This window comes from Natrinema hispanicum (assembly GCF_900111485.1).
In the GTDB taxonomy this organism is placed as follows: Archaea; Halobacteriota; Halobacteria; order Halobacteriales; family Natrialbaceae; genus Natrinema; species Natrinema hispanicum_A.
Genome location: NZ_FOIC01000002.1, coordinates 163183 through 277145, shown reverse-complemented (window position 1 = coordinate 277145; position 113963 = coordinate 163183). Strand labels below are relative to the sequence as shown.

107 protein-coding genes and 2 tRNA genes are annotated in these 113963 nt (G+C 64.4%); 50 read left to right on the top strand and 59 right to left on the bottom strand.

Features of this window, described 5'->3' with window-relative positions; genetic code table 11:
- The first annotated feature begins 7 nt into the window (after positions 1–7).
- Together BSG09_RS03180 and BSG09_RS03175 are read left to right on the top strand one after the other, a co-directional pair.
- Positions 8–379: a universal stress protein gene (locus BSG09_RS03180; protein WP_092929998.1), complete on the top strand. Its 372-nt coding sequence runs from the start codon at positions 8–10 to the stop codon at positions 377–379.
- A 2-nt stretch (positions 380–381) separates the two neighbouring features.
- Positions 382–951 (top strand): GNAT family N-acetyltransferase, encoded by a 570-nt coding sequence (locus BSG09_RS03175; RefSeq protein ID WP_092929996.1) that lies wholly within the window; start codon positions 382–384, stop codon positions 949–951.
- Between the two features lie 9 nt (positions 952–960).
- On the opposite strand, the gene BSG09_RS03170 is transcribed toward BSG09_RS03175, so the two are convergent.
- Positions 961–1419, bottom strand: a complete 459-nt coding sequence (locus BSG09_RS03170; RefSeq protein ID WP_092929994.1) for a universal stress protein — start codon at positions 1417–1419, stop codon at positions 961–963.
- Between the two features lie 133 nt (positions 1420–1552).
- On the opposite strand from BSG09_RS03170, the gene BSG09_RS03165 reads away from it, so the two are divergent.
- On the top strand, positions 1553–2011 hold the full coding sequence (locus BSG09_RS03165; RefSeq protein WP_092929992.1) for a universal stress protein: 459 nt from the start codon (positions 1553–1555) through the stop codon (positions 2009–2011).
- 93 nt (positions 2012–2104) lie between these two features.
- Entirely contained in the window at positions 2105–3301 is a 1197-nt protein-coding gene (locus BSG09_RS03160) for a DHH family phosphoesterase (RefSeq protein WP_092929990.1), read from the top strand.
- Positions 3302–3314: 13 nt separating this feature from the next.
- Here BSG09_RS03160 and BSG09_RS03155 read toward each other — a convergent pair whose 3' ends face one another.
- The 4 genes from BSG09_RS03155 to BSG09_RS03140 form a co-directional block, all read right to left on the bottom strand.
- Positions 3315–4010 (bottom strand): hypothetical protein, encoded by a 696-nt coding sequence (locus BSG09_RS03155; protein WP_092929988.1) that lies wholly within the window; start codon positions 4008–4010, stop codon positions 3315–3317.
- A 105-nt stretch (positions 4011–4115) separates the two neighbouring features.
- Positions 4116–4556 carry a DUF5807 family protein gene (locus BSG09_RS03150; protein WP_092929986.1) on the bottom strand — a complete coding sequence of 147 codons (441 nt, stop codon included), beginning with the start codon at positions 4554–4556 and terminating at the stop codon, positions 4116–4118.
- A 94-nt stretch (positions 4557–4650) separates the two neighbouring features.
- On the bottom strand, positions 4651–5088 hold the full coding sequence (locus BSG09_RS03145) for a DUF7112 family protein (protein WP_092929984.1): 438 nt from the start codon (positions 5086–5088) through the stop codon (positions 4651–4653).
- A 29-nt stretch (positions 5089–5117) separates the two neighbouring features.
- On the bottom strand, positions 5118–5519 hold the full coding sequence (locus BSG09_RS03140) for a 30S ribosomal protein S6e (RefSeq protein ID WP_092929982.1): 402 nt from the start codon (positions 5517–5519) through the stop codon (positions 5118–5120).
- A gap of 446 nt (positions 5520–5965) precedes the next feature.
- On the opposite strand from BSG09_RS03140, the gene BSG09_RS03135 reads away from it, so the two are divergent.
- The 6 genes from BSG09_RS03135 (at position 5966) to gltB (ending at position 15085) form a co-directional block, all read left to right on the top strand.
- Positions 5966–6244: a hypothetical protein gene (locus BSG09_RS03135; RefSeq protein ID WP_092929980.1), complete on the top strand. Its 279-nt coding sequence runs from the start codon at positions 5966–5968 to the stop codon at positions 6242–6244.
- A gap of 38 nt (positions 6245–6282) precedes the next feature.
- The gene (locus tag BSG09_RS03130; RefSeq protein ID WP_092929978.1) at positions 6283–6627 is read left to right on the top strand and encodes a hypothetical protein; all 345 of its coding nucleotides are present in this window, start codon (positions 6283–6285) and stop codon (positions 6625–6627) included.
- Between the two features lie 59 nt (positions 6628–6686).
- A complete protein-coding gene (locus BSG09_RS03125; RefSeq protein ID WP_092929976.1) occupies positions 6687–7925 on the top strand; it encodes an MBL fold metallo-hydrolase in 1239 nt (412 codons plus the stop codon).
- Between the two features lie 79 nt (positions 7926–8004).
- The gene (locus BSG09_RS03120) at positions 8005–8445 is read left to right on the top strand and encodes a hypothetical protein (RefSeq protein ID WP_092929975.1); all 441 of its coding nucleotides are present in this window, start codon (positions 8005–8007) and stop codon (positions 8443–8445) included.
- Between the two features lie 60 nt (positions 8446–8505).
- Positions 8506–9987, top strand: coding sequence for a proline--tRNA ligase (proS, locus tag BSG09_RS03115; RefSeq protein WP_092929973.1), 1482 nt, complete (start codon positions 8506–8508; stop codon positions 9985–9987).
- Positions 9988–10531: 544 nt separating this feature from the next.
- On the top strand, positions 10532–15085 hold the full coding sequence (gltB, locus tag BSG09_RS03110; RefSeq protein ID WP_092929971.1) for a glutamate synthase large subunit: 4554 nt from the start codon (positions 10532–10534) through the stop codon (positions 15083–15085).
- A gap of 104 nt (positions 15086–15189) precedes the next feature.
- Here gltB and BSG09_RS03105 read toward each other — a convergent pair whose 3' ends face one another.
- From BSG09_RS03105 to BSG09_RS03090, 5 genes are all read right to left on the bottom strand, one after another.
- Positions 15190–15795, bottom strand: a complete 606-nt coding sequence (locus BSG09_RS03105) for a peroxidase-related enzyme (RefSeq protein ID WP_092929969.1) — start codon at positions 15793–15795, stop codon at positions 15190–15192.
- 45 nt (positions 15796–15840) lie between these two features.
- Positions 15841–16257 carry a GIY-YIG nuclease family protein gene (locus BSG09_RS03100; RefSeq protein WP_092929967.1) on the bottom strand — a complete coding sequence of 139 codons (417 nt, stop codon included), beginning with the start codon at positions 16255–16257 and terminating at the stop codon, positions 15841–15843.
- A 180-nt stretch (positions 16258–16437) separates the two neighbouring features.
- Entirely contained in the window at positions 16438–17442 is a 1005-nt protein-coding gene (locus BSG09_RS03095; RefSeq protein WP_092929965.1) for an RAD55 family ATPase, read from the bottom strand.
- A gap of 104 nt (positions 17443–17546) precedes the next feature.
- Positions 17547–17684: a hypothetical protein gene (locus tag BSG09_RS20620; RefSeq protein WP_175542129.1), complete on the bottom strand. Its 138-nt coding sequence runs from the start codon at positions 17682–17684 to the stop codon at positions 17547–17549.
- 176 nt (positions 17685–17860) lie between these two features.
- Positions 17861–18946: a peptidase gene (locus tag BSG09_RS03090; RefSeq protein ID WP_092929963.1), complete on the bottom strand. Its 1086-nt coding sequence runs from the start codon at positions 18944–18946 to the stop codon at positions 17861–17863.
- A 157-nt stretch (positions 18947–19103) separates the two neighbouring features.
- Here BSG09_RS03090 and BSG09_RS03085 point away from each other — a divergent pair, with 157 nt between their 5' ends.
- Complete coding sequence (locus BSG09_RS03085; protein ID WP_092929961.1) at positions 19104–20165, top strand: NAD(P)-dependent glycerol-1-phosphate dehydrogenase; 1062 nt, start codon at positions 19104–19106, stop codon at positions 20163–20165.
- 28 nt (positions 20166–20193) lie between these two features.
- Here BSG09_RS03085 and BSG09_RS03080 read toward each other — a convergent pair whose 3' ends face one another.
- Positions 20194–22065, bottom strand: coding sequence for a S9 family peptidase (locus BSG09_RS03080; RefSeq protein WP_092930156.1), 1872 nt, complete (start codon positions 22063–22065; stop codon positions 20194–20196).
- Between the two features lie 169 nt (positions 22066–22234).
- Here BSG09_RS03080 and BSG09_RS03075 point away from each other — a divergent pair, with 169 nt between their 5' ends.
- On the top strand, positions 22235–23296 hold the full coding sequence (locus BSG09_RS03075; protein ID WP_092929959.1) for a glycosyltransferase family 4 protein: 1062 nt from the start codon (positions 22235–22237) through the stop codon (positions 23294–23296).
- A 121-nt stretch (positions 23297–23417) separates the two neighbouring features.
- A complete protein-coding gene (locus BSG09_RS03070) occupies positions 23418–23828 on the top strand; it encodes an HIT family protein (RefSeq protein WP_092929957.1) in 411 nt (136 codons plus the stop codon).
- Positions 23829–23887: 59 nt separating this feature from the next.
- On the opposite strand, the gene trpB is transcribed toward BSG09_RS03070, so the two are convergent.
- The 4 genes from trpB to BSG09_RS03055 all read right to left on the bottom strand — a co-directional run bounded on the left by trpB (position 23888) and on the right by BSG09_RS03055 (position 28162).
- The gene (trpB, locus tag BSG09_RS03065; protein WP_092930153.1) at positions 23888–25042 is read right to left on the bottom strand and encodes a tryptophan synthase subunit beta; all 1155 of its coding nucleotides are present in this window, start codon (positions 25040–25042) and stop codon (positions 23888–23890) included.
- A 177-nt stretch (positions 25043–25219) separates the two neighbouring features.
- The gene (locus BSG09_RS03060) at positions 25220–26203 is read right to left on the bottom strand and encodes a YeiH family protein (RefSeq protein ID WP_092929955.1); all 984 of its coding nucleotides are present in this window, start codon (positions 26201–26203) and stop codon (positions 25220–25222) included.
- A gap of 4 nt (positions 26204–26207) precedes the next feature.
- A complete protein-coding gene (locus BSG09_RS20615; protein ID WP_175542128.1) occupies positions 26208–26348 on the bottom strand; it encodes a hypothetical protein in 141 nt (46 codons plus the stop codon).
- 122 nt (positions 26349–26470) lie between these two features.
- The gene (locus BSG09_RS03055; protein WP_092929953.1) at positions 26471–28162 is read right to left on the bottom strand and encodes an NADH-quinone oxidoreductase subunit D; all 1692 of its coding nucleotides are present in this window, start codon (positions 28160–28162) and stop codon (positions 26471–26473) included.
- Between the two features lie 167 nt (positions 28163–28329).
- Here BSG09_RS03055 and BSG09_RS03050 point away from each other — a divergent pair, with 167 nt between their 5' ends.
- A complete protein-coding gene (locus BSG09_RS03050) occupies positions 28330–29268 on the top strand; it encodes a phosphatase PAP2 family protein (protein ID WP_092929951.1) in 939 nt (312 codons plus the stop codon).
- Positions 29269–29290: 22 nt separating this feature from the next.
- Here BSG09_RS03050 and BSG09_RS03045 read toward each other — a convergent pair whose 3' ends face one another.
- Positions 29291–30046, bottom strand: a complete 756-nt coding sequence (locus tag BSG09_RS03045) for a midas domain-containing protein (RefSeq protein WP_092929949.1) — start codon at positions 30044–30046, stop codon at positions 29291–29293.
- A gap of 240 nt (positions 30047–30286) precedes the next feature.
- Here BSG09_RS03045 and BSG09_RS03040 point away from each other — a divergent pair, with 240 nt between their 5' ends.
- Positions 30287–31786 carry a sulfatase-like hydrolase/transferase gene (locus BSG09_RS03040; RefSeq protein ID WP_092929947.1) on the top strand — a complete coding sequence of 500 codons (1500 nt, stop codon included), beginning with the start codon at positions 30287–30289 and terminating at the stop codon, positions 31784–31786.
- A 79-nt stretch (positions 31787–31865) separates the two neighbouring features.
- Here BSG09_RS03040 and BSG09_RS03035 read toward each other — a convergent pair whose 3' ends face one another.
- The gene (locus BSG09_RS03035) at positions 31866–32087 is read right to left on the bottom strand and encodes a hypothetical protein (protein ID WP_092929945.1); all 222 of its coding nucleotides are present in this window, start codon (positions 32085–32087) and stop codon (positions 31866–31868) included.
- On the opposite strand from BSG09_RS03035, the gene BSG09_RS03030 reads away from it, so the two are divergent.
- The 3 genes from BSG09_RS03030 to BSG09_RS03020 all read left to right on the top strand — a co-directional run bounded on the left by BSG09_RS03030 (position 32087) and on the right by BSG09_RS03020 (position 37249).
- Entirely contained in the window at positions 32087–33310 is a 1224-nt protein-coding gene (locus BSG09_RS03030; RefSeq protein ID WP_092929943.1) for a beta propeller repeat protein, read from the top strand. The two genes, BSG09_RS03035 and BSG09_RS03030, sit on opposite strands and share 1 nt — an antisense overlap.
- A gap of 201 nt (positions 33311–33511) precedes the next feature.
- A complete protein-coding gene (locus tag BSG09_RS03025; protein ID WP_092929941.1) occupies positions 33512–34642 on the top strand; it encodes a GNAT family N-acetyltransferase in 1131 nt (376 codons plus the stop codon).
- A gap of 81 nt (positions 34643–34723) precedes the next feature.
- On the top strand, positions 34724–37249 hold the full coding sequence (locus BSG09_RS03020) for a heavy metal translocating P-type ATPase (RefSeq protein ID WP_092929939.1): 2526 nt from the start codon (positions 34724–34726) through the stop codon (positions 37247–37249).
- 84 nt (positions 37250–37333) lie between these two features.
- Here BSG09_RS03020 and BSG09_RS03015 read toward each other — a convergent pair whose 3' ends face one another.
- Positions 37334–37720, bottom strand: a complete 387-nt coding sequence (locus tag BSG09_RS03015) for a DCC1-like thiol-disulfide oxidoreductase family protein (RefSeq protein WP_092929937.1) — start codon at positions 37718–37720, stop codon at positions 37334–37336.
- A 148-nt stretch (positions 37721–37868) separates the two neighbouring features.
- Here BSG09_RS03015 and BSG09_RS03010 point away from each other — a divergent pair, with 148 nt between their 5' ends.
- Positions 37869–39119 (top strand): hypothetical protein, encoded by a 1251-nt coding sequence (locus tag BSG09_RS03010; RefSeq protein WP_092929935.1) that lies wholly within the window; start codon positions 37869–37871, stop codon positions 39117–39119.
- A 330-nt stretch (positions 39120–39449) separates the two neighbouring features.
- On the opposite strand, the gene BSG09_RS03005 is transcribed toward BSG09_RS03010, so the two are convergent.
- The 8 genes from BSG09_RS03005 to BSG09_RS02970 all read right to left on the bottom strand — a co-directional run bounded on the left by BSG09_RS03005 (position 39450) and on the right by BSG09_RS02970 (position 45109).
- On the bottom strand, positions 39450–40676 hold the full coding sequence (locus BSG09_RS03005; RefSeq protein ID WP_092929933.1) for an orc1/cdc6 family replication initiation protein: 1227 nt from the start codon (positions 40674–40676) through the stop codon (positions 39450–39452).
- Between the two features lie 368 nt (positions 40677–41044).
- Entirely contained in the window at positions 41045–41452 is a 408-nt protein-coding gene (locus BSG09_RS03000; RefSeq protein WP_092929931.1) for a hypothetical protein, read from the bottom strand.
- Between the two features lie 217 nt (positions 41453–41669).
- A tRNA-Arg gene (locus BSG09_RS02995) sits at positions 41670–41742 on the bottom strand.
- A gap of 132 nt (positions 41743–41874) precedes the next feature.
- Positions 41875–42774 carry a phosphogluconate dehydrogenase (NAD(+)-dependent, decarboxylating) gene (gnd, locus tag BSG09_RS02990; RefSeq protein WP_092929929.1) on the bottom strand — a complete coding sequence of 300 codons (900 nt, stop codon included), beginning with the start codon at positions 42772–42774 and terminating at the stop codon, positions 41875–41877.
- Positions 42775–42927: 153 nt separating this feature from the next.
- Positions 42928–43362, bottom strand: a complete 435-nt coding sequence (locus BSG09_RS02985; protein WP_092929927.1) for a hypothetical protein — start codon at positions 43360–43362, stop codon at positions 42928–42930.
- An 81-nt stretch (positions 43363–43443) separates the two neighbouring features.
- Positions 43444–43908, bottom strand: coding sequence for a copper resistance protein CopD (locus BSG09_RS02980; protein ID WP_092930150.1), 465 nt, complete (start codon positions 43906–43908; stop codon positions 43444–43446).
- Between the two features lie 73 nt (positions 43909–43981).
- Positions 43982–44536 carry a hypothetical protein gene (locus BSG09_RS02975; protein WP_092929925.1) on the bottom strand — a complete coding sequence of 185 codons (555 nt, stop codon included), beginning with the start codon at positions 44534–44536 and terminating at the stop codon, positions 43982–43984.
- A gap of 90 nt (positions 44537–44626) precedes the next feature.
- Positions 44627–45109, bottom strand: coding sequence for a deoxyuridine 5'-triphosphate nucleotidohydrolase (locus BSG09_RS02970; RefSeq protein WP_092929923.1), 483 nt, complete (start codon positions 45107–45109; stop codon positions 44627–44629).
- 307 nt (positions 45110–45416) lie between these two features.
- Between BSG09_RS02970 and BSG09_RS02965 the strand changes: the two genes are divergently transcribed.
- The 3 genes from BSG09_RS02965 to BSG09_RS02955 all read left to right on the top strand — a co-directional run bounded on the left by BSG09_RS02965 (position 45417) and on the right by BSG09_RS02955 (position 49580).
- Positions 45417–47390, top strand: coding sequence for an aconitate hydratase (locus BSG09_RS02965; protein WP_092929921.1), 1974 nt, complete (start codon positions 45417–45419; stop codon positions 47388–47390).
- Between the two features lie 176 nt (positions 47391–47566).
- Entirely contained in the window at positions 47567–48490 is a 924-nt protein-coding gene (locus BSG09_RS02960; protein ID WP_092929919.1) for an LLM class oxidoreductase, read from the top strand.
- A gap of 115 nt (positions 48491–48605) precedes the next feature.
- On the top strand, positions 48606–49580 hold the full coding sequence (locus BSG09_RS02955) for a quinone oxidoreductase family protein (RefSeq protein WP_092929917.1): 975 nt from the start codon (positions 48606–48608) through the stop codon (positions 49578–49580).
- A 16-nt stretch (positions 49581–49596) separates the two neighbouring features.
- Here the strand turns inward: BSG09_RS02955 and BSG09_RS02950 are convergent, their stop codons facing one another.
- From BSG09_RS02950 to BSG09_RS02925, 6 genes are all read right to left on the bottom strand, one after another.
- Positions 49597–50088, bottom strand: coding sequence for an 8-oxo-dGTP diphosphatase (locus tag BSG09_RS02950; protein ID WP_092929915.1), 492 nt, complete (start codon positions 50086–50088; stop codon positions 49597–49599).
- 53 nt (positions 50089–50141) lie between these two features.
- Complete coding sequence (speB, locus tag BSG09_RS02945) at positions 50142–50999, bottom strand: agmatinase (protein WP_092929913.1); 858 nt, start codon at positions 50997–50999, stop codon at positions 50142–50144.
- Positions 50999–51373: a translation initiation factor IF-5A gene (locus BSG09_RS02940; protein ID WP_092929911.1), complete on the bottom strand. Its 375-nt coding sequence runs from the start codon at positions 51371–51373 to the stop codon at positions 50999–51001. The genes speB and BSG09_RS02940 overlap by 1 nt, the downstream gene beginning before the upstream one ends.
- Positions 51374–51726: 353 nt before the next feature.
- Positions 51727–52803 carry an enolase-like domain-containing protein gene (locus BSG09_RS02935; protein ID WP_092929909.1) on the bottom strand — a complete coding sequence of 359 codons (1077 nt, stop codon included), beginning with the start codon at positions 52801–52803 and terminating at the stop codon, positions 51727–51729.
- Positions 52804–52863: 60 nt separating this feature from the next.
- A complete protein-coding gene (locus BSG09_RS02930) occupies positions 52864–54510 on the bottom strand; it encodes an ABC1 kinase family protein (protein WP_092930148.1) in 1647 nt (548 codons plus the stop codon).
- A gap of 77 nt (positions 54511–54587) precedes the next feature.
- Positions 54588–54950: an Hsp20/alpha crystallin family protein gene (locus tag BSG09_RS02925; RefSeq protein ID WP_092929907.1), complete on the bottom strand. Its 363-nt coding sequence runs from the start codon at positions 54948–54950 to the stop codon at positions 54588–54590.
- 100 nt (positions 54951–55050) lie between these two features.
- Here BSG09_RS02925 and BSG09_RS02920 point away from each other — a divergent pair, with 100 nt between their 5' ends.
- On the top strand, positions 55051–56355 hold the full coding sequence (locus BSG09_RS02920; protein WP_092929905.1) for a molybdopterin molybdotransferase MoeA: 1305 nt from the start codon (positions 55051–55053) through the stop codon (positions 56353–56355).
- A gap of 74 nt (positions 56356–56429) precedes the next feature.
- Positions 56430–56780 carry a nuclear transport factor 2 family protein gene (locus BSG09_RS02915; protein ID WP_092929903.1) on the top strand — a complete coding sequence of 117 codons (351 nt, stop codon included), beginning with the start codon at positions 56430–56432 and terminating at the stop codon, positions 56778–56780.
- A gap of 82 nt (positions 56781–56862) precedes the next feature.
- Here BSG09_RS02915 and BSG09_RS02910 read toward each other — a convergent pair whose 3' ends face one another.
- Entirely contained in the window at positions 56863–57990 is a 1128-nt protein-coding gene (locus tag BSG09_RS02910; RefSeq protein ID WP_092929901.1) for a serine hydrolase domain-containing protein, read from the bottom strand.
- 54 nt (positions 57991–58044) lie between these two features.
- A complete protein-coding gene (locus BSG09_RS02905; protein ID WP_092929899.1) occupies positions 58045–59523 on the bottom strand; it encodes an MATE family efflux transporter in 1479 nt (492 codons plus the stop codon).
- A 189-nt stretch (positions 59524–59712) separates the two neighbouring features.
- Between BSG09_RS02905 and BSG09_RS02900 the strand changes: the two genes are divergently transcribed.
- The gene (locus BSG09_RS02900) at positions 59713–61563 is read left to right on the top strand and encodes a molybdopterin biosynthesis protein (protein ID WP_092929897.1); all 1851 of its coding nucleotides are present in this window, start codon (positions 59713–59715) and stop codon (positions 61561–61563) included.
- Between the two features lie 68 nt (positions 61564–61631).
- On the opposite strand, the gene BSG09_RS02895 is transcribed toward BSG09_RS02900, so the two are convergent.
- Complete coding sequence (locus BSG09_RS02895; protein ID WP_092929895.1) at positions 61632–61811, bottom strand: hypothetical protein; 180 nt, start codon at positions 61809–61811, stop codon at positions 61632–61634.
- 119 nt (positions 61812–61930) lie between these two features.
- Between BSG09_RS02895 and BSG09_RS02890 the strand changes: the two genes are divergently transcribed.
- Together BSG09_RS02890 and BSG09_RS02885 are read left to right on the top strand one after the other, a co-directional pair.
- Complete coding sequence (locus tag BSG09_RS02890) at positions 61931–62899, top strand: ABC transporter substrate-binding protein (protein WP_092929893.1); 969 nt, start codon at positions 61931–61933, stop codon at positions 62897–62899.
- A complete protein-coding gene (locus BSG09_RS02885) occupies positions 62896–63333 on the top strand; it encodes a desampylase (protein WP_092929891.1) in 438 nt (145 codons plus the stop codon). The genes BSG09_RS02890 and BSG09_RS02885 overlap by 4 nt, the downstream gene beginning before the upstream one ends.
- A gap of 6 nt (positions 63334–63339) precedes the next feature.
- Here BSG09_RS02885 and BSG09_RS02880 read toward each other — a convergent pair whose 3' ends face one another.
- Together BSG09_RS02880 and BSG09_RS02875 are read right to left on the bottom strand one after the other, a co-directional pair.
- Positions 63340–63780: a hypothetical protein gene (locus tag BSG09_RS02880; protein ID WP_092929889.1), complete on the bottom strand. Its 441-nt coding sequence runs from the start codon at positions 63778–63780 to the stop codon at positions 63340–63342.
- Between the two features lie 77 nt (positions 63781–63857).
- Positions 63858–65414, bottom strand: a complete 1557-nt coding sequence (locus BSG09_RS02875; protein ID WP_092929887.1) for a sulfatase-like hydrolase/transferase — start codon at positions 65412–65414, stop codon at positions 63858–63860.
- A 122-nt stretch (positions 65415–65536) separates the two neighbouring features.
- On the opposite strand from BSG09_RS02875, the gene BSG09_RS02870 reads away from it, so the two are divergent.
- Positions 65537–65740, top strand: a complete 204-nt coding sequence (locus BSG09_RS02870; RefSeq protein ID WP_092929885.1) for a hypothetical protein — start codon at positions 65537–65539, stop codon at positions 65738–65740.
- Between the two features lie 248 nt (positions 65741–65988).
- Positions 65989–67137, top strand: a complete 1149-nt coding sequence (citZ, locus tag BSG09_RS02865) for a citrate synthase (RefSeq protein ID WP_092929883.1) — start codon at positions 65989–65991, stop codon at positions 67135–67137.
- Positions 67138–67291: 154 nt separating this feature from the next.
- On the opposite strand, the gene BSG09_RS02860 is transcribed toward citZ, so the two are convergent.
- Positions 67292–67630 (bottom strand): hypothetical protein, encoded by a 339-nt coding sequence (locus BSG09_RS02860; protein ID WP_092929881.1) that lies wholly within the window; start codon positions 67628–67630, stop codon positions 67292–67294.
- Complete coding sequence (locus BSG09_RS02855; RefSeq protein WP_092929879.1) at positions 67627–68700, bottom strand: DUF7490 domain-containing protein; 1074 nt, start codon at positions 68698–68700, stop codon at positions 67627–67629. Before BSG09_RS02855 ends, BSG09_RS02860 begins: the two co-directional genes overlap by 4 nt.
- A 114-nt stretch (positions 68701–68814) precedes the next feature.
- Here BSG09_RS02855 and BSG09_RS02850 point away from each other — a divergent pair, with 114 nt between their 5' ends.
- The 9 genes from BSG09_RS02850 to BSG09_RS02810 all read left to right on the top strand — a co-directional run bounded on the left by BSG09_RS02850 (position 68815) and on the right by BSG09_RS02810 (position 75713).
- Positions 68815–69228, top strand: a complete 414-nt coding sequence (locus tag BSG09_RS02850) for a gamma-glutamylcyclotransferase family protein (protein ID WP_092929877.1) — start codon at positions 68815–68817, stop codon at positions 69226–69228.
- Between the two features lie 252 nt (positions 69229–69480).
- Positions 69481–70692: a threonine ammonia-lyase gene (gene ilvA, locus BSG09_RS02845; protein WP_092929875.1), complete on the top strand. Its 1212-nt coding sequence runs from the start codon at positions 69481–69483 to the stop codon at positions 70690–70692.
- 53 nt (positions 70693–70745) lie between these two features.
- Complete coding sequence (locus tag BSG09_RS02840; RefSeq protein WP_092929873.1) at positions 70746–71126, top strand: Rid family detoxifying hydrolase; 381 nt, start codon at positions 70746–70748, stop codon at positions 71124–71126.
- Between the two features lie 15 nt (positions 71127–71141).
- Complete coding sequence (locus tag BSG09_RS02835; RefSeq protein WP_092929871.1) at positions 71142–71387, top strand: hypothetical protein; 246 nt, start codon at positions 71142–71144, stop codon at positions 71385–71387.
- Between the two features lie 47 nt (positions 71388–71434).
- Positions 71435–71515 (top strand) — tRNA-Ser (locus BSG09_RS02830).
- Between the two features lie 416 nt (positions 71516–71931).
- Entirely contained in the window at positions 71932–72645 is a 714-nt protein-coding gene (locus tag BSG09_RS02825; RefSeq protein ID WP_092929869.1) for an SOS response-associated peptidase, read from the top strand.
- A 95-nt stretch (positions 72646–72740) separates the two neighbouring features.
- Positions 72741–73259, top strand: coding sequence for a gluconate 2-dehydrogenase subunit 3 family protein (locus BSG09_RS02820; protein WP_092929868.1), 519 nt, complete (start codon positions 72741–72743; stop codon positions 73257–73259).
- A complete protein-coding gene (locus BSG09_RS02815; RefSeq protein ID WP_092929866.1) occupies positions 73256–74893 on the top strand; it encodes a GMC family oxidoreductase in 1638 nt (545 codons plus the stop codon). The genes BSG09_RS02820 and BSG09_RS02815 overlap by 4 nt, the downstream gene beginning before the upstream one ends.
- 64 nt (positions 74894–74957) lie before the next feature.
- Positions 74958–75713 carry a dolichyl-phosphate hexose transferase gene (locus tag BSG09_RS02810; RefSeq protein WP_092929864.1) on the top strand — a complete coding sequence of 252 codons (756 nt, stop codon included), beginning with the start codon at positions 74958–74960 and terminating at the stop codon, positions 75711–75713.
- A 159-nt stretch (positions 75714–75872) separates the two neighbouring features.
- On the opposite strand, the gene BSG09_RS02805 is transcribed toward BSG09_RS02810, so the two are convergent.
- The 7 genes from BSG09_RS02805 to prf1 all read right to left on the bottom strand — a co-directional run bounded on the left by BSG09_RS02805 (position 75873) and on the right by prf1 (position 85522).
- Positions 75873–77882, bottom strand: coding sequence for a DUF7846 domain-containing protein (locus tag BSG09_RS02805; protein WP_092929862.1), 2010 nt, complete (start codon positions 77880–77882; stop codon positions 75873–75875).
- 21 nt (positions 77883–77903) lie between these two features.
- Positions 77904–79517, bottom strand: coding sequence for an ABC transporter permease (locus tag BSG09_RS02800; protein WP_092929860.1), 1614 nt, complete (start codon positions 79515–79517; stop codon positions 77904–77906).
- The gene (locus tag BSG09_RS02795) at positions 79514–80680 is read right to left on the bottom strand and encodes an extracellular solute-binding protein (RefSeq protein WP_092929858.1); all 1167 of its coding nucleotides are present in this window, start codon (positions 80678–80680) and stop codon (positions 79514–79516) included. Before BSG09_RS02795 ends, BSG09_RS02800 begins: the two co-directional genes overlap by 4 nt.
- A 42-nt stretch (positions 80681–80722) precedes the next feature.
- Positions 80723–81904, bottom strand: coding sequence for an alpha-1 4-glucan-protein synthase (locus BSG09_RS02790; protein ID WP_092929856.1), 1182 nt, complete (start codon positions 81902–81904; stop codon positions 80723–80725).
- A gap of 7 nt (positions 81905–81911) precedes the next feature.
- Positions 81912–83042, bottom strand: coding sequence for a lysylphosphatidylglycerol synthase transmembrane domain-containing protein (locus tag BSG09_RS02785; RefSeq protein ID WP_092929854.1), 1131 nt, complete (start codon positions 83040–83042; stop codon positions 81912–81914).
- A 194-nt stretch (positions 83043–83236) separates the two neighbouring features.
- Positions 83237–84166, bottom strand: a complete 930-nt coding sequence (locus BSG09_RS02780) for an NAD-dependent epimerase/dehydratase family protein (RefSeq protein ID WP_092929852.1) — start codon at positions 84164–84166, stop codon at positions 83237–83239.
- A gap of 96 nt (positions 84167–84262) precedes the next feature.
- Positions 84263–85522 carry a peptide chain release factor aRF-1 gene (prf1, locus tag BSG09_RS02775; protein WP_092929850.1) on the bottom strand — a complete coding sequence of 420 codons (1260 nt, stop codon included), beginning with the start codon at positions 85520–85522 and terminating at the stop codon, positions 84263–84265.
- A gap of 169 nt (positions 85523–85691) precedes the next feature.
- On the opposite strand from prf1, the gene minD reads away from it, so the two are divergent.
- Positions 85692–86582, top strand: coding sequence for a cell division ATPase MinD (gene minD / locus BSG09_RS02770; RefSeq protein WP_092929848.1), 891 nt, complete (start codon positions 85692–85694; stop codon positions 86580–86582).
- Positions 86583–86877: 295 nt separating this feature from the next.
- Complete coding sequence (locus BSG09_RS02765; protein ID WP_092929846.1) at positions 86878–87411, top strand: hypothetical protein; 534 nt, start codon at positions 86878–86880, stop codon at positions 87409–87411.
- A gap of 107 nt (positions 87412–87518) precedes the next feature.
- On the opposite strand, the gene argS is transcribed toward BSG09_RS02765, so the two are convergent.
- On the bottom strand, positions 87519–89297 hold the full coding sequence (gene argS, locus BSG09_RS02760; protein WP_092929844.1) for an arginine--tRNA ligase: 1779 nt from the start codon (positions 89295–89297) through the stop codon (positions 87519–87521).
- 196 nt (positions 89298–89493) lie between these two features.
- Between argS and BSG09_RS02755 the strand changes: the two genes are divergently transcribed.
- A complete protein-coding gene (locus BSG09_RS02755; protein WP_092929842.1) occupies positions 89494–90117 on the top strand; it encodes a beta-class carbonic anhydrase in 624 nt (207 codons plus the stop codon).
- A 70-nt stretch (positions 90118–90187) separates the two neighbouring features.
- Here BSG09_RS02755 and BSG09_RS02750 read toward each other — a convergent pair whose 3' ends face one another.
- From BSG09_RS02750 to BSG09_RS02730, 5 genes are all read right to left on the bottom strand, one after another.
- Entirely contained in the window at positions 90188–90724 is a 537-nt protein-coding gene (locus tag BSG09_RS02750; RefSeq protein ID WP_092929840.1) for an NUDIX hydrolase, read from the bottom strand.
- 25 nt (positions 90725–90749) lie between these two features.
- Entirely contained in the window at positions 90750–91901 is a 1152-nt protein-coding gene (locus BSG09_RS02745; protein WP_092929838.1) for a pyridoxal-phosphate dependent enzyme, read from the bottom strand.
- A gap of 1 nt (position 91902) precedes the next feature.
- Positions 91903–92862 carry a succinylglutamate desuccinylase/aspartoacylase family protein gene (locus BSG09_RS02740; RefSeq protein WP_092929836.1) on the bottom strand — a complete coding sequence of 320 codons (960 nt, stop codon included), beginning with the start codon at positions 92860–92862 and terminating at the stop codon, positions 91903–91905.
- A gap of 119 nt (positions 92863–92981) precedes the next feature.
- Entirely contained in the window at positions 92982–93818 is an 837-nt protein-coding gene (locus BSG09_RS02735) for a proline dehydrogenase family protein (RefSeq protein ID WP_092929834.1), read from the bottom strand.
- A gap of 92 nt (positions 93819–93910) precedes the next feature.
- The gene (locus BSG09_RS02730; protein WP_092929832.1) at positions 93911–96211 is read right to left on the bottom strand and encodes an amino acid permease; all 2301 of its coding nucleotides are present in this window, start codon (positions 96209–96211) and stop codon (positions 93911–93913) included.
- Positions 96212–96482: 271 nt separating this feature from the next.
- Here BSG09_RS02730 and BSG09_RS02725 point away from each other — a divergent pair, with 271 nt between their 5' ends.
- The 6 genes from BSG09_RS02725 (at position 96483) to BSG09_RS02700 (ending at position 104740) form a co-directional block, all read left to right on the top strand.
- Complete coding sequence (locus tag BSG09_RS02725) at positions 96483–97235, top strand: Lrp/AsnC family transcriptional regulator (RefSeq protein WP_092929830.1); 753 nt, start codon at positions 96483–96485, stop codon at positions 97233–97235.
- Positions 97236–97439: 204 nt separating this feature from the next.
- The gene (locus BSG09_RS02720) at positions 97440–98822 is read left to right on the top strand and encodes an aspartate aminotransferase family protein (RefSeq protein WP_092929828.1); all 1383 of its coding nucleotides are present in this window, start codon (positions 97440–97442) and stop codon (positions 98820–98822) included.
- A 197-nt stretch (positions 98823–99019) separates the two neighbouring features.
- Entirely contained in the window at positions 99020–100300 is a 1281-nt protein-coding gene (locus BSG09_RS02715) for an amidohydrolase (protein WP_092929826.1), read from the top strand.
- Between the two features lie 82 nt (positions 100301–100382).
- The gene (locus BSG09_RS02710; RefSeq protein WP_092929824.1) at positions 100383–101030 is read left to right on the top strand and encodes a hypothetical protein; all 648 of its coding nucleotides are present in this window, start codon (positions 100383–100385) and stop codon (positions 101028–101030) included.
- Between the two features lie 463 nt (positions 101031–101493).
- A complete protein-coding gene (locus BSG09_RS02705; RefSeq protein WP_175542127.1) occupies positions 101494–103158 on the top strand; it encodes a BCCT family transporter in 1665 nt (554 codons plus the stop codon).
- A 220-nt stretch (positions 103159–103378) separates the two neighbouring features.
- Positions 103379–104740: an aminotransferase class III-fold pyridoxal phosphate-dependent enzyme gene (locus BSG09_RS02700; protein WP_092929822.1), complete on the top strand. Its 1362-nt coding sequence runs from the start codon at positions 103379–103381 to the stop codon at positions 104738–104740.
- A gap of 171 nt (positions 104741–104911) precedes the next feature.
- Here BSG09_RS02700 and BSG09_RS02695 read toward each other — a convergent pair whose 3' ends face one another.
- From BSG09_RS02695 to BSG09_RS02685, 3 genes are all read right to left on the bottom strand, one after another.
- Positions 104912–105202 (bottom strand): hypothetical protein, encoded by a 291-nt coding sequence (locus tag BSG09_RS02695; RefSeq protein WP_092929820.1) that lies wholly within the window; start codon positions 105200–105202, stop codon positions 104912–104914.
- Between the two features lie 88 nt (positions 105203–105290).
- Positions 105291–106541, bottom strand: a complete 1251-nt coding sequence (gene ilvA, locus BSG09_RS02690; RefSeq protein WP_092929818.1) for a threonine ammonia-lyase — start codon at positions 106539–106541, stop codon at positions 105291–105293.
- A complete protein-coding gene (locus tag BSG09_RS02685) occupies positions 106538–107836 on the bottom strand; it encodes an amidohydrolase (protein ID WP_092929816.1) in 1299 nt (432 codons plus the stop codon). Before BSG09_RS02685 ends, ilvA (BSG09_RS02690) begins: the two co-directional genes overlap by 4 nt.
- 128 nt (positions 107837–107964) lie before the next feature.
- On the opposite strand from BSG09_RS02685, the gene BSG09_RS02680 reads away from it, so the two are divergent.
- Entirely contained in the window at positions 107965–108936 is a 972-nt protein-coding gene (locus BSG09_RS02680; protein ID WP_092930142.1) for a D-2-hydroxyacid dehydrogenase, read from the top strand.
- A gap of 15 nt (positions 108937–108951) precedes the next feature.
- Here the strand turns inward: BSG09_RS02680 and BSG09_RS02675 are convergent, their stop codons facing one another.
- The 3 genes from BSG09_RS02675 to BSG09_RS02665 all read right to left on the bottom strand — a co-directional run bounded on the left by BSG09_RS02675 (position 108952) and on the right by BSG09_RS02665 (position 112200).
- Positions 108952–109605, bottom strand: a complete 654-nt coding sequence (locus BSG09_RS02675; protein ID WP_092929814.1) for a DUF502 domain-containing protein — start codon at positions 109603–109605, stop codon at positions 108952–108954.
- A gap of 88 nt (positions 109606–109693) precedes the next feature.
- Entirely contained in the window at positions 109694–110998 is a 1305-nt protein-coding gene (gene gdhB / locus BSG09_RS02670) for a glutamate dehydrogenase GdhB (RefSeq protein WP_092929812.1), read from the bottom strand.
- Between the two features lie 20 nt (positions 110999–111018).
- On the bottom strand, positions 111019–112200 hold the full coding sequence (locus tag BSG09_RS02665) for a M24 family metallopeptidase (protein ID WP_092929810.1): 1182 nt from the start codon (positions 112198–112200) through the stop codon (positions 111019–111021).
- A gap of 196 nt (positions 112201–112396) precedes the next feature.
- Between BSG09_RS02665 and BSG09_RS02660 the strand changes: the two genes are divergently transcribed.
- Positions 112397–112942, top strand: coding sequence for a CDP-2,3-bis-(O-geranylgeranyl)-sn-glycerol synthase (locus BSG09_RS02660; RefSeq protein ID WP_092929808.1), 546 nt, complete (start codon positions 112397–112399; stop codon positions 112940–112942).
- A gap of 71 nt (positions 112943–113013) precedes the next feature.
- Complete coding sequence (gene pyrE / locus BSG09_RS02655) at positions 113014–113541, top strand: orotate phosphoribosyltransferase (protein WP_092929806.1); 528 nt, start codon at positions 113014–113016, stop codon at positions 113539–113541.
- A gap of 32 nt (positions 113542–113573) precedes the next feature.
- On the opposite strand, the gene BSG09_RS02650 is transcribed toward pyrE, so the two are convergent.
- A complete protein-coding gene (locus BSG09_RS02650; protein WP_092929804.1) occupies positions 113574–113918 on the bottom strand; it encodes a DUF7322 domain-containing protein in 345 nt (114 codons plus the stop codon).
- Positions 113919–113963: the final 45 nt, after the last annotated feature.

Below are 113963 nucleotides of genomic sequence, written 5' to 3'. Positions count from 1 at the left end.
GCCCTGTATGAATGTGTTGCTGGGTCTCGGCGGAAGCGATGAGTCGGTGAAGACGCTTCGACGGACCATCGACCGCACGAAAGAGGTCGGCGACGACCTGACAGTCGTCATCGTCGACAAACCAGAGTCGAAACGCTCACAGGACGAAACGCACGATCTGGCGGCCGAGCACCTCGAGGAGGCGGGGCTCGACGACGCCACTGTCGAGAAACTCGAGGGTGACCCCGGTAGTGCGCTCGTCGATTATGCCGAGCAAGGCGAGTTCGACGAGCTGGTCATCGGCGGTGGCACCCTGAGCCCGATGGGGAAAATCCAGCTCGGGCCTATCACGGAGTTCGTCCTGTTAAACGCCCCGACAACGGTCAAGCTGGTGCGATAACGATGGTCGGATCGCGTCAGTATCCGGACGAGCCGTCCGGTCCGTTCCCATCGCCGCCGACGACGGTCGAGGACCGGGAGGGACGGTCGATCGAGATCCGCGCGCCAGCGGCGTTCGCGGCCGACGCACTCGACGATGTCGTCGAGATGTACGTCGAGTTCGATCCCACCGATCGGGCACAGGGAATTCCGCCGACCGGCGAGGATCGCATCCGCAACTGGCTCGAGACGATCGCCGAGGACAGCGTCACCGTCGTCGCCTTCCACGACGGCGACGCCATCGGCCACGCGATGCTCGTCCCTGATAGCGACGATCCGGAAGCGATCGCAGAGAAAAGCGGCATCGAGTGGGAACTGGCGATTTTCGTCCTGCAGGCCTACCAGCAGGCCGGTATCGGGACCGTCCTGCTCGAGAACCTGCTGGGCCACGCCAGCGACCTTGGTATCAGACGCGTGTGGTTGACCGTCGAACGCTGGAACAACCCGGCGATCGCCCTCTACGAACGGGTCGGCTTCGAGTCGACCGGGACCGAGAGCTTCGAACAGGAGATGGCGATCCTCCTCGACAACTAACGACGGCGGCTACACCGAGAGGACTGGCTGGCTCGCGTACGAGAGGACGTATTCTGCGGCATCCTCGAGGACCTCCACCTCAGCACCGGTCACGGGCTCTCTGGGGAGGACGATGAAGTCGGCATCGATCGAATCGGCGGTGTCGAGGACGACGTTGCCAGGATGGCGCATCTTCCGCATTTTCGAGAAGCCGTCGTCGACGGAGGTCGACAGCGAGACGTCAGCTTCGGCGGCGATCGCACGGGCATCGTCGAAAAACTCCTGTGTCGTCTCGAGGATATCGTCCTCGTCGACGGTGCCGTTATCGAGCCCGTAGACGACGCCACGTCCGAGGACGAAAAGCGCGTGGACGGCCGCATCGTAGCGGTCGGCGACGGCGATAGCGTGCTCGACGGCGGTGGCTGACTCGTCGCTGCCGTCGACCGGCGCGAGAACGGTGTCGACGGTAAACGGCTCGCTGGCATCCATACACGGCAGTGAGTGTTCCGTGGCAAAAAACCCACCCCACGCTGTGCCCGTTCGCTGTGCGTTCACACGGTTGTCGCCCGGTTCGCCTGTCCGAACGGGGACGTTTAAGCGACAGCGAGCGTAAGTCGTCGATATGTTCGATACGGTCGTGGTCGCTACTGACGGCTCCGACAGCGTCAAACGGGCCGTCGACGTCGCACTCGATCTTGCAGACCGCTTTGAGGCCGACATCCACGCCCTGTCGGTCATCGACGCCAGCGAGGTCGACGCCTCGCCGGAGCAACTCCAAGACGAGTTCCGTACTGCTCTCGAGACGACTGCCGACGCTGCCCTCGGGACCGTCGAGGAGCGCGCCGATCAGGAGGTGACAACTGAGATTCGTGAGGGACGGCCCGCTGCCGAGATCTGTGCGTACGCTCGTGAGGTCGACGCCGATGTGATCGCGACTGGCACCCGTGGCCGCCACGGTGAGAACCGCCTGCTGCTGGGCAGCGTCGCCGAGCGCATCGTCCGGACGTCACCCGTCCCCGTGTTGACCGTCCGGCAACTCGATTCTGCGACCGACGGTGACGGGACGGCCGCCGACCCCTGATCGACACCGGCAAGCGGCGGGCCGACGCTCAGACACTCGCCTACGGCACCCGAGACCGGCGGTTACTTCCCGACCGGTCTCCCAGCACGTACCATGTACGACGAACTCATCGAGAGCGGTGATCTGCCGCTCGCGCGCAAATCCGTGCTGCCGGGAACTGGTTTCTTCCTGCCCGACACGCTCGAGGAGGACTTAGAAGCACAACAGACCGAAGCCGCCCTCGAGGGGGCCGAGGTCGCGGTCATCGCGGATCCGGACGCCGACGGACTGGCCTGTGTCGCCCTGCTCCGCGAAGCCTACGACGACATCCAGAACGTCCCGGAACCGGACGACGGTGAGGCCGACGCTGACGATGACGAGGCCGACGAGCCGCTCGAGGAGCCCGAGCCAACACCACACACCGTCGCGCTCATCCCTGCAAGTCCACACGACGTCGAGGACGCGCTGGCTCGCGTCGCCGAGTACGGCGACGACGGGATCGATCTCTTCGTCTGTGACCTCGCACCGGATCGCTACGAGTACGTCGAGGAGGAACTCAATGCAGCCCTCGAGACCGCCGACAGCGTCGCGTGGTACGACCATCACCAGTGGGGCGACGACGTCGCCCAGTCGGTTCGAGACGCCGGTGTCGACCTCGTCGTCGGCGACTCCGACGAGGAGTGTAGCGCCGACGTGGTCTATCGCTCGCTCGAGTACGACTTCGAGCCGGTGTACGAGGAGTTGGCGGCAGTCACTCGAGATCACGACCTGTGGCTGCGTGAGGACCCGCGCAGCGACGACCTAGCGGACTACGCCTACTGGACCGATCCCGCCGAATACGTCGAGGTCGTCCGCGAGTACGGCGTCGACCTGCCCGCATGGGTCGAGGAGTACATCGCCGAGCGCCGCGTCGAGAAGGAGGCGCTGATCGAGCAGGCAGTCGGCCGGGCAGAACTCCGCGAGATCGGCGGTTACACCGTCGGGATCACCTACGGCCGCTGCTCACAGAACGAGGTCGCCGAAGCGATGCGCGAGCAGGGGGCTGATGCCTCGGTGATCGTCAAACCTGCCGGCTCGGCCTCGATCCGGGGCACCGACGAGTTCGACCGCTGCCACGAGGTCGCAGGGAAGGTAAACGGCGGCGGCCACCCCAAGGCTGCGGGCTGTAAGCCCGACATCTACGACGACATGCTCGACTACGCGAACCACTGGACGACCCGCGGGGCCGTGACGAAGCAGGTCATCCTCGATGCGTTCCGACAGGTCGTCACAGAAGCGGACGCAGCCGAAGACACGGACGAAGACGCGTAATCGTCTCTCTCTGTTACTGTCGCGACGCGAGATACCGCAACACCAACTGGAGGACGTGGACGAAGACGCCAGCGACGGCGATGTAGACGCCAATCGTCTGCAGTGTCACCGACGCGCCCCGCCGATCCCGAACCTTCCAGATTTCCCACCCCAGCCGAAGCAGAAAGCCGAGCAAGATGAGGGCGAAGCCGGCGAGCAACACCGGCGCGACGAACGTCCCGATCAGAATCGCGACGAGCCCGCCGATAAACGCGTAGTTAGCGTACGATCCCCAACTCTCGAACGTCTTCGACCGGGCGTAGACGTAGGCTGCGATGACAGCAGTGATCACGGCAACGACGATCGCTGTCACGACGAGAATCGTCAACTGGGATTCTCGAGGCACAAAGCGAAGCACGCCAGCTCCGAAGATCCCGAAGGCCAGTTGTAACACTCCCATACCGACGACTGCGAGTCCCGTCTCACCGCCTTCGACACCCCGTTCAGCGATCCATTGGCCTGCTACGATGGCCACACCGTAGACGAACGCGCCAACGATCGGAATCGAAAACAACAGCTCGTTGACCGCTGCGAGCGGCGTCGTCACGAGGACGTACATCAACACCACGTTGAGCGCCATCAGCGCGCTCGCGCCGCCGATTACACGCGCCTCGCGGCTCGAGAGACCGAACCCGCGGCCGGTCTCGTACGGGGTTTCGGTCGAACTCATCGTTCGTTTCCTATGTGATGGTGTGACAAAAGCTGCTGCCCGACAGCTGCCGGTCTCACCACCGGCGTGTCGATCGCTTCGCGATCGTCGATGGCAATCGATCCCTTACGCTTCAGTGTCGGTTGCGTTCCACCGATCGGAAAACGCCGTCCCACACGTACACTGTGCGTAGGCGTGGACCACGTCGCCGTCGGCGTAGATGCCGCCGACCGACTCGTTTTGCTCCTCGGCGAACGCGAAGACGTATTGGATTGCGTGCTCGCCGTCGGCGTCGGTCTCGCCGTCCGGACACTGCCCGCCTGCGAGATCGTCGTCGATCTCGCCTTCGGTACTCATTGCGGACTTGGCGAACTCCATCGCACCGGTGCCGGTCGCCGCTTTGAACGCGCTGCGGCCGCGTTCGCCGTCGACGACGATCAGTGTCCCGTCGTCGACGCGCTCGCCGAACTGCTCGAGTCGGTCGTCGGAGACGTACGACTGTGCCAGAAAGAGTGCGACGTCGTCGGGCCGCTTGCCGGCCAGAAACTCCTCGCGTTGGGTACTCATGGCCGTCGGTTGGCACTCGAGGTGGAAAAAGGGCGGTATTCGTCTCCTCTCGTCTCTCGCAAGCAAGCGCCACGCGACGACAGGGCCGCTCGTCCTACTGGTCCTCGAGATCCTTCGCGATCTCGCTCAAGCTGTCGCGTGGTGGCTCTCGAGCGTCGTAGTAGGCCGTCTCGCCGGGTGCGCGAAGCCCGTAGAGAAAGTCGGGCTCGACGACATCGATCAGCACTGATCCGCCCGCGGAGACAGCGTGGTCGTCGGTCCACGCAGTGAGCCGATCGCTCGCGCCACTTGGATCGCGAGCGCTATCCGGTGTCTCGTAGATGCCCGGGATCGACAGCTCGTCGCCAGTCAGCGCTCGCTGGACGTGTGCAAACAGTTCCTCGCCATCGAGGACGACCCGGATGACCTCGTCTGCCGGAAACGAATCGCGGTCGTCGGCCGGCACCGCGAGTTTGACGCCGGTTGCCGTCTCCGTACACGTCGACCGGACCGTCTCTACCGATGGATGATCGCTCGCAATTCGGTCAGCCATTGAAAATGAATCGAGTGAGTCGCCGCGAGTTACTCGTCGTCGTCTTCGCCCTCGCCGAGGAGGTCGTCGACGTCGGCGCTGCCACGCTCGGTGATCGAGGCGTTGATCTGGGCGACGGCGTCGGAGACTTCACGGCCGCGAACCGTGATGCGTCGTCGTTCGCCGTCTCGCTCGGGGTGATAGCCGGTCTGTCGATCTTCCATCAGCACTTCCTGCAGGTTCGGGCCAGCGACCTCGCCGTTGAGCGGGCGGCCTGCCTCGTCGGAGCCGCCAGTGATCTCGAGCGTGTAGCCATCGAGGCCGACCGAACCGCCGTCGACTTCGTCGCCGATCGACTTGCCGATAAACCGGTTTGCGTCCTGGTCCTCTGCCTCGAGCTGATAGGCCATCCCCGAGTCGGGATCGCCGACAACGACAGTGAAACTTGCCATGCACGACGGAAGACGGCCGTCGCTCAAAAGATCATCGATCGGAACCGACCTTTTGCGCTGTCGTTCGAAAGACGCTCTGCGTCTTTCGTGATGACGAAACGCCTCTGGCGTTTCGAACCACGGTCTGTTGCGCTGACGGCAGCATAGCTGCCGCACAGCGCACCGTCTCTCGGCAAAATCTCGAGAGAGCAAAGCTCTCTCGGACCTCGCGGGAGCGAAGCTCCCGCTTAGGGTCGATCAAAAGCACTCCTCCCTCCCCTACGGGTTGGTCGTCGGCCCGCTCGTTCGCTTCGCTCACTCGCGGTCGGTATCAGTGCAGTGCCTGCCCTTCCCCGAGTCGGACGGCTCTCGCAGCGCTCGAGCCGTCCTCCCGGCCGCTCGCCTCAGTTCGGTTCCACGCCAAGTCCGCTCGAACAGTCAAGTACGTGGGCTGCCTACGTCGACGTGTGTTCATCGATCCCGAGCGGCTCGAGGAGCGACTCCGCGAGGAGTTCGGCGGCACGGCCAGCCAGTCACGGATCGTCGTTCGGCAGGCCGTCGATCTCGCCGATTCCGGGCAGTACGAGGCCGACATGGGCACGACGCTGACGACCGAGTTCATCGTCGACGAGCTATCGGACGCCCCCGAGGGCACACCAGCAGAGCGATGGAACTGGTGGCTCGGCTCGCTCGAGCTCGCGTATGGTGACTACGAGCGGTTCGGCATCCGGAAGTATCGGAAATAGGGCAACACCGATTGTCTTCCACGACGTAAGGCTACGCAATGAGTGAGCTGTCGCGACCGGTCTGGCCGGCGTATCCGCTCTCGGCGCTCGTCGCCGGCCTCGGCCACTGTTATCTCGGACGGTGGAAACGCGGCGGGATCTGGTTCGTCCTGTACGCACTCGCACTCGCGTTTCTGAGCGCCCGCTCGCTATCGGGAGCGCTTGCTCCGGGCGAACCGTTCGTCGTGACGGCACTACAGTTCGACGCGGTGAGCTACGCGGAGGTGGCCGTGCCGCTTGCGATCCTCCTCGTTTGTCTGCTTGATGTCTATCTCATCGGGTTGACCGAGCGAACTGCCGCCCAGATGGCTGGCACAGACGACCGGCGCTCGAACAGTTCCTGACAGCGTCTCCGCGTCCGAAACCAGTGGAGGCAAACCGGTCGAGGCCCAACTCGGTCGTCATGGACGTCCAGTTGCTGGGTGGCGCACGAGAGATCGGTCGGAGCGCGATCTGCATCGACGACACGCTCGTGCTCGATTTCGGGATGGATTCGGGGAACCCGCCGGCGTTTCCGGTCGGCGATGTCGATCCGGACGCGGTTGTCGTGAGCCACGGCCACCTCGATCACGTCGGCTCCATCCCGACGCTGCTGTCGGGCGACGCGCGGCCGTCGATCCACTGGACGCCGCCGACGTACGACCTCACGATGGTGCTGGCCCGCGACACGCTGAAACTCCACGGCGGAAGCTACGACTGTCCGTTTACCGAGGCAGAACTCGCACGCGTCGCGGAAGTCTCGGAGACCCACGGCTACCGCGAGCCCTTCGAGGCCGCAGGCTACGAGATCACCTTTTTCGACGCCGGCCATGTTCCGGGCAGCGCGCACGTCCTCGTCGACGACGGCGACACCCGCTTGCTCTATACCGGCGACTTTCACACCGACGAACAGCGATTGCTCGCTGGAACCACCGCCCGGCCCGATGCCGACGCCGTCCTCTGTGAGAGCACCTACTCGGACGTGACGCGCCCGCCGCGCGAACAGATCGAACGCGAGTTCGCCGAAAGTCTCCGGACCACAGTCTGGGAGGGTGGTACCGTCGTCGTCCCCGCGTTCGGCATCGGCCGCACGCAGGAGGTGCTCTGTCTCTGTGAGGAATACGACCTCGAGTGTTACGTCGATGGGATGGGCAAACGCGTCACGGAACTCTTTCTTCGCGACGAGAACCGGGAGTTCCTGCGCGATCCAGACCTCCTGCGCCGGGCGAAAGGCAACGCCCGGTTCGTCAACGGTCGCGACGGCCAGCGCAAGCGGATCGCAGCACAGAACACCGTGATCGTCACCACCAGCGGGATGCTCCACGGTGGACCCGCGATGACATACGTGCCGGCGATCCGCTCGCATCCGACGAACAAGATCGCCATGACCGGCTATCAGGTCGAGGGGACCCCGGGCCGCGACCTGCTCGAGACCGGCAGCGCCGAGATCGACGGCCGTGTGATGCGAGTCAGCGCACAGGTCGAACAGTATGACTTTTCGGCACACGCAGACCAGGCAGGGATTCGTTCGTTCCTCGAGTCCTATACGGACACGCCGATCCTGGTCAACCACGGCGATCGCTGCGAGGCGTTCGCTGACGAACTACGCGCGGACGGCTACGACGCGACAGCGCCCGAATTGGGCGAGCGAATCGAAGTCTGAGGGGTCGAATCGCGGTCCAGCCGCCGATCCGGCACGTTCAACGACCAGGGTTTTGCGTCGAGTCGTAGTCTTCGTCCCTGTGACTGACTCCGATTCGAACGTCGGCCCCGAGACGGTCGTCGATCTCGACGATCTCGAACTGAGCGAGGCCGAACAGGCGGCGCTACATGACCTCCAGTTGAGTCTCGAGCACGTCCACCGGGCCTACGGGACGTTGCTCGAGTTCCACCACCAGCTCGGGCACGCAATGGACCGGTTGGGCGACGCCGAGGATGGCCTTCGCGAAGCCGGCTACGAGGCGTGGGCGAACGACCTTCGGGACGACCACCTCCCGGCGGGCGCGATCAGCGACCAGTGGACGTTCGAACTCGTCGAGGAGTTTTCCGGAGAATTTCTCGAGGACGTCGACGCCTTCGAACGCGAGGTCAGAGACGAACTGGCCGACGGCATCGATCACGTCACCGAGCGCCGGCAGAAACGCCGGCTGCGCGAGCGTGCCGCGGACGCCGATCGTGATTAGTCGCCCAGTCACAGGTGGCCTTCGCATGGTTTAAGCCTGCGCTGCCTGCATGTCGACACAATGAGCGACGAGAGTCAGGAACTCGGGATCACCGAGTCGAAATCGCACAAGCCAGGCGAGTGGTACGCCGAGGTCGTCCAGAAGGCAGGCCTCGCGGACTACGCGCCGATGGGCGGCTTCATCGTTACGAAACCTCGCGGCTACGCCCTCTGGGAAGCCATTCAGGACGCGCTGGACGGCTGGTTCAAAGAAACCGGCGTCGACAACGTCTACTTCCCGATGTTCATCCCCGAGAGCTTCTTAGAGCGGGAAAAGGACATCGTCGAAGGCTTCGACCCCGAGGTCGCGTGGGTGACCCAGGGCGGCCACGACGAACTCGAGGAACGGCTGGCCGTCCGACCGACCAGTGAGTCGATCATCGCGCCGTTCATGGCCGACTGGACTCGCAGCCACCGCGACCTGCCGATGCGGCTCAACCAGTGGTGTTCGGTCGTCCGCTGGGAGGCCACCGAGACCAAGCCCTTCTTCCGGACGAAGGAGTTCATGTGGCAGGAAGGCCACACCGCTCACGCCACCGACGAGGGTGCGTGGGAGGAGGTCTGGACCCGCCTGAGCCAATACGAGAAGGTCTACGAGGACGTGCTCGCGATCCCGGTCCTGCGGGGCAAAAAGCCCGAACACGACAAGTTCCCCGGTGCGGACACCACGACGACCGTCGAGGCGCTGATGCCCGACGGCAAGTCCGTCCAGGGAGCGACCAGCCACAACCTCGGACAGAGCTTCGCCGAGGCGTTCGACATCACCTTCGCCGACGAGAACGAAGACGAGCAGACGGCCTACACCACCTCGTGGGGCCTTTCCTGGCGTGCACTCGGCGCGCTCATCATGACCCACTCCGACGATCAGGGACTCGTGCTCCCGCCGACGGTCGCACCCACGCAGGTCGTCATCGTCCCGATCTGGCAGGAAGACACGAAAGACGACGTTCTCGAGTACTCCGAGGCAATCGCTTCCGACCTCGAGGAGGCCGGCTTCCGCGTCGAACTCGACGACCGCGACGAGCGCAATCCCGGCTTCAAGTTCAACGAACACGAACTCAACGGGGTTCCGCTGCGACTCGAGATCGGTCCCTACGAGGTCGAAGACGAGGAGGTCACGCTGGTTCACCGGCCGGACAACGAGGAAGCCGTCGAGGATCGTGACGAGATCGTCGACGCCGTCGACGAGCACTTGGCGGAGATCTACGACAAACTCTACGAGGCAGCCGAGGAGAACCTGGAAGAAAACGTCCGCGAGGCCCATAGCCCCGAAAAGATCCTCGGGACGATCGGCCAACATGGCGGCTACGTGAAGACGCCGTGGTGTGGCGACGAGGCCTGCGAGGAGGCCATCAAAGAGAAGATCGCCGCCGAAATCGTCATGCAGCCGCTGACCGACGAGGGCGGGACGACAGCGGGTGAGGTCCCCGAACCCGAGAGCGACGAGTGTGGCGTCTGTGGCGATCCCGCCGACGAGATCGCGTACTTCGCGAAGTCGTACTGACCGTTCTCCACGTTCGGCTGCCCCGACTGTGGAGTTTTGAGTGGCTGGTCGTCGTTTTCCGAAACCGACCCGAGAGAACGACAGCAGCGTCAGCGTCCGCCGTCGATACGCGAACCGACACCAGACAAATGTATATCTCAGTGACAATTCCGGGTAAAATCACTAAAAGGCGACCCTGGTCAATCGTGTGTTTCGTTGTCACCCGGACCTAAGTCTTTAGCCCCATATTGCTTACCGGGGGCGCATGACTAGATTCGTGTGGTGTTCACTTTGGTGGGTGAACACTACGTGCCTCTGACACAGTAACCCCGCTACCGGAAACATCGTTTTTCCGGAGGGGGTTCGAACTGACAGTTCTCGCTCGATAGGTTCGACGGAGAAAGTGGAGCGCCAACAGCCATAACTACGTTCTCTGAACGTGGCTCTTACACGTATGTCATATCTATAAGGAGGCTACAATCACCTTATACTTATTTATATGTGTATATAATACACTTAGTCATAATGGATTAGTCTCTTATAGCTGATCCCGCTACGGGAATGTATGTCACAGCCACATCTCACGCCATCGACTGGGCGTTCACAGGGGCTCGCCGACCCCATGGACGCGCGGTCGAACTGCGGCGTCGGCGTCGTCATGGATCTCGACGGAGACGGCGGCCACGACGTCGTCGCCGACGGCCTCGAGTTGCTTCGAAACCTCGAACATCGCGGGACGACCGGTGCGGAGAAAGACACCGGCGACGGGGCCGGAATCATGCTCCAGACGCCCGATTCGTTCTTCCAGGACGTCCTCGAGGCTTCGCTGCCGGATACCTACGCCGTCGGCTCGCTCTTTCTCCCACAGGATGACGCGGCCCGCGAGGCGCTCATCTCGCTCGTCGAGGACACCTTCGATACCTACGACCTCTCGGTGCTCGAGTGGCGAGACGTCCCGACGAACAACGACGACCTCGGGAAGACGGCCGTCGACTCTGAACCGGACGTCTGGCAAGTCGTCGTCACGCCCGACGATGACATCTCCGGTGACGACTTCGACCGCCGGCTCTACGTCGCACGACGCGCGCTCGAGAACAAGGTTGAAACGGCTGATATCGAGAACAAAGAGCGCTTCTACGTCGTTTCTCTCGATTCGGATACCGTCGTCTACAAGGGACTGCTGAAAGGCGAGCAGGTTCCGTCTTACTACCCCGACCTGACCGACGAACGGATGGACTCGACGTTCGCCATGGTCCACGAGCGGTTCTCGACGAACACGCTCGGGGCGTGGCACCTCGCCCACCCATACCGAAACATCATCCACAACGGCGAGTTCAACACCATTCAGGGCAACATCAACTGGATGCGCGCCCGCGAGACCGACCTCGAGAGCGAGGTCTTAGAGGATCTCGAGGCGGTCAAGCCGATCATCGACGATCCCGACCAATCGGACACTGCGAGCGTCGACAACGCGCTCGAACTCCTGATGCAGGACGGCCGGGACTTAGAGCACGCGCTGCGCATGCTCGTTCCCGAGGCCTGGCGCGGCGATGACGCGATGGACGCTGACCGCAAGGACTGGTACGACTTCCATGCCTCGCTGGTCGAGCCGTGGGACGGTCCCGCCCTCGTCGCGGCGACCGACGGCGAACGCGTCGGCGCAGTGCTCGATCGCAACGGGCTGCGACCGTGCCGGTACGACGTCACGACTGACAACCGTCTGATCATGGCCAGCGAGGCCGGTGCGCTCGAGACCGATCCGGCAGAGATCGAAGAGCGCGGCCGCCTCAAGCCCGGCCAACTGTTCCTCGCCGATCCGAACGAGGGCCGCGTCATTCCTGACGAGGAAGTTTTCGAAGATCTGACCGACGATCGCTACGGCGAGTGGGTCGCCCAGGAACAGGTCCACCTCGACGACATCCAGACGACGGACGACCGCACGCCCCAAGTGACCGTCGACGGCCTGCGTGACTACCAGGCCGCGTTCGGGTACACCCACGACGAACTCGAGAACCTGATCGAGCCGATGACCAAGAAAGGGAAAGATCCCGTCGGCTCGATGGGCGACGACACGCCGCTGTCGGTGCTCACCGAGTACAACCGGCCGCTGTTCTCGTATTTCAAACAGCTGTTCGCACAGGTCACGAACCCGCCGCTGGACTACATTCGCGAAGAACTGGTCACCTCGATGGAGTCGCGACTGGGCGTCCAGCGCAACCTCCTCGATGAGTCGCCCGCACACGCCCGCCAGCTCGTCCTCGACTCGCCGGTCCTGACGGACGCCGAACTCGCATCGATCCGCGACTGTTCGGCCAACGGCATCACGGCCGCGACGATCGACATCACCTACGAGCCCGAAACCGACGAACTTGGGGCCGGTCTCGAGGCGGCGATCGAACGCGTCCGCGCGGACACGGTCGCCGCCATCGAGGACGGCCACGACGTGATCGTCCTCTCGGACCGCAGCGTCGACGACGACCGGATTGCGATCCCGAGCCTGCTGGCGACGGGTGCCGTCCATCATCACCTCGTGCGCAACGGGCTGCGAAATCACGTCGGCCTCGTCGTCGAGTCCGCTGACCCGCGAACCGTCCACCACTTCGCGACGCTGGTCGGCTACGGCGCGGGCGCGGTCAACCCGTACCTGGCCTACCAGACGATCGAAGACCTCACCGCCGGCCCTGACGGCGCGGACGCCGAGGTCGCCATCGACGCCTACGTCGGCGCAGTCGAGGACGGGCTATTGAAGATCATGGCCAAGATGGGGATCTCGACGGTCGAGAGCTACCAGGGCGCACAGATCTTCGAGGCCGTCGGTCTCGACTCCGACCTCGTCGCGGAGTACTTCGAGGGCACCGAGAACCGCACCGAGGGGATCGGCCTCGCCGAAATCGAAGAAGACCTCCGCGAGCGCCACGCGACCGCGTTCGACGACGGCGACGAACCCGATCTTACCCGCCACGGCGAGTTCGAGCACCGCTCGGAGGGGATCCACCACCAGTGGAACCCACAGACCGTCGGCGCGCTCCAGCAGGCCGTCCGCTCGAACGACTACGAGCGCTATCAGGATTTCGCCGACCAAATCAACGACCAGCAACAGAACCTTCAGACCCTTCGCGGCCTGCTCGAGTTCGACTCCGACCGCGATCCGGTCCCACTCGAGGACGTCGAGCCGATCACGGACATCGTCCAGCGGTTCTCGACCGCGGCGATGAGTCTCGGCTCGCTCTCGCCGGAAGCCCACGAGAACAACTCGATCGCGATGAACCGTATTGGCGGCAAGAGCAATTCAGGCGAGGGCGGTGAGCCGCCGGAACGCTTCGGCACCGAAAAGGAGTGTAACGTCAAGCAAGTCGCCTCGGGACGGTTCGGGGTTACGTCGACGTACCTCTCGAGTGCCGACGAACTGCAGATCAAGATGGCCCAAGGGAGCAAGCCCGGTGAGGGCGGCCACCTCCCCGGCGAGAAGGTCAACGAGATGATCGCCCACGTGCGTAAGTCGACGCCCGGCGTGGGCCTGATCTCGCCGCCGCCGCTGCACGACATCTACTCGATCGAGGACCTCAAACAGCTGATCTTCGATCTCAAGGCGGCCAACGAGGAGGCCGACATCAACGTCAAGCTCGTCAGTGAGGCCGGCATCGGCACGGTCGCGGCGGGTGTCGCGAAGGCGAACGCCGACGTGGTCCACATCTCGGGCCACTCCGGCGGGACGGGTGCGTCGCCGCGCACCTCGATCAAAAACGCCGGCCTCCCGTGGGAGCTCGGTCTCGCCGAGGCCAACCAGATGCTCTGTCAGACCGGCCTGCGCGACCGCATCCGCGTCTCGGCCGACGGCGGGATGAAAACCGGTCGTGACGTCGCCGTCGCCGCCCTGCTGGGTGCCGAGGAGTACGTCTTCGGGACTGCCAGCCTCGTGACCTCGGGCTGTGTGATGGCCCGGCAGTGTCACAACAACACCTGCCCGGTCGGCGTCGCCACCCAGCGCGAGGACCTGCGGAAGCGCTTCCCCGGCGAGCCCGAACACGTCATCAACTACATGACGTTCATCGCGCAGGAACTGCGCGAACTCATGGCCGAACTCGGATTCGAGACGCTCGACGAGATGATCGGCCACGTCGACGTTCTGGAACAGCGCGACGATGTCGACCACCCGAAGGCCCGCAACGTCGACCTCTCGGCGGTGCTTGCTGACCCCGGCAGCGAGGTCCGACGGAAGCTCCGCGAGCAGGACCACGAACTCGAAGAGCAACTCGACCGCGACTTCATTGCGGCCGCGGCCGACGCCATCGAGAATCAGGATCCGGTCTCGCTCGAGGCCGAGGTAACGAACGTCGACCGCACCGTCGGTGCGATGCTCTCGAACCGGATCACCGACCGCTACGGCGAACCCGGACTTCCCGAGGACACGATCACCGTCGACCTCGAGGGCACGGCCGGGCAGAGCTTCGGCGCGTTCCTCGCCAGCGGCGTTTCGATGCACCTCGATGGCAGCGCCAACGACTACGTCGGCAAGGGGCTCTCGGGTGGCAAACTGACGATCCGCACGCCCGAGACTGCTGCCTACGACCCGACCGACAACGTCGCGATCGGCAATGTCGCACTTTACGGCGCGACCAACGGTCAACTGTACGTCAACGGCGTCGCCGGCGAGCGCTTCGCCGTCCGCAACTCCGGCGCGAAGGCCGTCGTCGAGGGCGTCGGCGACCACGGCTGTGAGTACATGACCGGCGGCGTCGTCGCCGTGCTCGGCGACACCGGCACGAACTTCGCGGCCGGCATGTCTGGGGGTGTCGCCTACGTCTACGACCCCGACGACGACTTTGCGGCGAAGGCCAACACCGGGATGGTCTCGCTGCACGACGACCTCGAGGAAAAAGACGAGCAGATGCTTCGACGGCTCGTCGAAAACCACGTCGCCTACACCGGCTCCGAGCGCGGGCAACAGCTCCTCAACGAGTGGGAGCACACGCTCGAGGCTGTCGTGAAGGTCATGCCCGAAGCCTACGCGGAGGCGATTTCCGAGCAGGGATCGGACGACGTCCGCAACGAACTGCCCGGCACGCCAGAGGCCAATATCGCGACCGAGTCGGCCAGCTTTGCGGCGAGCGACGACTGAGACGGGCTGCTGTAACGGTTTATCGGTGCAACCGCAGTGCGGGGCAAGGCTGCGGATGTGCCGGCACGGACTGACGGGATCCGTCTGCAACGAGTCGGCTCGAGTTATCGGCCGAGCGTGTGGAACTCGTCGTTGGGTTGCATCTCTGCGAACATCGCCATGCGATTGCTGAGGTTGTAGAAGGCGGCGACAGCCCCGATATCCCAGATCGCTTCCTCGCTGAACCCGGCTTCGCGCAGCGCCTCGAAGTCGGCCGGTTCGACCTCTGTCGGCCGCTCAGTGAGTTTGACCGCAACGTCGAGCATCGTTCGATGGGCCTCGTTGATATCCGCGGTCCGGTAGTTCGCGACCAACTGGTCGGCCAGCGTCGGGTCTTCGGCGTAGATGCGCACGAGCGCGCCGTGGGCGACGTTACAGTAGTAACAGTGGTTGACACCGGAGACGGCGACGACGATCATCTCGATCTCCTCGCGCGCTAAGGCGGTGTCCTCGACGAGCGCGTCGTGATACTGGAAAAAGGCTCGGAAGTGGGAGGGTTTGTACGCGAACGCCGAGAACACGTTTGGGGTGAAGCCGGAACGCTCGGTTTCCTCGGCGATCCGCTCCTGAAGGTCCTCGGGAAGGTCTTCGAACGCGGGGACGGGGAATCGCTCCATCGCGTCGTCGTTGAGTTGCGGATCGGTACCGGGCTCGGAATCGGTGTCGGTCATAGGTGCCGATTCACACGCATTGGTAATAACTCACGGGCCCGATTTTCACGACTTCTCGTCGACGAGACCGCCAGCGTTGACCGCCGCCTCGCGGACGGTCTCGGCGTCCGGCACGGCGAGTAGATGCCCTGCGCACTCACAGTCTGAAGCTCCGAAGCCGTCGACCGGTGTGCCCGGCAACTGCGCGGCCAGTTCACACTCCCGATCGGCGTCCGGGAAGATGATCGCGGTCTCGAGGGTCGTCGCCGGCCGGCCGAGCAGGTAGTCGATGTGCCAGTGGCGCGTGTCACGCTCGCCGGCAGCGAGTTCGCGGTGGCGCTCGACGCGACTGAAGCCGCCTGGACCGAACGCGCTGCCGACGTAGGCGTACGTGCCGGCCTCGAACGTGCGCTCGCCAAGCGCACCGACATCGAAACTCGTCGTCTTGGGAACGTCGATTACGAGAACGTACGTGCCGCTCATATGGAACGGTCGGGTAAGCGACGGAAAAACGGGCGCGATTTCGACTCGCACTGACAGCGGCGGAGACCATCCGGTGACAGGGGGCGCTACCGGGACTGACTCGGCTCGTCGTGGACCCGATCGTCGTCGGTGATCGCTCCGCACTCGTGAACGTGACGGGTGCTGGCCCGCCTCGAGCCGTTAAGGCCGGTCCGGCTGTGACAGCTCGGTCCCGACCTCGTACCCCTGCTGTGTGTTCCGTCCTGTGTTCGGGCTGGCTGCGAACAGTCCTCGAGCCGGTTCGTGATCGTACTGGATCCACTGGGGGAGAAACTGGGCACCGATCAGCTTCCGAATGGCGAGCTGTTTGTGCCGGGTGTTCGGTGCTCGCTGCTCTGTCAGCCGCAGATCGACGATGCCGTCGAACACGTACTCGGCTTCGGGAATGTCGTCTTCGTCTGCCGTCGACGCAGCGGCGACGATCGGGACGAACCGTGCCTTACAGACCGTCGCTCGGATCTCTTCGACGAAATCGTGGACCTGCCGGTCCTGAAAGACTCGCTCGAGTTCGTCCAGCGAGTCGATCGTGACGAGCCCGGTCTCGCTCATCTCGAGGTCGTCGAGCGCGCCGACGAGACTGTGGGTCACCTCGCTGCGGTCGCTCGGATCGCGCACCTCGACGATCGCGTCTGCGGCCGCCTCGCCGAGAAACGTCGGCCACTCGGTGCGCTGGGCCCTGAATCCGTCTCGGTCGTCGAGCCGGTGGGTATAGCAGTCGATGATCCGTAGCCGACCGTTCTCGAGGGCCGGCAGAACGTTCCAGCCGTTCTGATAAAAGCGCTCGAGCGTCGCCGTCGGCGGATTCGCAAGCGAGACGACAACGGCGGGTTCGCCGCGCTCTAAGGCGCGCCAGACGAGTTCGATCCCGAGTTCGGCCCGGCTGGTCCCTTCGTCGCCCGAGAGCAGGAGAAACGAGTCGGCGGGGATGCCGTTGGGGACGAGCGAGTCGATCGGCTCGACTCCCGTTACGACCCGTTTGTAGGCCTGTGGATCGGGCAGTGTCGTGTTGTCGTCGGCCTCGCGGCAGGCAACCGAACAGTAGCGGCCGTCGTCGCTGGCGACGGGATCGCCAGGGATCGGATAGTGACAGTGGTCACACTCGAGTGGATACTCCGCTGTGCGCTCGGGCCAGTGCTGATCAGACATGTCGACGCGCTCTACCACGGTGGGGTCAAAAGAACCCTTCCCCGTTGGTCACTCCACTAACCGATCGACAGTCAGTATATGATTCGATTGCGTGGGAGCGGCCATCAGCGGCGCAGTACGTCGACGGCCCGCTCGAGAAATCGCAGAAACGAACCGGTCGGCGTGCCAGGCATGTAGACGGGAACGTCGGGGTCGTCGATCGGAACGCCAGTAATCGGGTCCCTGGGTTCGGAGTCGCTCATACGAGCGTTTTGCGCCGAAGCTATTTACGTATGACCAAATACAACCGCAGGATAGTAAACAAAGAATCGTCATTGATAAAACTGCACACGGTATCGAACGCCATGGGCTACCGGAGACTGTCGCCCGAGGAGCCCCGATACCGCGAGCGATCCTGGATGGGGAGACTCCCACGGCTTTAGGACTGCAGCTGTCTGAGTCGCTCGACTCGTCGCGCCGTCGACGGCCGCGCCGCGAGCCGTTCGTGGAACCGACTTCGCTCGTCAGTCACGTCCGAAGACGCTTCGTAGACGCTCGCGAGGGTATCAGCACCGACCGCTCGAGCCGCCCGACGGTCGGCAGCGAACTCACATCGCTGGAGGTGCCACGTGAGCAGCGGCCACGTGATGAGCAGGCCGGCAAGCGAGACGAGCAGCGACAGCCAGACGGTCAGCGTCACGACGAGTGCCGTGAGAAACGCCATGACGAGGGACCGTCGCTCGAGGAGCCGAAACGCATCGGCAGCGTCGACGCGCGCACACAGTGCTGTCAGCTCGTCATCACCACAGACGTCGAACGCGTAGTCGGTTGCGTACAGCCGCCGGTTCCTGGGTGCCCCATCGAGATAGAGTCTTGCCAGTTCCATTCCCTTACCCGGAATGACGCCGGCGACCGTCGCAGTCAGCCCGACACGGTCGACCGCGGCCTCGAGCCGCCGCCGTTGCTCGGCCGTCGGCTCGGAGATCGTCTGCGAGAGCCGAACGCGAGACAGCGACCAGCCGTAGGTGCCGACGACGAAGCCGACGAACAGGACCGGAATCAACCATGGCGACGGCTCCGAGGCACCAAGAAGCGCTGCGAGGGGTGCAATCGAAATCAGACAGATGATCGTGAGCGCGACGAGGTACTTTCCGAGCCGGGCGACTGCCACCGCGGCGCTGATCTCGAGGTCGCGTCGTTTGCGAACGGATGGAAAGACGCCGAGATACGTAATCAGAACTGCGATAATCGTTCCAGCTGCCGTTGGAACCCAGGCCAGCGGCGTCGCGAGGCCGCCGACCACTGCTGGATGGAGCGACGAGAGGGCTGCCTCGGTCGCACCGATGAAGCCGGAAAACGCGAGGACGAGGAGCGCTGTGATGCCGACGACGCCGAGGAGTCGGTACGTCCCACGCGATCGCCGATCATCGTTCCCGCCCTTCCGGATCGTGTACCACCCGTACACGCGCCCAGCACCGTAGCTGGCGACGAGCAGGCCAAGCCAGAGCGTGAGTGTCATAATCATATTTTTGCTTGTGGCTAATTAGTTGATAAATACACTCAATTGACGCGAATTCGGGTCCTGATTGACATGCAGGCAGTTCGTCGCTGCATGCCGCTTCCCAGCCAGCGGGCAGTGCGACGAGGAAAAACACATGACCTAGGGGTGTGTCAGAACCAGTATGTTCGAGAAGTCGACGTGGATCCGCCTCCCGCGAAACGTCGTCGTCGGCCACGGCGTTCGTAGCGAGGTCCTCGACGTAATCGATGACCTCCATCTACAGGGGCGACCACTGTTCGTCACGAGTCCGACGCCTCGAGCGGTCGCCGCCGACCCCATCGCGGCCGACTTCGAGGCCGCCGGGATCGAGCCGGCGATGGTGACGGTTGAGAAGGCGACGTTCGACGCCGTCGAGCGGGTGATCGACGTCGCCGAGGACGAGGACGTCTCCTATCTCGTCGGCATCGGCGGCGGCAAGGCCATCGATATCGCGAAACTGGCCAGCTATCACCTCAATATGGGTTTTTGTTCCGTGCCGACCGCAGCGAGCCACGACGGGATCGTCAGCAATCGCGGGTCCGTCCCGAACGGTGACTCCCGCCACAGCGTCGCCGCCGAGCCGCCGCTTGCGGTCGTCGCCGACACTGGTATCCTCGCGGACGCGCCGTGGGAGCTGACGACCGCCGGCTGTGCTGACATCATCTCGAACTACACCGCGGTAATGGACTGGCGACTCGCCAAGCGACTGCAAGACGTCGAGTTCTCCGAGTATGCAGCCGCACTCTCCGAGATGACCGCCGAAATCCTCGTGGGCAACGCGGATCTCATCCGGCCGGGGCTCGAGGAGTCGGCTTGGGTCGTCACCAAGGCGCTGATGTCCTCCGGTGTCGCGATGAGCATCGCCGGCTCCTCACGGCCCGCCAGCGGGGCCGAACACCTCTTTTCACATCAGCTCGACCGGCTAGCACCCGGCGCGGCCTTACACGGCCACCAGGTCGGCATCGGCTCGATCATGACTGCCTACCTCCATCAGGGTGAGGACGGGCTCTGGCGGGACATTCGCGACGCGCTCGCGAGCATCGACGCGCCGACGACCGCCGCCGAACTCGGCATCGACGACGAGACGATCGTCGAGGCCCTGACGACCTGCCACGAGATCCGTGATCGCTATACGATTCTTGGCAACGGAATGAACGAGCAGGCGGCTCGAGACGTAGCACACAAAACAGGCGTTATCGACTAACGTCGACGAGCACCGCGCGGGTGTCGATTCAGACGTGCTCGTCGAGGAAGTCAGCGATTTCCGAATAGGCCTCGATGCGATTTGCGAGCTTCGAGAAGCCGTGGCCTTCGTCGTCGAAGATCAGTTTCCGGACGGGCACGCCGTGGTCACGGACTTCCTCGACGATCTGTTCGGCTTCGCCGACTGGAACGCGAGGGTCGTTTTCGCCATGAAGAACGAACAGCGGCGCTTCGATCTGCTCGACGTTGTTGATCGGCGAGATTTCCTCGAGAAAGTCGCGATCCTCGGCGAGCGAGCCGTATTCGGCCTCGCGGAGTTTTCGCCGCCAGTCGCCGGTGTTCTCGAGGAAGGTGACGAAGTTGGCGATGCCGACGACGTCGACCCCGGCAGCCCAGAGGTCCGGGTATTCGGTCAGCGCGGCGAGCACCATGAACCCGCCGTAGGAGCCGCCCTTGGCGGCGATCCGATCGGGATCGATCGCGGGATGATCCTGTAGCCACTCGACGCAGGCCTCGATGTCTGCAACCGAGTCCATCCGCTTTTCCACGTCGTCGAGGGCGGCGTAGTCGGCCCCGTAGCCCGACGAACCGCGCACGTTCGGCTCGAAGTAGGCGTAGCCTCGATCGAGGAAGTACTGTTTGACGCTCGAGAAGGAGGGTCGGCGCTGGCTCTCAGGACCACCGTGGATGTCGACGATGACCGGCGTCTGTCCCTCCTCGTGGTCGTCCGGTAGGGTCAAAAAGCCGGGTACCTCGAGGCCAGTGTGGGACTCCTCCGGAGTCCCACGAGCGGACGGGCGTTGCCCGTCAACGCCGAAGCTATCGACATGCACGAGGTCGGACTCGTCGAACGTCTCGCGGGGAATGCCCGCGGTCGGCGCGTCGGTCCAGCGCTCGGCGTTGCCGGTCTCGATGTCGACAACAAAGACGTTCGTGTTGACCGTATCGCCAGTGGTCGACAGGGCGAACCGCTCCGCGTCGGGGTCGAAGCTCACACCGCCGGAGATTCCGCCCGGCAGGTCGGGTTCGGGAAACGCTTCGTACTCGGTTGGGTCGTCGGCGTCGAACTCGCCGACTGTCAACTCGGTGTATCCCTCGACATTTCGTGAGCAAACGAAGCGACCGGTTTCGTCGTCCAGCGCGATCCCGTCGACGTTCCATCCATCCCCGTCGATGACGGTCTCGAGGTCGCCGCTCTCTACGTCGAGATAGGCCAGATACAGCGTGTCGGCATCACCCTCGTCGGTCACGAGATAGATCCCCTCGCCGTCGGGAGCCCAGCTCGCGCTCTGATAGCGGACATCGCCCTCGTGGGGTGTCAGATGCTCGAGTTCGCGCTCGTCAGCCTCGAGATCGAGGATGTACAGGTCCTGATCGAAATTGGAGTAGGCCTGCGAGACCAAGAGGCGGGAGTCGTCGGGGCTCCAGCCGGCAAGCGAGAGCCAGCCGTCGCCTTCGTAGACGAGTTCTGCGTCGTCGCCGGTTTCGTCGCGACCCTGGACGTAGATGTCGAAGACGGACTCGTCGCGGCGATTCGAGGTGAAGGCAAAGCGGTCGCCGTCGTGGCTCCAGCCGCCCCACCGGTGTTTCGCGTCGGGCATCGCGGTCAGATTCTCAATTTCGCCGGTCTCGGCGTCGAGTCTAAAGAGTTGGGCGCGCTCGTTGCCGCCCTCGTCCATTCCGAAGATCAGCTCCGGGCGTTCGGGCGACCACGAGGCGAAGGTCACCCGCTCGTCGTAGAAGGTCCGCTGTTCGGGCCAGCCGCGGGGGGTCTCGAGCGTCCAGACCTGCGCGGTGCCGGTCGTATCCATCAGGAAGGAGAGTCGCTCGCCGTCGGGACCGAACGATGCGCCGTAGGCGCTGCGGATGTTGAGATAGCGCTCGATGTCGTAGCTTCCCATGCCAGAGGCGTACGGACCCGAGTCGGTAGTCATTTCGGTCGCGGCAGCCCCGGATCCAGCCAGTGTCATCGGTCGGCCGCTCGAGGGAGCCGGTGTGTGGCCCCGAAAACGCCCGTCGAATAGAATGAAAAAAGTGACTTTATAGCCCGGGGCTACGTGGCGGCCGAATATGCGACTCGCGTTCGTCTCGTTCGAAACAGTCCATCACCGCGATAGCGAGACGAACCAGCGGTTTCGGACGATCCTCGAGTTACTCGCACAGCGAGGCCACGACGTCCACTGTTACTGTGCTGACTTCTGGGCCGGCGAGGGGGCAACCCTCGAGCGCGAGGGGATTACTTACCACGCGGTCGTCGACGGGCCGGACGCCCACAGCTCGTTTCTCGCCCGCTTGCCGTTCGTGCTTGCAGCTGCGAACCCAGACGTGATCCACGCCAGCGCACAGCCGCCGCGTCAGGTGCTCGCAGCTCGCGCGGGTGCGGCGCTTGCGCGGACGCCACTGGTCCTCGAGTGGTACGGCGACGACGGCGTCCCAGAGACGCGCTGGACGCGGCTTGCGGCTGGTCGACCAGATGGGATCATCACGCCGTCGGAACTCGTTTCGACGTGGACCCAAGAGATCGGTGCCGACGGTGACGTCGTCGATATCATCCCGAACCCGATCGACTGCGATCGGATTCAGGACGTCGACCCGGGCGAGGACGTCGACGTAATCTACGCGCGTCGACTCGACGACGGGGCCAACCTCGAGAGCCTGCTGTTAGGACTGGCCGAACTCCGGGATCGCGACTGGCAGACGACCGTCATCGGCGACGGGCCCGAGCGTGACGCCTACGAAGACCTCGCGAGCGACCTTCGTATCGACGATCGGGTGCGGTTCGTCGGCGACCTCGAGCTCGACGAGCGGATCGCAGCCTACCGCGGCGCACACGTCTTCGCCCAGACGGCCGAACGCTGTGTCTTCCCGACGGAGATGCTGTGGGCGCTCGCATCGGGCTGTGTCGGGATCGTCGAGTACCACGCGAACTCGAGCGCCCACGAACTCGTCGAGGGCTGGGAACGGGGCTTTCGGACCACCAGCGAGGACGAACTGGCCGAAGCCATCCTTGCGGCGGGCGATCTCGAGGACCGCACGTATGAGGATCGGTTCGCCGACTACGATCGGTCGGCAGTGGCCGAGCAGTATCTCGAGCAGTACCGGATGCTGCAGGAAGATCACGGAATTCTGTAATACTGCCGGCACAACACGTACACTGGACATTTAGGATCGGAGGCGACTATCAGTGGCGCTGGTCGACAGTAACGCCGCCGTGCAGGGGCACCTATATGTTGGCGCGAGAGAAAATACGGCTATGGACGATCGCTGTGAGTTCTGCCGACTCGCTGACGGCGGCCAGTCGGCACACGTCCTTTATAAGGACGAGTGGACGATCGCCTTTCTCGATCGCAATCCGGCCACGAGGGGCCACACGCTCGTCGCGCCGCGGGCCCACGTAGCGGACATCTTGACGAGTGACGACCCAGGCGCGGCAGCCGTCTTCGAGACCGTTCGGACCGTCGCCAGCGCGCTCGAGGCCGTCCTCGAACCCAGTGGGTTCAGCACCTTCCATACGACCGGGCCGCTGGTCGGGACCGTCGATCACGCACACGTCCATCTCGTACCTCGATTTGCCGACGACGGCGTTTCGCTCTCGCTGGCGCGACGCGAATTCGATCCCGACGAGGCGGCAGCACTGACGGCGCAGGTTCGAACGCTGCTTTGAGACAGCACACGATCCTCGAATGCGGACTGATCTCGTCTGCTGGGTGACGAACGTCCGCCCTAGAGATCGAACTTCGCGGCCGCCGTCTCCATGTCCTTGTCACCACGCCCCGAGAGATTCACGAGGATCGTGTCGTGTTCGCCTGCTTCGGCCAATTCGATCGCGCGAGCGATCGCGTGGCTGGACTCCAGCGCCGGGATGATCCCCTCGGTTTCGCTCAGTTCACGGAACGCGGCCAGCGCCTCGTCGTCGGTGACGCCCGTGTACTCACAGCGACCGACGGCCCGATACATGGCGTGTTCGGGACCAGCACCGGGGTAGTCCAGTCCCGCCGAGACGGAGTGGACCTCGACATCGTCGTCGATGACCCGCGTTTTCATCCCGTGGAGGACCTCGTCTTTCCCGTCCGCGAGCGGCGCAGCGTGTCGTGACGAATCGGTCCCTTTCCCGCCACCTTCGGCACCGTAGAACGCGACCTCGTCGTCGTTACGGAAGGCATGAAAGAGGCCGATTGCGTTCGACCCGCCGCCGACACAGGCGACCGCGGCGTCGGGCAACTCGCCGGTGCGCTCGATGATCTGCTCGCGGGCTTCCTCGCCGATGACCGACTGGAAGTCACGAACCATCCGCGGGAAGGGGTCGGGACCAACGACGCTGCCAACCAGATAGTGGGTGTCCTCGACGTTTTCGGCGAAGTCCTCGAGCGCGGCGTCGACGGCGTCAGCCAGCCCCTCGTCGCCACGGGTGACCTCGTTGACCTCGGCACCCATCAGGCGCATCCGGAAGACGTTCATCTCCTGGCGCTCGACGTCCTTTTTCCCCATGTAGATCTCCGTCTCGAGGTTGAGTAAAGCGCCGACCATCGCCGTCGCGGTGCCGTGCTGGCCGGCCCCGGTCTCGGCGATCAGTCGCTCGCGGCCTGCCTTTTTCGCGAGCAAGGCCTGCCCGAGCGCGTTGTTGACCTTGTGTGCGCCGCCGTGGAGCAGGTCCTCTCGCTTGAGATAAATGTCGGCACCGTAGCGCTCGCTCAGGTTCCGCGCGTAGTACAGCGGGCTCGGACGACCGGCGAACTCCTCGAGTAAGCCACGCAGTTCCGACTGGAACGCCTCGCTTGTGGCAACGTCGTCGTAGGCCGTCGCCAGTTGCTCGAGTGGCTCCTGAAGCGGCTCGGGGACGTATCGTCCACCGTATCCTTCGAACTCTCCGTTGGACATATGCCGGTCCATTGCGCGCTCACCGTCAAGTAAGTTCCGTGGCGTCGATGACGGCGCTCTCGTCTCGAAAGGGGGCGTCAGTCCGTCTCGCACCCGCTGGCAATTATTTCCGCTATTGATGACAGGGATGGGCCGCTCGAGTCGGTTGAAGATGTGCCGGCCGCGATCGCGATGCGATCAGAACAGCACGAGCAGGAGTGCAAGCGAGAGACTGCTGGCGACGAGCAGTGACAGCATGACGACGAACGCGGGCACCAGCCCCGTCTGACGGAGGTCTCCAAGCTGAATCTCCGTGCCGAGGCCGACGAACGCCAGCAGGAACAGCCAGTTGTACGCGTGCTCGATCGAGGTCTGCTGGGCCGCCGAAAAGACCCCGAGACTCGAGAGCGCGGCGAGTGCGAGAAAGCCGACGACGAACTTCGGAAACTCCGCCCAGAGGGTTCGGACGGAGGGCGTATCGCCGTCGCCGGTTCGAGCGTAGTAGCTCGCATACGCGAGGACGACGACGCCGATCAGGGCGTTTCGCGAGAGCTTCGTCATCGTCGCCCACTGGCCGGCCATCTCGGAGTGAGCAAAGCCGACCGCGACGACCGGCCCCGTCGAGAACATACTGACGCCGGCCCAGATCCCAAAGACAGTACTCGAGAGTTCCAGTAGGTCGCCGACGATCGGATAGACGGCGATCGTAATCGCGTCGAACAAAAGCACTGTCGCCGCCGCATAGGCGACCTGTTCTTCGCGCGCGCTGACGGCACCGGCGACCGCGACGACTGCCGAGACGCCGCAGATACTCGCTCCGGCTGCGAGCAGCGAGCCCAGCCGTTCGGCCAGCCCGAAGACGTTTCGCGCGAGCAGTTCCACGACGATGAGCGTAAGCGTCGCAACGGCAATCACGACGAGGAAGACGCGGCCGCCAACCTCGAGGACAGTCTCGACCGAGATCGACGCACCCATGAGGACGATCCCGGCACCGAGCCAGAGTTTGTGTGTCGCAATCCCGGACTCGAGTCGCGCTGGGATGCCGACACCGTTCGTCACGACGACGCCGAGTGCGATAGCGAGCAACAGATTGTTGACGCCAAGTGACAGCGCGAGTCCCCGCGCTAGCAGTGCGCCGAGACAGAGGGCGAACACGCCAGGCAGGAGACGACGGACGGCCATCTCGTCACCAGGGGATCTGCAACTCGAGTGCGCTGACCAGTGCGACGATCATCCCGCCGACGATAACGCTCTGCCAGTCGCGTTCCAGCGCCGACCAGCGACCGGTCACGGTTTCGGCGGCCGGCCGCCATCCATCGATCGACATATATGCTGGTTCCGAACCTCGCTACAGTTAACGGTTATCGAATCCGTCGCAGATCCAAGAAATTATTTCCGCTACTGGGGGCGAACATGCCGGCGAACACCGGGTCGGCTGACCGCGCACGCTCAGCGGTCGACGCTTCCCAGTACGATGTCGAGACTGCCGAGCGAGGCGACCAGATCCGCGATGTACTCGCCTTCGGCCATCTCGGGCAGCGCCGAGAGGTTGTGGAAACACGGGCTGCGAATCTTAAATCGCGCCGGCGAGTTCGAGCCGTCTGCACGGATGTAGATGCCGAGTTCGCCCTTCGCGCTCTCGACGGCACGGTAGGTCTCGGTGTCGGCGTCGGGTTTCAGCGTTCGCGGGACGTTACTCTGGACGGTTCGTTCGTCTTCGGGCCACTCTACGAGTAAGTCGAGACACTGCTCGATGATCTTCGCGGATTCCTCGACCTCGCGCAGTCGGACGAGCACGCGTGCGTGGTTGTCACAGCCGTCTTCGGTGACGACGTCCCATTCCAGATTATCGTAGTAGCCGTAGGGATCGTCCCGCCGGAGGTCGTAGTCGATCCCCGATCCGCGAGCGACCGGCCCGGTACAGCCGTAATCTTTGGCGACTTCGGGTTCGAGGATTCCAGTGTCGAGCGTCCGAATCTGGAAGATCTCGTTGCCGGTCAGCAGGTCGTGGTACTCATCAACCTTGGCAGGGAGTTCGTCCAAGAAGTCTCGGCACTTCTCGATGAACTCTTCACGGGGTTCGGGCAGGTCCCAGCAGACACCACCCAGCCGGAAGTAGTAGAACATCATTCGCTGGCCGGTCAGGTCCTCCAAGATGTCCTGGACGACCTCGCGGTCGCGCATGCCGTACTGGAAGATGGCGGTGAAGTCGCCGTAAACGTCCAGTGCGAACGTCGAGACGGCAAGGAAGTGCCCGAGCATGCGCCCGAACTCGGTTGCCATCGTTCGCAGGATCTGCGCGTAGGCGGGCACCTCGATGTCGGCGATGTCCTCGATCGCGCGGGCGACCGCCCACTCGTTTGGGAGGTTCGCCGTGTAATCCCAGCGGTTCGAGTAGGGGATAATCTGGTGGCGGTAGGTCCCCTGCTGGCACATCTGTTCCTCACAGCGGTGGAGATAGCCGATGTCGGGCCTGACGTCTGCGACTGACTCGCCGTCTAACACCGTCTCGAGGTGGAGCACGCCGTGGGTCGCCGGGTGGTGGGGTCCGATGTTGAGAAACATCGTGTCCGACTCGGGGACGTGCCGGTCGCCCTGCAGTGGGTTTGCGTGTTCGGCATACCGGACGACCTGTGGCTTGTCCTGATCGTAATCCAGCGCCAGCGGATGACCCTGCCACGATTCGGGGAGGAGGATCCGCCGGAGGTCGGGATGGCCGTCGTATTCGATGCCGACGAGGTCGAAGGCCTCGCGTTCGTGCCAGTCGGCGGTGCGAAAGACCGGTTCGGCAGACTCACAGACCGGCTCGTCCGTCGGCAGTGGGATGACCAGCGCCACCTCGTGAGTGCGCTGGTCGTACTTCGTCAGGTGGATGAGCGACTCGTAGCGGTCCTCATACTGCTGGGACGTGAGACACGTGAGGTGGTCGAAACCCGCCTCGTCGCGCAATAGACGAACCACCTCCCGGACCTCGTCCGGTCGGATCACGAAGGCAGGCGCGTTCTCGTGGTCGTCGCGCCCGATCGCGTAGTCGGAAAGCAGGGCCTCGAGGGCGGTCTCGTCGACGCCCTCCTCGCGGCGGTGGTCGTACTTCGGATCGATGCGCTCGTGCTCTGGTTCGGGCTCGGTTGTTTCGCTCATTGGGCCGGACACCACGCCGACGGCCGGCGTCCCTGAAGGGTACAGGTGACGCGGAGATGAGGGTTTTCCCGCGTTCCGGTGACTCTCTCCGTTGGCTACCCGATCGGTGTTGCAGCTGTCGCGGCCACGGAAATCGTTTATGTATCACGTCGTCCGTAGCGTAGGACATGACTCGCGGGATCGGCTGGTTCGACTCGTTTCGTGCGGTCGCCCCCGACTGGAGTGTCGTGTTGCTCGGGCTGGTGACCCAACTCGGCGACGTGTGGTTTCTCGGCTTCCTCGTCGGGGTCGTCTACTGGGCGGCAGTGCCGGACCGCCGTGACGAAGCCGCAACCGTCCTCGGGGTGACGCTGGCCGGCCTCTCGCTGATCACGGGGCTGAAAGAGGTCTTCGCGCTCTCGCGGCCCGACCGGGTGTTCGTGGCAGTCGAGACGCTGCCGGAGACGGTCCACCCGCTGTATCGGGCCACTGCGACGGCGACCGGCTACGGCTTCCCGAGCGGCCACGCCCTCATGTCGACGATCGTCTATCTGAGTCTGGCCGAGTATCTTTCGGTCGGGACGCGCCGGCAGCGATACCTCGGTGCGGCGGGGATCATTACGGCAGTCAGTTTCTCCCGCGTCGCGCTCGGCGTCCACTACCTCGTCGATGTCATTGCCGGCGTCGCCGTCGCGCTGGTGTTTCTGTTGCTCGCGGCCGGACTCTGCGACCGGTATCCGGACCACCGCGGCACGATCGGATTCGCGATCGCGGTCGGCGTTGCTGTGCTCTCGCTCGTGCCGGCCCGGACGGATCCCGATGCCGTCCTGTTGTTCGGGACGTCACTGGGCGCGTTTGCCGGCTGGCAACTCGCCGTCCTCGTTCGCGATCTCGAGGCCGGTAACGGGCCGATCCGGACCAGCCGGCCGCTGATCGCCAGAGCAACCGTCGCGGCCCTCGTCGTCGTCGGGCTGGCTGCCGTCACGGTCTCATACTGGGCCGTGCCAGTGATCGCCGGGAGCGGCCTCCTCGGACTGGCCGCTGCCGCGTTCGTCACGGCACCGGTCCTGTATCGTTCGGACCACGTCGGTGACCTCGTCCGGGGGTCGCCCATTCGCTCGCAATAGGCCGTCACACTGGCACTCGAGATCAGTCGCGATCCGCTGACTCGTCGTCTGTCGCGTCCGTGTCGTCAGACTCCGACTCTGATTCGTCCGTGTCGGGTGGATCGACCGTCATGTTCGAAGCGTCCTCCGCGGGGCTCTCGTCCGGTTCCGTGTCTTCGGTCTGGGTTGGCTGGGCCTGTCGCGGATCCGGACCTGTGGCCTCGCTTTCCTCGTCGGCCAGTGCCGCATCGGAGACGTCGACCGCCACCTCGTCGTCCTCGGTGTCGCGTCGCGGGTCTTTTGAGGCTGCTCCGAGATCGGGTCTGGACCGGGATCGGTCGTCGTCTGGCTCTTCGGTGAACGCGATCTCGGACCCCTCGTCTCGCGTCTCGTCTATCTCCGGCTCATCCGCAATCTCGTCGCCGGGCTGGACCTCGGACACCCGGCCGGCATCGATGCGGTCGGCGGCGGCGCTGGCCTCGTCCGACGTTTCTTTGCCCGCCGTTTGGCTCTCGACGTCCGGAACGCCCTCTCTGCTCGAGCGGCGATTCTGGAGCCCGAGCCCGACGAGTGCGCCCCCGGCGATGCCAAGTGGAATCGCCCGTTGTCGGTTCGCGGCCAGCGATCGGATCGCCGCCCCGAGCATGAGTCCGCCGCCGACCAGCGGCAGCGTTCCGCTCTCGAGTGCATCGGCTGTTATCGCGGCGGCTCGTCCGATCGGCGTGTCCAGTTGCTCGAGGTCGTCGCCCTCGTTCGGCGAGATGTCCGTCGTCGCGTCGTGATCTGTATCTGTCGTCATTGGAACGATATCGACCTAGCCGCTACGGCGGGATGAATATTCGACCAGCAGATGACTACCCCGCGCCGACGATGGCTGCTACCGGCGGGTGTGATCCGATGGCAACTGCGGGCGGAACTGATAGCCAGCACACACTGTCGAGATCGTCGGTTTCCGCTCCGGTAACGGATGATTTCTTCGATTTCCACCCTGCATGCTCCGGGCTGACGACCTTCCCTGTCTGTCGTGGAGTACTCTCCTATGTCGGAGTACAACGGACGTGACGACGAGTCACATAGCACTGTGCGAAACGTCGTTCTCGTCGTTCTCGATACGGCTCGAGCGAAAAGCGTCGATGCGCAACTGATGCCGACGCTGACGGATCTGGCTGCGGCGGGAACCCCCTTCGAGAACGCCTTTGCGACCGCGCCCTGGACGCTGCCCTCTCACGCGTCGATTTTCACCGGGACGTATCCTTCCGAACACGGCACCCACGGCGGACACACCTATCTCGACGGCGACCTGCGAACGCTGCCCGAGGCGTTCGCCGACGCGGGATTCGAGACGATCGGTGTCTCGAACAATACCTGGATCACCGAGGAGTTCGGCTTCGACCGCGGATTCGACGACCTTCGCAAGGGCTGGCAGTACATCCAGTCCGACGCCGACATGGGAGCCGTGGTTCGCGGTGAGAACCTCCGGGAGAAGTTCGCGGCAACGCGAAACCGACTTTTCGACGGCAATCCGCTGGTCAACGCCGCCAACGTCCTCTACAGCGAGTTCGTACAGCCATCGAGCGACGACGGCGCTGACCGGGCGAGCAACTGGATCGCCGACTGGCTCGGCAGTCGAGACGGCGACCGGCCGTTTTTCCTGTTCTGTAACTTCATCGAACCCCACGTCGAGTACGATCCCCCGCGGGAGTACGCCGAGCGATTCCTCCCCGACGGTGCCAGCTACGAAGACGCGACCGCGATCAGACAGGACCCCCGTGCCTACGACTGCGAGGAGTACGACCTCTCGGATCACGAATTCGCCATGCTCCGGGGCCTCTATCGGGCGGAACTGGCCTACGTCGACCACCAGCTCGGCCGACTCCGGACCACGCTCGAGGACGCCGGCGAGTGGGAGGACACCTTGTTCGTCGTCTGTGGCGACCACGGCGAGCACGTCGGCGAACACGGTTTCTTCGGTCACCAGTACAACCTCTACGACACGGTTCTCAACGTCCCGCTCGTGTTCTGTGGCGGTCCCTTCACCGATGGCGAGCGACGCCACGACCTCGTTCAACTACTCGATCTCCCCGCGACGCTGCTCGAGACGGCCGGCGTGGACGATCCTGCGCTCCGCGAACAGTGGTCGAGCCGGTCGCTTCATTCTGGCTCGAGCGACGACGCCCGTGACGCGATCTACGCCGAATACGTCGCCCCGCAGCCCTCGATCGACCGGCTCGAGGAACGGTTCGGCGACATCCCCGAGCGCGTTCGGACGTTCGACCGGCGGCTCCGGGCGATCCGCACGGCCGAGTACAAGTACGTCTGCGGCGACGACGGCTTCGAGCGGCTTCACCATGTTCGGACCGACCCACTCGAGCACACCGACAGCAGCGACGACGACGCCCAGCGAGCGCAGACGCTTCGTCGCCGACTCGAGGAACGGTTCGACCCGCTCGAGGCGGCCAGCGAATCGGAAGACGAGGGGGCAGACGTTGAGATCCGTGCAGGGACGAAAGATCGACTCGCGGAGCTGGGCTATCTGTAGCGAGCGAACAATCACACTGCACCCCCGCCTCGTCGTCGGCGACGAACGCAAGGCGACTTCAGCAACGACGGTCGCAGCGTCACGCTCTGACCCGGCGGCCGGCGGCCGTCGCTTGGTCGGTCGGCAGTCGCCGGTAGTCGCGTACCCACCTTCGATTCGGCGAGCCGTCGACGGTCCCTCCCACAGAAGAGACGACGTCGTATAGTCTTGTTTCGCGCGCCGCGACAGCCTTCGGCAGCGTTCCTGCAGCATACTTTTGCTCGTCAGTCGGATACTGGACGGACGCCGTTGAGTCGAGCAATGACTCCCCACGATGCATCGTCCGGCGATGGATTCGTCCCGTTCTTTCGCCACTACGCGCAGACGTGGGTGCACGCGGTCGCGGCGGCCGGCATGACCGCCTTCGGGACGCTGACGATCGTCCACCGCGGGTTCGCCGTCCTCGCGCTCGCCGCCTATGTCGTGCCGCCGATCGTGCTGTACCTGCGGCAGGCGTCGACTGACCGAGCCGAGAGCGACGTCACTGCCGACAGCACGGAGACGGCGGTGACCGGCGACGGTTCGACGGACGCGCAGACCGTGCCGCTCGAGCGGGCAGCCGACGAGACGAGTCCCGAGCCCGAGCGCGCCGGCACCTGGACTATCGTCGACGCCCCGATCGAGGCGACGCTCCGGGACGTCTGTGTCACCGCGGCCGGCGCGGTCCACGCAGTAGGTGAAGACGGGCTGGTTCTCGCCGGAGCGGCCCCCGACAGCACAGGCCGTGAGTGGTCGATCACGCTCGAGGATGGACCGGCCGCCACGGGCGAGGACCTCCACGGGGTCGCCGCCACGGCCGACGGAGCGGCCATCTGGGTTGCCGGCGATAGCGGCGCAGTGGGTCGACTCGAGGCCGCGACCGGTCGCCACACGGACTACACGGCACCTGCGGGAATCACCGACAACTGGCTCGGGGTCGCTGTCGGCGGATCGAACGGCGACGAGACGGTCCTGTTGATCAACGGCTCCGGTGCCATCCTCAGAGGGCGCTATCGCGATGGCGACCTCTCGTGGGACGACCCTGTTACGCCCGGCAGCGGCTCGAGTCTGAGCGGGGTTGGGTTGGCCGACGAATCGGTCGGCTACTGCTGTGACACGAACGATGGCGTCTTCGAGACGACCGACGGTGGCGACTCGTTTGCTCGCGTCGGGCCGGTAGGGGCCGATGGGACACTCGAGAATCTCGCGACGCTGGGGCGAGGCGACTGTTTTGTCAGTACTGACGACGGCGTCGTCCACCGCTACGACGGGCAGACGTGGACGCCCGAACGAGTCGGTGACGAGGCGATCTGTGGGCTCACTCGGCGCGAGGGGGAGACGATCGCCTGCGATGCGGTCGGCGCGATCCACGAGCGGACCCCGATGGCCGAGTGGGAACGAGCCGACACGGTCGCACCCGAGCCGCTGCTCGCCGTCTCGGTCGATGCCACCGGCGATCGAGCGGTCGCAGTGGGTGAGAACGGGACCGTTGTCGAACGGCAGTGATGGAAAACCGCTGTGCGACCGACAAGAGTGGCCGCCGCTGTGGCCCATCGCTGGCGGATAGTCAGCTGCTGGAGACGTTCGTCGACCGGTCGAATCGGCGTATTCAGGGCCAACCAGTATTCTGCCGGTAGGTGGAGACAGCATGTTCGCGTCCACACAGCAGGCTATCCCCCTGCACGCGGGCGTGAGACGCCCTCGATCATGAGCACACCCACACGAACGGCGACGCAATACACCGTCCGCGCGTTCGACCCGGCCGATCGAGCGACGTTCCTGTCCATGTACGAAACAGTGTTCGGACACGAGCGAAGCGCCGACTGGTTTCGCTGGAAGTTCCGCGAGAATCCGTTTGCCGATCACGTCCCGATCATCGTGGCCAGCGACGGTGGCGACCCCGTCGGCTTCCGCTCGTTTTTCGCCCAGGAACTACGTGCCGGTGACACCATCCTCCCCGCGTTCCAGCCCTGCGATACGATGGTCCACCCGGATCACCGCAAGCGCGGCCTGTTCGACCGCATGAACGAACGGGCCATCGAGCGCTACACCGACGGTCGGCCGTCGTGTTTCTTCAACTTCCCAAATGAGCACTCGAAACGCGGGAATCGCAAGCACGGCTGGCGCGAGATCGGGACGGTCCCGGCCTACTACCGCCCGCAAAACCCCGCGGGCGTCCTCGAGCGAGTGGCCACTGACACACAGCACACAACGCGGAGCCGATCGCGAGCGAGCGAGACGGGCGTGGCCGCCGCGGTTACAACCAAGCTTCGGGATGTTGTCACGGCAACGCATCGAGTCTGTGACCGGCTGCTCGTCGACGCCGAGTCCACCCTCGAGATCGAGCGGACGACGCCGCCACCGGCTGACACCCTTGCCGCGGTCTATCGGCGCTCGATTCCCGATGCGATCCACACGAATCGAACCGCGGCGTTCTACCGCTGGCGGTTCGACAACCCTGCCCAGACGTACATCAGCTACGTCGCACGTCGTGCCGGCGAGCCGGTGGCTGCGCTGGTCGTCTCGAGCGCTGCCGATCACGTGCGGCTCGTCGAGACGCTTCCGCGGACGCTCGAGACCGAGACGGCAGCGCTCGAGGCGCTGCTCGTGGCGGCGCTCGACGACTTCGCAGACCGGAGCTACATCGAGGCGTTCGGCGAGACGCTTCCCGCGCCGCTTCGATTCCGGTTCTATCCGGATACGCGAGCGCCCCTGTCGACGCTGCTCCGACCGACGTCCCGGACGCTGTTCGCGCGGAACCTCACGGACGGGATCGATATCGAGTCGACTTCGGCCACGTCGTGGACGTTCTCGCGTCTCGAGCTGGATACCACCTGAGCCGACGGGGCGACTGCCGGCTGTCGACGGTGGCCGTCGAAATCGGCCACTGTTATTGCCGTCGAACGCGCAGCGACTACTGTGAGCGATCGACGCGCGGGCGACGACCAGTTCGACCGCTGTCGGCTGTGTGGGTCACCGCTCTCGCGGACTGCCGGCGAACCCGTCTCGAGTGGCTTCTGTTCGACGGGTTGTCGCGACATCGCCGCCGAGTTTGACGCGAGCGATGACGACGCGCCGGTCGGACGCGGAGTCGACGCCCCACCCGAACCTGGGACCGACAGTGAGAGTACGGCCACTGGACGAGCGGCCGCGGACGACCCGGACACCGTCCGCACGTTCCTCCGAGTCGACGGCATGCACTCGGCGACCTGCGAGGCGTTCCTCGAGGCTGTCGCCGAGGACCGCGAGGGTGTCATCGACGCCGAGGCCAGTTACGTCACCGAGACGGTCCGGGTCGATCACGATCCGGATCGGGTTTCGGCGGCCGCCCTCGAGGACGCGCTGAGCACGGTTGGCTATACGGCCTATCTGCGCGAGGAGGCGACTGCCGACGACGAGACCGGCGGCACACGGCGCTCGCGGGAGATGACCGGCATCCGGAAGCGCCGCTCGGAAGACATGCTCGAGATGCGATACATCGTAGGGATCGTCTTCGGCTCGTTCCTGCTGTTGCCGTTCGTGGCCGTCTTCTACCCGATGTATCTCACCGAGTTTATCAACTGGGGTGCGATCTCGCACTTCGAGGGTGCGTTTACGGGGTTCACCGGCCCGCTGTATCTCCCGCTGTTTCTGATCATGACCGGGGCGATCCTCTATCTGACCGGCGGCCCGCTGCTCCGGGGCGCATATGTCAGTCTCAAACTCCGGCGACCGACGACGGACTTACTCGCGTCGTTGACGATCGTCAGCGCGTACGTCTTCAGCATCATCGTCTCCGGACTCGGGCGGAGCGCTATTTACTTCGACCTGACGATCGTTGTCGCGTCAGTCGTGATGGGCGCGACCTACTACGAGGCGACGGTCAAGCGCCGCGCGACCGACCGACTGACCGATCTCACCGTCTCGCAGGTCGATACGGCGCGCTACTACGCCGACGATGGCTCGACGACGGAAATCCCCGTCGCCGACCTCGAGTCGGACGATCAAGTTCTCGTCCGGGAGGGCGAACGTATCCCCGTCGACGGGACGCTGGCCGAGGGCGAGTGTGCAGTCGACGAGGCCGTGGTCACCGGCGAGTCACTGCCGGTCACGAAACGCGAGGGTGACGAGGTGGTCGGCGGGTCGATCGTCACGACTGACGCGGCGATCGTCGACGTCGGCGAGCGGACGACCAGCAGCATCGACCGGCTCATGCGGGTCGTCTGGAACGTCCAGAGCGCAGACCACGGCGTCACGCGTCAGGCCGACGAACTCGCAGCGCGACTTGCACCGATCGTCCTCGCGGCCCCGATTGTCGTCGGCGTGGGAACTGCCCTCTCCGGCGCAAGCACCCTGACGACCGCGCTGGCTGTCCTCATGACACTCATGGTCGCCAGCCCGTGGGCGCTCGGTTTCGCAACGCCGTACTCCGTCGCAACGACCCTCGAGGAAGCCCTCGAGCGCGGGATCGTCGTCTTCGACGAGACGATCTTCGAGCGCCTGCGGGCGGTCGACACCGTCGTCTTCGACAAGACCGGGACGCTGACGACCGGCGAGATGTCCGTCCTCGAAGCCGACGCGCCTGACGATCTCCTGACGGCCGCTGCCGCGCTCGAGCAGCGTGCGGCCCACCCGGCAGCGACGGCGATCGCCGAGGCGTTCGACGGGAGCGGAACCGGCGACGATGTGGCTCGCACAGATGGCGGGACGGCTGCGGCCGGTGAGCGAGAGGTACAGGACTTCCACACGCACGCCACCGGCGTCGAGGGCACCGTCGACGGGCGAACGGTGCTCGTCGGCCACCCCGATCTCTTCCGCGAGCGCGGGTGGACGATCACCGACGATCTCGCGGCACGACTCGAGCGCACACGGGACGCGGGCCACCTCCCCGTCGTCGTCGGGAGAGACGGGTCCGCTGAGGGTGTCGTCGTCGTCGGTGACGAACCCCGCGAGACGTGGGACGAGACGGTCACAGCACTGGACGACGCGGGGATGGACATCGTGGTTCTGACCGGCGACGATGGACCGGCCGCCGACGTCTTCGACCGGCATTCGGGCGTCGACCACGTCTTTGCCGGCGTCTCTCCGGAGGGGAAGACGGCGGCTGTCGAGCGGATGAAAATCGACGATCGAGTAGCGATGGTCGGCGACGGGACGAACGACGCGCCGGCACTCGCCGCGGCCGATCTCGGGATCTCACTGGGCAGCGGCACGGCACTCGCCGCCGACGCGGCCGATGTCGCGATCGTCGACAACGATCTGGCCGCCGTCGATCAGGCGTTTACACTAGCGCGGGCCGCACAGGACCGACTCCGGCAGAACCTCGGCCTCGCGTTCGTCTACAACGCGATCGCCATCCCGCCGGCCGTCCTCGGTCTCGTGAACCCGCTCGTCACGACCGTCGCCGTCGTCGTCGGTGCGTCCCTCATCGCCGCCAACGCGGAGCGGTCGTTGATCGACGACTAACGGCACCCAACGGGTGTTCGGCGGAGTCGCTCGAGCGGTCTCTTTTCGGGACGAGTCAACGCGCAGCGTCGCCGAGCGACGCGCTCAACTGTCGCTCGATTCTCGACGTGCCGGTGGCGTCGTCGAGAGATACGTCCCCAACCGATCGCGGTTGTTCGCGATCCACCGATAGGCTCGCTCGCGGTACTGCTCGTAGTCGTCGAACTGCCGGAGGAACGTGACGACGTCATCGACGGGACCGCCGATGTCGGCGCGGAGGAGCGCTTCGTCGACCGCGGCCCCACAAGAGGAAACCTCGTCGTCGGTTACCAGATGTGCACACTCTTCGTAGTCGTCGGGCAGGCGCTCGCGCAACTCGTCGGTGAGGTCGCGAAAGCCGACGAGACGGAGGTTCGACCGCGCCGCGAAGAACTCGGCCCACCACGTACAGAAGCCACAGTCGTCGTCGTAGACGAGGATCGCCTCGCTCATAGCTGCCGGAACGTACTCGAGATACAAAGGCTGCTCCGATACGGACCGAGTAGGGCAGTAGGGCATCCCACGATCGATCACGGGCCGCGTGTCAGCCATCTCGAGCCGGTGTCAGAACAATAATGAACGCGCTGGCCAATGACGACCCATGAGTAGCGCGGCTGGGCCGCTGACGGAACCACAGGTGCTGGCCCACACGAAAGGGCGACTCTTCCCGAACGAGGACGAGTCGACCGCGTATGCGGTGGCTGATACCCAGTTTGCGACAGCGGAGTGGCGTCCCGGCCAGCCGGTCGATCCCGCGATCAGAGAGCGGCTGGCTCCGTTCAATCACGTCCGGATCGGCGGCGGCTATCCGGATCTCGTTGGCGTGCGACCCCTCGAGTCAGACCTGCTGGCCGTCGACCGGCTCGGCGACGACCCGCCACTGATCGCCATCGAGGCGAAAGGCCACGCGAGCGGCGGCGTCGACACCCAACGCGGGATCGTCCAAGCGTACGACCGACTCCACGAAGCGAACGCGGCCTACCTCGCCGCACCAGCGGCTTCGATCTCCCAGACCGATCGGACACTCGCACGGGAGTTGAACGTCGGCGTACTCGGTGTGGATACAGCGGGGACAGTCGAGGCACTCGAGGTGCCACGCGTCGTTGGCAATCGAACGACGAGCGAGGCAACGGCGCTGCGATTTCAGGCCAGCGTCCAGGGTGTCGCGGACGCGTCGTTCGGGTTGAACCATCCGAAGAACTACCTCGGCTACCCGCTGGCACACTACGCGGCTGGGGAGAACGAGACCCTGCTTTCGGAGCACAAGGTCGTAAGCGCCGTCACGGCAGCCCGACGCGGGGCCGCGTTTCTGGGGTTGATCGAGGACCGCGTCGGTGTGGAAGGTATCGAGCTGACCTCGCTCGGCGAAGAGGTCGTCCGCTTTGCGAAGGCACGCTACGGGACCGTCGAGGCGGCACTTGCGGAGTTCGAAAGCTGGTACCGGTCGTCCAAACGATTCGTCGACCTCGCGCCGGCGTGGGGACGGCTGGCTCGGCGGGTGGTCTTTGCCTATCCCGCAACGGAACTGCTGGTCTCGGAGTTGCAGACGATGCTCGAGGACGGAATCGCGGAGCCGTCGCTGGTCGACACAGTCGAGTATTTACACGCACTGCATCCGACCTTTACCGTCGAACTGTTCATCAAGGGCGACGATGCCGTTCGAAGCCGAGTGCTGACCGACGACGGCGACCTTCGACGCTCGGCGCTCGAGGATGGCACTGTCTACCACTCACCGACGGTGTTCCAGCTGAAGGCGATGCTGTACCATACTGGCATTTTAACCGACCGCGGAGCGGAGCCACACCGGCTCGAGCCACTCGCGGACGTCTGGGCGCTTCGAGAGCCCGTTTAGAGACATGCTGGCCATGTTCGCACACCATCGCTGCAAGTGAACTAGTCGGCGACACACCACTGTTTCATGTGAACAGGACACACTAACATCGCTCGAGTTGGATCCGGTTCCCACGGACACCACTCTTGCACGTGAACACGCGCCGACTGGAAGCCGGATCGATCGGTCAACCGACGGGGCTGTCATCAAACGACGGTCGGTGACGCACCACCGATACAAGTGAAATCACAGGTGGCAACGGTATCACCACGACTCGAGGTGGCTCGACCGGCGTTCACTCGCAACGGTGGTGTGGGGAGGCACAACCTGTCCAAGACCGACCCGACGGTCTCAAACAACGTCGTTCATCCGTGCGATGTCACGGATCGTCTCAATCTCCGCATCGAGATAGAGCACGTCGGCCATCGCGTCGACGGCACTCATAAAGGGCACGTCGAGTTCGTAACTGTAGTAGTTGCCTCGAGAGCCGCTGCGGTTTTCCTTCGCCGAGAGGATCCCAAGCATCCGAAGATCGGAGAGGTGATTGTGGACCGACCGCTGGGCGAGCGAGTCGGTGCCTGCCGACTCACACAGCGCCTCGTACTCCTGATAGAGTTCCCGCGTCCGGCAGGGCGTCGACTCCTTGGCGGCTTTCGAGACGACTGCCAGCAAGGCGAGGCGGCCGTGGGTCGTCAGTTCCCGCATCCCCTCTTCGACGCGTTCTTGCTCGAGTTTCGAGCGCGCCTGATCGACGTGGTGTTCCTGGATCTCCTCGTCGTCGTTGTTCTCCGCGACCTCTCCGGCCAGCCGGAGGAGATCCAGCGCCTGCCGGGCGCTCCCGCTGTCGCGGGCGGCGAGTGCCGCACAGAGATTGAGGACGCCGTCGTCACAGCTGTCGTCCGCGATCGCGACCTCGGCTCGCGACTCGAGGATATTCGTGAGTTCGGACGCCTCGTAGGGTGGAAACTGGAGTTCGCGCTCACAGAGCGTGTCCTGGACGCGGGGATCGAGCTGCTCACGGAACTTGAAGTCGTTGCTGATACCGATGAGCCCGACCTTCGTCGCCTCGAGATAGCCGTTCGAGCGCGCCCGTGGGAGTTCGTACAGGAGTTCGTCGCGATCGCCGATCGAGTCGATTTCGTCGAGGACGATAACGACCGTGCCGCCGAGTGCCTCGAGTTCGCTGTAGAGTTTCTTGAACACGGTCTGTTGGGGGTAGCCGGTCGTGCTGATCTCGGCACCCGCAGGTCGGAGCGTGTTGACCAGTTCGACGGCGACTTGATACGACGAGTTGAGCGTCTTGCAGTTAACGCTGAGCACGGAGAGGTCGACGTCATCGTATCTGGTGACGTCTTCTTGGAGGACATCGAGGAGGTAGTCCGTGACGGCGGTTTTGCCGACGCCTGTATTCCCGTAGAGAAAAATGTTGTTTGGCTCCCAGCCGTCGATGATGGGCTGGAGCGCGTCCATATACGCCTCGATCTCGTCGTCGCGCTCTTCGATCCGTTCGGGCTGGTACGACTCCCCGAGGGCGTCCTTGTTCCGGAAGATGTTCTGCTTCCGCTCGAACCGAGGCATATCCGTACCAAGCAACATACACTACTTAAAGCCACTTGTTCATCTGATGCAAGTGAACTCACACACACCACTATTTCATGTGAAGACTAGTCTAGTGGGAGTGCTAGAGTGAACAGTCCACGGTTTCGTCTAAAGCGCTGACATATTGTGGCAGATCGATTACACGGCTCGGTCTGGCGTACCCGCGTTTGTTCCAGTCGTCGGCCGCTCACAGCGTTTCGTTGGGGCTGTCGGCTCGAGGCAGCGACGACCGGCGACACCCACCCCACCCCTGTTCTACAGCTTCACTTGCAACGGTGGTGTGTCTCTGTCCACATCGGCCCTGCCCATCGCTCGCGATCGGTCACTGCCGGTCGCCGAGGCGGATTTCAGAACAAGTTTCGAAGTCGTTTCACGAAGCCACCGTCTGTCTTCTCCGGCGTGCGACGCAGTCGCTCTCGGACGTCCTGTCTGATCTTGGGATGGGCCTGCAGGTATTCGTCGAGCATCCACTGTGAACCGCTTCGCTGGTATTCGAACAGCGCCTCGAGGCCATATTTGTCGGCTAAGTGCTTCCCGCGCGCAAGTGCATCGACTTGTGTTTTCTCCGTTCCACCCTGATTCCGTCCCGTACTGGTAGTCACGTCGATTTGATACTCCCCCGAATCAGGAATTTGCCGTACGATCACGCCGCTCTCCCGAACGTTCTCGAATCGATCGTGGCAATCGTCACAGTATGGATAGTCTCCCTTTGCATGATTGTCGGTGAACGCACTACACCGTGCACACTCGGCCATGGAGCCAATATGTTTGATTATGTGAAAATAAGCGTTTGGAGAAACCAGTGTCTCCCTGCAGCTTCGACGTACGTGGTGTCACTCTCGAGAACGGTGGAAAAGAGTTCTCAACCGACAGACGCGAGAGGGATTTGAACCACGCGAACGGCTCATTCTTCCCCGTTCTCTGCTTCAAATCCTCCGTGCCGGTTCGCTCGTCACTGCGTTCCTCGCTGCACGGGCGCGGAGGGATTTGAACCCCCGACATCTTGGTCCGGAACCAAGGACTCTGTCCACTGAGCTACGCGCCCTCGAGCGATTCTAGCCACAGCGGAGACATAACGGTTCCCCTTTCTGCAACAGCTATGGCCTCGAGGCTGGCCCCTCCACGGCAAACGGTGAACCGAACCGGTCGAGATCGATCGCGTCTCTGTCGGCCTCGATCACTCTCGGCGCGGGACCTCGTGACGGCCGAAGCCATAGCGGAGCCGGTTCGCGAGCCGTCGCGAGAACCGGCCGTCGTCGGCTCGCGACCCGAACCGTTCGGACAGCGCCGTATAGATCAGCGGCAGGGGCACTTCCTGCTCGAGACCTTCCTGGACGGTCCACGTGCCGGTCGAGCCACCCTCGACGCGGTCGGCCACTGTTCCGAGGTCGGTGCCCTCCTCGCGGAAGGCCTCCTCACAGAGTTCGAGCAGCCACGACCGGATCACCGCGCCGTTGTTCCAGACGGAGGCGACGTTCTCGAGGTCGAGATCGAACCGGCCCTCGTGGAGCAGCTCGAAGCCCTCGCCGTAGGCCTGCATCAGGGCGTACTCGACGCCGTTGTGGATCATTTTGACGTAGTGGCCCGATCCCGCTGGGCCCATCCGCTCGTGGCCGTCGGGGCCGGTCGCGACGGCGTCAAAGACTGGCTCGAGTTCGTCGTAGGCCCACTGGGGACCGCCGACCATCAGCGAGAAGCCGAGTTCGGCACCGGCGGGGCCGCCGGAGGTACCACAGTCGAGATACGCTGCCGGACAGGACTCGGCGCGGCGCACCGAATCTTCGAAGTAGGAGTTGCCGCCATCGACGACGACGTCGTCGCCGTCGAGATGGTCTTCGAGTTCCTCGAGCGTGACGTCGACTGCCTCGCCGGCGGGGACCATCAGCCAGATGCGTTTCTCCGATCCGAGCTGGTCGACGAAGTCCGCAAGCGAGTCGGCAGGGTCGGCACCGGCGTCGGCTGCTGTTGCGACGGCCTCGTCGTCGAGATCGAAGGCGACGACATCGTGGCCCGCCGCGAGGGTTCGGTCGACGACGATCTGTCCCATCCGTCCGAGTCCGATCAGGCCCAGTTGCATGGATGGGGCTCTGGTGGCCGCGGTGGTAGTGGTTGCGATTCGGGGCGGTGGACGGTCGTCGACGGTGCCGAGCGCAGCGCGGCGGCTCGTGACGATCGCCGACTGTCCGAGAACCGAAGCCTGTGACCGACCAGCCGGAGCGATCGGTGTCGCCTACTGGATCGGCTCCTCGAGCCGGGCCCAGCCGATCGCATCGAGGACGACGATGCGGTCGTTGTACCGGACGTAGACGCCGTTGTAGGCGTCGGTGTCGGACTCGTAGTAGGGTAGCGACTCGCGAATCCGGTCGACGACCGACCAGGCACCGTCGCGCTCGAGAGTGATGTGTTCCCATTCCTCGCGCGCGCCGTTGCGGACTGCCCGATCCAGTGCGCGTCGCGCACCGGGGATTTCGCCGAGCCGTCGTGCGGACGCGTCGACCACTGTCGCGTCGGTTGGCACGGCAGCCGGGCTGACGAGACGGGCACCGAGGTCGGCCTTCGAGCGCGACGCGGAGGTCCGTGATCGCCCGGAACGGAGGACGTACCCGGCCACGGCAGCCGTTCCCACCGCGAGAAGCGAGAAGACCATCTCTTTACCCCTGATCATTAGCGAGTACCTTACAGTAACTGACTAAGTATCTTTCGTAAGAACGTCCGTAGCCATCGGCGCTGGACGTATCGGGCTGTCCTACAGCAGTCGCGCGACGTTGGCTGAGAGCAGCCCCGCGACGACCAACAATCCGACGGCGGCGACGGCAGCAGCCCAGAACATCGGCAGCGCCTCGCGTGCCGGCTCGCGGATCTTCTTTCCGGTGAGGCCGGCCTCGAATCGCTTTGCCGCGATCTCGACGAGTGCCGTCAGGACCAGCCAGAGTGCGACCATCGCGAGCACCAGCCACCCGTTGACCGAGCCGAAGAGACTCTCGACGGTGTAGGTGGTCCCCGCCAGGTGGCTCCCCGAAAGAAACAGGACGAGTGAACTCACTCGCGAGACAGTGGTGAGCCGGCTCGAGATAACCTCGAGCGGGCGGGTCGTGTTGAACGCCCCGTCGCGTGCCAGCGGCAGGACGACGGCGGCGACGAAACAGACGCTACCGGCCCAGAGTGCGGCAAATACCAGATGTGTCGTTCTGGCAGCGAGCTGGTCGACCATACTGAGCCGCTCGGCCAGCGCGCGTATCAGCGTTCCGACTTCGGCTCGCGAGACAGTCGCCGAGGCCGACCGGTCACTCGAGCCAGTCGGGCGTCCACGCGACGAGTCGCCGGCGAACCAGCGCATAGCACAGCGAGATGGCCACGCCGCCGGCGATGACGGGCGTGAGCCAGCCGTCGAAGACGACCAGCGCCGGGATCGCGAGCGCGACGGCGACCGCGGCGTCTTCCGGTGCGCCGTCATAGCGGATCCAGCGCCGCGGACGGATCCACTGGCTGCGAACGTGATCGTACACGGCTCGCTCGGTACGGTCGTTCCAGGGGTCCATCTCTAGGCCGCCACCGATCGCGTCGCTTGCGGCGTGGAGCCAGGCCGTGACGGCGGCCGCGGCGACCGCGACGGTCAGGCTCGAGGGGGTACTCGCTGCGACAGCAACCGCGGGAACGGCGACGGCGAGCCCGGTCACTGGAAAGTGTAGCGTTCGTCGATGAGCGAAGACGAGATCGAAATCGGGAGCGATGCCGCCGAGGATCGCGCCGACGGCGAGTGCGGTCGCGAACTCGGGGAGGGCGTAAGCGAGCGGCGCGACGATCGCGAGGCCGGTAAACGCGTGGGTGGTCGCCATCATCGGGGCTCGCTCGATCGTAGGTCGGGGACTGCCAAAACGGTATGCGAACCGGTAGGCGAGGGGACGACGTCGGTCAGCGCCAGTCGCCGGTCACTCGAGGTTCTCGCCCTGATAACTGCCGTCGTAGACGTCCTCGTGGTCGGCCTCGGCGAAGACGAGCTGGGCGATTCTGGCACCGCGCTCGAGTTCGATGTCGTGGTGGACCTGCAACAGGCCCTCGCCACGACCTTCGTAGCCGGCGTCCCACACCGCCGTGTTGAGCATACAGGAGTTGCGCATGAGCGACGACCGGGGGTAGACGAAGCCGACGTGCCCCTCCGGAATCGCGATCCGCTCGCCGTAGCGGACCACGTAGGCACCTTTTGGCAGGTAGTAGGTGTCGGGGTCGGCTTCCTTGAGTTCCTCGAGGGGGCGGGCAACGCGGTCGCCGATCTCCTTGTCTTCCGTGCCGATGCGGCCCGGTTCTAGCTGCTCGAAGACGATGTCGGCAGTGAGGTCCACGCCGTTGGGCTGAATCTGCGCGTCGGTCGTCGGCGAGACGTGGTCGGCGACGAAAGCACCGGAACGGAACATACCTGTGTTAACGCCGCGGCGACGAGAAAAGCATGTCCGTTCGCGACCTCTCGAGGAGTCGGTACCACCTGACACGCTAGTACTCCGTCACGCGTCGACGTGCGAGTCGAACCAGAGAACCGCGATCGGTTCGACCCGCAACGGCAGGCGTGACGAACCACTAGTCCCGAGGCGGACCAAATCTCTGGTGGGCGTACACTTATCACACGAAGAACGTTCAGACTACCAATTGAGATACTCTCATGACGGTTACGCTTCGTAGAAACACGCTGGTTTTATCATGATAGACGGCCCATTTCGGTGTGCTATGGGACAGACGCTCACCGAGAAGATTCTCGACGACCACCTCGTCGAGGGCGAACTCGAGACCGGCGAGGAGATCGGGATCGAGATCGACCAGGTTCTCACACAGGACACGACCGGGACCATGGTCTGGCTCCAGTTCGAAGCCATGGGGCTGGACGAGGTCCAGACCGAAATCGCCGCACAGTATTGTGACCACCAGACCTATCAGTTCGACTTTAAGAACACTGACGACCACCGTTTCCTCCGCTCTGCGGCCGGTACCTACGGCGCGTATTTCTCTCGCCCCGGTAACGGCATCTGTCACAACGTCCACCGCGAGAACTTCGCGGCCCCCGGCAAGACCCTGCTGGGCTCGGACAGCCACACGCCGACCCCCGGCGGTCTCGGCGAACTCGCCATCGGCGCTGGCGGGATCGACGTCACCGTCGCCATGGGTGGCGCTCCCTACTACATCGAGATGCCCGAAGTCGTCAACGTCCGCCTCGAGGGCGAACTCCCCGAGTGGGCCACCGCGAAAGACGTCATCCTCGAGCTCCTGCGACGGCTGACCGTCAAGGGCGGCGTCGGCAAGATCCTCGAATACACCGGCCCCGGTGTCGAGTCGCTCACCGCACCCGAGCGGATGACCATCACCAACATGGGCACCGAGCTCGGTGCGACCACGTCGATCTTCCCGACCGACGAGCAGACCAAAGACTACCTCGAGCGCGTCAACCGTGGCGACGAGTACGTCGAACTCCAGCCCGACGACGACGCCGAGTACGACGATGAGATCGTCGTCGACCTCTCCGACCTTGAGCCGCTGATCGCCCAGCCCTCGATGCCGGACAAGGTCGTGCCCGTCAGCGAAGTCGCCGGCCAGTCCGTCGAACAGGTCATCGTCGGCTCCTGTACCAACGGCGGCTACGAGGACATCCTCCCGGCCGCGAAGATGCTCGAGGACCGCGAGGTCAACCCGACGACCGAGATGATCGTCGCGCCCGGCTCCAAGCAGGCCTCCGAGATGCTCGCCCGTGAGGGGTGGGTCGCGGAGATGATGGCCGCTGGCGTCAACTTCTCGGAAGCGACGTGTGGTGCCTGTATCGGCATCGGCCACGTCCCCGCCTCTGATTCGGTCTCGCTGCGGACGTTCAACCGCAACTTCGAGGGCCGCTCGGGTATCGAGGACGACAACGTCTTCCTCTGTTCGCCGGAAGTCGCCGCCGCTGCGGCGATCAAAGGCGAGATCATCGACCCGCGCGACCTCGCCGACGAACTCGGCGACCTCGAGGCACCCGGTATCGAGCTGCCCGACGAGTACGACGGCTCGAAGACCGACCTCATCACGCCCGACGAGGCCCCCGACGACGAGCTCGTCAAGGGCCCGAACATCGGCGACGTGCCGCTGAAAGACCAGCTCGACTCCGACATCGAGGGCGACGCCCTCCTCAAGATGGAGGACAACATCACGACCGACCATATCATCCCTGCGACGCAGGACATCCTGATGTACCGGTCGAACATCGACAAGCTCTCGGAGTTCACCCTGAGCCGTGTCGACGAGACCTTCGCCCAGCGCGCCGCTGACGCCGACGGCGGCTTCCTCGTCGCCGGCGAGAACTACGGCCAGGGCTCCTCGCGTGAGCACGCTGCCATGTGCCCGATGTACCTCGGTATCGAGGGCGTCCTCGCACAGAGCTTCGCACGCATCCACCGTGCGAACCTCTTCAACTTCGGCATCGTCCCGCTGACGATCGACGAGGACACCTACGAGAACATCGAGCAGGGCGACGACGTCGAGATCGTCGACGACGTCTACGACGCCGTCACCTCCGGTCAGAAAGAGTTCACCGTCCGCGTCAACGGCGAGGACGAGTACACGGCGACGCTCGACGCTTCCGAGCGCGAGCGCGCAATCCTCGCAGCCGGCGGCAAGCTCTCTTGGACCAAAGAGCAGGCCCAGGAAGGCTCCGGCGCTGCACCCGCCGACGACTGATCGGCTCGACTGACGACCAGGCTGCCACTGCCATCTCGAATTCTCCACTTTTTCGCGTCGCCCGAGTGGCAACACAGTCATTCAACGCGAGTGATCCAGTAACTGGCACGTGGTGGCCCGACAACGGCCGTCGGACAACGCCATCGTCATACTGCTTCGCCCGATAGCACGATCGAATGCACTCCGGAGGACACGTAAACGCTGGCTACCGACGGCTGTTCGACCACGACGGGCTGACCTTCGGTGCTGGCTTCCCGCTGACCGGAACGAACCGCTCGCAGCCGGATATCGACGCCGAACTCCGACTCGCCGAACACGCCGAGGCGGTCGGTTTCGACGGCCTTTGGGCGCGTGACGTCCCGACCGACTGGCCGAAGTTCGGCGACGCCGGCCAGACGTTCGACACCTGGCCGTGGCTCTCACACGTCGCGGCCCAGACCGACGACATCGCGCTCGGCACCTCGAGTGTCGTCCTCACACTTCGCCACCCACTGCACGTCGCCAAATCCGCGGCGACGGTCGACCAACTCTCGGACGGGCGGCTCGTCCTCGGGATCGCCTCCGGCGACCGCGATCCGGAGTACCCTGCCTTCGACGTCGATCCCGACAACCGCGGGCAGCTGTTTCGCGAGTCCGTTGACGCCATCCGAACGGTCTGGCGCGAGGACTTTCCCGCTCTCGAGGGGCAGTGGGGGACCTTGGAGGGAGACCTCGATGTCGTCCCAAAGCCGACCAGTGAGACGATCCCACTGCTCCCGACTGGCCACGCCCGCCAGTCGAAAGAGTGGATCGCCGAGCACGGCGATGGCTGGCTGTTCTATCACTTGCCCGAACGCACACTCGAGACCTACCTCCACGACTGGCGCGACCGCGCCGGTGAGAAACCGTTTGCCATCGCGGTGCGCGTCGAGTTGGCCGACGACCGAACGGCCGAGCCCGAGCCGCTGCATCTCGGCTTCCGGGCTGGCGTCGAGTGGTTCCGCGAGTACTTCAGTCGGCTCGAGGAACTGAGTCTCGATCACGCCATTATCGGTATTCAGAACGAGGACCGAGAGGCAGCGCTGTCGACGTTCGCCGACGAGATCATCGACCAGCTGTAGCGTCTCGGGTAACGAATCCCGTCCCCGTCTATCGTAACGACACCACGTCCCACAACTGCCCGGTCGTTTCCTCCGGTTCTCAGAGGTTTATCCGCCTGTCGCCCGCAGGAGTAGTATGGACGCAATCGAGGTAACAGAATACGGCGACAGCGACCGACTCGAGGTTGTCGACATCGAGCAACCGGACCCGGGGCCGGGCGAGGTCCGCATCGCCGTCGAGGCGGCCGGGATCAACTTCGCGGACATCATGCAGCGTCGCGGCCACTATCCCGGCGGTCCCGAGCCACCATACGTTCCGGGGATGGAAGCCGCAGGACGGGTCGACGCAGTCGGTGACGGCGTCGAGGACGTCTCGGAGGGCGACCGCGTTGTCGCGATGGTCGAAACCGGCGGCTACGCCGAGTCCGTCGTCGCGACCACCGAGATGCTCTTTCCGGTTCCGGAGGCGATGAGTCTCGAGGAAGCCGCTGGCTTCCCGATCCAGTTTCTCACCGCCCATAGCTGTCTGTTCGCGTGGGGTGGCCTCGAGGCCGGCGAGTCAGTCCTGATCCAGGCCGCCGCGGGCGGGGTCGGCACAGCTGCCGTCCAGTTGGCGTCGAACGCCGGTGCGGAGGTCTTCGGGACCGCGAGTTCGGAGGAAAAGCTCGAGCTCGCGGCCGAGTTGGGCTGTGACCATCCGATCGACTACACCGAAACGGACTTCCGCGAGGTAATCGCGGACGAAACCGATGGGAAAGGCGTCGATCTCGTCTTAGAGAGCGTCGGCGACGACGTCTTCGAGCGCAGCCTCGACGCGATGGCCCACTTCGGCCGGATGGTCACCTACGGCGTCGCCAGCGGCGTCCCCGCCGAGGTCAGCAACAAGCGGCTGCTCTTCGAGAACAAGACCGTCACAGGATTCCACCTCGGTCAGGCAGCCACCCACGACCCGAGCAGGATCATGCAGGCGGTTCCGGATCTCACCGAGGGACTCGCAAGCGGCGATCTCGAGGTCGTACTGGGCGAGTCGTTCGCGCTCGCAGACGCCGCCGACGCTCACCAGTACATCGAGGACCGGAAGAGCTCGGGCAAGGTCGTACTGAAACCCTAAAGTGGCAATCGAGCGATCACACCGAGACGTCCCACTCGAGATCGTGAGCGACGAACTCGGCCTCGTCTAAGGGCTCGCCACCTTCGAACCGAAACTCGCCGACGACGGTCCGCCCCTCGAGCACGCCGGGGAGCCACAGGTGATCGTCGTCCCACATCCGGTCATATGGCACGTCTTCGATGGCGATCCATTCCGGGTGAGCCTCGTCGGACGCGGTCGGCTCGCCGGTAAACGACCGCGTCCGAAAGACGTGACAGACCGAGTGTGTGTCGCCGTCGAGCAGAAAGGTAAGCTCGCCGGCTTTCTCGAGGGCTGTGACCTCGAGGCCGACCTCCTCGCGCGTTTCGCGGATAGCACACTCTGGGGGTGTCTCGCCAGGTTCGCATTTTCCGCCAGGGCCATTGTACCAGCCCTCGCCGAGCCCGCGGCGTTTCTCGATGAGGAGCACGTCGCGACCCACGTTGGAATCGCTATCCCGGAGCGGGAAACACAGCGTCGTCTCGAGCATACTCGGGAGTTCGGGCGGAGTGGGAAAAACGTGCGCTCTCGCGTGGCCGATGGCTATGTGTCGACGCCGCTGGCGTGCGAAAAGACGAACTCGCGAACGAGTTTGGCAGCCAGCGCGGCCGCCTGCCCGTCGTCGCGGTCGTTGACTTCGACGGCGTCGAAGCCGTCAGCGTGGGGTGCGACCGCACGGACGACGTCACGGAGTTCCCGGGGCTCGAGGCCGAACGGCTCGGTCGTCCCGGTGCCTGGCGCGAAGCCGGGATCGGCGGCGTCGATGTCGACGCTCAGGTAGACGTCGCGATCGGCGAGTCGATCGCCAGGATCCCAGTCAGCCACGTCCTCGGGCGGCACCACGGTCACGTCGTCCGCCGCGGCGCGCTCCCACTCGGCTTCGCTGCCAGTGCGCGCACCGAGGATAATCGCCTCTTCGACCGTGTCGACGTCCTCGAGAATCCGTCGGGTAACGGCAGCGTGGGAGAGCGGGTTCCCGTCGTAGGCACCATAGAGGTCGAGGTGGGCGTCGAGGCAGACGAACACGTCAGGTTCGACCGCGCGTGCGCCCGCGAGCGAGACGGTGTGCTCACCTCCTAGGAGCAGTGGGACGGCGTCGTTCCAGACGGACTCGCGTAGCGTACTCGTCAGGTAGTCGAGGTACTCCTGTGCATCGTCCCACGCGCGGATGTCGCCGCGGTCGACGACGCCCAGTTCAGAGAAATGCTGGTCCGTCCGGTGGTCGTAATCGTCGAACGGTTCGGCAAACGTACGGATTCGCCGGGGCCCGAACCGGGTTCCCGGCTGAAAGGTCGTCGTGGCGTCCAGGGGCGCACCGACGACCACGAAGTTCGCATCTCCACGGTCGGCATCGGCCGCCGTGTCGGTCCCCTCGCGCTCGTCGGCCGCCCCAGGAAACATTAGACGATCTTTCGCTGGTCTTCCATCTCGAGGTACTCGATGTTCTCGTCGGGCGAGACATCTTTGTCCTCGGGAATGCGCATCGTGATGGTCTCGTAGGTCTCTAAGTCCATGACCTGCATGTCGTCGCCGTCGACGGAGACGACCTGTCCGTTTTTGCGTTCGATGATCGGCACCCAGATCTTGGCGTCGACAGGCTGGGACAGCGAGCGTTTCTTGCCGTCGAAGACACCCTTGGCCTCGACGCGCGCCTTGGCGCTGCCGTGTTTGCCGGGCTTGGCGGTCGAGTAGGCGTTGATCTTACACGCAGCATCGTCGATCATGACGTAGCTGCCTTCCTGGAGATCGCGAACTTCGGTCTGCTGTTTCGCCATGTCCCGGCGTAATCAACCGACGGCCATAAACCGTTTGGAATGGCCGCTGGAGCCTGTTCGGTGTGCTAACAGGACTATCTCCGTCACTGCGAGGTCGGATCCGGCCGTCTCGAGCATCGGCGGACACACCCTTTGGCGAGCGACGAACCCCCAGCTATTTTACAGCGGAATCGAAACCCGTGGAACGTCCGGGAAAAACTCACATCCAGGCTGGACCACAGCACTCACATCCATCCAGTCCACCCCGGACTTCTCAATCTTGTCACCATCACGTAAAGTGTTGGTGGCCGAACAGACGTTCCGCTCGAGTGATTACGATCCTGTTGTCATGATGTGGCTAAACGGGCCAGCCGCTACCAGCGGAATCCGACGGACTCGCCGGCTGGCTCGAGCGGGCTCGCCGGCAGCCCGTCACCGACTGCGGGCTCGTTGTACGCCCGCGGGGCAACGTCGTTGGGGCTGTCGGGGTAGAACAGCGAGGCAAGCATCTGAACCTGCCCGCGACCCACGCCGAGTTCGAATTGACCGCCGCCGTACAGCCGAATCCCGCGCTCGTTGCAGTAGGTGATCGTCTCGAGCAGCGACGCGAGCGAGCCAAAGCGCGACGGTTTGACGTTCAGCCAGTCAGGCTCCCACGGCAGCGCTTCGACGTCTTCGAGCCCGTGGATCGGCGCGTCCCACGAGACGCGCGATCGAACCGCCGAGTCCTCGAACAGCGGCCGCGTCTCGTCGGTCAGCGCCGGATCCTCGATGATGGCGTTTGGGAATCCCTCGAGAACGAGTTCATATAGTTCGGGATCGGCCGGCACGTCGACCTCGGTGCCCTCGTACTGGCCTTTCAGATCGAGGATGCGGACCGCGTCAGTGCCGACCGTTTCGTCGATGGCGGTGACGAGATCAGCGTCCCACTCGGGCGTCGGATCGAGTTTGAAGTCGAGGTCGGGGACCTGTTCGTGTAGGACCTCGAGTCGGTCGGTCGTCGGCGGCTCGCCGAGGCGGGTACTGGCGACGAACCGAACCGGCTCGAGCGACCGCTCGAGGACGCTCGCAACGTCTGTCTCGGCCTGTCGCAACGCGAGATCGAGCGCCGCACTCTCGATGCCCCACCGCCGGTAGTTGCGAAAGACCTCACGGTCGGGTGCACCGCCGGGAAAGAGATCGAGGGCCGCGAGTCGCTTGGAAAACGACTCGAACGTGTATTCGCCGGTGAGTTCCGGCAGGCCAGTCTCAGCCAGCCGGTCGTGATCTTCGGTGTCGTAGGTCACGTCCTCACCGCGTCCCGTAACCGTCCCGTCGCCGTCCGGTGTCGGTCCCGAAAGCGCAAATTCAGTCGTGACACGGGTGAAGTCGCTCGAGGTCTCGCGCTCGCGGCGCTCGCTTTCGACCGACGCGATCGTCAGCGACAGGTCGGCGATCCGATCGTAGTCCATAGCTGTGTTTCGACCCGACACCGCAAGAAACGTTGGGCGGCCACTCGGTGGAAGCGCGTCTCATTCCTCGCCGCGGCGCTGGCGGAGGTTCTGGCGCGTAAACTGTGGCCGTGCACCGATCGATTTGGGTGAGCGAAACGACCGGTAGAGTTGGATCAGCACGACCACCGAGAAGGCCGCTGCGACGATCGATCCAAGGGGGGCCTCGAGCGCGTAGAGCACGCCGGTCGAGAACAGCGACATCGTCAACAGCATGCCGTAGATCATGCGCTTGGCGAGGTTCTCGAAGACCTTGTCCGAGTCTTCGACGCCGATGCGGAGGTAGAGGTCGTCGCGGTCGAGTCGGTCGAGTGCGCGCTCGGTCTTGGGTGCAAGTCGAGTCAGCGACTCGCCGCTTCGGCGGAGCTGCTGGCCCGTCTCGTCGATATAGTTTCGGATGGTTTCCTCGCGATACCCTTCTTCGGTCAGGAAGTCGGTCGCCGTCGCGATGAAATCGAAGTCCTCATCGAGAGTGACACAGACGCCTTCGACGACGGTCGCGACCCGGAGGACGAGCGCGAGGTTTTTCGGAAGCCGGAAGGGGAACTCGTAGATCGAGTCCTCGATCTGGCCGACGATCTGGTTGACCCGGTACTGTTCGACGTCCTCACCACGGGCGTCCTGGATGGCGATCTCCATCACCTCGGACATCACACCGCGGTCGGCGTCGGGTGATAGCGTCCCGATCTCGACCAGCGCGTCGAGGATGCCGTCGATGTCCTGGTTGGCGACAGCGACGTAGAAGTCGACGATCTTGTCCTGAATGAACGAATCGACCCGTCCCGACATCCCGAAGTCATAGAAGACGATCTTCCCCTCGTCGGTCACCGCAAGGTTGCCGGGGTGGGGATCGGCGTGGAAGACCCCATCGTCGATGATCATCTGGAGGTACGACCGCTCTAAGTTCTCTGCAATCTGTGTTCGGTCGATCCCTTTGCGCTCGAGTTCCTCGAGCTCGTTGATCTTCGTCCCACCGATGTACTCCATCGTGAGCACGCGCGAGTCGGAGTGGCTCTCGATCACGTCGGGAATGCGAAACCGATCGTCGTCGGCAAAGTTCGCGCGGATCTCGGTGAGCATCTTGGCTTCGCGCTCGTAGTCCATCTCCTCGCGGATCGTCTTCGAGAACTCGTCGGCCAAGTTCTCGAGTGAGAACGCGCGCGCTTCGCCGACGAAATACAGCAGGATCGGCAGCGACCACTTGATGACCCGTAGATCGGCGTTGACGAGCGATTCGATGTTCGGGCGGCGGATCTTCACGGCGACCTCGCGACTGGCATCGTCGGTCGGGTCGGCCCGCGTCCGCTCCGTTTCGGGGTCGAGTCGCGCCCGATAGACCTGTCCCAGACTCGCGCCGCTGATCGGCTCGGTATCGAATTCCGCAAAGCGCTCGTCGACGGGGCCGAGTTCGTCCTCGAGCACCTGTTTCGCCTCGGGCCACGGTGCCGGCGGCACGGCGTCTTGCAGGGACGCGAGGGTGTCGATGTACGCCGGTGGGAGGATGTCGGGACGGGTCGACAGCAACTGCCCGAGTTTGATAAAGGTCGGCCCCAGCGTCAACAGCGAGTCGAGCAACCGCTCGGCTCGGCGGCTGTGGGTCTCGTGGCCGACCTGCCGGGGGCGGCCAAACAGGAGAAAGCGCCGCCGGTCACGGGCGTAGGCGAGCAACAGCGGGAGGAACTGCCATGCGACGATGACGAAGCGCTTGTATGCGCGAAGAGAGGCCAGTCTCACTCACCCCCGTGTTAGGCGTCCTCGTCGACGATCTCGATCGTTGTCTCGTCGCTGGAACCTCGTTTCGGCAGCACCAACTCGAGGACGCCCCGGTCGACCGTCGCCTCGGCGTTGGCGTCGGATGCGTCGTCGGGCAGCGGAAGATCGACATCGAGAAAGAGCGAGCGGTTCTCCTCGATGTACTGGTAGTCTTCGGTCGGCTCCTTTTCCCGGGTGGCATCGATGGAGATGCGACCGTCCTCGATCGCGAGGTCGAGCGACTCGGCGGTGACTCCAGGGACGTCAAGCACGAGCAGATAGGCGTCCTCGCTCTCGAGTAGATCGAAGAAGACGTCCTCGGAGAGGTCCCGCAACGCGTCGCGGAGCGCTGACATGGATACAGGTTTGAACGCCGCTACGAAAAACCCCGCGGTCGCGGCGATTTGCCCTCCACGGGCCCCCATGCTTTTGGCGTCCGGCGACTCGAGTCACCGTATGGAAGGAGCGGACCGCGAGCGCACGGAAGCCGGGTTCAAGGTGCGGACGCCGGTCGCCGAGGCGCGCCGGATTCTCAGAGAGGCTGTCGCAGATCGTGGGGACGCCGACGTCCCCTGTGGGACCGAGACCGTCGATGTCGCGCGTGCTGACGGCCGCGTGCTTGCCGCACCCGTTACAGCCGCCCGAAACGTCCCCCATTATCGACGGGCGGCCATGGACGGCTACGCCGTCCGGGCCGCGGACACCTTCGGGGCCAGCGGGCGCTCCCCGGAGGTGTTAGAACTGACCGAGCCCGACGCAGTCGACGAGGACCACGCTACTGCCGACCGCATCGACCCGGGGACGGCCGCGCGGGTCCACACCGGCAGCGCCCTCCCCGAGGGGGCCAACGCCGTCGTCATGATCGAACGCGTCACCGAACGCGAATCGATCGGCGACCTCGAGGTCGAAGACGCCGTCGCGGAGGGCGAAAACGTCGCGCCGATCGGCGAGGACATCGAGGAAGGGCAACAGCTCTACGAGGCGGGCCATCGGCTCCGACCGTCGGATCTGGGCCTGTTGCGATCGGCGGGCTATGGGCAAGTTGCGGTCGCACAGCAACCGACGGTCGGCGTGATCCCGACCGGCGAGGAACTGGTCGAGGCCGATCCCGACCCCGGTGAAGTCGTCGAAACCAACGGGCTCACGGTGTCGCGGCTGGCCCAGCGCTGGGGCGCTCGCGCCACGTACCGCGACGTGGTCACCGACGATCCCGAGTCGCTGCGCGTGGCAATCCAGCGCGATCTGACGAAGGACGTGGTCGTCACGACTGGGGGCTCTTCGGTCGGTAAGCGGGACTTGCTGCCGGAGGTGATCGACGACCTGGGTGAGGTGCTGGTCCACGGCGTCGGGCTCAAACCCGGCCATCCGGTCTGTCTGGGAATCGTCGAGGACACGCCCGTACTCGCATTGCCCGGCTATCCAGTCGCCTGCATCATCAACGCCGTTCAGTTTCTGCGGCCGACGTTGCGCTGGCTCGAGGGCACAGAACCCGATCCCCACCCGACGACACAGGCCCGACTCGAGCGCAAGATCCCGAGCGAGCCTGGCACGCGGACGTTCGCGCGGGTGCGCCTCGAGACCCGCGACGAGGACGTCCCCCGCGACGAACCCGCGTACACGGCGATCCCGACCCGGGCGAGCGGGTCAGGCGTGCTCTCGAGCGTCGCGCTGGCGGATGGCTGGGTGGTCGTCGACGATGATCGTGAGGGGATCCCAGCCGGCGAGACGGTTGCCGTCGAGAACTGGGAAGCCAATCCGTAACACCCTCGAGAGGGAGTCGTTCTTCCACAACCTTGATATCGACATGTGTTGCCAACCCACATTGAGGGATCCGAATGACAACGACTGATGACGTACTCGACCACCACCTGACGGCATTCGGCGAGCAAGACCTCGAGGCCGTTATGGAGGACTACACCGACGAGTCGGTGATCGTGACGAACATGGGGACGTTCCACGGCCTCGAGGAGATCGAGGGGCTCTTCGAGGACCTCTTCGCGGAGTTCGATCACGAGGAGGCCACGATCGACATGCAACAAGAGACCGTCGAGGATGAGTTCGCCTACATCGTCTGGGAAGCCGAAACTCCCGAGAACGTTTACGAGTTCGCCACGGACACGTTCTACGTTCCCGAGGAGACGATCCTGTTCCAGACTTTTGCCGGGCATCTCTCGCCGAAGGCCTGAGACGGTCTGCTGGACCGACGGTCCGGCGTCTCTACACGACGGGTCGCGAGTGTGCTGAACGTGATCGACAGGAGTCGGATACTTACCGCAGCGCAAGCCGAACGGCGTCGGCCAGCGCGTTCACGCGGGCAAGGTGTTCGTACGACCCGTCGCGGACCCCGTTCGTGATGTACGCGAAGCCAACGTTTTCTTCGGGGTCGGCCCAGCCGACGCTGCTCCCAAGGCCGGCGTGGCCAAAGACGTGCTCGGGCGAGAGCGAGCCGTAGGGTGCGATCGTCGTCCCCCCTTTCCAGAAGCCAAGCGCAAACCGCGCCTCGCGGTCGAGCGTCCCGTCGGACTCCGTCTCGGCCTCGAGACGCGTCATCCGCTCGACGGTCTCGGGCTTGAGGAGACGGGCCCCCTCGAGTTCACCGCCGTTTGCCAGACAGGCATAAAAGCGGGCCATGTCGCGGGCGGTGCCGATCCCGTTGGCCGCGGGGACTACCGCGCGGTGGACCGTCTCGGCGTTGAACGGGGCCGCGACCGCGGCGTTGTCGCCGAGTCCCTCACCGGGGTCCCGACAGCGGTCGAACGGCTCGAAGCCGACGACCGTCGCCACGTCGTCGTCCTCGGCTTCCCGGAGGCCGATGCCCGTCTGTGCCATATCGAGCGGCCCGAAGACGCGGTCGGCGGCAGCGCGTTCGATCGGCGTCCCGGAGACGCGGCGGACGAGTTCGCCAACCAGCCAGCCGAAGGTCAGCGCGTGATAGGCCGGCACCTCGCCCGGCGGCGAGAGCGGGTCCTGGTCCTCGAGCGTCTCGATGACGGTGTCCCAGTCACTCCAGACGGTCGGCCGATCGTCGATCGTGCTCTTTTGCAGTCCTGCGGTGTGGCTGAGCACCTGTCGGACGGTGATAGCGGCCTTGTCGGTGCCCTCCTCGGCGAACTCGGGCCAGTGGTCGACGACGCGGTCGTCGTACGCGAGCGCACCCTCCTCGACGAGCGAGTGCAGCGTCACCGCGGCGTAGGGTTTCGTACACGAGAACAGTACGTGACGCGTCTCGTGGGTCTCCCTGTCGCCGTCGGGTCCCGTTGTGCCACCAGCGAGGTCGATGACGAGATCGCCGTCGACGAAGACAGCCAGCTGTGCCCCATGATGGAGGCCGACCTCGAGGTGGCGATCGAAGAGGGCGGCGATGCGCTCGCGGTCGGATCCGGCAAGCCGTGACATACCATGTGAAACCAGCAGCGGGATTGTAATCGTTCCGCCCGAGACAGCTATCAGTTAGTCGCCTGCCGACGAGTCGGGCCGATACGCCCGGCTGATTGTCTTCCAGTGGCCGGTCGTAAACCGATAGTACGTGACCGCGGCGGGGACGAACGTCTCGAGGATCAACGCGGCATACAGCGCACCGATGCCCAGCGGCGTCACGGCCTCGAGGAACGGAACCGGAATCGAGACGGCACCGACCAGAGCGACGGGAAGCGCGAAGCCATACAGCCCGAGTACCTGCCCGTAGAACGGCCAGCGGGTGTCACCGCTGGCACGAAGCGGCCCTGTCGCGCCGCCGCTTATACCGCGGAAGACGACGCTGACGCAGGCGACGGCGATAAACGTGCTCACGAGCGGCAGGATCGACTGATCGCTTACGAACAGACGCCCGATCCAGTCGGCGAAGCCGAACACGAGCGCCGCGCTGACGACGTAGACGCCGGTGCCAAACCAGAGCACCTCGCGACCGTAGGCGTCGGCGTCCCCTTCGTCACCGGTGCCTAACTCCTGACCAACCAGACTGCTCGAAGCCAGTGAAAAGCCCCAGCCGGGCGTGTCCATCAGATCCCGGACGCGCCGGGCGACGACGTAGGCGGCGAGGACGTTCGGCCCGAAGAGCGCGACGATCGCGAGCATCGGGAACTGGGCGGCCCGCCGTGCGACGTTGGTGAACACCAGCGGCATCCCGATGGTGAGCACGTCGCGGATCTCGTCGCCCGTCACGGACGGCCACGCGATACTGACCGTCACGGGGAACGCACCGAGCAGCGGCAGCCGGCCGACCGTGAAACCGATGCTGAACGCCGTCAGGACGAGCGCGTTCGCGACGACGGTGCCGATCGCCGCGCCGACGACGCCGAACTCGAGGACGAAGAGCAACACCGCATTGAGTGCCACGTTGACGACTGCGCCGCCCGCTCGAAGGACCATGGGCGTCCACGCGTCGTCGGCACCGACGAGCGTCCGGCTGCCGATGAGATTCAGCCCCGCCAGCGGGACGCCGACGGCGACGACCCGGAGGTAGTCCGCCCCGAAGGTGATCGCGGCGGCGTCGTCGCCGACGAGTGCGATCAGTCGCTCAGCACCCACCCCGTAAACGGCAGCGAGCGGCAGTAAGATCAGGGCAACGATGACGCCGCTCGTCGTCACCGCCCGCGAGAGGCCCGCAGCGGTCCCACCGCTGTATCGCTGGGAGACCAGACTAATGGTCGCGCCGGCGACCCCACCGCCAACCGCAAAGGCAAGCCCCCAGTAGGGGGTCGCCAGCCCGACGCCGGCGATCGCCGCCGGCCCGAGCGCGATCCCGACCATCGCGACATCCGCCGCGGATTTGGACATTCGCGCGATTCCCGTGACGATGCGGGGCCAGGCGAGGTCGGTCGTCCGCTCGGCGCGTCGCACGTCGATCACGCCGACCCGTGCGAGCAGGTAGCCGACCGCGAGCAGCAGCCACCGGACGGGGTTTGGAACGTCGCTCGAGCGAAAAGCCACGACGGATCGTTCGTGACCAGACGCTAAAACCCTTCATATGTCGCCCTGTTTCGGGACAAACTACCATTTGACGCGAGTATTATAACACGAACGTATATCGACGATGACGAAAGCCCCGAGGGGCTGCCAGATCGTGTCGAACCGGCGCATTCGACCGACGTTTTTAGCCTCGGCACCCGAAAGGCCGTTATGAACCGCAAGGAATTTCGCGATCTCGCCACGCCCGCGGAGGCACGCGAGGCGATCGACTCGCTGGCGCTCGAGGCTGGCATCGAACGCGTCCCGCTCGCGGAGGCGCGGGGCCGGGTGCTGGTGGCGCGACTCGACGCCGAACTCGACGTTCCGGGGTTCGACCGGGCGAGCCTCGACGGCTACGCCCTCCGAGCACGGGATACGTTCGGTGCTGACGAGGCCGATCCCGCCCGGCTCGCGGTCGTCGGCGAGGTTCACGCCGGCGAAGAGCCGGACGTCGCGCTCGAGGAGGGCCAGGCGGCCGAAATCTCGACCGGCGCAGTGATGCCCGACGGTGCCGACGCGATGGTCCCGGTCGAGCGCACAGACATGGATCAGGAGGGTGATGATGTGCTGGTCCGTACCGCGGTCGCTCCCGGCGACAACGTCATGTTCGCCGGCGCGGACGTCGCCGCAGGCGAGCGCGCACTCGGTCCCGGCACGCAGATCACGCCTCGAGATATCGGCCTGCTGTCGGCGCTCGGGGTCGGCGAGGTACCAGTCCGGGCCAAGCCGCGCGTCGGCATCGTCTCGACCGGCGACGAACTCGTACGGCCGGGTGAGGACCTCGCGAGCGAGCGCGGGGAAATCTACGACGTCAACAGCTACACGATCGCTGCGGGCGTCGAAGACGCGGGCGGCGAGGCCGTCCTCTATCCCCACGCTGGCGACGAGCAGGACGAGATGGAGCGGATTCTCCGCGAGGCTGCCGACGAGTGTGATCTCGTCCTCTCCTCGGGGTCGACCAGCGCGAGCGCGGTCGACGTCATCTACCGCGTCATCGAAGAGCAAGGCGAGTTGCTGCTCCACGGGGTGAGCGTCAAGCCGGGCAAGCCGATGCTGATCGGCCGGCTAGATAACTCTGCTTACGTCGGTCTCCCGGGCTATCCCGTCTCCGCGATGATGGTCTTTCGCACTTTCGTCGCGCCGGCGATCAGTGAGGCCGCCGGACTCCCCGAACCCGCGTCGGCGACCGTTACCGGCCGGCTGGCCCGACAGGAACGCTACGAGGAGGGCCGTCATCGGCTCATGCCCGTTGGCTTAGTCACCGACGGCGATGGTGAGACGCTCGTCTACCCCGTCGACAAGGGCAGCGGCGCGACGACCAGCCTCGCCGACGCCGACGGCGTCGTCGAAGTCGGCCCCGAAACCGACTACCTCGAAGCAGGCGAACCCGTCACCGCCACGCTGTTCTCACCGGACGTCCGGCCGCCGACTCTCTTCGCCGTCGGGGAGGACGACCCGACCGTGTCGCGGCTGCTCGACGGTCTCGAAAATCCACGCTACCTTTCGGTCGGTACCCGGCCGGGCCTACGACGACTCCGGGAGGGCGTTCCCGACGTGGCCGTGGTCGCAGGCCCGCTCGAGGCCGACGTCGAGACCACCGAACTCGACCGCTGGGAGCGCGAGTGGGGATTGGTCGTCCGTCCCGGTAATCCCGACGAGATCGAGGGGCTGGCCGATCTGGTCGATCGCGACCTGCAATTCGTCAATCGGACGACCGACTCGGGGCTGCGCTCGAGTCTGGACGCCGCGGTAGCTGCCCTCGCGGATGACCGGGGGACGACCAGACGCGAGCTGACCGACGCGATCGACGGCTACGACCTCGGGCTGCGTGCCCACGAGAGTCCCGCACGGAAAGTCATCGCGGGCGATGCTGACGCGGGCCTTGGCCTCCGCGAGACTGCCGACCGACTCGATCTCGGCTTCGTCCCCGTCGGCGAGCAACCGGTGTGCGTGCTGGCAAACCCCGATCGGACGGCAAAGGATGGGGTTCGGGAACTCGAGGCGGCGCTCACGGACGTGTAGTGTCGGCCGCAGTCGGACACCACGTTACGGTGGCGCTCAACACGCAACGCCGATCGACTACCACGTTCCTACTCCTCGGTATCGCCGGTTCGCATCGCCTCCTGCCACGACGAGGCGTCGAAAAACGACTGCAGCGCCATCAACACGCCGACGTACGTTCCGAACGCGACGACGACGACCGGAACGATGATCGCGAGCACCAGTCCGCCGATGGGGTTCGCACCGAGCAGCTGTAAGAGGACTGCCATACCCTTCCCAGGGCGGACGGCGATGATATATCTGTTCGAACGTGTCCGCGTTCGCGAGCGCCCGCGAGGCCAGCGAGCCGACGGGGCTGCTTTTGGTTTCTCGCTCCCTACGAAAGGCCATGCAAATCATCACGACGCTCCCGTCGGCGACCGAGATGGTGGCTGCACTGGGACGCGAGCCGGTCGGCGTCTCCCACGAGTGTGACTACCCACCGAGTGCGGCGGAAGCCCCCACCGTTACCCGCTCGAGAATCGATGTCGACGAGTCGGCCTCGAGCGCTGAGATCGACCGCCAGGTCCTCGAGATCGCCGAGACCGAGGATGGCGTCTACGAGATCGACGTCGAGACGCTCGACGATCTCGAGCCGGACGTGATCGTCACGCAGGGAATGTGTGATGTCTGTGCGGTCGACGAGACCGTCGTCGCCGACGCCGTCGACCGGATTTCGGCCGATCCCGAGGTCGTACCGACCGATCCACACAGCGTTGGCGACGTCCTCGACGACATCGAGCGGATCGGTCGCGCGGTCGACCGCGAAGCGCGCGCTCGCGAAGTCCGCGCCGACCTCGAGTCTCGCATCGACGCCATCCGCGATCGAACTGCCGACATCGACGCGTCTGACCGCCCGCGCGTGGCGATCTTCGACTGGACCGACCCCGCGATGATCGCGGGCCACTGGACGGCCGAACTTGTCGACTGGGCCGGCGGGACGTACGGGCTGGCTGACGTCGGCGAGCGCTCACGACCGCGCGAGTGGGAAGAAATTCGTGACTACGATCCCGAAATCGTGATCGTCGCACCCTGTGGCTTCGGCCTCGCACAGATCGCACGCAACAGCGCAGATCTCACCGAGCGCGACGGGTGGGACGACCTCACGGCAGTCAAAGAGGGGCGCGTCTGGGCGATGGACGGCGACCACTATCTCAATCGACCCGGCCCGCGGCTGGTGGACACGCTCGAGGCGCTCGCGGCGATCGTCCAGCCTGACCGATTCGACGGCCCTGATTCGAATATCGCGGTTCCGTTCGACGAGCTTGCAGGGCTCGAGTCGGTTTCGGACACCGCGGCTACTGGTTCGAGTTCGTGATCGTCCTGCCGACCGCTATCCGCGAGGCAATCTTTGAGCGCGCTCGCGAGGGCAGCCCCGAAGAGATCTGTGGCGTCCTCGGCGGCACGTACGAGCCCGACGGGACGAGTCGCGTCCACTCGCAGTACCCCGCCGACAACGTCGCCGAGAACCCACGAACGCGCTACGAGATCGACCCCGAACAGCAGTTGGCGATCTTCGACCGCCTCGAGGCTCGCGGCGAGGAAATCGTCGGCTTCTATCACTCCCATCCCCGCGGCCCGGCCCGGCCGAGCGATACCGACGCTGCGCTGGCGACGTGGCCCGACCGGTCGTATCTGATCGGTTCGCTCGAGCCCCACGAGATCGGCTCGTGGCGCTGGCGGGCACGCGTCGATCGTGACGGCGCAGATGCTGACGGCCGATTCGAGCGCGAACGGCTCGTCGTCGACTGATCCTGCTCAGTTGTCCGTGTCGGCCTCGAGTTCGTCGGCCTTGTTCCGCGCCTCAGCGGCTTGCTCGCGGAACTCTTCGATCCGCTGGCTGAGCTTCTTTCCGGCGATGTATTTGAACTCGTCGGGCATCATTCCATACTCGATGTCGAGCGTGATCATCGTATCACAGCCCTCGACGATCTCGGGAGCCCAGCTTCCCTGCGCCAGCTTCGACTCGTCCGTGACGACCGCTTCGCCGTCCTCGACATCGATGAAGGCGCTGACAATGTTCCAGATGTTCGGATTGCTCGAGCTGACCTCGTCGAACAGCCCCTCGAGTCGCGACCCCTTGAGCTCCCCGTCGCGGAGCTCTTCGAGGAGCTCCTCGAGGGCGTCGGCCAGTTCCTCGTGTTCGGCGGCTTCCTCGCGAAGCTCGGCCGGTGACTCGTCTGCACTGTGCTCGGTCATCGGCGATCCCCCACCACGTTGCTGTCCGCGATCATAAACGAGGGTACCCGCTTCGAGATTGTAAACGTACGCTTCCGTTACGACGCGTCCTCGAGCGCGCCTGTCACCCACATACGGTTCGGATCTTCTGTTCTGTCCATCCATTTAATAAGCCGTTGCCGCATCTTCCGTCGCTCAGCATCGTATTCGGGATCATCGATCAAATTCTGTAATTCGGCGGGGTCGGCCTCGAGATCGTACAGTTCATCGATGTCGGGACCGTTGTATACGTACTTGTACTGGTCTGTGCGGACCATCCGCTGGCTGTAGAGGCCGAACTCGTCGCCGTGGTACTGGCCGAAGATCGATCGGGGCCAGTAGCCCGATTTCCCGTACCTCCCGTTGGTTATATCAATTTCTGTAGGGTCTTCTCGCTCGGGATCGAGAAACGGCACAAGACTCTGGGAATCGAACGTATCTGGGATGTCGACACCACAAATTTCGAGGAACGTCGCCGCGAGATCGTGTAAGTAAACCGGGGACTCACAGGATGATTTCTTCTTGAAGTCTGGCCCACTGATCTGAAGCGGAATCCGGTAGGTGTCGTCGTACATTATCGGACCTTTGTTGAACTGGCGGTGATGCCCAACGAAGTCACCGTGATCCGCCGCGTGAACGACGACAGTCTCGTTGTCGAGACCGTGTTCCTCTAGAGCCTCAAGGATACGCCAGAGCTGGTCATTGATCAGCGTGACGAACTCCCGGTACTTCGCTATTACCTCGGCCCAAGTTTCCCAGTCGAAGTCGGCCACACCGCGGTAAGCGAGGTAATTCTTCTGTACATTCGGTTTCCCCTCGTACGTCTCGTCGTAACTCGGGGGTCGATTGATCTTTTCAGGTTTGTACATCGACGAATATGGTTTGGGATCGGGACGGGGGACAGTATCGGGATCGGGTTTCGCATCGGGAACGACGTATGGGTGGTGTGGCCCGTAAAAGTCAGTCCGGTGGAAGAACGGCGTGTATCGACTTCCATTGGCGTATTCTTTGATCCTCTCGATGGTCCGTTGGGCGATAAACCAGGCCCGGGTATCCTCGACATCGATCGGTGCCGTGGCGGCGACGAGCGTCCCCTCGCTGGCGTCCCGTGGATCCTCACCGGTGTAGATTTGATCCTCGAGGTAGGGTTCGCCGAGGGGGACGCCGCGCTCTTTCCGGTACTCACGGAACGCCGCATCAAGATCGTCGTGATGTTTGTCACTGCCACCGAGATACGAAAATCCGAAGTCCTCCGGCGTCTGGTCGCGGCCCACGTGCCATTTCCCGATGTAACTGAGATTGTAGCCGTTATTGGCAAGTTCCTCCGAAAACGTCGGTAGGTCGGTCGGCAGGTTCGGCTGGAGCGCGTCCGGCTCGTGGCAGTTGTTCAGCATGCCGTGACGGTGTGGGAACCGCCCGGTCAGCAGCGACGCGCGGGCACTCGAGCAGATGCTGATCGGTGTAAACGCCTGCTCGAAGCGGACGCCCCTGTCAGAGAGCCAGTCGCTTCCCGGCGTTTCGACCTGTGGATCGCCGGGTGCGCTAACGTCGTATCGCTCCTGGTCAGTCAGGACGAGCAAGATGTTCGGGCGGCTGTTCGCGTCAGCGTCGGCCATCACGCATCGTACACCGACCCTGTAGTTAATGGTGTAACCTGAACGTGGCCGCTCGACAGGGATCATAAGACGCCGCCGTATGAACCCAACCGTTGATTTATCCACCGTTCGATGGGGAAAACGTGCCGAGCGCGTACTGTGGTGAGTGTGAGTGGCAGTATCGGACCAAGGGGGACGACGCGGTTGCACTGAGCCGCGCGATGATCGACCATTTCGTCGAGACGGGCCATTCGCCGGTCGAGCGGTGTGACGCTGGAGACCGCTCTTCGACCGACGACCTCCTCGAGCCAACGGATCGGACAGCGACGCGCACACGCGATTGCTGACTGCTCGTCTCCTGGGGTCGCTGAACGAACTCGGGTCGTAGCCATCGCTGGGTGAATCTCACAGGATGTGACCGATTGTCAACCAGTGCCGGTCAACAGCGTCGCATAACTGACTGTTTGTCCACTACAATTCGGAAACGCACTTTACTCTCGAGTGAAAAGGTAATGCCAGCCAGCGATTTGGCGTGCTATCATCCGACACCGACCAAACGATAATACTTTTCCATTAGGGTCCGAAATCCCTGAGTATGTCTGACGACCTCAAGAAAGGGCTCGAGGGTGTGTTAGTCGCTGAATCGGGACTCAGCTCGATCGACGGCGATGCGGGCCGGCTGATCTATCGCGGCTACACGATCGAGGACCTCGCGCGCGGCGCGAGCTACGAGGAAGTTCTGTACTTGCTCTGGAACGGTCACCTCCCGACCGAAGACGAACTCGAGCCGTTTGCAGACGCGCTCATGGAAGAACGCGAGGTCAGTGAGGACGTCCTCGCGACGATGGAACGGCTCGCCGCGGCCGACGAACAGCCGATGGCGGCGCTGCGAACTGCAGTCTCGATGTTCTCGGCCACTGAACCCGAAACAGACGCCGACCCAGACGACCTCGAGGCGACGCTCCGGAAGGGTCGTCGGATCACGGCCAAGATCCCGACCGCGCTCGCGGCCTTCGAGCGCTACCGACTCGGCGAGGAGCCGGTCGATCCCCACCCCGACCTCGGGCTCGCGGCGAACTTCCTCTACATGCTGACCGGCGAGATGCCCGACGACATCGCCGCCGAGACGTTCGATCAGGCGCTCATCCTCCACGCCGACCACGGCCTGAACGCCTCGACGTTTACGTCGATGGTTATCGGCTCGACGATGGCCGACATCTACAGCGCCGTCACCGGCGGCATCAGCGCCCTCTCCGGTCCGCTCCACGGCGGTGCGAACCAGGACGTCATGGAGGTCTTGATCGAGATCGACGAGAGCGACTTAGACCACCGCGAGTGGGTCGAGCAAGCCACTGAAGAAGGGCGGCGCATCCCCGGCTTCGGCCACCGCGTCTACAACGTCAAAGACCCCCGCGCGAAGATCCTCCAAGAGCGCAGCGAGGAACTCGCCAACAACGGCGAAAGCAAGTGGTACAAGTACACCACCACCATCGAACAGTACCTCTCCGAGGAAAAGGGGCTCACCGAGAAGGGCATCGCCCCCAACGTCGACTTCTACTCGGGCTCGGTCTACTACCAGCTCGGCATCCCGATCGACATGTACACGCCCATCTTCGCGATGAGCCGCGCCGGCGGCTGGATCGCCCACGTCCTCGAGTACCAGGAGGACAACCGTCTCATCCGTCCGCGCGCCCGCTACACCGGCCCGGAGGACCAGGAGTTCGTTCCGATCGAGGAACGGTAACGCCGTTTCAGTCGCGTTTTCTGTCTTCAGTTTCCGTCTGTCACACCGATCGAGAGCGACGCGTTGGTGATCGCGGGCCCGCGTGACTGTGAGCGCCGCCGCTCGTTACAAACGACACGAACGGCAGAACGGTTTGATTCCCGCTCGCAGCCGGTCACTTCAGCTCGCGAACGAGCAGCGAGATGCCGATCAGTGACGTCAGGAGGACGGCGAGGTTGAACGCGGCGCGGATCGGCGGCTGGAACTTGGGATCGACCCAGAGCTCGATGGTGCTGGTAACGCTCCCGTAGAACTGAAACAGGGCGAACACGGCCACCAGCGAGCAGACGGCGAGTGCGCCCCAGGCGAGATAGCGGTGGATCTCGTTGGAGCGTGGATCGAATCCGCTGATGGCGTTCGATTTGGCTGCCGTCTGAGCGCCATCGCGCTGGTGTGGCTGTTGCTCGGTCGGCTGGTCAGTGTCGGTCGTCGGCTGTGTCGATGTATCAGTCATTGGAACCTCCGTGCAAGCGCGATCGTGGCGAGGACTGCAACAGCGGTGACGGCGATCCCGAATCCAGGTGTTCCGTCCCCACTCGACTCAGCACTCGCGTCCGCACGTTCGGCATCGCTGTCAGTTTCGGTGCTGCTGTCGGCTGCCGCGCTATAATCGTCGGAACTGCTGGCAAAGTCACTTACTTCGAGTCCGGTTTCACTGGCTGTTTCGTTGACGGACAGCGACCCGGAGCCGAGGTTGGCAGCGGCGCGGTTCGTCCGGACGATCGTCCCGTCCCGCCAGAGGATCGCATCGAGGTAGTAGTCGTGCCCCTCTGGGACATCGAGCGCAACGGTCGGTGACGCGGTTTTCCCGGGCTCGATCGTCGACAGCTCGACGGTCGCGGAGTCTGCGATGACGTTCGACGCTGCCTGGCGGGCGTTCACTTCGAGCTCGAGGTCACGTTCGGCGACGTCGCCGGTATTGGTGAGATAGCTGCTGACCTCCAGCGTGGCCGTCTTGGCGGTCGTCGAGTCGATCGAGTAGCCGATCGCGGGGATGTCCGCGGGGCTCCCGCCAGCGTCGCCGCCGAAGCGGTGGAACTCGACGTCAGTGGCAGCGTACGCGGGCGTCAGCGCGTCGACGCCGTCGACAGTATGGCTGGTCGAATCGGTACGAGTGCCGTTTCGATAGACGAACGTCTCGATCTCGTAGCTGCTCTTGCGGGGGACCGACACCGTATCCGTGACAACGACTTCGGAGCCGTCGGCCAGCGTCTCGACGTCCCGTTCGGTGGTGTTCTCGACGAGACCGGTCTTGGTGTCGGTCGCGCGATGGACGACGGTGACGTTCGTGACGGGATCGCCACGGTGCTCGAGGTACGTATCGACGGCCAGGGTGGCGGTGCCGCCGGTGACCTCGTCGGCGCTGATCGTGATTTCGGCCAGCGACACGTGGCCGGTGTGCTCGACATCAGCGGCCGTCTCGGGCTCGCTGGGATCGGACACCGCTCCAGTGAGCGCCAGGGTCGTGACCGCCCCGGTCACGACCACGAGTGTCGCAATGGCCAGGAGGGACTCGCGATTCATATCATCGTGCGCACACCACTTGTATAAGTGCTTTGTGTAGTCACGATAGAATGACTGTTCGCGTGCCGAGACTGGAGCAGTACGAGCAAGGCGCTGGCGCTGAAACGGACCACCGTGTTCGTCTTCGTCTACGGAACGCTGACCGATCCCGAGCAAGTCGCGACCGTCCTCGGTGACAGCAGCCAGTACGAGTTCGCCGGCCGCGCAACCCTCGAGGGGTGTCATCGGGTCGACGGCCGATATCCGACGCTCGCACCTGGAGGCAGCGTCGACGGACGGCTGCTCGCGGTCGACGACGCGGGCCTCGAGCGCCTCGACCGATACGAAGGCGTCGACAGCGGACTTTACGTGCGCGTCGCGGTGGCAGCCGGAAGCGGTGTGGAAGACGCGGACGATCGCTGCTGGGTGTACGTCGGCGACCCTGAGCGACTCGACGTCGACGTGACGTGGCCGGGGGATGGCCCGTTTCGCGACCGCGTCCGACGCGTCGTTTCATGGCGGGTCGTCGTGGTCCGGGAGATCGAATGACGTCTGTCTGTCCTTCGTCTGACGTCTGCTCTAACCCGCCGCTTGCTTGCGGTTTCACTTTCGCCGCGGGTGCATGAGATTTATATACTCTGGGTCCCCTTCTCCATTCGCACGTCACACGCCGTGCATTCCCTGTATTCCCTGTCGTGCTACGTGCCGTAGCACATTCCTGTTGGGGGACGACGGTGGGCCCGGAACGGCTCCCCGCTCTCCGACAGTAATCCTTACACCCCACGCCGAGTAGACAGGTGTATGCTCGAACTCGCGGATATTCTCGAGGCGCGCGAGCGGGTCCGGGAGACCTCCCGGCAGACGCCCCTCGAGCATTCACACACCTATTCGGCGATGACTGGAGCCGAGATCTATCTCAAACTGGAGAACTTCCAGCGAACGGGGGCGTTCAAGATCCGTGGGGCGACAAACCGGATCGCGACACTCTCCGAGGAACAAAAGGAAGCCGGTGTCGTCACCGCGAGCGCTGGCAACCACGCACAGGGAGTCGCGCTTGCGGCCACGCGATCGGGCGTCGACTCGAAGATCGTCATGCCCGAGTACGCGCCGATCTCGAAGGTCAAAGCGACCAAAAGCTACGGTGCCGAGGTCGTTCTCGCGGGCCGGGACTACAACGAAGCCGCCGAACGCGCCCACGAGATCGAACGCGAGGAGGGCCGAACCTACGTCCACGCCTTCGACGACGAGTACGTAATGGCCGGACAGGGGACGATCGGCCTCGAGATTGTCGAGGACTGCCCCGACGTCGAGACGGTCGTCGTCCCGATCGGCGGCGGCGGGCTCATCAGCGGCATCGCGACCGCGGTCAAAGAACAGAAACCGGACACACGTGTCATCGGGGTACAGGCCGAAGGTGCCTCGAGCGCAGCGCCCTCACTTGAAAAGGGCGAACGCGTCTCGATCGACGGGGTCGATACGATCGCCGACGGGATCGCGACCCGCAGCATCGGCGAGCAGACCTTCCCTCACATTCAGGAGTACGTCGACGAGGTCGTCACCGTCTCCGATTCCGAGATCGCCGTCGCGCTGGTCTACTTGCTCGAGCGCTCGAAGACCCTCGTCGAGGGTGCAGGCGCGGTTCCGCTTGCGGCCGTCCTCTTCGAGGCGTTCGACTACGATGAGGACGAGATCATCGTCCCCGCACTGTGCGGTGGGAACATCGACCTCAACACGCTCACGAACGTCATCGTCCGCGGGCTGGTCGAGACCGGCCGGTATCTGAAGATCCGGACCGTCCTGAAGGATCGACCGGGCGCGCTCGAGGACCTGCTGGACATCTTCACTGCCCATCGGGCGAACATCTACGCGATCCACCACGACCGGACCTCCCGCGAGGTCGAGATGAGCGACACCGAAGTCGAGATCGAACTCGAGATGCGCGGTCCCGACCACGTCGACGCGTTCCTCGCCGACCTCCGTGAGGCGGGCTACAAAGTCGACGTGCTGGCCTGAGTGCGGTCCCCGTTCCACTCCGTTTTAAGCCAACGCCGGCCGAGACGTGGGATATGAAACGCATCATCGAAACCGACGAGGCCCCCGCTGCGGTCGGTGCGTACAGTCAAGCGACCAGCAACGACTCGCTCGTATTCACCGCCGGACAGATCCCCTTGACGCCCGACGGGGAGTTGCTCGACGACGAGCCGATCGCGGTCCAGACCGAACAGGCGCTTGCCAATCTCGACGCAGTCCTCGCGGAGGCAGGTGCGTCGGCCGACGATGTCCTCAAGGCTACTGTCTTCCTCGCGGATATCGACGACTTCGAGGCGATGAACGAGGCCTATGCCGACTACTTCGACGACGAGCCGCCGGCCAGAAGCGCCGTCGAAGCCGGTGCGCTCCCGAAGGGCGTCGGTATCGAAATCGAAGCGATCGCGAGCCTCGAGTGAGGCGGTGACGAATCCGTGACCGGCTCGCTTTCAGCGCTATTCGGACTCGAGGCACGCACCACGTCGGCCCTGCTGTGGGGCATTATCGGCTGCCTGTCGGTGCTGGTCGGCGTCCAGGGGTATACGCTGCTTGTCGCCCCGATCGTGACGATCACGCAGGCGTTGGTGCTCGCGTTGCTGGTCGGCTGTACCGTCGCTGGTGGGGCCTATGTGCTCGAGCCACGGCTTGCTGTGTGGGCGGCCAACCGCACGACGGAGTGATCGCATCTCGTAAGGGTTAAACCACGGACGTGGTTAGGATAACCTGAGCCAGGATGGCCGAACGGTAAGGCGCACGCCTGGAAAGCGTGTTCCCTTTGGGATTCTGGGTTCAAATCCCAGTCCTGGCGTTTTTCGAATTCAACGCTTACGAGCGACGCGTCGCTGGAGTTACAATCTGTCATTGGTACGACACAGTGTCGACGCCGAGAGTGTGACGAGTGAGACAAACGGGTAGGGGTACGCGAAGGAGGCGCTGGATTACTGCTCGAGTTCCACGGGGGAATCGGTCGCAATCCAGCAGTGGGGGTCATCCGGATCTCTGAGTTTCAGAGTACCGCTTTGACACACCACCATCTCGTATCGGTCGTCCATGATGACCCCGACGACAACTCTACTGTGATGGGATATCGTAACAGGGTCCGTACCAGCCCCATCCCTGGCGGTAAGGACTGCATACCGACCGCGTCCGGGCCGATATCGGCCCTCCCCGTCTCGAGTCGGCTCGAGCGGATGACCTTTGCCCTCACGGCCCAAGTGGACGGATATGTGTGGTCGCTATACGCTCGTCGTCGCGCAAGACGAACTCGAGGCGCGGTTCGATGCCCGGTTCCGCGAGGACGGGGCCGCGTCGAGTTTCAGCCCGCGATATAACATGGCACCCGGACAGCAGCTACCGGTGATCACGAACGAGCAGCCGGAGACGATTCGACGCCTCGAGTGGGGGCTGGTGCCGTCGTGGGCCGACGACGACAGCGGCGGGCTGATCAACGCGCGGGCCGAGTCGGTCGCTGAGAAGCCGAGTTTCCGGGGTGCCTACGAGCAACGCCGGTGTCTCGTTCCTGCGGACGGCTTCTATGAGTGGGTCGACACTGCGGAGGGGAAACAGCCCTATCGGGTCAGCTTCGACGACGACCGGGTGTTCGCGATGGCTGGCCTCTGGGAACGCTGGGAGCCGGAGACAACCCAGGCCGGCCTCGACGCCTTCGGTGGCGGCGTCGCCGACGGGACCGATACCGGCCCTCTCGAGACGTTTACCATCGTCACCACGGAGCCGAACGACCTCGTCGCGGACCTTCATCATCGGATGGCGGTGATTCTCGAGCCTGATACCGAGCGGCGGTGGTTGACAGGTGAAGCCGGCCACGACGTCCTCGAGCCGCTTCCGGCCGACGGGATGTGTGCGGAGCCGGTCTCGACGGCAGTGAACGATCCGGCAACTGACGAGCCGTCGCTGATCGAGCCAGTCGAGACAGTCTGACCGACGCCGTCGCGGTTCGTGACGGGACGCGTTCCGTCGGCAACGACCGTTCCGTTCCAACGAATATATGGTTTAGGCTTACCTAATCCTCTCCAATGAAGCTGACCAGGCGAGACGCGGTTGCCGCGCTGGCTGCACTCGGCGTCGGTGGGACGCTGTCGGGCTGTGTGGCCCCGCCCGGATCCGAGCCGGTCGACGTCGATCGGCTCCGTGAGACGCTGGTCGCAGCCGCTGACGTCGTCTACCCGAGCGAGGTCTCCGGCACGGCGACGTTCGTCGAGACGTTCCTCGAGGGCCGACTCGAGGACCCGACACACGTCGCCGGTCTGGATGAGGCGGTCACGGAGCTGGATGACAACGCGACGTTCTGGTACGACGAGCCGTTTGTGGCGCTGTCGGTGACTGATCGCGAGCAGGTCCTTCGGAATCTCGATGTGGACACCGCCGATGAGGACCCAACCGGAACGGCAAGCGAACGGGTCCGCTACTATGTCGTCAACGATCTCTTGCTGGCGCTGTATGCCTCGCCGACGGGTGGGGAATTGGTCGGCATCGAGAATCCGCAGGGACACCCCGGCGGGCTCGCGAGCTATCAGCGGGGGCCGAGCGCGTGAGTTGGGATCGACCACCCGCCGAGTCGGCGGTGCCGGCGACTGAGACGGACGCTGACCGCACTCCCGTCGGGGACGCCGACATCTGCGTGATCGGCGCGGGACCAGCCGGCGGGCTCGTCGCTGATCGCCTCGCTGAGGCCGGCCACGAGGTCGTAATTCTCGAGGCTGGACCGCGGTTCGACTCGGCCGACAGGCTCGCCAGACAGGAGCGGGCGATCCGCCCCGCCTACGATCGGCCGGATGTCTGGAACGGCGACCCAGAGCGCGATGCTTACGGGTCTTCGGGGGAGCGGTTCTACCCGCTGAACCACGCTCGCGCGAGAGGTGTCGGCGGCTCGACGCTCCACTGGCAGGGGATGGTGATGCGGCTCCACGAGGCTGACTTCAATTCGGCCAGCGTCCGGGGCGTCGGGACCGACTGGCCGATCGACTATCAGGACCTGCGGCCGTACTACGCCGTCGCGGAGCGCGAACTCGGCGTGGCGGGAGCCGACGACAACCCGTTCGCACCGCCCCGCGAGGAGCCCCATCCGATGCCTGCCTTTCGGCCGTCCTACAGCGACTCGCTGTTCGCCGAGGCCTGCGACGACCTCGAGATCGCGATGCACTCAGTGCCCAACGCCCGCAACTCGGAGGCTTACGACGGTCGCAACGCCTGTGTCGGCTACGGCACCTGCCAGCCGGTCTGTCCCTCGGGTGCGAAGTACGACGCGACTGTCCACGTCAAGCGCGCTGAGCGAAAGGGTGCGACGGTGATCGACCGCGCACCGGTCCAGCGCCTCGAGCACGGCCCCGATGCGATCGAGGCGGCCGTCTACGCGACACCTGACGGCAAGAAACACCGACAGGAAGCCGACGCCTTCGTGATCGCCTGTGGCGGCGTCGAGACGCCGCGTCTGCTGTTGCTTTCCGAGTCGAGTCACTATCCCGACGGGCTGGCTAACTCGAGCGGCCTCGTCGGTAACTTCTTTATGGATCACCTGTTTGCCGGCACGGGCGGCGTCCTCGACGAGCCCACTCGGCAGAATCACGTCGGCTTTCTCACGAGCGAGTCCCACCAGTTCTACGACGAGGCCGATGCGGAGTACGCCCCGTTCAAACTCGAGTTTTTCAACTACGCTGGCCCGTCCCCGGTGGGGATGGCGCTGACCGGCGACGACTGGGGTGACGACTTACTCACGCGGCTCCGGTCGGAGTACGGCACTCACATCGGGATGGGTGGCCTCGTCGAACAACTCCCCCGCGAGGACAGCTCCGTCGGGCTCGACGCGTCGACGACCGACGATCACGGCAATCCGGTTCCGGACGTCCACTGGAACGTCGACGATAGAGCGCTGCGAACTATCGAGCGCGTCAACGAGATTCAGGAACGGATCCTCGACGAACTCGGTGCCGAGATCACCTGGCAGGTCGGCCCCGAGAACACGGGACCGGCCTACCACCACATGGGGACGACTCGAATGGGTTCGGGCCCCGCCGCAAGCGTCGTCGGGCCCGACCTCCGGACCCACGACCTCGAGAACTGCTGGATCGCCTCGAGTAGCGTCTTCCCCACCGGCGGCGCGATGAATCCGACGCTGACGATCGCGGCGCTGGCGCTGAAAGCCGCAGATCACATACTCGAGGGACTGTAACTGCCGACCTTTGTGTTTTAGGCAAACCTAAAAGTATAAATGTGGTCGGCGGTGAGTAGCGCCAATGAGTAGCGGGGAGCAGCCCGAGACGACGGAGAGAACCGACGACGCCGACGACCGATACACCTTCGAGGACGTCAGCGTCGTCATGGGTACCTACAACGAGGAGGAAGCGATCGGCAAAGTACTCGCGGACATCGAGGACGTCACCGACGGCAAGGCCGAGGTCGTCTGCGTCGACGGCTCGTCCGATCGCACGCCCGAAATCGCCCGCGAGCACGGCGCAACGGTCATCGAACAACAACCGCAGGGATACGGCGTCGCCGTCCATGCGGCCATCACGGAACCGGATCGACCGATCGTCGTCACGACCGACTGCGACGACACCTATCCGATGGAGCAGTTACCGGAGTTCCTCGAGTTGATCAACCAAGGCTACGACGTGGTCAGCGGCGACCGGCTCTACCACGGTGCCGAGGCGATGCCGGCGTTCAACCGCTTTGGCAACCATGCCTTCGCCGCGATCGCGAGCCTCCTGATGGGGACCCGCGTCCACGACACGACGACTGGGATGCGCGCCTACCGGCGCGAGGTGATCGAGTCGATCGAGTGGACGGAAAACACCGGCCTCTCGGCCGAACTCCTGATCCGGCCACTGATGCGGGGCTACGATATTCGCGAACACCCGATCGCGTACCGCGAGCGTGCTGGCGAGACGAAGCTGGATCCGCTGAAAGGCGGTGCTGAGATCGCGCGATCGATCATCAAAGTCTCGCTCGAGGAACGGCTCCGCGAGCTCCCTCACGAGCCGACACAGTAGCACTCGACGATCGTCTTTCGTTTTTGAGCGATTCGGACAGCTCACCGCGTCCTCGCTGAGCCGGCGATCGAACCCCCTCATACGGTCTACTGTAAGTCATTGCCGGTGCAACCGCAGGGCGGTCGCGGTTGCACCGGTACATCGTTACAGCAAACCGTATCAGTTCGTGTCCGGAACGGAAAGTTCAGTCCGGACGAACAGGCTATCCGTGGACTGATCGGGGATGTACGCCGCTTCGCCGCCACAATCACGGATTGAACTGCACCGTTCGACGTGGGGCGTCAGCGCCCGGACGGTCTCGTCTTCCGTTCGAACCGGCAGCTCGAGTCGGTAGCTGAAACTGCTGCCAGGCCCTTGATCGACGAACACGTCCACGACGATGTCGTCTCGGTCGTCGATGGGAAGCGGCTCGGTGCTGTCCCAGGCTGCCCCGTGTATACGCACGGTCTCGGGGGTGACGGTCAGTCGAACGGGCATCTCTTCTGAGACGTTCTCGGCAACGTAGGTGTCGCTGTCGTCGTCAGTCGTGACGGTCATCGTGACCCCCTCGGCTGTCGACGGGACGCCGACTGTGGTGTTCAACGCGACCGCGGAGCCGGCGACGTGGTCGACTGGCTGGAGCCGGGCCGCCTGTGGCGAGCTGGCATGCGGTGCCCAGGCACCGCGGTAGGCAAGCCTGTATAGCGACCGGTCGGGATACGCGTCGACGACGGCGAACGGCTGTTCGTCGAGCGCGTACACCCGTTGGCCGTCGATGTCCGGATCGTTGCGAAGCGCCTGGAACGGATGGGCGAGCCAGTCACCGTACGGCGTCGGGAGGAAGACGAGCGCTTGCTCGGACGGGCCATCCTCGAGCGGCGCGTAGACCTCCTCGTAGGTGTCGGTCACGGCCGCGTTCCGATCGAGTTTCTCGTCGACGGTCGTCGCCGTTACGCCGCCAACCGCGAGCGCGCTCACGAGCAGCGCCGCGACGAGCGTCACGCGTGCGGTCTCCGGTGTCAGTTTCCGGTCGGCCAGCCGGCGGGCCCCAGCGGCCAGCGCCAGCGCGCCGACGGCACTAAAGGTCGCGACCGGCACCAGCAGATCGAAGTGGTAGTACGGGCCGTGGGTGGCGATCAGCCCGTCACCGGCGCGCTCGAGGTCTCCGAGGATGTTGAAGTTGCCCCAGAAGTAGACGTTGCCGACGGGGACGGTGACGAGCAGCCCGGCGAGGATGGCCTCGCGAGGCGAAAGCCCGCGTCGGATGGTGACGCCGACCCCGACGGCGGCCACTGCCGCGCCGAGAATACCGCCCGTGATCCAGTCGGTGACGAACTGCGCGAGTACTCGTGCGTTCGCACGCAGCGCCAGCTCGAGCGTATAGTCGATCTCGTGGTTGAGGATCCGGCGCTGCCCGAAGCCGAGCCCGTCCAGCGGTGCAAACGCCTCGTAGGGAAACACCAACGGTGAGCCGGTTACGGTTGCGTTGTAGGCCAATGCAAGCCCGACGCCTGTCAGTCCGAACGCCGCCGTTGCGAGTTGTCTGGGGAAGGCGACTCGCGGCTCCCGAACGAGTGTCCAGCATGCGTGGACGATAAACGGCGTCGCGAACAGCACCGCCGTATACGGCCGCGCGAAAAAGGCCAGGCCGATCGCCGCGCCAGCTGCTCCGGCAAATCTCCAGTCGCCCGTCCGGTCGGCCCGGAGATAGCCGTAGGCAAACGCCAGGTTGAGCATCGTCGTCGGCGCGTACGGCAAGAAGACGGCCGATTCGATCACAAACAGCGGCGAGCAGAGCATGATCACGGCAGCCACAATGGCGGTTCGCCGGTCGAACACCTCGCGGACGATCAAAGCGACGAGCGCGAGCGTCGCGGCAGCGACGCCAACGAGCGCGAGTCGGTAGCCGCCTGCGACCTTCCCGAGTGCGAAGATGGCCGCAGGGACGGGTGCATACTTCGGATAGAGCCGGTCGCCGTCGTCGACGAAGAACCAAGGGCGGAAACTCTCCTCGACGGGCGGCCGGATGAACAGTTGCCCCTCGAGCAGCATCGCTGCCTGCTGGAGATAGACACCCTCGTCGTGATTGAGCGAGTGATACGGAAACGTTCGCGTCGCGAGCAGCCAGACCGCGAGGGCACCGGCAAGTGCAACGGCGACGACCGCCGCCCGCCATGTTCGTCGTCTCATGGGTCACTCGTCACAGTCGGATCACCGGCCATCCTGTGCGAGCATGACGGCCATCGACAGGCCGGAGATGGCGACCAAGACGAGCGCTGGAACCGCTGCCCGTCCGTACAGGCCAGCCTCCTCGATCTCCCAGATGTAGGTCACGAGCGTCTCGAAGCCAAGCGGGCGCAGCATCAGCGTTGCGGGCAGTTCCTTCATCGTCGTGAGAAAGACGAGTGCAGCCCCTGCTGCCACACCCGGCAGGATCAGCGGCAGCGTCACCTTTCTGAACGTCGCCAGCCGTGACCGCCCCAGCGTCCGGGACGCTTCGACGAGTTCTTGATCGACCTGCAACGTCGAGGTCTTGATCGAACCGATCGCCTGGGGCATGAAGCGAACGACGTACGCAAAGACCAGCAACGGCACCGTCTTGTAGACCGCTGGGAGGACATCGAGGCTGAAGCTGAGCAACGCGATCGCCAGTACGATCCCGGGCGTCGCATAGCCAATATAGGGCGCGCGGTCGGCCAGTTCCGCCAGCCGCGAATCCGACGTTGCCGATGTGAGCGCGATCGGCAGCGCCACGAGGATCGAGACGCCAGCAGCAAGCACGGCGACGTACGCCGAATTGAAGCCGTACTCCCAGCTGAACGTCAGTCCACCGCCCTGATAGCCCGGCCCACCGCCCGTCAGCCACGTCGCGAACAGCGCGATCGGGAGGACGATCGCCAGCAACGCGATGACGGCCGGCAACAGCAACACCACGTACCGCCAGCTTCCGAGCTCGAGGTTGGCGCTCCCGCGATGGCCACTGCTTTCGTACGCTCCCGACTCGTCGACGCCGATCCGTGACTCGAGTGCGAGGACGATCGCTGTCACCGTCAGTAACTGCAGCGATAGCAACGCCGCGTAGTCACGGGCGAATGCGTTGTACCGGGCATAGATGAACTGCGTGAACACCTCGACGCGCATGATGTTGGGCGTACCGAAGTCCGCAAAGGCGTACAGTGCCACGAGTAATGCTCCGGCAGTGATCCCCGGAAGGATCTGCGGGAGGGTGACTCGGCGAAACGCCGTCCAGCGGCCGGTGTTGAGCGTCCGTGCCGCCTCTACGAGCGAGCCATCGAGTGACAGCAGCGACGCGCGCGTCGTCAGAAACACGTACGGATACGTATACAGCGTCAGGACGAACGCCGCACCAGCGAACCCGTACACTGACGGGATCGACTCGATGCCAAGCGGCGCGAGGAGATCGGCGAATTCGCCCTGCGGCCCGAACGCCGACACGAACGCGAACGCACCGAGATAGCTCGGCACCGCAAGCGGCAGCGCCGCGAGGACGGTCCAAAACCGGGGGAACGGAATCGATCCCTGAACCGTTATCACCGCAAGCGGCACGCCGACGAGGACGCTCGCGCCGGTGACGATCGCGACGAGGGCAACGCTTCTCACCAGTACCTCGAGCGTCTGTGGGGCAACGGCGAGCTCGAGTGCTTGACCGCCGAGTCCGACGGCGTCGATGGCCAGCCAGAGCAGCGGCAGTACCAGCACGGCTGCGATGGCCGCAGCAAGCAGGGTGAGTCCGACGTCGGTTGCGCCGCTGTCGTCGCCCGTTGCGCGCCCGACAGTCCGTGCAACCAACCCGCGGATCGTCATCCTGAGACGCCAGCGTCGTCCATCAGGTCAAGCGTCGGTTCCAGGTTCGAGAGCTCCGCGAGGTCGATGTCCGGTGGACTCAGTTCGTCGATCGTTGGCAGCCCGCCGACTGGACTGACGCCGCTGATCATCGGGTAGGCGAAACTGACCGTCGCGAAGAACTCCTGTGCCTCCGCGGAGAGCAGGTGACGGACGAAGTTGTCAGCCAGTTCTCCCCGTGAAGTCCCCTTGACCTTCATCGCACCGGCGACGTTGATCAGCGCGCCGGCGTCGCCTTCGGTAAAGGCCAGATCGATGGGCGCGTCCGGTCGTCCGTTTTTCACACGCATCGCGTAGTAGTGGTTCGCGAACCCGGCCGTCAGCGCCTCGTCGGCGACCGCCTGTGAGACGGCGAATTCGTTCCCGTAGCGCTCGGTACCGGCCTCCCGCATGTCGACGAGCCACTGGCGGGTCGCATCTTCGCCCTCGATTAGCCGCATGGCCGTCACGAACGATTTGAACGCGCCGTAGGTCGGTGCCCAGCCCATCGTTCCCTGCAGGGCACTGGTCTCGGGGAACTCTTGGACGGTCGACGGAATGTCCGACGCGCTCAACTCCTTCGTGTTGTACGGGACGGCGCGTGCACGCCCAGCGACGCCGGCCCACGCGTTGTCGTCGCCGACGAACTGGCTGTTGCCCACCGGCTCGGTCGCTGTATCGGAGAGCGGTTCGTAGGCGTCGTTGTCCGCGACGAATCCAAGCGAGCTGGCGTCGATCGACCAGAACACGTCTGCCTCGGTCGCACCGGCATCGACCTCCTCGACGATCGTCTGGGCCAGCGACGATGACGAGTTGGAGCTTGAGTGGACGGTGAAATCGGGGTAAATGTTCTGGAGCATCTCCACGAAGTCGTAGTAGATGCCACCCTCGCCACCGCCGATATAGAGGGCGAGGTCTCCGGAGAGATCCGGAAGCTCCTCGATGGACGTCCCACCTGGTGCGGAACGCCCTTCGACCAACGTGCCCGAGCCCCGGAACTCCGACAGCGATGGTACCTCGGCGTTCTGTTGGTTGTCGAACATCCCCAAACAGCCTGCAAGCGAGGCGACACCGAATGCAGATCCTGCTCGCAGCGCGTTTCGGCGCGAAACCACGCGTTTTCCATTATCGTCTCTATTGTCCATCGTGGTGAATTTAGGCCGACCTAAATCCTTATAGCTGACGGTTCAATCGTCGGCGACAACGTGTGTGCGGTCGGTCTCGATCCCGGCCGTCGGCCGGAGCGCCGACAGGCACTCGAGCCACTCGAGCATGTATTCGCCGACGTAGTTGAAGAACGCACCGTTGTTGTACGACGACCAGTCTCCGTCGGCCAGTTCGTGGGCCATTGCCTCGAAGACGGCGGCGTAGGAGTCGGCGTCTGCACCTGCCTCGTCAATTACCTGCCAGAGGTGTTCGTTGAGTTCGAGGCCGGGCACTTCGTTATTGAGATCGTCGAAGGTGCTGCGCGGGGCCTTATTGTGCTCACACAGCGGCGCACCGTTGTAGATCCGGGTCCCGAGGACGTCACAGGCGCGCTTGAGGAAAACGCCCGACCAGATGTCGTCGAACCGGCCGACGTCCCACTCGTTGTCGTCCATCGGAAGCTGATAGAACGCGGGGATCACCTCACGCCGGAAGGCGAGATTCATCGAGCAGACGGTGAGGTAGTTGTCCCGCGCCGCGACGAAATCGTCGCCGAAGTCTTCGGCTGTGGTGCGAGTCTGTGCCTGCCCCTCGAGATCGCCATCCATGAGGATGCGAACGGCATCCAGATCGGGGACGTTGGTCCACAGGCCCTGCGAGGCGACGACCGACCCGCCGTCGATCTCGGCCGTGTCGGTCTCGACGGTCTCGTCCATCGCCGAGTAGGGGTAGCCACGCGGGTAGAGGCCGTGCTCGTCGGCGTTCTGGTAGAGGACGTTGACCCACTGCTCGTCGGAAGAGACTTCCTCGATCTCGCCCGCAAAGGCGAGGTTCTCCATGTGCGTGCCGAAGAAGTCCTCGTCGTCGTGGGGAAGAGTGTCGTCGTCGATGAAGAAGCCGTAGTCGAACTCGTCGTGGACCCACATGTAGAGCAAGCCAAAGCTCGTCTCGGCGTGGCTCGCCGCCGGGACGACGTGGCTGTACTCGGCGACGCCGTGGTCCTCGTACCACTCCTCGCGCCGGGAGCCGTCGAAGACCTCGCCGGAGACGCCTTCCTCCTCGAGCATTGCTTCCATCGCGTCGGTCTCACAGAAGTCCTCGGTGACGAGGACGACGTGGAGCCGCGAGAGGTCGAAGCCGTGCTCGCGGGCGTTTGCAAAGTACGAGCGCATGCACTCGTATTCCCGAATCGTCGGGACGATAACACAGATGTCCTGACTCATTGCCCGCTTATTTTTTAGGCTCGCCTAAAACACTACCGGTTTTTCGTGTCGCCTCCGGCTGTGTCGTTGCGTCCGATAGCGACAGTCCGAGCCAGGCCCCCGCGCCCACACCGCCGAGCAGCGTCACGCCGTTTTTCAGCGCGTGATCGACGATCGCAGCAGCCAAGGCTACGCTCGCGCCGACGGGCGTCAACCCGACCACGAGCGCCGTAAACGCCGCCTCGTAGAGTCCGACGCCGCCCTGCGAGAGCGGCAACACCTTCGCGAGATTGCCGACGCTGACTGCCAGCGTCCCAACTGAGAGCAACGCTCCGATCGAGAGCCCGCTGTCGAGCGCCCCAAGAACCAGTACTGCCGTGAGCACGTCGAGCGACCACACCAGCAGACTCCCGGCCCCGATCGTGGCCAGCGCTCGTGGCTGGCAGGCGACAACTTGCACGTCGGCTACGAATTGGACCGCGGCCTCGAGGACGCCTTCGAGCCATGGCCGATTCTGTCCCTGCGCGCGGAGCCACGCGCCGAGCCCGTGGTCGGCCCGTGCGGACGTGACGACGACGGCACCAACGCCGACGGTCGCCGTACTTACGACCGCCGCAGCCAGCAGGGCGGTCCGTGCGCCGCTGGCCTCGGTGACGACCTCGAGCGGGCCGGTTTCGCCGCCGACCGCGAGCCACGCCATCGCGAGCACCGCGAGCGTCGCGATCGTCGCCAGGTCGAACAGTCGCTCGACGGTCAGCGAGGCGAACCCGGCGGCATAGGGCACCTCCCGCTGGCGGTTCATCACGTACGCACGCACCGCATCACCTGCCCGGGCCGGAATCGCGAGGTTGGCCGTCTGGCTGACGAAGACGGCGATCGTCGCAACGGCAGTGTCACTGCGCTGCTCCATTGCCGCAAGCACGTCACTGTATCGTCGCCCACGAAGCGGCCACGAGACGACGTAGACGGCGACTGCAGCCCCGAGGACGACTGGATCGGCACTCGCAATCTCGGCGACGACGGTCCGGAGCTCGATTTCACGGACGGCAACGGCCAGCCCGGCTACGACGAGTATCGTCCCGGCGATCGTCAGCCGGCGGCGGGTCAGCGCTGACGCGACCCGGCTGTTAGCATTGGACTGCTCGTCACCGTCGGTCATACACCCCTCTCATGACTCCGCATATTTAAGCCCACCTAAAACTCGCGTGGACGGGGTCGAACCCCGCTCTCGAGGGCGTTTCTTCGAATGGGATCAGTTCTAGTTTCCGTGCTTATGCGAACACCGATCAGTTAGTGCTAGTGTCCCCGTGACCTGCCGTATCGTGCGGCGAGACACAGTGACAGCAGCCGGTCTCAGCGCAGTTCGTTGATGAGTTCGCGGGTCGACTGGCGCACTGCCTCGTCGCTCGAGCGGCGCGGTTCCCAGCCAAGCGCCGCGAGCTTCTCGATCGAGAGGCGCATCTTCGGGACGTCGCCGGTCCAGCCACGCTCACCACCGGTGTACTCTCGCTCGGGGTCGACGCCGAGTTCGTCGGCGACGATGGTCGCGATCCGGTCGACTGAGGTCGTCGTCCGCGTGCCGAGGTTGTAGGTGTTCATCGCGTCGTCGGCGTGTTCGACGACATGGCACATTGCGTCCAGACAGTCCTCGATGTGCAGGTAGGACTTTTCCTGGCGGCCGTTGCCCAGAATCGTCAGCCGCTCGGGATCGTCGAGCAGTTTCTCGATGAAATCGGGAATCACCGCGCCGCGCAGTCGCGGGCCGACGACGTTCGCAAAGCGGAAGTTCCAGACCGTCAGGTCGTGGCTGTGGGCCCGCGCCGAGAGCAGCCCCTCGTCGGCTAGCTTGCTCGCGCCGTAGGCGCTGATCGGCTCGAGCGGGGCGAAATCTTCGGGCGTCGGCCGCGGCGCTTCGCCGTAGACCGTCGAGGAGGAGGTGTAGGCAATCTCGGTCACACCGGCGTCGGCCATCGCCTCGAGGATATTCCGGGTCATTCGCGTGTTGTCGTCGAACTGGCCGTGTGGTCGATCCGTGTCGACGTGTTTCGACGCCGCGAGGTGGAACACGAGGTCGATATCCTCGAGGTGCCCTTCGAGGGCATCGGGATCGGTGAGATCGGCCTCGAGGAAGTCGGCTCCGTCGGGGATGCGATCGCGGTCGCCGTTCGAGAGGTCGTCGACGACGGTCACGGCCGCGCCGTCGGCGAGCAGGCGCTCGGTCAGGTGCGACCCGATGAATCCGGCACCGCCCGTGACGAGGACGCGTCGGCTCGAGAGAGACATGGTCGATGGTTTGCCGACGGGGTGTTAATCCTGTTGGGTTTCTCGGCGCGCCGGCGGCGCTTGTAAGAACGAAGAGCGGAGGGATGCTGGAGCCGTTTACACGCCGGTCGAGTATCGCAGAATGCCAGCGAAGCCGCCGAAGGCGTTGTAGAGCTGTTCGCCCTTCTCGAAGTCCGTCGAGATGAACTTCGTCTCGGTGCCACGCTGTTCGGCGATCTCGATGAGGTGGTCGATGGCGTCCTCGCGATCCTCGTCGGTCGCCTCGACCTCGGTGCCACACTCGCTACAGGTGTGATCGGGCGTCGACTTGCGCCGATCGATCACTTCGCGATCTGTATTGCCACATTCTGGACACTCGTAGGTGATGACGTCCTTCCGGAGGTCCTCACTGATCAGCAGTCGGTCGACCGCGCCCATCATCAGGTTTCGGCGGGTCTGCTCGAAGCCGTAGGTCGCCAGGTCGCCAGCGTTGAGTTCCTCGAAGAACTCCTCCATCTGCTGTTTGTCCTTCATCACCTCGGCGTCGGCCAAGGCGTCCTCGGCGTTGTCGACGAGGTCTTTCAGACCGGATTCGTCAGTATAGGCGACGTCGAACTTGCCGATGACGTTGTCCTGAATCTCGTGGTGGAGGTAGTCGCCGTCTAAGAACTCGTCTTTGGTCGGCGAGGGACCGCCAACGAGAATGCCGTCGAGTTCGTGGCGCTTGGGGACGAACAGGTCGTTTGCCATCCCTGCGACCTCCTGATAGAAGTTGTCGATGGCCTCGAGGCGCAGGCGGGCGAATCGCTGGGCGGACTGGCCACCTTTGCGCTGCTTACCGGGGACGAGCGAGGACGCAGACTTGACCGGTTCGATGCGTTTGCCCTTCAGCCAGCCGACGTTGGCCTCGCGGCGGTCGAGGACGATGAGGCCGTACAGGCCCTTGTCGGCGAGCATCTCCTCGAGCGGCTCGGTGAGAAACGCCGAGTCGCAGTGATACCGGAACGATTCGACAGGCTGGGGTGGACTCTCCAAGACCTTCGTGACCATGTCGGTGCGGCCGCCGCCGGAGTCGACGGCTCCCGAAAACAGCACCATGCCGTTTTCCGGCGGGTAGGTGTCGTAGTAGCGCAGCCGATCCTTGATGCTCGTCAGTGCGTCCTGGACGGCCGTTCGCGTCTGTTTTGACTTGATGTTGGCCGCTTCGCTGTGTTCCTGCGTGACGTGCTGGACGACGTCACTGACCTGTCTGTCCTCTGGAACGTAGATCGTCACGAGCTGCGTTCCGGAGCCGTCGTAGTCTTTGAGATCCTCGAGAACCTTCCGGAACTCGTATTTCTTCCGGTCGGATTGCTCCTGCTCGCCCTCCTGGCTCATTAGCCGTCTAAAACAGTGCTGTGGGTAAGAATCCTTTGACACACCTGCCGACTGACACGGAGTGCCGTTCGCTGTCATCGCTCCCGACATGTCGACTGCATAATCAGACGGGGGAAGTGTGGTCACGATTTAAGGTGGTGCCGTTCTAGGAACCGAACAGTAACCGAGTATGTCTCAGGAGACGGTATATGCCATCGCGAGCGGAAAGGGCGGCGTCGGGAAAACGACGACGACGGTGAACCTCGGGACGGCCCTCGCGGAGGCCGGCGAGCGCGTCGCCATCGTCGACACCGATCTCGGCATGGCGAACCTCGCTGGGTTCGTCAGTCTCGCTCCCGACTCGACCACCCTTCACGACGTGTTAGCCGGAGCTGCATCGACCGACGACGCCACCTATCGACTGGCGGATAATATCGTCGCCATCCCGAGTGGCACGAGCCTCGACGAGTACGCCGAAACGTCACCCGAGGGGCTTCGCGAGGTCGTCGACGACCTCCGAGACCAGTTCGACTACGTCTTCCTCGACGTCGGCGCGGGCATCAGTCACGAGACCGTCTTGCCACTGGGCCTGGCCGATGCTGTCGTCCTCGTCTCGACGCCCGAACCCGCTGCCGTCAACGACACGAAAAAGACGGTCGAACTGACCGAACGCTCCGGCGGCGATGTCGCTGGCCTGGTTCTGACCCGCACCCGTTCGGGGAGTGACATCTCCCATGACGACCTCGCCGACCGGCTCGAGGTCTCGCTCCTCGGGACGATCCCCGAAGACCCCGCGGCCCGCGAGAGCGTCTATGCCGGCACGCCGCTGGTCGTTTTCAATCCCGACGGCCCAGCGTCGGTCGCCTACCGCCGGCTCGCCGCGGAGCTGACCGACGTCGAGATTCAGGGCCCGGACACCAGCGACGGTGGCGAACCGGCCGGCGACGAACCTGCCACACAGGCCGTCGTCGAGACCGTCTCGAGCGACACGGAGTCGAACGAGAACGACAGTGACGATGGGCAGGAGGCAGCACACGACGAGGTCTCGAGCGCGATTACGGAAGCCGAATCGGATACCTGAGAGTGCTGTGACAGCGCTGTCTCGGCACGGGCAGACGACGATCTCGGGTGTGTCGGCACGATATCGATCGATAGTGCGACAATTGCCAGCAGAGCGGACCGCCGCCAGTAGGTGACGCCTACTCCCTCGTCACGGCTCGTGACAACCGCTCCCTTGATTATTCCGTGGCAGCCGCGACTCGAGTCCCAGCGGTGATTGCGTTCCCTCGAGTCGACCTGATTACCAGCTGACTGATCGGTGCCGATGTCGTTCACGTGCTGATTACTAATCATGTCGGGTATCGATGCCCTCGCGTATGGAGCGACGACAGATACTCCTCGGCAGTGGCACTGCACTCGCGACCGTACTTGCGGGGTGTTCCAGTGACGAGACAGACTCCGACTCTTCCGACGACGAACCGCCCGCCGGAAACAATGGCGACGGTAACAACGGCGACGAAGACAACGGCAACGACGGAGCCGATTCGGACGCGTCCGACGTCCCGGGTCTTGACCGCGACAAACTCAAAATCGACAGCGGGAAGGTCTCGATCAAAGACGTCAACAAAGACGGAGACAAGATCGACATCGTTGCGACAACGACCACGACCGATCCCGAGATGCTGGCTGCAGAAGTCCAGTCGCTCAGCCGGAGCCTCCAGAAGGCGATCACGGACCCCGAAGCGTTCAAAGCTGAGCTCAACAGCGTCACCTGGATGTTAAAGAAGGATGGCGCGAGGGTGATGTCGTTCTACATCGACGTGCAGTGGGCGATCGCGTATATCAACGGCGAGATGAGCGAGGACGAGTTCGTCCAGACCGTGCTCGACACCGCCGACGAAACGCCATAGAGACGATTACAGCGGCGCTGACACGTTGTTCTTTCGAACGTACTGATCGAGCAGCCGTGGGGCCGCCCGTGGGTACGAACTCGAGAGCGGTAACGGTCGCCGATGCCCTACATCGACCGCGGTGCGGCCACGCCCAGAATCGACAGGGCGTTCGCGACCACGTGTTTCGAGGCCGCAACCAGTGCCAGCCGCGCCTCGCGGACGTCGGGGTCGACGTCGTCGGCGAGTACCGGACACTCCCGGTAGAAGCCGTTGAAGCGATCGGCGAACTCGCGCGTATAGGTCGCGATCCCGTGGGGCTCTAAGTCGTCGGCCGCCTCGTCGACGACCGCCGGGAACCGCGCGATCGTCTCGAGGAGGTCTCGTTCGGCTTCGGTTGCGAGCAGGTCGGCGTCGACGGCAGTCTCGACGTCGTCCATGCCGGTTTCGGGGTCGATCCCCGCTTCCTCGAGGATCCCACAGCAGCGCGCGTGGACGTACTGGACGTACGGGGCCGACTGGGCCTCGAAATCGAGCGCGCGATCCCACTCGAAGGTGATCGCCTTCGTCGGCTGCTTGGAGACGATATCGTAGCGGACCGCGCCGATGCCGACCTGATGGGCGATGCGCTCGATGTCGTCTTCGTCCAAGTCGTCGTCGCGGATACGGTCGTCGAGTCGGTCTTCGACTTCTTGTCTGGCGCGGTCGATCGCCTCGTCGAGCAGGTCGTCGAGATCGACGCCGGTCCCGCGGCGGGTACTCATCTTCCCCTCGGGGAGGTTGACGTAGGAGTACAGCACCTGCTGGAGCTGGTCGGTGTCGTTGCCCAGCAACTCGAGGGTGGTCCGGAGCTGGTTCGCCTGTAGTTTGTGGTCCTCGCCGAGGACCGTCACCGCGTGGTCGTAGTTGTCGAACTTCCACTCGTGGTGGGCCAGGTCGCGGGTGGCATACAGCGAGGTGTCGTCCGAGCGCAGGAAGACGAGGTTCTTGTCGATCCCGTGGTCGTCGAGCTCGAGTTGCCAGGCGTCTTCCTCGTAAACGGACTCGTCGAGGTCTTTCAGACGGGCGACGAGGTCGTCGGTGTCGCCGTTGCGCATGAACCGGGTTTCCTTGACGAACTCGTCGAACTCAGCGGGCAGGCGCGCGAGACACTCCGTCATCCCGCCGAGTACCTGATCGACGACCTCGCTGACGCGCTCGTAGGCCTCGTCGTCGCCAGCCTCGAGGCCCTGCATGATCGATTCGATTTCGGCTTCAGCCTGCTCGGCCTCGCTCTCGGCGGCGTTCTCGAGGTAGGCGTTGCCCTTGCGGTAGTACCGAACGAGATCGTATTCGATGCGGTCGCGTTCGGGCTCGCTCTCTAAGTCCTCCTCGTCGAAGGTTTCGTAGGCCCAGGTAAAGACGGCCATCTGCCGACCGGCGTCGTTGACGTAGTAGTGACGATCGACGTCGTAGCCGGCGAAATCCAGGAGATTGCAGACTGCGTCACCGATGATCGGGTTGCGTGCGCGGCCGACGTGGACTGGTCCTGTCGGGTTCGCGCTCGTATGCTCGACGACGACGGACTCCTCGCGATCTGGCAGGTGGCCATACGAGTCGTCGGTCGCGTCCGCGAGCGTCTCGGCGAGATACGCATCACTCGGCAGGAAGTTGAGATACGGCCCCTGTGTCTGGATCTCGGCGACGTAGGTCAGGTCGGCGGCGTCGATCTCGTCGGCGATCTGTGCGGCGACCTGCGGCGGTGCTGCACCGGCTTCGCCGGCCAGCCGGAACGCCACGCTCGAGGCGAGGACGCTCGCAACGTCGTCCGGCGGTTCTTCGAGGCCCAGATCGTCCGTCGGGAAGTCGAGTGCGGAAAGCGCCCCCTCAAGGGCGTCCTCGACCTCCGCGCGTAGGGAGAGGAACATACCCGCCCGTATTCAGGGCTCGAGTAAAGGAATGTCGGGTTTCGTCTCGAGGACAGGAGTCGGGATAGCTCCGGAGACAGGTCGGATGCTTCTGGTGTTTCTTTCCGTGACCTCTAGCGGATTCGACCGTCATAGATGCTGGCGGTGGTTGCCGTAACGCCAATCATAATTTGTGCCACAGTATAGCACACCACATATGCCGAGACCAACTGACCAATCCGAGCCAGAAGCTGGACGAGTGTTCGAGCGGGTCGACGAACACGTCGAGCAGCGAGATGACTGGGCGCGCCGCCGCCGGAAAGACATCCCAACCAACAAGCAGCTCCTCGTTATCGCGTGTATGGACGAACGGATTCCCGTCGAAGACGCACTCGGCATTTCCTTGGGTGACGCTCACGTCTTTCGAAACGCCGGCGGCAAGGTAACCGACGACGTCATCCGGAGCGCCGCGTTGAGTACGAACTTCTTCGATACGACGGAAATCATCGTCGTCAATCACACGGATTGTGGGATGATGAGCGCACCAGACGAGGCCATCGTCGACGGACTCGAGGCCGTCGCTGGTGGTAGCCTTGACGATGTCGATCTCAATCCCGCACTCCCCAGTTTAGAGCTCGGCGACGCATCGATCGCTGAGTGGGTCTCGATGACTGACGACATCGACGAGGCGTGTCAGGCCCAACTCGACTATCTCGAGGCCCACCCGCTCGTTCCCGACGAGGTCACCGTCCACGGCTACGTCTACGAAGTCGAAAGCGACACCCTCCGTCGCCCTGGCGAACGGGTTTCCGAGGAAATCAATACGCGGGATTCAGCGTAGGACAGTCTCCCCGCCGACTTCTGTCCTCGCCTGTCGCCGAAGCCAGCCGAACGAAGAACCGTCGCCGACATCACTCGAGCAACGCCGCGGCCTCCCGAAACCGCTCGTAATGGACCGGCCGAAAGGTCTCGTCGGAGGCGTCGAAGTCAGCCGGCGTCCAGAACCGGGCGTCCGTGGCGTCGCTGCCCGCCACCGGCTCGCCGTCGGCGTCTTCCCAGTCGGCCACGTAGTGGACCGTTACGACGTGTTTGCCCGCCCGCGGTGGCATCGCCGACGCGGCCAGGATCTCGAGATCGCTTGGATCGACGGCAACACCGGTCTCTTCCTCGAGTTCGCGGGCGGCCGCTTCGGGCGGCTCTTCGCCGGTTTCGATGTGGCCGCCGGGGATCGTCCACTCGCCGACACCCGGCGGAATCCCGCGTTCGACACAGAGCACCGCCGGGTCGGGCCGAGAGCGGTCGACGACCGCGACGCCGGCACACGGCACGGGATTGTGCCAGACGATCGCCTCGCAACGCGGACAGCGCATGCGCTCGCGGTCGTCGGCTACTATCGACTCGAGACGGCTTCCGCAGTCGGGACAGAACGTCGGCGGTCGGCTGACCATCTACAAAGTCGTCAGCACTGACGGGTCATAGGGTTTTCAATCCGCTGCCGGTCAGCGGGACGACGACGTCGTCGTCCGGGTCGAGGACGCCGCGCTCGCGGTACTGTTCGAGAGCTGCCGGCGCGACCGCACAGGTCGGCTCGACGTAGAATCCGGTACGGTGGAGACGATCCAGCGTGGACTCGATCGGATCGTCGCCGAGGGCGATCGCATCGCCGTCGGTCGCCTCGATCGCCTCGAGGATTTCGGTCCCGCGTGCGGGTTCGGTGATCTGGATGCCATCTGCGATGGTCGCCCGGGTGCCGTCGTCGTCGGTCGGCTCACCACCGAGTGCGGCGACGATCGGCGCGTAGCCGGCCGCCTGTGCGCCAAGCAGGCGAGGCATCCCATCGACGATGCCGGCCTCGTTGAGCAGCGAAAAGCCCCGGTATGCGCCCAGAAAGAGCGTCCCGTGGCCGATCGGGAGGACGACGGCGTCGGGGACGGTCCAGCCCTGCTGGGCGGCCACCTCGAACGCGAAGGTCATCGTCCCAGCGTAGAAGGCGGGATTCCAGGCGTGGCTGGCATACCAGCCCTCGCCGGTCTGGTCGGGGGCGTCACGCTCGTCGGCCTCGGTGTCGCCCGCGTCACCTTCGACGGCCTCGAGACAGGCTGCCGTGACGTCTTCGCGGGTCCCCTCGACGCGAACTGGCCGAGCGTCGGCCCGCTGGATCGTCATCAGTTTCGACTGGTTGACGTCGGCCGGGACGTAGATATCCGCCGCGAGGCCGGCTCGAGCCGCGTAGGTCGCGATCGACGCACCGGCATTGCCCGAGGAGTCCTCGATGACTTTCTCGACGCCGAGTTCGACGGCCCGTGACAGCGTCGTTGTCGCGCCGCGGTCTTTGAACGAGCCCGTCGGGAACACGTACTCGAGTTTGAACTGTGCATCCCAGTCGGGCGCGTCGACCAGCGGGGTAAACCCCTCGTAGAAGGTGACGTGCTGTTCGATCGGGAGGAACTCGAAGAACGTCCACAGCCCCTCGCTGGTGTCGAGGTTGTGCAACGGCAGCGGGTCGCCCTGGGGATGTGGCCGTTCGGTAAACTCCAAGGCGTGGCCACAGCCACAGCGCCACGGCTCGTCCGGCCCGGCCGCGTAGACGGCCCCGCAGTCGGGACAGGTCAGATCAGAGGCCATCTCAGTACTGGCCGATGTCGGTGCCGACCGAGCAGACGTACTCGCCGGTCGCGACCTGCGGGAGGCGTCGTGCACGCCAGAAGATCCCGCCGCTGTCGGCCGTCACCTCGGCTTTCGGCTCGCCGAATGGAGTCGTCACCGTAAAGATAGTCTCGCCGGGGCTCACCCGGTCGCCGAGGTCCTTTTCGAGCGTGACCAGCCCGCCTGCGGGCGCGCCGTACTGCTCGAAGCCGCTGGCACGGGTCTGGGGCTCGAGGGGCTGGTTCCCCTCGAGGAAGCCGTAGTACCGGAGGACGTTGAAGACGCCCTCGACGCCCTTCTGAATGCTCTCTTCGTCCCAGCCGACGGCCCCGCCGAGTTCGGGGTCGACGGTCGGGATACCCTCGTCGGGGCCCGTCCGGGCGAGTTGGCCGTCCGGCCCCTTCTGATCCAGGACGTAGCCACAGCCGAAGGCCTTCGCCAGTTCGAGACACTGCTCGTGGAGGCGGTGGCGTTTCCCACAGCGGACGCGAACCTCGTCTAGCATCTGGCTGGTCGATCCCTGATGGAGGTCGAGGATCAGATCCGCCCGGGTGGCGGCGTCGAACGTTGCGGCTGCGATCCGCTCGCTCGAGGTGCCGTTTTTGTTGCCCGGGTAGGCGCGGTTCATCTTCGTATCGTCGATCGGGTTGCGGTGTTCGGCGACCTGAAACGCGTGGTAGTTGACGATCCCGACGATCAGGATCGTCCCCGAAAGCTCGGCGGGATCCAGTCGTGGGACGACACGCTGGATGACGCCGACGCCGTTGAGTTCGTCGCCGTCGCTTGCCGCCTGCATGTAGAGCGTCTTCCCCGAGGAAGCTCCGTTTACCACTGCGACGGGTAGTCCAACCGAACTCCCGTCCCGGGTTTCGCCGACCTCGAGACGGCCCGTCGCTATCTCGCCGGGCCTCGCGCTCGCCGTTCCGAGCGTCGTCGTCATATGTCTCAGACGATGAACCCGTTGGCCTTTATACTATCCGTTGTTCTCGCGGCAGCCACGACCCCCGGATCGAGAGACGAGACCGCGGTCGGTTCGACACTGGTCCGCGAGGTGGGCACTTACCCACTCAAAACAGCCCGCAGCGCAAACCGGAGGTTCGCTTTCCGCTCTGCGACCCGTCGATAGAAGTACGACAGCCAGCGGTCGCCGTAGGGAACATACTGCCAGACCTCGTACTCGTCGGTCAGGTCGTACTGGGCGTCCTCGCGCACGCCCATGAGCATCTGGATCTCGAAGTCGGTACCGTACCGGTCGTGGAGGGCCATCGCGTGCTCGAGCATCGCCGGATCGTGACTGCCTACCGCAATGCCGCCGTCGTAGCGTTCGAACGCGTCCTCGAGCAGGGTCCGATACTCCTGATCGACCCGCGCGCTGTCGGTGTAGGCGACATCGGCCGGCGGATCGTAGGCACCCTTGACCAAGCGGACCTTTCCGGGAACGTCCGCGAGCCGCCGCACGTCTGCGCGCGTCCGGCGGAGGTTCGCCTGGACGCAGACGCCGACGCCACCGCCGTGCTCGCGGGCGACGGTCTCGAAGGCGTCGAGCGTTGCGTCTGTTGTCGTGTGATCTTCCATGTCGAGCCAGACGAAGACGTCGCGCTCGGCCGCCGCGTCGACAATGCCCGCCAGTTCCGATCGGAAGACGTCCTCACCGAGGTCCAACCCAAGTTGTGAGGGTTTGACCGAGAGACAGGCCGCAAGCCTCGAGCCAGCGATGTCATCGACGAGCTGTCTGTATTCGGCGGCGTCGGCGGCGACGGCGTCGCGATCCTCGTAGTGCTCGCCCAGCAGGTTGACGATCGCCTTGACGTCGTTGTCGTTCAGTTGACGGACGTGCTCGAGCGCTGTTGCAGGAGACTCTCCCGCGACGAATCGGTCGGCGATCGGCGGGATCATATCAAACAGAGTGGGCGCCACGCGTAAGGCTGTTCCTCCGTTTCTCGCACAGCTACTCGTGTCTATGGCGAGCGACAGCGAAAACGGAGAGCCTATTCGTCTTTTTTGAGCCCCAGCAGGCGCTCGCGTAGCGTCCGCTTGCGGGCCCGTTCGGCAAGCAACACCGAACACTCCACGTCGTCGAGGACGTCGAGCACCAGCGAGCCGCTGACGAGCCGCGAGAGCAACCCTCGCTCGGTTGCGCCGATCACCAGCAGCGTCGCGTCCGTGGCCGCGTCGGCGATCGCGGTCTCGACGTCGCGGTCGTCGATGAGCAGGTCGGCGTCAGCCAGGCCGTTTTCGGCGGCCCACTCCTCGAGGAACCGCTTGCCATCCTCGCGGGACTCGTCCTCGTTGACGGCGTGTAACAGCGTCACACGGGAGCCGAATTCCTTGCGCAGCAAGCGGACGGTCTCTGCGCCGAGGACCGAATCGGGACCGCCGGCGGTCGGCAGCAGGATATGGTCGGGGTCGAACCCACGGTCTTTGAGCACCAGGAAGTCACAGGGCAGGTCGTGGGTCAACTCGTCGAGGCGCGACTCGGCGCGCCCATGCGATGTTGGTCCCCAACCCATGACGACCTGGTCGGCCTCGAAAGTGCGCGCGGCGTCGAAGATTTCCTCGAACGAACGGTGTGAGAGCACCGTGTGGGTCTCGACGGCAGCGCCGAACGTCTCGGCGTCTTCCCGTGCCTGTTCGAGTAACTGCCGTGACTCGGCGTCGATCCGCTCGGTTTGCTCGGCACCGCGCTCGAGCGGCGTCTGGTCGGGCACCTGCACGATGTGGACTGCGTGAACTGTCCCCTCTCGTTGTTTTGCGATAGCACCGGCGAGCGTGATGAGTTCGCTCTCGGTACGCGGGTTCGCAAGCGGCACCATCACGCGGAAGTCACCGCCGTCCGTGCCCGTAGCGGCTCTGGCGGCCTCGGGCCGAACCGAGTCGGCTGCGGCCACCGCAGCGTCGGGCATCTCCTCGGAGCGCTCGAGGACCCAGTTGACGAACACGCCGGCGCTTTCGACGCGCTGGCGGGCATAGAGCAGGTACCAGACGCCCGCGAAGACGACGAGCGCTGCCGACAGCAGGATGACGAACGGTTCGATGTACGCGATCAGCGCGAACGAGGAAATCGCCCCGATGATCGGGACGAGCGGATACAGCGGCACCTCGAAGTCGGGATCGTACTCGGCTGGCTCGGCCTCTCGCATGACGATGAGCGCGATGTTCAACAGCCCGTAGACGATCAGGTGCAACACCGATCCAGCCGTCGACAGCAACTTGAGGTTGCCAAACAGCAGGAAGGCGATGATGAGCCCGCCAGTGATCAGGATCGACTTGAACGGCGTGCCAAAGCGTTCGTGGATGTCGTTGACCGACGGCGAGAGGATCTTCTCACGACCCATCGCGAAATTGATCCGCGACGACGAGAGGATCGACGCGTTCGCGCTCGAGGCCGTCGCCAGCAGGCCTCCGAGCAACAACAGCCCCCAACCGAGCCAGCCCAGCCCGATGCCGAAGACGCTGTACTGACCGAACAGCAACTCGGCGGCGTCAACGACGGCAGTTTCGTTGTTCGCCACCAGTTCGTTCGGCACTGCTGCCAGCAAGACGACGAGGAACAGCGCGTAGACGACCGTGACGATGAGGACCGAGCCGATGACCGCAAGCGGGAGGTTCCGACCGGGGTCTTTGATCTCTTCGGCGACGGACGTGATCTGGACGAAGCCGAGATAGGAGACGAAGACGATGGCCGTCACCGGAAGGACCTCACCCGGCGTTCCCTCGGGTGCGATCGGTCGCAGCGACTCGAGGTCGGCGTTGAACAGGCCGACAACGGTGAACAGGGAAAGAATACCGAGCAGCGTCACCACGATGGCGATCTGGAGTCCGCCGGTCTCCTTGGCACCGACGTAGTTGATGGCAATAAACAGCGCTGCGCCGACGAGGCCGATCATCTGCGCCGCTGAGATCGTGACTGGGCCGAGCGTGAGTGCCGACGCGCCGACGAAATCGTTGACGTACTCGCCGAAGCCGTACATGTAGAACGCGGAGGCAAACGCCAGCCCGAGCCAGTTGGCCCAGCCGCTGATCGAGCCGAACAGGGGGCCGAGTGCACGATTGACGTAGAAGTACGCGCCGCCCGATTTTGGCATCGCCGTCCCTAATTCCGAGGCCGACAGGGCCGTAAACAGCGCGGTCACGCCGCCAATCACGAAGGTCGCGGCAGCGAGCGGCCCCGCTCGCGCCACGGCCGTTCCCGGGAGCACGAAGATCCCCGCGCCGATCATCGTCCCGATCCCGATCGTGATTGCCGAGAGGAGTCCGAGGTCCTTCGCGAGTTCCTCGTCGGCGCTCATGTGGCGTCACCCCGTCGACATATCCACTTGGTTGGCGACCGTGGCAGACGGATCGCGTTCGCGTCCAGTCGGGGTGGTGGACCACGTATCCGATGTCGAGCGTTCATTGAGTCGGGATTGTAGCGGAACCGATGATAAACCCCGTGATTATATTGTTGAATCCCCATAATCATGGATGTATATTGGCGTTCCGTGAAAAACATAAAATAAATGACTGGTTACTCGAGTGAGATCGGAACACTGTATGATGGGGGGTTCGAGACCATGAGACATGGAGCATCGGCTCGACGAGATCGATCGGCGGATCATTAACGCGCTGATGGACGATGCACGGAACGTCTCGGCACCGACGATCGCCGAGGAAACGAACGTGTCGCCGGGAACGATTCGGAACCGGATTGCACGACTGGAAGACTACGGTGTGCTGACTGGCTACCACGCAACCGTCGACTTCGAGCGAGCGGACGGTCGCCTGACGAACTTGTTTATGTGTAATGCGCCGGTTTCCGAGCGGGAACTGATCGCTCGTCGGACGCAGAGCATTTCTGGGGTGATCAACGTCCGCGAGCTGATGACCGGCCGCCGGAACCTCCACGTGCTGGCCATCGGCGAGGACACGGCGGATCTCCGCCGGATCTCCCGGGCTCTGTCGGACCTCGGCGTCGAGATCGAAGACGAAGTCCTCGTCCAAAACGAAATCTGGCAGCCATACGCCCCGTACGGCTCCGACGAGAACGCCCAGTGTGAGTCGATTACCGATTTCGTCAGTCTCTCGGGTGATGCGGAAGTCGCCGAGGTAACCGTCGATCCCGGCGCACCGATCGCCGAGACGACCCTCCAACGCGCCGTCGGGCAGGAGGTCCTCGACGACGACGCGCTCGTGATCGCGATCGAACGCGACGACGTCGTTCTGACGCCACACGGTGACACCGAAATTCGGGCCGACGACATCGTCACCGTCTTCTCACGCGACGGCATCGACGATGCGATGCTCGAGGCGTTTCGCGACGCCGAGCGCGCATAGGCCGCCGGCTCGAGTTGGATGACAGTCGATGTTCCGTCTGCGCTCGTTTCCCGCTGGGCACCACTCATACGGACTTCTGTCGGTCGGTTCTGGCGCACTCTCGACACGTCATGCGGGTGCGCCGGTCTCGTACTCAATAACTGTATACAACCAATATGAATTCTGTGGACAAGATATTTATCATTGTTCCACCTTCCCACACCTATGACGACAGGACCACCGATCGACGAACTCCACTTCGCGGACGCCCCGTCCGTCGACGCCGTTCCGGGTCCACAGACGCAGGCGTTGCTCGAGAAACAGCGGGAGATCGACAGTAGCGCGGTCGCCTATCCGGAAGACATCCCGATCGCCTTCGAGGACGGCAAGGGTGCGACGGTTCGGGACGCCGACGGCAACACCTATATCGACCTCTTCGCGGGGATCGGCGTGTTGAACGTCGGCCATGCGAACCCGTACGTGCTCGAGGCCGTCCACGAGCAGGCCGACAAGTTCGTCCACACGGTCGATTTCCCGACCGAGGCTCGGCTCGAACTGATCGAGAAGTTAGACGAGATCGCGCCCGACGGCCTCCAGGGGCAGAACAAGGTCGTTTTCGGCGGGCCGACCGGCAGCGACGCCATCGAGGCGTCGATCAAACTCGCCAAGTACAACACCGGCGGGGACGGCCTCATCGCCTTCCGCGGGGCCTACCACGGCGCGACGACCGGCGCGATGAGCGTCACGTCGAACAAGGCGTTCAAGGAACGATACACGCCTTTGCTCCCGGACGTCGTCCACGCGCCGTACCCGGATCCGTTCCGACAGGACAAGTCGCCTGATGAGGCCGTCAACCACGCGCTCGAGGAAGTCCAGGCGATCGTCGAGGACCCCTACGGCGGGCTGGCGAATCCGGCAGGGATCATCGTCGAACCGATTCAGGGCGAAGGCGGCATCGTCACCCCACCAGAGGGATTCTTACAGGGGCTGCGCGACATCGCCGACGACAACGACGTGGTGCTCGTCTTCGACGAGATCCAAAGCGGTCTCGGCCGCACCGGGAAGTGGTGGGCAAGCGACTGGGAGGGCGTCGCTCCCGACGCGATGACCTCTGCGAAGGCCCTCGGTGGTGTGGGCTTCCCGCTGTCGGCGACGATGTACCACGAAGACCTCGATACGTGGGGTTCGGGCGACCACGCGGGCACCTACCGCGGCCACGTCGTCGGCATGCGTGCCGGCATCCGTGCGATCGAGTACATCCAGGACCACGACCTGCTCGCCCACGCTCGCGACCTCGGCGAGTACATCCGAGGGCGGCTCCGCGAGGCGGCTGCCGAGACCGACCGACTCGCCGACGTTCGCGGCAAGGGGCTGTTCATCGGTGCCGAGTTCATCGATACTGACGGCCACCCCGACGGCGACCTCGTCGACGCCATCCAGCAGTACTGCTTCGAGCGTGGCGTCCTCGTCTGGACGGCCGGCCGTCACGGCAATGTGCTTCGGCTCTTGCCGCCGCTGGTGCTCACTCATGAACTGGCCGAGACGGCACTCGATATCATCGTCGCGGTGATCGAGGAGCTGACCGCCGAAGCGACACAGACCGTCTGAAGCTCACACGCTATGTTCGAGACCGACACGATCGCGGTTGTCGGCTGATCACTGGCTGGGCTGTCGCGGAGAATACGTGCCGTTTGCCCATGCCAGACCAGCGCTCGAGTCGATCGCCAGCCCCGTCGGTAACGGGCCGTCGCTTTGCTCATGTCGGTCACCATTAAGTAGCTCTTCCCCCAATCTCCTGGGAGCTAATGACACACAAGGAACGAAACAGACTGCGCGAACTCCGGCGAGAGTTCCACCGCCATCCCGAACCAGGCTGGCGTGAGTTCCAGACGACCGCCAGAGTCGTTGATGAACTCGAGCGGATCGGCGTCGACGAGATCGCCGTCGGCCGCGAGACGCTGGCGACCGACCAGCGCATGGCCGTCCCAGCCGAGTCGGACCTCGAGCCGTGGCGCGAGCGCGCCCGCGAGGCGGGGGTTCGGTCGGACGTGCTTGAGCGCACTGCCGACGGTCATACGGGCGTGATTGCGGTCGTCGAACAGGGAGAGGGGCCCTGTATCGGGTTGCGCGTCGATCTCGACGCGATCTCGATGCGCGAATCCGACGAGCGCGACCACCGGCCGGCCGCGGAGGGCTTTCGGTCCGAACACGACGGCTACATGCACGCCTGTGGCCACGATGCGCATCTCGCGATGGCACTGGGGACGCTCGAGGCGGTCATGGAGAGTGACTTTGCGGGCACGCTGAAGGTGTTTTTCCAGCCCGCAGAGGAGATCTCCGGCGGTGGGAAAGCGATGGCCGAGAGCGGCTATCTCGACGACGTCGACTATCTTCTCGCGTTGCACATCGGCCTCGATCACCCGACCGGCGAGGTCGTCGCGGGCATCGAAAAGCCGCTGGCGATGGCCCACCTGACTGCGACGTTCGAGGGGGCAAGCGCCCATGCGGGGAAAGCGCCCAACGAGGGGGCAAACGCCATGCAGGCGGCGGCGACGGCGATCCAGAACGCCTACGGCATCCCTCGCCATGCTGACGGGATGACCCGGGTCAACGTCGGCCGTATCGAGGGCGGCACCGCGAGCAACGTCATCGCCGAGGAAGTCACCATCGAGGCCGAGGTCCGCGGCGAGACGACCGCGCTGATGGAGTATACGCGTACGGAACTCGAGCGGGTATGCTATGCCGCCGCCGAGATGCACGACTGTGACGTCACGCCACGGGTGATCAGCGAGTCACCACGCGTCGACAGCCACCCCGCGTTGCGAGATCTCGTCGGCAACGTCGCGTGGGGGGTCGATGGCGTCGATCGTGTGATTCCGACCGAGGAGTTCGGCGTCAGCGAAGACGTGACCTACCTCATGCAGCACGTTCAGGACAACGGCGGTCTCGCATCATACGTCCTTATCGGGACCGACCACCCGACGAGCCATCACACGCCGACGTTCGATATTGACGAATCGAGTCTCGAGATCGGGGTCGCACTGCTGTCCGAGACGGCCCTCGAACTCTCGAGACGGCGGCCGTAGCGCGGCCGAGCGTACTGGTCTGTGTTCGCAACGCATTCGGTGGATGGGAAACGTTAATCCGCGCGCCCTCTGTGTATCCCGTATGAGCCAGGACGACGTGCCGGAGTCGTTACAGGCGGCAGCGGACTCGGACCGCCCGCGCGGCATTTTGACCCCCTCCGACCGCGATTTCCTGCTCGGCCGGAAGACCGACTACACCGACCACTCGAAGAAACAGAAACGAAACCGGATCCGACGCCGGGTTCGCAACGCGATTCTCGACTTCAGCATCCTCTTCGAGTACATGGAAGAACGCGACCGAGAGACGGTCTTCGACCCCGATGACGAGGACCGCGACGCCTATACTCAGGGGATCACCGATATGCTCGCCTTTCTCCACCTCGGGACGATGGGCTATCACACCCCGTTCAAAGACATGCTCTCTGAGGGCGTCGGCAAGGCCGAACAACAACTTGCCGGCTCGAACTACCGGATGGTCAACGTCGAGTTCAACGTCGAACCGGTCGGCCAGATCGACGTCGACGAGGTCGTCGACAAACTCGAGCACGAGGAGTTCGCCCAGCTCACCGACGAGGAACTGCGCGCGTTCGTGCGCCTGCTGACGATGTCCGACGCCTTCTCGCCGGCGGACACCCGCGCAGAGATCAAAGACAGCGTCGACGAGTTTGCCGAACGCGTAGCCGAAAGCGCCGCGGCTCGCGAGCGATCGCTCGAGGAACTGACGAACTGACACGCCCGCTGTCACCGAAACCCGGGGTCGTGTGCTCGAGTCCGGCCCGATCCAACTCGACGCCATGCAGATTCTTCTCCTGCGATCGGCTCGAGGCACGCTGTCGGCATCGCCGTCGCGTTGACTGCTGTCCGAGTATCGCAGTAACGCCGCTTGTGGAACAGTCGGCTGGCGAGACGACCTGCCGGAACGAACTCGTTTCGATGCGCGGAGTCCGGCGGCACGCGGCGAATCGTCTGCTGTGTTTCGAACACGGCGGTCGACCGGGCATATGCAGCCACTGTGTTCTTGTCTCTCCGAGTAGCAACAGGGTAAACGCAATCTGTAGATAAAATCGCAGTCTGAGAAACACTTATTGTGTACGCTGTTGATGGCCACGGTATGGCGTCACACAGCATGGCGGACGGGCGGCTGACTCGCATCCAACCATCACGCTGTCGTCCGAGTTCGGGGGTGAGACGAGATGAGTGGCGCTGAGAAGGGGATGGTCGACGAGTTCCGCGAGGAGATCGATACGACGGTCTTCCTGTTTGGCGCGCTGTTGACCGTCGGAGTGATTGCGGCGTTTTTCATCAGTCCGAGCACCGTCGAGAGCGGAATCTCGACGCTGAACGATCAGCTTCTGGGTGCGTTCAACTGGGCGCTGTTGTTGATCGTGTTCCTGATCGTCGTCTTCCTGTTGTTCCTGATCATTGGCCCGTGGGGGTCGATCAGACTGGGTGACGAGTCGCCGGAGTACAGTTTCTTGTCGTTTTTCGCGATGCTGTACTCCGCAGGGTTCGCGGCGGGTGTCGTCTTCTGGGGCCCGACCGAGGCGCTGTTCTACTACGACAGTCCCTCACCGTTGTTCGGCGGCGTGGAAGGTGGATCGGCCGAAGCGATGACCATCGCCATCCAGCAGACGCTGTTCCACTGGGCGCTCCCCCAGCTCGCCGTGTTCACCATCATGGGAATCGCGATCGGCTACTTCGCGTACAATTACGATAACGTCCCGCTACGGGTATCATCGGCGCTGACACCGATCATCGGCGCTGAGAATCTCGACGGGCCGTTCGCGAAGGTCGTCGACATCCTCGCCGTCTTCGCGACGATCGGCGGCGTGGCGACGTCGCTTGGCTTCATCGGGAGCCAGTTCGTTACCGGGCTCGAGTACCAGTGGGGCATCAGCATGGGGAACATCGGCATCCTCCTCGTGGTGACGATGATGACCCTGCTGTTTACCACCTCGATGGTGCTCGGAGTCAACAAGGGGATTCGCCGGCTCTCGAACTTCAATATGGTGCTGTTCGTCCTCCTCATGTTCGCGACGTTCATCGTCGGCCCGACGCTGTTCCTGATTCTGCTCGGCACACAGGCCTTCGGCGGGATGATCTCCGATTTCGTCTCGATGAGCCTCTTTACCGGTGCCGGTCCAATGGGTGCGGGGAATCCCGAGGCGACGAGCTGGATGAACGCCTGGACCGTCTTCTACTGGGCGTGGGCGCTCTCGTGGTCCCCCTTCGCGGGCCTGTTCATCGCCCGTATCTCCAAGGGACGCACCGTCCGCGAAGTCGCCTTCACGGGCATCGTCGCGACATCCGCGGCGACCATCCCGTGGTTCACGTTCGTCGGCGGCACCTCCGTCTGGGCCCACCACAACGGGATCGCCGACTTCGGCGCGGTGATCGCCGGCGAGCAGGGCGCGGAGGTCTCCGGCTTCATCCTGTTCGAGACGTTCCCCATGGGATCGATCTTCATGCTGGCCTTTATGATCCTCGTGACGACGTTCTTCGTCACCTCGGCGGACTCCTCGACGCTGGCCGTCTCGATGATGACCACCGGTGGCAAGGCCCGTCCGTCGACGATCAACCGGATCTTCTGGGGCGTCGTCCTCGGGATGACCGCCGCCATCCTGATGATCCTCGGCGGCACCGGCAGCGCGAACACGCTCCAGCAGGCGGCGATCATCACCGGGACGCCCTTCGCGTTCGTCTGCTTCCTCTCGATGCTCGCGTTGATCAAAGACTTCGGTTCGGAGTACGGCCGCGTGCTGCTACAGGACGAAACCGTGCTCATCGGCTCGAGCAGCCAAACCGAACCAGAGTCCCCGGCTGGACCAAGCGGGCCCGTCGAGTCGGACGACGACTGAGACGGGCTGTCGTCGGTCAATGCTGGCGCACCTCGGCAGACCACGGGTGTGCCGGGAACCAGAGGCCTGTGTGTGACGGCTGCTGGCCGCGATCGGACCGATCGACGATCCGTCTCGACGTCATGCTGTCTCCTTTTCTGCGGTCGGGAAGCCGACCACGCCCCGTTCACTTCGCCAACCCATAACAAGTTTTAATGTATGTTGTACACATAAACTGTGTATGGATAGGGACACGGCGGAACCCGACGCTGACGCGCTTCCGGGTCCGAACGCCCAGCAGTGGGTGAACTTCCACCAGGAGTACTCCGCGCCGAGCGAGTACTCACACGAGTTCGTCTGGGACGTGACCCAGGAGGCCGACGGCCCGTTCGTCACCGACGTCGACGGGAACGTCCTCCTCGATTTCACCTGTCACATCGGCGCGGCACCGCTCGGCTACAACAACGAGAAAGTCCTCGGGAAGGTCCGCGAGTTCGACCTCGTCGAACCGCTGAAGATCGCGGGCCAGGACATGTACTTCGGCGCTGGCCCCTCTCCCGAGGAATCGGCAGTGCCGGGCTCGAGCCACCTCATGGAGAAACTCACCGATGTCTCGAGCCAGTACGGCATGGACACGGTCTTCCTATCGAACTCCGGCGCGGAGGCCATGGAGAACGTGATGAAGATCACGAACGACTTCCGCGCGCCCGCGAAGTACGGCATCGCCTTTTCGGGCAGTTTCCACGGCCGCACCCTCGGGACGCTGTCGATCACGAAGTCCAAATCGGTCTATACGCGTCACTACCCCGAAATCAGCGGGATCGAGACGGTGCCGTTCTGTGCCGATCGCGGCTGTGACGCCGATAGCTGCGATTGTGGCTTCTTCACGGGCAGCGAGTCACAGCTCCGGGGCATGCTCGCACCCGAAGGCGGCCACATCGACCCCGACGAGATCGCGTTCCTCACGCTCGAGCCGATCCAGGGCGTCGGCGGCTACCGGTTCCCCAGCGAGGTGTTCATGCAGGAGATTGCGGACGTCACCGACGAGTACGATATCCCGCTGGTCGTCGACGAGATTCAGGCCGGGATCGGCCGCACTGGCGAAATCTGGGCCGCCGATCACTACCCGATCGAGCCGGACATCATCGCCAGCGCGAAGGCCTTACGCGTCGGCGCGACTATCTCCCGTTCCGATGTGTTCCCCGACCAGAAGAATCGGCTCGGATCGACGTTCGGCGGCGGCGACCTGCTGGGCTCGATGATGGGTACGTTTACGCTCGAGGCTATCGAGGAACATGACCTGCTTGACAACGCGACTCGGCGCGGCAAGCAAGCAAAAGAACGCGTTCGCGACGACGCGCCCGACACCGTCGTGGATGTCCGCGGCAAGGGGCTGATGCTCGCCGTCGAGTTCGACACGACCGAGCGTCGGAACGCCGTGGTTGAAGCCGCCCTCGAGCGCGGGCTGTTGACCCTTGGCTGTGGGACGAAGACGATTCGGCTGCTTCCGCCGCTGGATGCGACCGAGCGCGAGATCGAGTTGGGAATGGGGATCTTTCTCGAGGCGATCGAAGCCGCCAGCCCGAGCGCGACGGTCGCGTAAGGATTGCTTTTAATAATCGATTTTCGTTTCTATACCCGGTTCGGTGGCGGTCGGTGACGTTCGCTCGCTGGTGCGATACACAGATATTGATTCACTGCACCGCGTTACTTCGTCACCTCGAGTGAGGGGGACGCGCCATGCAATAATTCCTCCAGCGGCGAGGGCAGCCGCTTACCCCAGAAGTAGCAGAAGTTGCAGTACTCCCGCGAGAAGGATGAGAATCGCTGCCACCACAGAGAGCCAGATGGACACAGGACCGAGCTCGACGCGGTCGACGTTCCCATTCAGGACGTGGTAGCAGTTCCCGACCAGCATTCCGACACCGCCGACGATCATCAGCACCGAACTAATGGACAACCTGACACCGTCGGGAGTTCCCGACAGGAAATTCGAGACTGCGATCATCACGAGGCCACCACCGACGACCATCTGCGAGACGTGATAGAGGAGGGATCGATCCACACACCGATTTGTTGGATAGTCATTTAAATTGTTTTGGTGACATCTCTGCTGCGGTAATCGATCACCGATCGCCGGACACGGCCAGCAATCACTCGAGCGGCCACTCGACGACCAACACACCTTCGAGCTCCGCCAGCGCTTCGAGCACGCCGTTCAGCTGCGCAGGGCCATTTCCCTCGAGTCCGATCGTGACCGGCGTCCGGTTGGGATGGTCGTCACCCGTTCGACGCGCGCGCTCGAGAACGTCCAGTTCGGCTCCCTCGGCTTCGACCACCTCGACCACGTCACCGACGGCCGTCGGCCACCCCTCGAGTGCGAGCCGAGCCTCGGCGTAGCGCTCGAGTTCGCACAATCCCGTCCGCGTCAGGTCGGCGTACTCGGTGAGATTTATGTTTCCGCCCGAGATCACGACGCCGACGTGCTCACCTTCGAGCGCTACCTCGTCCGAGAGCGCGGCAGCCAGCGGGGCAGCCCCGGCGCTTTCGGCGACGGTCTTCGCGCGTTCGGCCAACAGGGTCACCGCGGCGGCGATCTCTCGGTCGCTCACGCTCACTACGTCGTCGACGACCTCGCGGGCGATTTCGAAGGTCGTCTCGAGCATGCGCGTATCCGCGATCCCCTCCGCGACGGTGTCGACGCTCTGGAGTTCGCGGATCTCGCCGGCCGCGAGCGACGGTTTCGCGTGGGCGGCTCCCGCTGGCTGAACCCCGATCACCCGAACATCCCTCTCGGCAGCCTTCAGGACCGTCCCGATACCCGAAATAAGTCCGCCACCGCCGATAGCGACCAGCACGGTGTCGAGGTCGGGGTACTGCTCGAGCAACTCGAGGCCGATCGTCCCTTGGCCCGCGACGATGGCCGCGTCATCGAAGGGGTGGACGAACGTCTCGCCGGTCTCTGCAGCGCGCTCGAGCGCGTACTCGTAGGAGCGTTCGTAGATGTCTCCCTCAACGACCACGTCGGCCCCGTAGCCGCGGGTGGCCTCGATTTTCGCCGCGGGGGTGACCTCGGGGACGACGATCGTCGTCTCGATATCGAGCAGGTCGCCGGCCAGTGCGACGCCCTGGGCGTGGTTACCCGCGCTCGAGGCGATGACGCCCGCCTCGCGCTCATCGGGCGAGAGCTGCGCCATTTTGTTGTACGCCCCGCGGATCTTGAAGGATCCCGTCCGCTGAACGTTCTCGAGTTTGAGCCCGACCGAGGCCGCGTTGCTCATGTCGGCGAACGTCCGCGAGGTATCGAGTGGCGTCCGATGGACCACGTCCGCGATGCGCGCTCGAGCGTCTTCGACGTCCGTCAGGGTGACCGGCCGCTCGCTCGTCTCACCGCCCTCGTTCATTCGTCGTCCTCCCGTGGAACTGGATGTCGCCGCTCGAGTTCCCGAATCGTCTCGACGAGCACGTCGACGCCATGTGCGAGGCTGCGCTCGTCGACGTCGAAGGTGGGTGTGTGATGACTCGTCGGGTGGTCGGTGCCGACGATCAGATACGAGGCCAGCCCGCCATCGTCTTGGACGCGCTCCATCAGGAAGGTCGCGTCCTCGCTCGCCCCGAAGTCAGCGGCCGGCAGCACGCGCTCGACGTCGTCGACGCTACCGGCGACCTCGCTTACGATCTGCTGCAGCTCGGGATCGCTATCGGCGCGGGGCGACTCGCTGACCACGTCGACGTCGGCCCGACAACCGTGTAGCTCCGCCGCCGATCGGATCGTGCGCTCAAGCCGCCGTTTCATGTATGCCATCAGTTCGGTGGTCTCGCCGCGGGCTTCGGCTTCCATATGGGCGCGCTCGGCGATGACGTTGCTCGCGGTGCCAGCCTCGGCCTTGCCGATGTTCACGCGGGTCATCCCATCGGCGTGGCGGGGAATGCCGTAGGCGCTCTCGATCGCTGTCCCCATCGCGTGCATGGCGTTGGCCCCCTCGTTGGGTGCTTTGCCCGCGTGTGCGGACGTCCCTTCGATCGTCGCGTCGACGTGACACATCGCTAGCGGCTTTTCGATGCCCGCGACGACCTCGCCGGTCGGGTGGTCGAGGCCAACGTGGACCGCGAGCAGGTAGTCCAGCCCCGCGGCGTACTCGCTTTTCGCCATCGGAGAACCGCCCCCGCCGGTCTCCTCGGCGGGCTGGAAGAAGACGACCAAGCGGCCGGAAAAGTCGCTCTCTGCGATCGCCTCGAGCGCGGCCAGCCCCCAGGTCATGTGGGCGTCGTGGCCGCAGGCGTGCATCGTGCCGTCGATCTCCGAGCGAAAGTCTTCGGCAGCAGGGACATGTTCCCCGTCGGTCGATTCCTCGATGAATAGGCCGTCGATGTCGACGCGTAGGCCGATCGCCGGTCCCTCACCGCGCTCTACGACGGCGACCGCGCCAGTGGTGCCGCCGGCCAGCTGCTCGAGCAGATCCTCGTCGACACCTCGCTCGCGGGCGCGTTCGAGCCACGGCTCGAGGTCGGCGTCGGGAACGGCCATCCGATCGGCAGGATCGTAGGCGTCGGGGCCGACTGCGAGTTCATCCACACCGATGGCCCGGATTTCGTCGACGAGCCGGGCGGTGGTTGTAAACTCGCGCCACGCGGGTTCGGGGTGGCGGTGGAGCCGCCGTCGAATGGAAACGAGGCGATTGCGCACTGGCTTGCTCATGTAAACCAATGACGTGGGCCATCATCTTAACTATACACAATTGTCGTTTACGATGGGTACACAAAAAGGATAAGTCAGCTGCTGACAATCGTCGGATAACGCGTCGCGATGACGTGAACACGATCCACATGCACACGAATCCAGACATCGTTGTTCTGCGAGAGGGGACGGAAGGACTGTCGATGGAATCGTACGCCGATACGCTGCGCGAGCGGCTTCCCGACCACACCGTCGCGCTTGCACGGACGCCCGACGCGGAGCGCGAACTGGTCCCGCAGGCCCGGGTCGTGACCGGCATCACGATCGAGCCGCCCCTCCTCGAGCGTGCCGACCGGCTCGAGCTGTTCGCGTGTACCTTCGCCGGCACGGACCACGTGCCAGTGGACGCGCTGGCCGACCACGGCGTCGCCGTCACGAACGCCGGCGGGATCCACGCGCCCGGCATCGCCGAGCAGACGATCGCCAACATGCTCGTGTTCGCGCGCCGCCTCCACGAGGGCTGGCGACGCAAGCGAAACGGCGAGTGGCGACACTTCCAGTCGTTCGAGTTCACCGACAGCACCGTCACGATCGTCGGCCTCGGCTCGATCGGGCAGGAAATCGTTCAGCGCCTCGAGGGGTTCGAGGTCGAGACGATCGGCATCCGGTATACGCCGTCCAAGGGTGGCCCGACCGACGAGGTGCGTGGCTTCGACGAGGCCGATATCCACGAGGCGTTTTCCCGCAGCGACTACGTCGTCCTCGCCTGTCCGCTAAACGACCTGACTCGCGGGCTCGTCGGCGAAGAAGAACTGGCGACGCTTCCCCCGAACGCAGTCGTTGTCAACGCAGCCCGCGGTGGGATCATTGACACCGACGCGCTCGTCTCGGCGCTGCAGGTCGAGAGCATCCGCGGGGCCGCCCTCGACGTGACCGATCCCGAACCGCTACCGGCCGATCACCCGCTGTGGGACCTCGAGAACTGCCTCATCACTCCACACACCGGCGGGCACACGCCAAAGCACTGGGATCGGTTGGCCGACATCGTCGCGCACAACGTCGAGGCACTCGAGACCGGCGGTGACCTCGAGAACGCTGTTGCCCGGCCCGACTCGAGCTGAGGTCGGTGTGGCCGATTACTCCTCGTCGGGCGTCTCGGCTCGGTCCGACTGGGTGGCCAGTTGTGGATGCGTCGACTCACCGAACCCGCCGCTCAGGACCCGCGCGAGCACCTCGTCGACGCGCTCGTCCGTTTCAGTAATGCGGTCGTCCTCGGCTTCGACGACGAATCCGGAGGAGATGTTCGGTGCCGTCGGAATGAAAAGCACTGTTCGGCCGTCGCTGGTCGTGTGTCCGGTCTTGAACGCCGGTAGCTCCTTCCCGTCCCAACTCTCGACTCTGACGGGTTCCTGAAGGGCCTGCTCTTCGCCGATCGTGGTTTCGGCGGCGATCTTCGACGCGTTGTAGACGACCCGGAGCCCCGGAAGGCGGTTCGCGACGCCGTCGACACCGCGGGCGAAGAGGTCACCGACCGTCGTCCGGGTCAGGGTGCCGATTCCAATCGTCACTAGCACGAAGACGGTCAGCGAGATCGCAAGCCGAAGGACGTGGGCGATAGCCACCCGAGTCGGCTCGTTGTCGATGACGCCCTGCAAGGCCTGTGCATCGACCACGGCCGTCGGCGTGATCCCCGCTACGATCGCATAGGCCCGATACACGACGTACAGCGTAACGAGTATCGGCCCGATGAGGATCAGCCCGCTCGCGAATACTCGTTTCCACGACGCCATTATTCGATCATACCCCTGATGGGACATGAGCCCTTTCCTTTTCAACAGTTCATGACAGGGACCTGCGCGGGGCGCGTGTCGCGGTCGGTTACGGCCAAAGCCCGCGGGTCTCTTTTGCCTCGGCCACCCGGGACAGCGCCACCACATACGCGGCATCGCGCCACGTCAACCCGCCGTCTTCGACCTCCGCACGGACGTCGGTCCAGGCATCGAGCATGTGTTCCTCGAGTTCCCTGTTGACACGCTCGAGCGTCCACTGGCGGCGGTTGATGTCCTGCAGCCACTCGAAGTAGCTCACCGTCACGCCACCCGCGTTCGCGAGGATATCCGGCACGACTGGGATGTCTCGCTCCTCTAAGATGGCGTCAGCGGCGAACGTCGTCGGGCCGTTCGCGCCCTCGACGACGATGTCGGCCGCGATCGCGTCGGCGTTGTCGGCGGTGATGACGTTGCCGACGGCAGCCGGGATCAACACGTCGACGTCGAGCTCGAGCAGGCCCGCGTTCGAGAGTCGGCGAGCGCTGTCTCCGTCGGCGAGGTCGGTCGCGTAGCTCGTGACGGCTTCCGGCTCCTCGTCGTGGGACGGGATCGCGTTGACATCGATCCCGTCGGGGTCGTAAATCGCGCCGTTGACGTCGCTGACAGCGACGACGGTCGCGCCCCAGTCCTCGAGCAGGCGGGCTGCGTTGGCCCCGACGCTGCCAAAGCCCTGAACGGCGACGGTGGTGCTCGAGAGGTTACGATCGTAGTGGTCGACGGCTTCACGGGCGATGATCGCGGTCGACCGACCGGGGGCTTCCTCGCGACCGTAGGAGCCGCCGATGACCGGTGGCTTGCCGGTGACGACGCCGGGGATGGTTTCGCCCTGTTGCATCGAGTAGGCGTCCATGAACCAGGCCATCGTCTGGGCGTCGGTGCCCATATCCGGTGCAGGAACGTCTTTCGTCGGCCCGACCATATTGCGCAGTTCCTCGGCGAACCGGCGGGTGAGCCGTTCGGTCTCGTCGTCGCTCAACGACTTGGGATCGACGGCGATACCGCCTTTTCCGCCGCCGAAGGGCAGGTCCAACACGGCACACTTCCAGGTCATCCACATCGAGAGGCCGATACACTCCTCGGCAGTCACCTCCGGGTGGTACCGAAGCCCGCCCTTGTAGGGGCCGCGAACGTCGTCGTGCTGGGCCCGGTAGCCGGTGAAGACCTCGACGGAACCGTCCTCGCGCTCTAGGGGCACCGACACCTGCTGGACCCGCGTCGGGTGTTTCAGCCGCTCGACGACACCGGGGTCGACGTCGACATGGGCCGCCGCGCGCTCTAACTGCCGGCGCGCGGTGACCAGCGCCGAGTCGCGCTCGTCCGATTCCGTCTCGTCCGGGGGAGTGGTCGTGCTCATGGGCGTGATAACTGACGACGTTAGGTCGTAAACAGTTGTCGCGGAAATTCGGCCAGCGTCTCGGCACCGGTTGCCGTGACGTGAAACGTCTCGCTGATCTCGACGCCGAGTTCGTCGGTCCAGATGCCCGGAATCATGTGAAACGTCATGTCCTCCTCGAGCACCGTGTCATCGCCCGGGCGCAGGCTCGCGGTGTGTTCGCCCCAGTCCGGCGGGTAGCCAAGCCCCATCGAGTAGCCGATCCGATCCTCCTTCTCGAGGCCGTACTGGGCGATGGTCTCGCGCCACGCGCTCTCGACTGCCTCGCAGGTGACACCGGGTTCGGCGGCGTCGAGCGCTGCCTCGAGTCCTTCGACGACGACCTCGGCGGTTTCTACGAGTTCCGCCGGCGGATCGCCGACGAACGTCGTGCGTGCCAGCGGCGAGTGATACCGGTGACGACAGCCCGAGAGTTCGATGATGACGGGATCGCCGTCCTCGAAGGGACGGTCAGTCCACGTCAGATGTGGCGTCCCGGTGTGCTCGCCCGAGGGCATCAGCGGGACGATCGACGGGTAGTCGCCGCCGTACGCCTCGGTGCCGGTAATGAGCGCGTCGTAGATCGCAGCCGCGGCCTCGTACTCCGGGATGCCTTCTTCGATGGCGTCGAGCCCCGCTTGCATCGCGTGCTCGGAGATACGAGCGGCCTCGCGCATGTACGCGAGTTCCTGGTCTGATTTCTTGATTCGGACCCAGCCGACCAGCAGCGTCGCGTCCTCGAACGCGGCGTCGGGGAGGTTCTGCTGCAGTCGGGTGTAGGACTTCGCCGTGAAGTAGGCGGCGTCCATCTCGAGGCCGATCCGGCCGTCGTCGACGCCGAGTTCCTCGAGAACGCCCGCGACGTAGTCCATCGGATGGAGGTCATGTGGCGAGTGGACGTGGTCGTCGCTGTAGGTCCGAATGCTCGCCTCCGAAAGGTGTGTCGTCGCGCGTGCGCCGTTTCCATCCATCCCACGGCCGATCCAGACGGGCTCATCGCGCTCGAGCGTGACCACGACGGCCTGGTGGACGTAAAACGACCAGCCGTCATAGCCCGTCAGATAGTTCATGTTCGCTGGATCGGCGACGACGATCGCGTCGAGATCCGCCTCGCGCAGCCGGTCTTTGGTCCGAGCGACCCGACGCTCGTACTCGGCCTCGTCGAAAATCTGCTCTCGTGGCATGCTAACAACCCCTCTCCAAAAGGAGTCTACCAGAAGTGCTAAAAATTTTTCGTGTACATTAGTAACGGATACTGTTTACAACCCTACGACGTCCGTCGTCAACGGGCAAGCAGCAGTCACGTCGTTCGATTCCTGACCCGGCTCTCGTCCCGTCGAACCACCGGCGGTTAAGACACGTCGGTTCGTCCCGCCGGATATGGCAATACTCGAGACTATCGTGATCGCGTTCTGGGCGATGTTGCCCGCCTACGTCCCCAACAACGCCGCGGTGTTAGCCGGCGGCGGTCGGCCCATCGATGGCGGTCGAACGTGGGGCGACAGGCGCGTGCTCGGCGACGGAAAGACGTGGCGCGGGACGGCGATGGGAACCCTCGCGGGCGTTGCACTCGCGGCCGTCCTGACCGTCATCGAGCCGACCGCAAGCGACGCGCTTGGCTTTGCCGTCCCGAGTTTCGAGCCCCTCGCGGCGCTCGGTCTGGCTGGCGGTGCGATGCTCGGCGACATCCTCGCCTCGTTTCTCAAGCGCCGGAGCGGCCGCCAGCGCGGCGCGATGTTTCCCGGGCTCGACCAGCTGGATTTCGTCGTCGTCTCCTTGCCGCTGACCGCGCTGCTGGCGACTGAGTGGTTCCAAACGTGGTTTACGCTCGAGGTCATCCTCGTCGTCGTCGTCCTGACGCCGATTCTGCACGTGACGACGAACGTGATCGCGTACAAGCTCGGGCTGAAGAACGAACCCTGGTAAAGTATTACTACGCGCGCGTTCGGCGTCCCGTTTCACACCGCTTATTTCAGTCCGGGCCGCGTTCTCGAGTAATGACGAACCAAGCGCTCATCGACGCCCTACGTGGGGCCGACGCCGTTCAGTTCGGCGAATTCGAACTCTCCCACGGCGGCACCAGCGAGTACTACGTCGACAAGTACCTCTTCGAGACAGATCCGGGCTGTCTCGAGTTGATCGCCGAGGCCTTCGCCGAGCGACTCGCCGATGACGACAAACTCGGCGGCGTCGCGCTGGGCGGCGTCCCGCTTGCTGCCGCGACGAGCGTCGCGGCCGACGTCCCCTACGTCATCGCGCGCAAGCAGCGCAAGGACTACGGCACCGCGAACTTGGTCGAGGGCCGGCTCGAGGAGGGCGAGGAAGTCGTCGTCCTCGAGGACATCGTGACCACGGGAACGAGTCTCGTCGACGCGATCGAGGCGCTCCGTGACGCTGGCGCGACCGTCGAGCGCGCGCTGGTCGTCGTCGATCGACAGGAAGGCGGCCGCGAGAACGTCGAAGACGCGGACGTCGAGATGGAGGCGCTCGTCACCGCCGAGGAGCTGCTGGCCGATCGGGACTAACGACTGAGTCACTGCGGTCACCGCATTGTGACTCACGTGCGGGCACTGTACCGACGGTACACCACGACAGCGACGACCAGCGTGAGGGTCCCGCCGATCGCGAGCGCACCGCCGCCGACCCACTGGCTCCGGAATCCGATCAGCATCACGCCGAGGCTCGCGCCGAAGAGGCCGGCGTGAACGAGCACCGCGACGACGACGAACGCGAGCAGCGTCGATCGTAAAATCTCGCTGAACGTCTGCTCGAGATCGTCGTCGTCACTGTCTCCGCCTCCGATCGGGTCCTCGAACGGATCGCTCCCGAACGGATCTTCGAGTGGATCATCCGCGAACGGGTCCTCGAGCGGATCGTCGTCCGCCGGTGGATCGAAGCCCACGACGTGACGTAGCCGACCCAGAGCGAAAACCGTTCGGCCGGTGAC

Excerpts from the sequence above, each read along its gene's own strand:
- BSG09_RS03180 (WP_092929998.1), top strand. The coding sequence starts at position 8 with ATGAATGTGTTGCTGGGTCTCGGCGGAAGCGATGAGTCGGTGAAGACG.
- BSG09_RS03175 (WP_092929996.1), top strand. The coding sequence starts at position 382 with ATGGTCGGATCGCGTCAGTATCCGGACGAGCCGTCCGGTCCGTTCCCA.
- BSG09_RS03170 (WP_092929994.1), bottom strand. The coding sequence starts at position 1,419 with ATGGATGCCAGCGAGCCGTTTACCGTCGACACCGTTCTCGCGCCGGTC.
- BSG09_RS03165 (WP_092929992.1), top strand. The coding sequence starts at position 1,553 with ATGTTCGATACGGTCGTGGTCGCTACTGACGGCTCCGACAGCGTCAAA.
- BSG09_RS03160 (WP_092929990.1), top strand. The coding sequence starts at position 2,105 with ATGTACGACGAACTCATCGAGAGCGGTGATCTGCCGCTCGCGCGCAAA.
- BSG09_RS03155 (WP_092929988.1), bottom strand. The coding sequence starts at position 4,010 with ATGAGTTCGACCGAAACCCCGTACGAGACCGGCCGCGGGTTCGGTCTC.
- BSG09_RS03150 (WP_092929986.1), bottom strand. The coding sequence starts at position 4,556 with ATGAGTACCCAACGCGAGGAGTTTCTGGCCGGCAAGCGGCCCGACGAC.
- BSG09_RS03145 (WP_092929984.1), bottom strand. The coding sequence starts at position 5,088 with ATGGCTGACCGAATTGCGAGCGATCATCCATCGGTAGAGACGGTCCGG.
- BSG09_RS03140 (WP_092929982.1), bottom strand. The coding sequence starts at position 5,519 with ATGGCAAGTTTCACTGTCGTTGTCGGCGATCCCGACTCGGGGATGGCC.
- BSG09_RS03130 (WP_092929978.1), top strand. The coding sequence starts at position 6,283 with ATGAGTGAGCTGTCGCGACCGGTCTGGCCGGCGTATCCGCTCTCGGCG.
- BSG09_RS03125 (WP_092929976.1), top strand. The coding sequence starts at position 6,687 with ATGGACGTCCAGTTGCTGGGTGGCGCACGAGAGATCGGTCGGAGCGCG.
- proS (WP_092929973.1), top strand. The coding sequence starts at position 8,506 with ATGAGCGACGAGAGTCAGGAACTCGGGATCACCGAGTCGAAATCGCAC.
- gltB (WP_092929971.1), top strand. The coding sequence starts at position 10,532 with ATGTCACAGCCACATCTCACGCCATCGACTGGGCGTTCACAGGGGCTC.
- BSG09_RS03105 (WP_092929969.1), bottom strand. The coding sequence starts at position 15,795 with ATGACCGACACCGATTCCGAGCCCGGTACCGATCCGCAACTCAACGAC.
- BSG09_RS03100 (WP_092929967.1), bottom strand. The coding sequence starts at position 16,257 with ATGAGCGGCACGTACGTTCTCGTAATCGACGTTCCCAAGACGACGAGT.
- BSG09_RS03095 (WP_092929965.1), bottom strand. The coding sequence starts at position 17,442 with ATGTCTGATCAGCACTGGCCCGAGCGCACAGCGGAGTATCCACTCGAG.
- BSG09_RS20620 (WP_175542129.1), bottom strand. The coding sequence starts at position 17,684 with ATGAGCGACTCCGAACCCAGGGACCCGATTACTGGCGTTCCGATCGAC.
- BSG09_RS03090 (WP_092929963.1), bottom strand. The coding sequence starts at position 18,946 with ATGATTATGACACTCACGCTCTGGCTTGGCCTGCTCGTCGCCAGCTAC.
- BSG09_RS03085 (WP_092929961.1), top strand. The coding sequence starts at position 19,104 with ATGTTCGAGAAGTCGACGTGGATCCGCCTCCCGCGAAACGTCGTCGTC.
- BSG09_RS03080 (WP_092930156.1), bottom strand. The coding sequence starts at position 22,065 with ATGGGAAGCTACGACATCGAGCGCTATCTCAACATCCGCAGCGCCTAC.
- BSG09_RS03075 (WP_092929959.1), top strand. The coding sequence starts at position 22,235 with ATGCGACTCGCGTTCGTCTCGTTCGAAACAGTCCATCACCGCGATAGC.
- BSG09_RS03070 (WP_092929957.1), top strand. The coding sequence starts at position 23,418 with ATGGACGATCGCTGTGAGTTCTGCCGACTCGCTGACGGCGGCCAGTCG.
- trpB (WP_092930153.1), bottom strand. The coding sequence starts at position 25,042 with ATGTCCAACGGAGAGTTCGAAGGATACGGTGGACGATACGTCCCCGAG.
- BSG09_RS03060 (WP_092929955.1), bottom strand. The coding sequence starts at position 26,203 with ATGGCCGTCCGTCGTCTCCTGCCTGGCGTGTTCGCCCTCTGTCTCGGC.
- BSG09_RS20615 (WP_175542128.1), bottom strand. The coding sequence starts at position 26,348 with ATGTCGATCGATGGATGGCGGCCGGCCGCCGAAACCGTGACCGGTCGC.
- BSG09_RS03055 (WP_092929953.1), bottom strand. The coding sequence starts at position 28,162 with ATGAGCGAAACAACCGAGCCCGAACCAGAGCACGAGCGCATCGATCCG.
- BSG09_RS03050 (WP_092929951.1), top strand. The coding sequence starts at position 28,330 with ATGACTCGCGGGATCGGCTGGTTCGACTCGTTTCGTGCGGTCGCCCCC.
- BSG09_RS03045 (WP_092929949.1), bottom strand. The coding sequence starts at position 30,046 with ATGACGACAGATACAGATCACGACGCGACGACGGACATCTCGCCGAAC.
- BSG09_RS03040 (WP_092929947.1), top strand. The coding sequence starts at position 30,287 with ATGTCGGAGTACAACGGACGTGACGACGAGTCACATAGCACTGTGCGA.
- BSG09_RS03030 (WP_092929943.1), top strand. The coding sequence starts at position 32,087 with ATGACTCCCCACGATGCATCGTCCGGCGATGGATTCGTCCCGTTCTTT.
- BSG09_RS03025 (WP_092929941.1), top strand. The coding sequence starts at position 33,512 with ATGAGCACACCCACACGAACGGCGACGCAATACACCGTCCGCGCGTTC.
- BSG09_RS03015 (WP_092929937.1), bottom strand. The coding sequence starts at position 37,720 with ATGAGCGAGGCGATCCTCGTCTACGACGACGACTGTGGCTTCTGTACG.
- BSG09_RS03010 (WP_092929935.1), top strand. The coding sequence starts at position 37,869 with ATGAGTAGCGCGGCTGGGCCGCTGACGGAACCACAGGTGCTGGCCCAC.
- BSG09_RS03005 (WP_092929933.1), bottom strand. The coding sequence starts at position 40,676 with ATGCCTCGGTTCGAGCGGAAGCAGAACATCTTCCGGAACAAGGACGCC.
- BSG09_RS03000 (WP_092929931.1), bottom strand. The coding sequence starts at position 41,452 with ATGGCCGAGTGTGCACGGTGTAGTGCGTTCACCGACAATCATGCAAAG.
- gnd (WP_092929929.1), bottom strand. The coding sequence starts at position 42,774 with ATGCAACTGGGCCTGATCGGACTCGGACGGATGGGACAGATCGTCGTC.
- BSG09_RS02985 (WP_092929927.1), bottom strand. The coding sequence starts at position 43,362 with ATGATCAGGGGTAAAGAGATGGTCTTCTCGCTTCTCGCGGTGGGAACG.
- BSG09_RS02980 (WP_092930150.1), bottom strand. The coding sequence starts at position 43,908 with ATGGTCGACCAGCTCGCTGCCAGAACGACACATCTGGTATTTGCCGCA.
- BSG09_RS02975 (WP_092929925.1), bottom strand. The coding sequence starts at position 44,536 with ATGATGGCGACCACCCACGCGTTTACCGGCCTCGCGATCGTCGCGCCG.
- BSG09_RS02970 (WP_092929923.1), bottom strand. The coding sequence starts at position 45,109 with ATGTTCCGTTCCGGTGCTTTCGTCGCCGACCACGTCTCGCCGACGACC.
- BSG09_RS02965 (WP_092929921.1), top strand. The coding sequence starts at position 45,417 with ATGGGACAGACGCTCACCGAGAAGATTCTCGACGACCACCTCGTCGAG.
- BSG09_RS02960 (WP_092929919.1), top strand. The coding sequence starts at position 47,567 with ATGCACTCCGGAGGACACGTAAACGCTGGCTACCGACGGCTGTTCGAC.
- BSG09_RS02955 (WP_092929917.1), top strand. The coding sequence starts at position 48,606 with ATGGACGCAATCGAGGTAACAGAATACGGCGACAGCGACCGACTCGAG.
- BSG09_RS02950 (WP_092929915.1), bottom strand. The coding sequence starts at position 50,088 with ATGCTCGAGACGACGCTGTGTTTCCCGCTCCGGGATAGCGATTCCAAC.
- speB (WP_092929913.1), bottom strand. The coding sequence starts at position 50,999 with ATGTTTCCTGGGGCGGCCGACGAGCGCGAGGGGACCGACACGGCGGCC.
- BSG09_RS02940 (WP_092929911.1), bottom strand. The coding sequence starts at position 51,373 with ATGGCGAAACAGCAGACCGAAGTTCGCGATCTCCAGGAAGGCAGCTAC.
- BSG09_RS02935 (WP_092929909.1), bottom strand. The coding sequence starts at position 52,803 with ATGGACTACGATCGGATCGCCGACCTGTCGCTGACGATCGCGTCGGTC.
- BSG09_RS02925 (WP_092929907.1), bottom strand. The coding sequence starts at position 54,950 with ATGTCAGCGCTCCGCGACGCGTTGCGGGACCTCTCCGAGGACGTCTTC.
- BSG09_RS02920 (WP_092929905.1), top strand. The coding sequence starts at position 55,051 with ATGGAAGGAGCGGACCGCGAGCGCACGGAAGCCGGGTTCAAGGTGCGG.
- BSG09_RS02915 (WP_092929903.1), top strand. The coding sequence starts at position 56,430 with ATGACAACGACTGATGACGTACTCGACCACCACCTGACGGCATTCGGC.
- BSG09_RS02910 (WP_092929901.1), bottom strand. The coding sequence starts at position 57,990 with ATGTCACGGCTTGCCGGATCCGACCGCGAGCGCATCGCCGCCCTCTTC.
- BSG09_RS02900 (WP_092929897.1), top strand. The coding sequence starts at position 59,713 with ATGAACCGCAAGGAATTTCGCGATCTCGCCACGCCCGCGGAGGCACGC.
- BSG09_RS02895 (WP_092929895.1), bottom strand. The coding sequence starts at position 61,811 with ATGGCAGTCCTCTTACAGCTGCTCGGTGCGAACCCCATCGGCGGACTG.
- BSG09_RS02890 (WP_092929893.1), top strand. The coding sequence starts at position 61,931 with ATGCAAATCATCACGACGCTCCCGTCGGCGACCGAGATGGTGGCTGCA.
- BSG09_RS02880 (WP_092929889.1), bottom strand. The coding sequence starts at position 63,780 with ATGACCGAGCACAGTGCAGACGAGTCACCGGCCGAGCTTCGCGAGGAA.
- BSG09_RS02875 (WP_092929887.1), bottom strand. The coding sequence starts at position 65,414 with ATGGCCGACGCTGACGCGAACAGCCGCCCGAACATCTTGCTCGTCCTG.
- citZ (WP_092929883.1), top strand. The coding sequence starts at position 65,989 with ATGTCTGACGACCTCAAGAAAGGGCTCGAGGGTGTGTTAGTCGCTGAA.
- BSG09_RS02860 (WP_092929881.1), bottom strand. The coding sequence starts at position 67,630 with ATGACTGATACATCGACACAGCCGACGACCGACACTGACCAGCCGACC.
- BSG09_RS02855 (WP_092929879.1), bottom strand. The coding sequence starts at position 68,700 with ATGAATCGCGAGTCCCTCCTGGCCATTGCGACACTCGTGGTCGTGACC.
- ilvA (WP_092929875.1), top strand. The coding sequence starts at position 69,481 with ATGCTCGAACTCGCGGATATTCTCGAGGCGCGCGAGCGGGTCCGGGAG.
- BSG09_RS02840 (WP_092929873.1), top strand. The coding sequence starts at position 70,746 with ATGAAACGCATCATCGAAACCGACGAGGCCCCCGCTGCGGTCGGTGCG.
- BSG09_RS02825 (WP_092929869.1), top strand. The coding sequence starts at position 71,932 with ATGTGTGGTCGCTATACGCTCGTCGTCGCGCAAGACGAACTCGAGGCG.
- BSG09_RS02820 (WP_092929868.1), top strand. The coding sequence starts at position 72,741 with ATGAAGCTGACCAGGCGAGACGCGGTTGCCGCGCTGGCTGCACTCGGC.
- BSG09_RS02810 (WP_092929864.1), top strand. The coding sequence starts at position 74,958 with ATGAGTAGCGGGGAGCAGCCCGAGACGACGGAGAGAACCGACGACGCC.
- BSG09_RS02805 (WP_092929862.1), bottom strand. The coding sequence starts at position 77,882 with ATGAGACGACGAACATGGCGGGCGGCGGTCGTCGCCGTTGCACTTGCC.
- BSG09_RS02800 (WP_092929860.1), bottom strand. The coding sequence starts at position 79,517 with ATGACGATCCGCGGGTTGGTTGCACGGACTGTCGGGCGCGCAACGGGC.
- BSG09_RS02795 (WP_092929858.1), bottom strand. The coding sequence starts at position 80,680 with ATGGACAATAGAGACGATAATGGAAAACGCGTGGTTTCGCGCCGAAAC.
- BSG09_RS02790 (WP_092929856.1), bottom strand. The coding sequence starts at position 81,904 with ATGAGTCAGGACATCTGTGTTATCGTCCCGACGATTCGGGAATACGAG.
- BSG09_RS02785 (WP_092929854.1), bottom strand. The coding sequence starts at position 83,042 with ATGACCGACGGTGACGAGCAGTCCAATGCTAACAGCCGGGTCGCGTCA.
- BSG09_RS02780 (WP_092929852.1), bottom strand. The coding sequence starts at position 84,166 with ATGTCTCTCTCGAGCCGACGCGTCCTCGTCACGGGCGGTGCCGGATTC.
- prf1 (WP_092929850.1), bottom strand. The coding sequence starts at position 85,522 with ATGAGCCAGGAGGGCGAGCAGGAGCAATCCGACCGGAAGAAATACGAG.
- minD (WP_092929848.1), top strand. The coding sequence starts at position 85,692 with ATGTCTCAGGAGACGGTATATGCCATCGCGAGCGGAAAGGGCGGCGTC.
- BSG09_RS02765 (WP_092929846.1), top strand. The coding sequence starts at position 86,878 with ATGGAGCGACGACAGATACTCCTCGGCAGTGGCACTGCACTCGCGACC.
- argS (WP_092929844.1), bottom strand. The coding sequence starts at position 89,297 with ATGTTCCTCTCCCTACGCGCGGAGGTCGAGGACGCCCTTGAGGGGGCG.
- BSG09_RS02755 (WP_092929842.1), top strand. The coding sequence starts at position 89,494 with ATGCCGAGACCAACTGACCAATCCGAGCCAGAAGCTGGACGAGTGTTC.
- BSG09_RS02750 (WP_092929840.1), bottom strand. The coding sequence starts at position 90,724 with ATGGTCAGCCGACCGCCGACGTTCTGTCCCGACTGCGGAAGCCGTCTC.
- BSG09_RS02745 (WP_092929838.1), bottom strand. The coding sequence starts at position 91,901 with ATGGCCTCTGATCTGACCTGTCCCGACTGCGGGGCCGTCTACGCGGCC.
- BSG09_RS02740 (WP_092929836.1), bottom strand. The coding sequence starts at position 92,862 with ATGACGACGACGCTCGGAACGGCGAGCGCGAGGCCCGGCGAGATAGCG.
- BSG09_RS02735 (WP_092929834.1), bottom strand. The coding sequence starts at position 93,818 with ATGATCCCGCCGATCGCCGACCGATTCGTCGCGGGAGAGTCTCCTGCA.
- BSG09_RS02730 (WP_092929832.1), bottom strand. The coding sequence starts at position 96,211 with ATGAGCGCCGACGAGGAACTCGCGAAGGACCTCGGACTCCTCTCGGCA.
- BSG09_RS02725 (WP_092929830.1), top strand. The coding sequence starts at position 96,483 with ATGGAGCATCGGCTCGACGAGATCGATCGGCGGATCATTAACGCGCTG.
- BSG09_RS02720 (WP_092929828.1), top strand. The coding sequence starts at position 97,440 with ATGACGACAGGACCACCGATCGACGAACTCCACTTCGCGGACGCCCCG.
- BSG09_RS02715 (WP_092929826.1), top strand. The coding sequence starts at position 99,020 with ATGACACACAAGGAACGAAACAGACTGCGCGAACTCCGGCGAGAGTTC.
- BSG09_RS02710 (WP_092929824.1), top strand. The coding sequence starts at position 100,383 with ATGAGCCAGGACGACGTGCCGGAGTCGTTACAGGCGGCAGCGGACTCG.
- BSG09_RS02705 (WP_175542127.1), top strand. The coding sequence starts at position 101,494 with ATGAGTGGCGCTGAGAAGGGGATGGTCGACGAGTTCCGCGAGGAGATC.
- BSG09_RS02700 (WP_092929822.1), top strand. The coding sequence starts at position 103,379 with ATGGATAGGGACACGGCGGAACCCGACGCTGACGCGCTTCCGGGTCCG.
- ilvA (WP_092929818.1), bottom strand. The coding sequence starts at position 106,541 with ATGAACGAGGGCGGTGAGACGAGCGAGCGGCCGGTCACCCTGACGGAC.
- BSG09_RS02685 (WP_092929816.1), bottom strand. The coding sequence starts at position 107,836 with ATGAGCAAGCCAGTGCGCAATCGCCTCGTTTCCATTCGACGGCGGCTC.
- BSG09_RS02680 (WP_092930142.1), top strand. The coding sequence starts at position 107,965 with ATGCACACGAATCCAGACATCGTTGTTCTGCGAGAGGGGACGGAAGGA.
- BSG09_RS02675 (WP_092929814.1), bottom strand. The coding sequence starts at position 109,605 with ATGGCGTCGTGGAAACGAGTATTCGCGAGCGGGCTGATCCTCATCGGG.
- gdhB (WP_092929812.1), bottom strand. The coding sequence starts at position 110,998 with ATGAGCACGACCACTCCCCCGGACGAGACGGAATCGGACGAGCGCGAC.
- BSG09_RS02665 (WP_092929810.1), bottom strand. The coding sequence starts at position 112,200 with ATGCCACGAGAGCAGATTTTCGACGAGGCCGAGTACGAGCGTCGGGTC.
- BSG09_RS02660 (WP_092929808.1), top strand. The coding sequence starts at position 112,397 with ATGGCAATACTCGAGACTATCGTGATCGCGTTCTGGGCGATGTTGCCC.
- pyrE (WP_092929806.1), top strand. The coding sequence starts at position 113,014 with ATGACGAACCAAGCGCTCATCGACGCCCTACGTGGGGCCGACGCCGTT.